Below are 115,343 nucleotides of genomic sequence, written 5' to 3' on the forward strand. Positions count from 1 at the left end.
CTTAGCGCGAGGTCGTGAATACAGTGCGATGGAACGTTCAATCGATGTTCAAATTTCACGTTTACGCCGCATGGTTGAAGAAGACCCAGCACACCCTCGTTATATCCAGACGGTTTGGGGCTTGGGCTATGTGTTTGTTCCTGATGGAAGTAAAGCATGAAGCGACTGAGGTTTTCAAGGCGTAGTACATTTTCTCGCTCGTTATTTTTATTTGTAGCCTTACTGTTTGCGAGTCTCGTGACCAGTTATATGGTCGTGTTGAATTTTGTTGTAATGCCTAGCTTACAGCAATTCAACAAGGTACTGGCATACGAAGTAAGAACATTAATGACAGAGAAAATGGTTCTACAAGATGGAACCTCAGTGCGGGTATCTCCCGCGTTGCGTAAGAAAATCTACAATGAATTAGGAATTACCTTTTATGCACATTCAGCGGCGATGGAAGAAGGACTGAATTGGGCAAAAGAGTATGATTTTCTAAGTGAACATATGTCGGAATATATTGGTGGTAAGGCGAGTGTTCACCTTGAATTAGGCCGAGAATACCCCATTCTATGGCTAACGTCTTATCTCGCACCTGATATTTGGGTGCGAGTTCCACTGACTGAAATCGGCCAAAATCAGTTCTCCCTTGTTTTTCGCTATACATTAACAATTTTTCTCACCATTTTTGCAGGGGTATGGTTGTATATACGCTACCAGAACAAGCCGTTGCTTGAATTGGAATACCACGCAGGTGAAGTCGGCAAAGGGGTAATTTTACCCCCAATGCAGGAAAAAGGCGCCACTGAGGTTAGAGCTGCTATTCGTTCTTTTAACCACATGGCTGCAGGGATTAAAACCTTAGAAAATGACCGAACTGTCTTAATGGCAGGGGTAAGTCATGACCTAAGAACTCCCTTAACCCGTATTCGTTTAGCGACAGAAATGATGAGCCCAGAAGATAGCTATCTGGCTGAATCTATTAATAAAGATATTGAAGAATGTGATGCGATCATCGGCCAATTCATGTCTTATCTGAAAACAGGTCAAGAAATGGATATGGAATTCTGTGACCTTAACGCTATTTTAATGGAAGCGGTGAACTCAGAAAGTAATGTCATCGGTGAAATTGAAACCGCACTTGAGCCTGGCTCAATGATTGTTAATGGTAACCCATTAGCAATTAAACGCGCGATTACCAATATGATTGTTAACGCTTACCGCTATGGTAATGGCTGGATCAAAGTCAGTAGTGGAAAAACGGAAGACTCCGTTTGGTTCCAAGTCGAAGATGACGGTGCAGGTATCAAAGAAGAAGACATTCATCGCCTGTTCCAGCCATTTGTACAGGGTGAAAAAGCTCGTAGCAACAAAGGCACAGGGCTAGGGCTAGCGATTATTCGTCGAATTGTTGATGCTCACGAAGGGAGCATTGAGATTCATAAAAGTGAGCGTGGCGGGTTTGCTATTAGGGCTTTGCTTCCTCTTAAAGAGAAAGAAGACTAAATACTCTTCACACTTTGCGCGGCAGCGTTGTTGGCTGCGTTCGGCTACTCGGGTCACATACTTGTGTATGCTCCCCGAGATATCCTCGCTTGCCGCCTAGCTGCAACACAAATTGTTTTGAGTATTACTTTATAGTTGCAGGATAAAAATATTTTTCGCTTTTATGACAGTCTGTCATTTTTCTTTTTGATATTAGTTTCGAAATTTTGTTTTTATAACTAATTGAATTTTAAGTTGTAAAATTGTATTTTTCTTCGTTTTTGTTTTCTCGCCAGTGAAAAAATCAGCAATTGTCATAAAACTGTCATAAAAACGACATGTTGTCGTAACTAAATTGTCCTATTTTTCCTACCGTGACATACACCCAACAATTTTATACTTGATTGTTTCTATACATCCCCGGAGGGATTATGAAAATGACGCGTACCACCTTAGCAAGCGTAATGGCAGCAACTTTATCTCTGACTGCAATGTCTTCTTTTGCTGCTACCAGCCTGACCGGAGCTGGCGCGACCTTTCCTGCTCCTGTTTATGCGAAGTGGGCAGATTCTTATCAGAAAGAAACAGGTAATAAAGTAAACTATCAGGGGATTGGTTCTTCTGGTGGTGTCAAACAAATCAATGCAAAAACAGTTGATTTCGGTGCATCTGATGCCCCATTAACTGATGAAAAATTAAAAGAAGATGGCTTGTTCCAGTTCCCAACTGTTATCGGTGGTGTGGTACTGGCTGTTAATGTAAAAGGAATTGAGTCAGGGCAACTGACTTTAGATGGCAACACATTAGGCGACATCTATTTAGGTAAAATTACCAAATGGAATGACCCAGCAATCGCTAAATTGAACCCAAATGTTAGTTTGCCAGACCAAGCTATCGCAGTTGTTAGACGTTCTGACGGTTCTGGTACCACGTTCGTATTCACCAGCTACCTTGCTAAAGTCAGTGCAAGCTGGAAATCAGACGTTGGCGCGGGTTCTACCGTTAACTGGCCGAAAAATAGCGTAGGTGGTAAAGGTAATGATGGCGTTGCAGCTTTCGTACAGCGTCTACCAGGTTCTATCGGTTATGTTGAATATGCATACGCAAAACAGAACAACCTTGCGTATACTAAATTAATCTCTGCTGATGGCGAGGCGGTTTCACCAACGGGTGAAAGTTTCAGTGCCGCAGCGAAGAAAGTTGACTGGTCTAAATCTTTTGCACAAGATTTAACAAACCGTGATGGCGCGAATGCATGGCCGATTACTTCAACCACATTTATCTTAGTTCACAAGCAGCAAGCGAATGCGGAAAAAGGCAAAGCGGTTCTTGACTTCTTCAACTGGGCTTATGATAAAGGTGGTAAACAAGCGGAAGCGTTAGATTACGCAATTTTACCTCAAGAAGTCGTGACCGCAGTACGTGCAGCATGGAAAACAGAAGTTAAAGATAGCCAAGGTAAAGCATTATTCTAGGTGAACTTAGGTTTTCTAAGTGCACTTAGGGTTGGAAATGGCGGGTAAGTGCTGAGGAACAGGGCTTACCCGCTCATCGTTGTAACGCAATCCTGTAGAAAAGAGCAGGAATGAAATGAGAACAAAGCGCATGGCCGAGAAAACAACGGCATTTAGAGCTCCCAGCAAATCAGGTGATGTGATTTTTAGTGCACTGGTAAAGATTGCCGCGCTCATCACTTTGTTAATGCTCGGAGGCATTATTATTTCCCTTATTTTTGCATCTTGGCCAAGTATGCAAAAGTTTGGGTTTTCGTTTTTGTGGACCAAAGAATGGGATGCACCGGCTGAAGAATTCGGTGCTCTTGTGCCTATTTACGGCACTATCGTTACATCGTTAATTGCTCTGATTATCGCCGTTCCTGTTAGTTTTGGTATAGCACTGTTCCTAACAGAACTGGCACCCAATTGGTTAAAACGTCCTCTTGGTATCGCGATTGAACTTCTTGCTGCTATCCCAAGTATCGTTTATGGGATGTGGGGGTTATTTGTCTTTGCTCCTCTGTTTGCAGAATATTTCCAAGAGCCAGTTGGTAATGTGATGTCGAGTGTGCCGATTGTCGGTGAATTATTTTCAGGGCCTGCATTCGGGATAGGTATTTTAGCAGCGGGGATTATCCTCGCGATTATGATTATTCCCTACATTGCGTCAGTGATGCGCGATGTATTTGAACAAACGCCTGTGATGATGAAAGAGTCAGCTTACGGCATTGGTTGTACGACATGGGAAGTGATTTGGAATATCGTGCTGCCGTATACCCGCAATGGGGTAATCGGTGGAGTGATGTTAGGCCTTGGCCGTGCATTGGGTGAAACCATGGCGGTGACGTTCGTGATTGGTAATACTTACCAACTTGATAGCGCATCACTGTTTATGCCAGGTAACAGTATCACCTCGGCACTGGCAAATGAATTTGCGGAAGCAGAGAGCGGTTTACATACCTCGGCCTTGATGGAACTTGGACTTATCCTGTTTGTTATCACTTTTATTGTGTTAGCGATTTCCAAGTTGATGGTCATGCGTCTTGCGAAGAATGAGGGCCGTTAATATGTCGATATCTCAACCTATCGCAGTGAATGAAAAAGAACGAGCACGCCGTCAAGCGTGGCGTCGTCAAGTTAACAGAATGGCTCTATTTGTCTCAATGTTAACCATGGCTTTCGGCTTGTTCTGGTTAGTGTGGATTTTGTTTTCTACAGTCACTAAAGGGATTGATGGCATGTCCCTCAATCTGTTTACTGAAATGACTCCACCACCGAATACTGAAGGTGGCGGGCTGGCAAATGCCATCGTAGGTAGTGGTTTATTAATCTTATGGGCGACAGTTATTGGTACGCCTTTAGGGATTTTAGCGGGAATTTATTTAGCAGAATATGGCCGTAAGTCATGGCTAGCTTCAGTCACCCGATTTATTAATGACATTTTATTATCAGCTCCGTCTATCGTTGTAGGGCTGTTTGTGTACACCATTGTGGTTGCTCAAATGCAGCACTTCTCGGGTTGGGCTGGGGTTGTGGCGCTTGCATTGCTGCAAATTCCAATTGTTATCCGAACCACTGAAAACATGTTGAAATTAGTTCCGGATAGCTTACGTGAAGCCGCTTATGCACTTGGCACACCAAAATGGAAAATGATTTTATCTATTACGCTAAAAGCATCTGTGTCAGGGATTATCACTGGGATCTTGCTTGCAATTGCGCGTATTGCTGGGGAAACCGCACCGCTTCTGTTTACTTCTCTGTCAAATCAGTTCTGGAGTACGGATATGAGCGAACCAATTGCTAACTTACCGGTGACAATCTTCAAATTTGCAATGAGCCCATTCTCCGAATGGCAAGAGCTTGCATGGGCAGGGGTTCTGTTAATTACCCTATGTGTCCTGCTCATTAACATCATTGCACGTGTTGTGTTCGCACAGAAAAAACACTAAGCGCCAGATAAATAAAGATTTAGAGAGAAAAGCAAACCATGATTAATGCAAACGATATTGCAAATAGTAAAATTAAAGTACGTGACCTCAACTTCTATTATGGCAAGTTTCACGCACTGAAAAATATCTCTTTAGACATTGAAAAAAATAAAGTCACTGCGTTTATCGGCCCATCAGGCTGTGGTAAATCGACGTTACTACGTACCTTCAATAAAATGTATGAATTGTATGGTGAACAGCGCGCAGAAGGTGAAATTTTACTGGATGGTCAAAATATCCTGACAGATAAACAAGATATCGCGTTATTGCGTGCGAAAGTCGGAATGGTTTTCCAAAAACCAACACCATTCCCGATGTCAATCTACGATAATATTGCATTTGGTGTGCGTTTATTTGAAAAATTATCTCGTGTAGAAATGGATGAACGTGTGCAGTGGGCGTTAACAAAGGCTGCATTATGGAATGAAACCAAAGATAAGCTACACCAAAGTGGTTATAGCTTGTCGGGTGGGCAGCAACAGCGTCTCTGTATTGCTCGTGGTATTGCTATTCGTCCAGAAGTTTTATTGTTGGATGAGCCCTGTTCTGCTCTTGACCCAATTTCAACCGGTCGAATTGAAGAACTGATTAGTGAATTAAAGTCAGAATACACCGTGGTAATTGTTACCCACAATATGCAACAAGCAGCACGCTGTTCTGACTATACGGCTTTCATGTATTTAGGGGAGTTAGTTGAGTTTAATCATACTGACAAAATGTTTACTACCCCAGAAATGAAGCAAACTGAAGATTATATTACTGGCCGCTACGGTTGATATGGAGCCGACGATGGATACGCTGAATCACAACAAACATATATCGGGGCAGTTCAATGCTGAACTGGAACATATCCATACTGAATTGATGACGATGGGGGGGCTGGTCGAAGAACAGCTTACCAAAGCCATTACGGCCATGCATAATCAGGATGAAGCCTTAGCGCGTGAAGTTATCGAAAATGACCATAAAGTCAATATGATGGAAGTGGCCATTGATGAAGAATGCGTTAAGATCATCGCGAAACGCCAACCAACGGCGAGTGATTTGCGCCTGATTATGGCAATTTCAAAAACCATTGCTGAGCTGGAAAGAATCGGCGATGTTGCAGACAAAATTTGCCAAACTGCATTGGAAAAATTCTCTCATCAACATCAGCCCCTGTTAGTGAGCTTAGAATCATTAGGCCGCCATACAGTGCAAATGCTACATGACGTATTAGATGCATTCGCACGAATGGATCTCGAAGAAGCCATTCGTATTTACCGTGAAGATGAGAAAGTTGACCAAGAGTATGAGGGCATCGTACGCCAATTGATGACCTATATGATGGAAGACCCTCGGACGATCCCAAGTGTATTAACGGCATTGTTCTGCGCACGTTCAATTGAGCGCATCGGTGACCGCTGCCAAAATATCTGTGAGTTTATTTTCTACTATGTGAAGGGGCAGGATTTCCGTCATGTGGGTGGGGATAGTCTTGAAAAGATGCTAACGAACAAATAAATGCTCGTCATATTTCGTACTGTGGCGGTGTTGGCTTCGCTCGGCTACTCGGGTCACATACTGGTGTATGCTCCCCGAGATATCCTTGCTTGCCGCCTAGCCACAATACGAACTATTTAGAGCATAAACGCTGGTCATATTTCGTGCTGTGGCGGTGTTGGCTTCGCTCGGTGATTCGGGGCACATACTGATGTATGCTCCCCGAAATATCCTAGCTTGGTGCCTAGCCACAATACGAACTATTTAGAGCATAAACGCTGGTCATATTTCGTGCTGTGGCGGTGTTGGCTTCGCTCGGCGATTCGGGGCACATACTGATGTATGCTCCCCGAAATATCCTAGCTTGGTGCCTAGCCGCAATACGAACTATTTAGAGTATTGATACGTTTGAACAGTTATTTCTTTAATGACTATTGGCGTATATTTTCAGGTACAAAGCATCTAAAAATTTAGCTTAAGATTTTTATACCGACTTTCTTCTTGCTCAATAAGAGTCTATTGATGGTTTAACCATGTTGGGGCCTTTGTACAAAGCTTGCCCCTTTTTTGTGTGGTTTTATATTCTATTTTGTTATAAATATATTATTTAATATTATTTCAAGTGCTAAGCAATAGTTGATAGCTTGTGATGGTCGATTTACAAAAATTTACCGTCAGGGGTGTTCAATGAAAGCTCGTATTCTAACGACTGTTTTACTTACAGGTTTAGCGCTGACAGCGAATGTCGCTAGCGCAGATAAATTAGATGATATCAAACAAGCGGGTGTGATCCGCATTTCAGTATTTGATAGTAACCCACCATTTGGTTTTATTGACCCACAAACTAAAAAATTAGCGGGTTATGATGTTGATATTGCGCAAGAAATTGCAGATGGCCTAGGGGTAAAACTTGAGCTTCGTCCAACTAATCCAGCAAATCGCATTCCACTTCTAACTTCAGGAAAAGTTGACTTGATTGGTGCTAACTTCACCATTACAGATGAACGCGCAAAACAAGTTGATTTCTCAATTCCTGATTTTGCGACAGGCCAAAAATTTATTGCCCGTAAAGGCGTATTAAAAACACCTGACGACATCAAACCACTGCGTATTGGCGCAGACAAAGGTACTGTGCAGGAAGTGACTTTGCGTGAGCGGTTCCCTGAGACTAAAGTGATTTCTTATGACGATACCCCACAAGCTTTCGCTGCACTGCGTAATGGTAACGTCCAAGCTATCACACAAGATGATGCAAAACTGGTGGGCTTATTAGGTAATTTACCTGAAAAAGTGAAAGCAGATTTTGAGATTTCCCCATTTAGCCTGACGAAAGAATACCAAGCATTGGCAGCAAGCAAAGGTGAAACGCGTTTGGTTGAAAACGTCAACGAAACACTGTTGAAACTGGAGAAAGACGGTAAAGCCGAGGTGATCTATAACCGTTGGTTTGGGCCAGATACCAAAGCCGCACAGCCACGCGGAGACTTTAAATTCGCACCACTGAGTGAGCAACAGCCACAGTCTTAATGGGGAACGGTAAGTACTCAGTGATTTGAAGCCCCGCACTCTGTGTGGGGTTCTTGGTTATAAGGGATGAGTTTTTAATCACAAGCTGTGAAGGCAATAGGTCGTGAACAATGTTTGAAAAATTTTTAAATGGTGATTTTTGGTCTGCCCATTTCTTGGCACCGCAGTATTTAGAATGGTTTGGCTACGGCTTTTTGATCACTATTTGGATCTCGATTTGTACCATTGTTGCAGCCACTGTATTGGGTTTTATAGTTGCATCAGCAAAGGATAGCCAAATTGCTCTTGTGCGTTGGGCTGTGAGTATCTACATCTCTATTTTCAGAAATACGCCTTTGTTGGTGCAGTTATTCTTTTGGTATTTCGCTTCTGGTGAAATTTTACCCTCTGCTGTAATGGAATGGCTCAATACTCCCCATGAAGTCCATTTACTTGGAATCACAGTGGGTTGGCCGTCATTTGAATTTTTAGCCGGTTTTATTGGTTTGACCCTTTATACCGTGCCGTTTATCGCTGAAGAAATTCGTGCTGGGATCCGTGGCGTTCGTCAGGGGCAAAAATATGCGGCGTTTGCTTTAGGGCTAACCTCATGGCAGGCCATGAAATTGGTGGTATTACCGCAAGCCGTTAAAATCGCGATGCCTCCACTACTGGGCCAATATATGAATGTGGTAAAAAATTCATCATTAACGATGGCGATAGGCGTCGCAGAACTGTCTTATGTCTCCCGCCAGGTTGATAGCCAGACACTGCAAACCTTTGCTGCATTTGGTGTGGCAACCGTTTTGTATATTGCCATTATTGCGGTAATGGAAGGTTGGGGCCAGTGGCGTCAACAGCGTAATTTGGCTCAGGGGGTATAAGATGGATTTTTCGATTATTGAGCAGAATTGGCAATATTTATTGTTTGGTACTTTTCCGGATGGGCCACTTGAAGGCGCTGCACTGACGTTAGTCATTAGTTTACTTGCCGGTGCGGCTTCTATTGTATTAGGAACATTGGGCGGAATAGCTTTAGCCATGCTGCGGGGCTTCTGGGTTAACCTATTTGCTGCGATTTTAGGTTTCTTCCGTGCAATTCCGGTCATTATGTTAATTTTTTGGACCTATTTTCTGTTGCCAATCTTATTGGGTATGGAAATTCCGGGTATTGCAACAGTCGTCTGTGCATTGGCATTAATTACTTCTGCATATTTGGCTCATGCCGTGAAAGCTGGCATTTTAGCGATAGGAGCAGGGCAGTGGCAGGCAGGATTATCCTTGGGGTTTAGCCGCTGGCAGGTATTGTGGAATGTCGTATTGCCACAGGCCTTACGTATGATGGTTCCTTCATTTATTAACCAGTGGGTAGCATTAATTAAAGATACCTCATTAGCCTATGTTGTTGGTGTTGCGGAGCTTTCTTTTTTAGCAACCCAAGTGAATAACCGTGAAATGGTTTATCCTCTCGAAGTTTTCTTATTCGTAGCATTTATTTATTTTGTGATGTGTTTTGCGGTAGAAATTATTGCGAATAGGGTGGCGACAAAGTTGAGTGCGCAACATCAACCTCAAAAAATGGCTGCGAAACATCGTTTATTGTTTTGGCGCCGACAAAAACTGTTAGCACTTTCCTAAATTAAAAGTGGTGGTGAAATATCCACCATTTCCTCACTCCACTATTTTGGTTTATTTTTATTATTTCATCTTGGCGTATCAGTTAGTTAGGACATTTTTGCCCCTTATAGTTTACGCAATCGTTTTCTTTTGTGATTTTTAATTGTAGTATAGGGCGAAAAAAACTTTTTTTGGGCGCAATATCTAATGAGTAATCAATCTTCTAGCTCGGCACAACCGCAGGGCTTGTTTCAGCGTGTTTTTAAATTGCAAGAGCACGGCACGACAGCACGGACAGAAGTTGTTGCAGGCTTCACCACCTTCCTAACGATGGTATATATCGTTTTTGTTAACCCTCAAATTCTCTCAGTTGCAGGCATGGATATCAAAGCTGTATTTGTCACCACCTGTTTGATTGCGGCTATTGGTAGTATTTTGATGGGGCTGTTGGCAAATTTACCGATTGCAGTAGCACCTGCTATGGGGCTGAATGCTTTTTTTGCTTTCGTTGTAGTTGGCGCGATGGGCTATTCATGGCAAGTTGCAATGGGGGCCGTATTTTGGGGGGCAGTCGGGTTATTTATTCTGACATTATTCCGTATCCGTTATTGGATTATCGCCAATATCCCGCTTAGTCTTCGCGTCGGGATCACCAGTGGTATCGGCCTATTTATTGCGATGATGGGGCTGAAAAACTCCGGTATCATTGTCGCTAACCCAGACACGTTAGTCTCTATCGGTAATTTGACTCACCATAATGTTTGGCTGGGAGCCCTCGGGTTCTTTATTATTGCAATCTTAGCGGCTCGTAATATTCATGCCGCGGTATTAGTTTCTATTGCAGTGACCACCTTGATTGGTTTGGCTTTGGGGGATGTGAAATATTCTGGAATATTCTCAATGCCGCCAAGTGTCACGAGTGTCGTCGGGCAGGTTGATTTCGCTGGCTCTTTAGACTTAGCGTTATCCGGTGTGATTTTTGCCTTTATGTTAGTAAACCTGTTTGACTCATCAGGCACCATGATAGGTGTGACTGACAAAGCTGGTATCACAAATGAACGCGGAACTTTCCCACGGATGAAGCAAGCGTTATATGTGGACAGCTTGAGCTCTGTTGCAGGTTCAGCGATGGGGACATCTTCTGTCACCGCCTATATTGAAAGTTCTTCTGGTGTTTCTGTTGGTGGGCGTACAGGTTTAACTGCGATTGTCGTTGGTATTCTATTTCTATTGACCATGTTTATCTCACCTCTTGCCGGTATGGTTCCTGCTTATGCAACTGCGGGTGCCTTGATTTACGTGGGCGTGTTGATGACTTCAAGTTTAACCCGCGTGAAATGGGATGACTTAACTGAGTCTGTACCCGCATTTATTACCGCAGTGATGATGCCATTTAGCTTCTCAATCACAGAAGGTATCGCACTAGGCTTTATTGCGTACTGTGCAATGAAAATTGGTACAGGCCGCTGGCGTGATTTGGGGCTGTGTGTGATTTTAGTGGCGGCGATGTTTCTACTAAAAATGGTGCTCGTCGACGCCTGATATTCGTCATACTTCAAGCTGTGGCGTTGTTGTCTTCTCTCGGCTACTCGGGTCACATACTTATGTATGCTCCCCGAGATAACCTCGATTGACGCCTAGCCACAACTTGAATTATTTAGAATATTGCTCAAGATGACTCTCTATTTTCTGTCCTCTAACGGTACAGCTATTTAGAGTATTGGAACGTTTAGTGTATTGGCGAAGTGATCATTTTCTGTAGGTAAAGCTATTTAGAAGATTAATCCCCCCTCATACGGCTCTTCCTTTTTGTTGCTTGCATGCAACACAAATTATTTAAGGTATAATCATTAAAGTACTATTGCGAAGGCAGGGTGGAGTAAAAAATCCGCCAAAATTGCAAACTAGTGCTTTCCCCCTTTATGGGATCCTGCTAGATTTCGCAGCAGAAACTGACTTTATCAAGGTATCAGACCATGAATGCACCAAAAAAACCGGCTGCTAAGCCAAAGAAAAAATACCGTAAAACTAAAGAAGAGATAAATGCGGAAGGCCGTGAGCGTAAGCGCGAGAAAAAACATCGTGGTCATAAATCTGGTAGCCGTAACCAAGAATCTGCTTCTAACAATGCTAAAGGTGGGATATCTACCACCACAGACCCGCGTATTGGTAGCAAAAAACCGATTCCATTAGTTGTGGATGATAACAAACCTGTAGCGCGTCCAGTGGTGAAAGAGATGCCAGTCGCTAAAGAAAAATTGACGCCAGAAAAAGAGTTGGAAATGCTAGAAAGCGATGACCGCCTAGATAGCATTTTGGCGCGTCTGGAGGATGGCGAAACTATCACTGCGCAAGAACAGCAGTATGTTGATACCTGTTTAGACCGTATTGATGAACTGATGAATATTCTCGGTATTGAATATAGCGAAGAAGAAGAGGAAGAAGACGAAGAAAAACTTGATGACATTATGCGCATCTTAAAAAGTAAATAATTTCGTTTAAAAGATCCCTCGCGCTAGCGGGGGATTTGGCTATTTTTTCTGCTAACTCACTTTTCTTTGATGTTGAATCAAGTCTCTTTTCTCTAACATATTTATACTGGTCATATTCAAAGCTGCAGCGTTGTTGACTATGTTCATTCGCACGAGTCTCATACTTATGTATACTCCTAGCGACTCATTCACTTGTCGCCTAGCTGCAACTCGAAATATTTAGAGTCTATAATGCTTATGCAGGTTATAAAATTTTCACTCTCATCGAATAACAAATTAAATAGAGTGAAGTCATCGTTATAGTTTGAGCTTTTGGTCAATTGAGGAATGTTATGTCAGAGCAAAATATTGTTTGGGATCTTTCTCTCATTCAAAAATACAATTATTCAGGGCCTCGTTATACCTCGTATCCCACAGCCTTGGAATTCAATCAAGATTATGATGAGAATGCGTTTGTTCAAGCAACACAACGTTATCCTGATCGACCTTTATCGCTCTATGTCCATATCCCTTTTTGCCATAAACTTTGTTATTTCTGTGGCTGTAATAAATTAGTGACACGCCAAAAACATAAAGCCGATGAATATCTTAAAGTAATTGAAAAAGAAATTATTCAGCGCGCAGCTTTATTAAAAGGTCGTATTGTGACCCAGATGCATTGGGGTGGTGGTACTCCGACTTACCTCGATAAAGCTCAAGTCAGCCATTTGGTTGGTTTATTGAAAAAGCATTTTCATTTTGCGGATGATGTTGAAATGTCCATCGAAGTCGACCCGCGTGAAATTGAACTGGATATGATAGATCATCTGCGCCATGAAGGGTTTAACCGCTTAAGCATGGGAGTTCAGGATTTTAATAAAGAAGTTCAGGTGCTGGTTAACCGTGAACAGGACGAAGAATTTATTTTTGCCCTAATTAAACGAGCCAAAGAAACGGGTTTTACCTCAACGAGTATTGATTTGATTTATGGTTTACCTAAACAAACTCCTGAGAGCTTTGCATTTACCTTAAAGAAAGTGGCTGAATTATCACCAGATCGCTTAAGTGTGTTTAATTACGCGCATTTGCCTAATTTATTTGCGGCGCAGCGTAAAATTAAAGATGCTGATTTACCAAGTGCAGAGCAAAAACTCGATATTCTGCAAGACACAATCGCAACCCTCACCAGAGATGGCTATCAATTTATTGGTATGGACCACTTTGCTCGCCCTGAAGATGAGCTCGCTGTGGCCCAACGAGAAGGGGTTTTACACCGTAATTTCCAAGGTTATACGACTCAAGGCGACTGTGATTTATTAGGATTAGGCGTTTCTGCGATCAGTATGTTAGGCGATAACTACGCGCAAAATCAGAAAGATTTGAAAACCTATTATGCGCAAGTTGAAGAGCAAGGCCAAGCGCTGTGGCGAGGTCTCGTCTTAACCGATGATGATTGCTTGCGCCGTGATGTTATTAAAACCTTAATCTGTAACTTCCAATTGGATTTTGCACAAATTGAAGCAATCTATCCAATTGACTTTAAATCTTATTTTAAAGAGGATTTAGAGCTATTGAAGCCAATGGCAGAAGATGGATTAGTCGAAATGACAGACAAAGGAATTAAAGTTACGCCGCAAGGGCGTTTACTTATTCGTAATATTTGTATGTGTTTTGATGTTTACTTACGTAGTCAGATGAGGCAGCGGCAGTTTTCCCGCGTTATCTAAATGCTCTTCATATTTCGCGCAATAGCTGCGTTGGCCTTATTCGGCTACTCGGGTCATATACTTTTGTATACTCCCCGAGATAGCCGAATTTTGCCGCCTTGCTCTAGCACGAACTATGTTGAGTATTACTGGTTCGTTATCTGATTATTTAGAACATTGGATGTTCTGCGTGGGCTAGTGTTTCGCTTTTTCGATTAGCTGGTAGGCCGCAGTGATGCGGTCAGGGATTGGATACCATTTGTTGGATAAAATAATAATACCCACTTGGTTTTCCGGAATAAATGCCGCATAGGTTGCAAAACCATTGGTTGAACCTGTTTTATTGTAAAAAGCCTGTGTTTCAGGTGGCATTACAGGATGGATAGCTTCAACTTTTTGCGGTGTGAGCGCCATTTCATTTCGGTTACCTTGCTGTAATTGAGCAAGAGATACTGGCCACGAATAGCTTTCCCACATCATATCTTGCATAAATGAATCGGTCATATAGAACCCAGTATGGGTGTTTTCTACGGCTTCTTGCCACGGCTTAGCGACTTTCTTCGTTTGCATATTAATATCTAAGAAGCGAATTAGATCTTTAGCATTAGATTTCAAACCATAAGATTCAGCATCTAAAATTTGTGGTGCTACACGAATGGGCTGATCGTGCTTATTATAACCTTGAGCATAATTTTTCTGTTGGTTTTTAGGGACATGAATATAGGTATGTTTTAGCCCAAGTGCAGGCAACATCAATTTTTCCATCGCTTGCTCAAATGGCATTTTGAGTTGTTTAGCGGTAACGATACCGAGTAGCCCCACGCCAAGATTTGAATAAGAGCGATATTGCCCAATGGCTTTGGTCGGTTTCCACTGCTGGTAATAACGGATTAATTCAGCTGAATTAGTAATGCTATCAGGCACAAATAACGATAAACCGGAAGTGTGAGTAGCCAAGTTCATTACTGTGACTTGGTCAAAAGCAGACCCTTTTAATTCAGGAAGATAGTGGCTTACCTTTTGCGAAAAATCGAGTTTTCCTTGGTCTTGTGCATAGGCTGCGAGTGTGGCAGTAAACGTTTTAGACAAAGAACCAATCTCAAATAAAGTCTCATCACTGACAGGTACTAAGCTTTGCTTAGACTGCACACCATAGTGATAAATATAGTGTTTCCCTTCAACGGAAATTGCGACAGACATCCCTGGGATCTGTTTTTGTTCCATCAGAGGTTTAATAATGTCATCCACATCCTTTTGAGTGAACGCATTAGCGGATAGCGTGGTTAACGCCAAACTCAGTGCGACAAAAATTCGCCCCTGACGAAAAAGAGTTTTCATAGAGTTATTCCAATAAGTACAAGTTTAAGTTATTGCTAACAGGAGCTGAAAGCACTTCATTGTAAATTTAAAGTGCTTTAATATAGGCTATTATGGGGTTAAGCCGCGATTGCCAAGCAGTATGCATGCTTTCAGTCATTATTTAAAACGATATAAAATTCGATGAGGTAAAAGAAAATCTTATGGCAGAAAATTATCGTCATCGGCTTCCACTCAATGCGCTTAGGGCATTCGAAGCTTCAGCGCGGCATTTAAGTTTTACACGAGCAGGAATAGAGTTGAATGTCACTCAGGCAGCTGTTAGTCAACAAGTTAGGTTGTTAGAGGAGCAGCTGGGACTAGAACTCTTTATTCGCTTACCTCGAGGGCTTGCATTAACTGATGAAGGGCTTGCATTGCTACCCGTATTGAGCCGCTCTTTTGACCAGATTGAGTCATTACTACTGCAATTTGAAGATGGCCATTATCGAGAAGCTTTAAGTATTTCAGTGGTCGGTACATTTGCTGTGGGCTGGTTATTGCCAAGATTAACCCAATTCTCGGAACTATACCCTTATATTGATTTACGCATTATGACTCATAACAATGTGGTGAATCTCGCTGCCGAAGGCGTTGATTTTGCTATTCGCTTTGGGGAGGGCTTATGGCCACTGGTTGAAAATATCCCCCTATTTTCAACAGCTCATACTGTACTTTGTTCAGAGAAAGTCGCAAGCCAGCTCAAACATCCATTAGATTTAAAATCCCACCAGTTAATGCGTTCATATCGTAAAGATGAATGGGAAAAATGGTTTTTAGCTGCGGAGATTGAACCTTGGCGTGTCAAAGGCCCAGTATTTGATTCATCGCGTTTAATGGTTGAGGCTGCGTTATTAACTGACAGTATAGCATTGGTGCCAAGTTGCATGTTTAGTCATGAATTAAGTGCTGGGGCGTTAGTTCAACCTTTTGATATATCTGTAACACTGGGTGGATATTGGTTAAGCCGTTTAAAGTCAAGAGTCATGACACCAGCGATGGCGATATTTCGTCATTGGTTGGTGGAGGAGTCTAAAAAAGAATAATAAGTCGGTGCTATACTATAAATAGAAATAGCACCGATATTTAATTTATTGGCATATTATAATGCTCATATTTAGAGGTTAGAATACCAAAGCTTCAGCAGAGAAATAATTCTTTTTATTAACAGAGAGCTCTGTACTATTAATATCCGTAATGGTTTCAGTAAAGAAATAGGTCGGCGAAACATTAAATATTTGTGCCAACTGGTAAATAGTATCGACATGAATATTAACCTCGCCATTTTCATAGCGTGATTGGTGTTGTTGGCTAATGCCTAACAATATGCTTAAATCTTTACCACTCATTCCGTGACTTTCTCTTAATGATCTTATTTTTAAACCGACGGATTTAGATATTTTTCGTTTCATGATTTTCTCTCTAATTTATTTTAAATATTATAATGTTAATATAATTAAATATTTTTAATGTAATTGGATCTTCTAGTGATATGTATTATTACTTAATTTATTAAAAATCATGGGACTGAAAGAAGGTTTTAATATCAATCTCAAAATACGTTGCATACTGGAACAATCTATCTAAAGTAATTCTATTTACTCCTCTTTCATATCGTGACTGCTGTTGTGGGCTGATGCCAATAACCTCGGATAGTTCATTAACTGAAAGTCCATTCGTTTTCCGATAAAAAAGTATTTTTTTGCCAATTAGGTGAGATGTTGAATAAGGCATATATACTCCTATAATTATATTTTTTATTTCTAACTAAACACGATGAAAGATTACCTCTCTATCTTAACCATTTTAATAAAATAGTAAATTTGCTATTTATCAATTGTTCGATGATATTTTTCGATGTTAGCAATAAAAATCAAGTTATAAATAAATTAATATCTTTTTATGATTAATGTTGGATGCTATTTATTCATATCTTATGTTAACCGAAGCTGTTGAGTTTGCAGTTCCTGCAGTTATATTATTAGCAGTCTTAATATATCTAGCTTTCCAATTAAAAATATAATCGCCACCTGCAACATTGTTTTGCAAAGTGAACTTTGAGTTGAGCTTTATCGGGTTGCTGTTTCTATCCAATAATTGAATGGCGACTCCAGTCGCTTGACCTTGCCCAGACAATTTAATCTTCCCTGTATTGATATCAACATACCCAGCACTACTTGTGACTGTCACTTTTAGATTGGTGCCTGCAGCGCAGCTTAATGTAATGGGTATATTGACACTATTGCTAGTAGAGCCAATAGCTTTAAACTGAGTATCATACCAAGTCCCTAAGTTAACATTGTAACTTGTCGCTTTTGTTGAGCACTTTAATACATTAATTTTGATAGCACCTGCTGGAATATTCAGCGATGTTAAATTCCACGTACTGTTATGTGGCGCAGGGTTACGCTGTGTTAGTCTTCCCACATGCCCTGCCTTTAAATTTCCCCCTTGTGTGACTTGTCCTGTTTTTTTTATGGTAATCGTCCAATATGGGTTAGCAATAGTCCAAGCGGCTGGGTTAGCTGCTGTTGGTGGTCCATAACGTGTATTTAAAAAACCGATATTGGTTGCTTTCACTTGAATGCTGATGCCCGGTATATTACTGGCTGCAATTTTATTGCCGTTTGGTACCCAACCATTGACATAGTCAGCGTGTAAGTAGGCATCACCACATTGACCATTACTTTTTGGGCCTGAAAATGTATTGACTTGTGAGCCTTTAAAATTGACCTGAATAGTGGCTAAATCGCGAGCCCCTGTATCATCATATTGCAGCGAATAGGTTCTTGCTGGTACATTCACCACAACATTCCGTAAATTAGGATTTTGAATACAGGCCGCTTGTGTATATGCAGAATAAGCAAAAACCGAGCCTATTATTACCAGTAAAATTTTCTTTTTAGTCATAAAATATCCTTAACATTTACTTTTTTTATTTAAATATTTTTCTTCTGCATGCTCAATCTCATTGATCTCTCTAGAATTGAAAATAAAAAAAGCCATAATATCAATTTCAAATATCTTAGAGTAATGATAAAGCCTATCAATATTAATTCGATTAATACCACGCTCATAGCGTGACTGTTGTTGTTCACTCACACCCACGATATTAGATAAATTTTCTAATGTCATGCCTTTCATTTTTCGGTAATAGGTGATTTTATTGCCAATTATTTTTGATATAAGATAGTAATTAGGCATACCGCTTTCCCCTATTAAAACTGATATAATTAAAACAAACTTACTTACTGATATGTAAATGTAAATTCTAAATGGCTTTTAAATGAACCTGCAACCATACCACTTCCATAACCCGAGACTCTTGCAGATAATGGGATTTCAACATTTCGCGTTTGAGTATTAACATTCGCGGTAATGGTATCGCCATTTTTTATTGTTGTTTTATTGCCGGTATTGGCTAAATTTAATGCCACATTTTTCGCCGTACCATTATTAATAAAATGTTCAGTTATTGTTGAGTCTGGCGTACCTGATATTTTCATTACAGCTTTGGTGGTGCCTACAGGGCAATTTTTTAGCTTCACGGAAAAATCAACCCACGGAGATTTTTGCGTATCTTTGATATTCCAAATATTAATTTTTTTCAAATCGATTAAATAATTATTTTTTTCAACCTCACAAGGAGCAGCAATAACGACGCCATGCACTTTAATATTTGCTGTTAGCCCAAATGCAGTTAAAGAACAGCTCATTAGTGATAGTAATAGGATAAAATGTCTCATATTATTTTCTCTTTTATAAATAGGTAATTGTTGCCGTAATATTGGCGGAAATAGTTCCCGGAGTGGCATTACCTAATGAGCTAAAGGCGCGTGTGCGTAATGGAATATTAATATTCGCTTGCCCATTTGTCGGAACTTGTAATACTTTTTGGTTACCTAAAGCGGTTGTTCCATTACCATTTTGTAGTTGAACGGCTAAGTTTTTAGCCGTACCTTGATTTTTGTATAAGCTTGCTGCATCCGCAGTATCTGCGGTTCCTGTAAACGTCAGTTTTACTTGATTAATAAAAGATGAACAATTATTTAGGCTAATATTAAATGTGTTCCAGTTAGAACCTGAACTCGCATTACGAAATACATCAGCAGAAATATTTTTCAGGTCAATATCAATATTATTCCCACCGGTAATATTGCAAGTTGCGGCTCTAATATTTCCGGTAAAGTTCAATGTCACTGTGCTAGCAGCAAATAAATTCCCACTGAATATTAAGCTACTAAGTAAAAGTAAATTTTTAGATATTTTTTTCATTTTTTATTCCTACTCATAGCGAATATTTACAGTAGCAGAGGCATTCGCTGTACCCGGCGTGATGTTATCTGCCGTTTTGATATAGCGAGCTTTCCAATCAAACATATAATCACCAGCCGGCACATTATTTTGCAGGCTATTTAAAGTGTTCAACTTGATCGGGTTATTATTTTTATCTAGCAATTGTATTGCGACACCAGTGGCGCTATCAGGTCCCGTTAGAGCTAATTTTCCTGTAGCGGTATCTTCATATTTAGAACTTGTGACCGTCGCTTTAATATTGGTACCCGCTGCACATGTTAAGGTAATTGGAATATCTACAGGCGCACTGGTTGAGCCTATATTAGGGAATTGTGTATCATACCAATCTTGCATATCAATATTGTAGGTTGACTGGTTGTTCTTTAATGAACAGCTAAGTACATTGATACGAATCGCATTTGCAGGCATGTTTAAGGTTGTTAGATACCAAGTGCTAATGGGCGCTGATTTTTTTGAGTTAATTGAGCTACTGGGCCAGAGCGCAGGGTATTTGACGAGGTTACCTGCCCTATTTTTTTTATTTTAATATACCAAACGGTATCTGATATTTCCCATGGTTGCTTGCCACTTGAGGAAGGGCCAAACCAACGATTGAAATCTCCACCTATTGATGCAGTTTGAACTGAAATACCGATACCAGGAATATTTGATGTTGCAACACCATTATTGGGAACCCAGTTATTAATAAAATCACCATATAAGTAAGATATACCACAGCTCCCATTTCCTTCAGAATAGGTAGTTGTCATCGAACCAGATAAATAACGGACACTTAGTGCCCCTAATTCTCTGGTAGTTATATCATCATACTGAATGTTATAAGTTGCTGTAGGAATATTCACTTGTATATTATTAAATCTTGGATTCTGGATACAGGCTGCATTTGTATAGCTTGAATATAAAAATAGACTTATAAATATAAAAGTAGACTTATAGAATAAATTTTTCATTTATATCACCGATTATTTACAAATTGCAGCTGTTTTATATAACCCCATATAATTCGATATACCTGCTAAGTTATAATTTACTTGGCATTGTTGTTTATCGTTATATTGAATGGTAAAGCTGCCATTTTCAGCTAAACCAGATAAATAAATTTCGCCATCATTGCCCACTATATTATTTAGCTGAGGATTATCTTTAAATATCGCCTGAGCACCAAAAGGTACGGGGTTACCATCAGCAAAGGTTAATATCATGATGGCTCGGTACCCGACATTTGCGGCAAAGCTGGCTTTCACTAGAGCGCCACGGCTTGGTGCAACACTTTGGCTGGTTAACTCCATTTCCGTATTTTCAGGTAGTTCAGAAGTATCAATATCAATCACATTTTTACGATAAGCCGTGATATAAGGCACGAGTGCATAACCTTGGTTATTAGTGACAACCCCTGCTTGGTTTAATACTGGTACATCACCTGCATCTGGGATTTCAACAATAGCCGCGGTTTCGCCTAATTGTTGACCGAGTACAAGGCCGCCAGAGTGAGCCACTAAGCTACCATTAACACCGTAATAGAGGTTATAGTTGTCTTTGCTATAGCCTGTTCCACCTGAAATTTCACCATATTGGCCTTTATAAGAAGCGTTCATATTACCGCTCGTACCTTGTTCTTGAGTGGTGAAACCCTGCTGCATGCTCCAATTTAAGCGGTTATTAAGTTGTGAAGCGGAAAGCCCAATACTGCCTGTGCTTGGGCCGTTGCTGCTACTATTACTGTTAAAGTTGTAATAGAAGGTGTTATCAAACACGGTAAATGGCACACTGACAGAGAAGGCAAGCTGATGATCATCTTCACTTTTCGTACGGCTACCGGAAGTATATGAGTAGCTATTGGTATTTTTGTTATAGGTATAATTCAAACTATAACTAATGCCTTGCCAACTGTTGTTATAACCCACGGTGGCAGACTGAGTTTTACGGTCACTATTCCAGTAGTCTTCATTGATATAGCCTACGGAGATTGAACCAAAGTTATCCCCTAAGTTTTGGCTGAGGGTGATCTCACCGCGATTACGGCGGCGTTCAATTTCAGGGATATAGTTTGTATTTCTATAGCCGTCAAAGACTTCCGCTAAACTGTAAAAACCTTTAGTGGAATAACGATAACCAGCCAATGCGATATTAGTACCAATATCGTTGATATTTTTGTTATAGCGGAAACGGTATGATTGGCCTTTTTCCTTAACGTCATTACTTAGCGTTGAATTTGCATGGGTAACGTCAATGGATAACGCACCAAATCGCCCAAGGTTTTGGCCTGCGCCGATGGAGTAAGATTGGTAATGCTCACTCACTTGGCTACCACCATAAGCGGTAATACCATAAGGTAGACCATAGATTAAGGTAAATTGGCCAAATTTTGTTTTATCAATGCTACTGTCATAAGCGCGGTATTCTCCGCCCGTTACGCTATAAGAAAAATATCCTTCACGTTGCAATACAGGTAATGAAGCAAAAGGAACGATTTGATATTGCTCACTACCGTTGGATTCTTTGATGGTGACATGCAAATCACCGCTTCCCCCCGTTGGGTATAAGTCATTGATTTCAAAAGGGCCCGCAGCCACCTCGGTTTGGTAGATAATGTAACCATTTTGGCGGATCGTCACCTGTGCGTTGCTACGAGCAATCCCACGTACAACGGGCGCATAGCCGCGTAAACTCTCAGGGGACATATCATCATCTGTCGCAAGCTGAGCACCACGAAATGGCACGCTATCAAAAACCATCGAAGGTGAGACACTATCTCCCAAGGTCAACTGACTTTTGATGCTATTAATACCGCGTGATGCGTAGGTATAGATGGTATCCCATTTACCGGATTGGTCGGTACTACTTGACCATGTTGTGTAATTGCGTAGCCGCCATGCTCCAATATTTAAGCCAGGTCTTAAATTTACATAATGGGATGTGTTATCCGAACCACTACTTTTACGATCGTAATTCTTAGAGCCGTTATAGCTATAATTTAATAGCAGTGCGTTGATCCCATTATCGATATTGGCTAAGTCAACGTAACCCCTTGGGTTTCTATCCAATGCGATTTGGGGGATGCTTAAATATAAACGTTGAGAATCAAACTCAAAATTACTTGTGGCATCAGGAATCGCTGCAAGGTTTACACAGTGACTTCCTGCGGTTTGTAATTCAGGGTATTCCGCTGTTTTGATACCAAACTCTTTAATATCAGCAAGTGATAAACATGGAACTAATTGGTTACGGCTATTTTTTTCAAATTTAAGATTTTTAGCACCAATTAAGTTGGTGTTGACATAAATATCAACATAGTAGTCACCGGCTAATTGCTCATTATTCTCGAACTGTGACAAATCAACCGAATCTTTATTCGGTAGCTCTAAAAAGTCAGGATCAAAGTAGACATTATTTTCTGTTTTTTCTTCAGCATATAGCGATGCGGTATAGCCTAAATATAATAGTAGGCCTAGAGATATTTTATTTATTTTCATGATAAAGCCCAACTTATTTTATAGTTTTATATTTTCTTTTCGAGTGCTTCTGGTGCTGCACCATAATCATTAATAACTTCCCATTTAATTGTTCCATTAGTATTTGAGTTATTAATCTCGAAAGTCGCACTTGAGAAAGGTGCAGCATAAGAAACATCATTAGCCTTCGTTCCGTTAAAGCTGATGCTCTGGAAATTCATAAAATAAGGTGTTGGGTTTTTAACCGTAATTTTATTTCCAGATTTAGACCACACTAATTTTTTTTGCTCTTCAATAAAATTAACATCTTTTAATGCTTTAGGGCGATAAATTAATTTCATTTGTGTTTTAAAGGCAATTTGTAATGAGTTTTCTGTTCTTTCTGTTGCTGGAATAGTTTTTATATTTAACCAGAACAATGACTCTCTATCATTAGGTAATTTATTTTCTGTTAAAAATATTCTAAGCGCATTAGTTCTATCTGCATTTAGCCTAAATAATGGTGGTGTGATAGAAAAATCAGACTGTTTTTTTTCATCTATATTATCTATCCAAGATTGAATCAAATAAGGGATTTTATCTGGATTTTCTACGCTGATGCTGACATCTTTGTTTCCCTCATTATAAATAACACGGGTTCCACCAATTATAACACCAGCATTCGCAGTATTTATTAGCGTAAGTAAGGAAATGAAAATATAGATAATAGATTTCATAATACCACCATTGATTATTATTAGATAAGGCTTAAGTCCTTTTAAACCTTATTTATTACTTAGTTATAATTGATTGTGAAAGTTGCTGTCGCATTTGCAGGACCAGGAGTCACTGTGTCAGACTTAGCAATATAACGTGCTCTGAAATCTAAATTATTTTCCACATTTTGTTGTAATGGATATGCTTTAGAGGCAGTAAATAATGGAACAATTTTATTCGTATCATCAGTAATTTGAATTCCAACGCCAGTTGCAACGCCAGTTTCTTCTTTTAATTTAATAACTTCATCATCACCAATATAAGAATCAGCATCAAATTTTACTGAAGCCGTTGTTACTGTAGCAGGGCAATTAATTAATTTAATCGTAAATTTAGTTGCTGCCGCTGTACTTCCTGCGTTTGGTAATGCTTTTTTAGATACTTGTCCTAAGTTTACTTTTAGTGCATCAGAGCCAGCTGCTAATTCGCATGCTTGGTCGATGATTTCACCTGTAAAGTCGATAGTACCATCTGCTGCTAATGCATTATTAACAGCAAAGATTGAGGTTGCAGCAATTAATGATGCAAGTAAGTTCTTTTTCATTTGTTTTTCTCCAAAAGATAATTATTTATTTTTATTGAGTAGGTGGAATTACCAATTACTCAATTGGAGAGTATTTTGAAACTATTTATTAAAATAAACAAGTTTTGTAAAATTTGGTAAAATATAATTAAATTTTAAAGTATTTAATTTTTTTAATTAAGTTAACACATTATAAGAGAAGGATTAATACACTATATTGAGCTAAGTTAAATATAATTTTTTTTGATTTTTTCACTAAAGTTAAATAACGATATAAAACTAAGAATAATTATAAGGAGGGATATAAGTTTAATTTATCTCTCATATGGTGATAATTTGGGGTTATAAGGTTTTGACTTATTAGACCACATACAGTGGATGTTGTATTTTTACTATCGAAAAATGAAATAATAGTATAGTTATCGGATTTAGCAGGTCTAAATGTGCTATTTATTTGGTTTTTTATAGAGAAAATGGTGTTGCCATTCAGTAAATGAATAAAAATAGGGGGTAACCTTGGTTTTAAGGAAACATTAAATGACTATCAAAATGTTCTTATTAAATTCAATTAAGTAGCCTTAATTTTAATTCGCTATGTTAAGGCTACGTGAGAGATTTCTTACTTATAGATACCTTTAGCTACAGTTGTCATGACTATAAATTTCCTATAAATAAATTTAGTTTTGTATTAACACTATTTGTATAAATTGAAATTATGTTCTGGTGATAATAGGCTTTCTGCTTGCAACATTTTTTTTCTATTCTGTTTATTACTCATTGTGTTAACTGGTATTGGGATAGCAAAGTCAACAATTAACTCTTGAATATCAAGGTCGAGTATTTCGGAAATAGAATATAACGTATCAACATGAATCCGGATTTCGCCTAATTCATGGCGAGATTGATGTTGCTGACTAATCCCAAGTAATGTGCTGAGTTGCTGAATACTCATGTTTTGGTCTTTTCTTAGTGTGCGGATCCGCGCTCCGACAATTTTAGAGGTGTTTTTTTTCATACGATAACCAATAATGATTAAGTAAAAATGCTATAAAGAAAATGATTTTTTAATTTCATAACCATTTTTAATTTTTGTTTTTTCATCCTCACTAAATGAAAAGAAATAAATTATATTAATATCAAAATAATTAGAATATTGCTTTAGCCTATCTATCGATATTCGATTATTTCCTCGTTCATAACGTAGTTGCTGTTGCTCACTAATTCCAACAGTTTTAGCAAGGGCAGTAAGAGAGAGTCCTTTATTTTTACGCAATGATTTTATTTTATTACCAATAACCGCAGAGACAGGGTAATAATTGCTCATTATTTAACCTCATTGATTTTTTACTCTTAATTGGTATAGGGTTATATCTTTAACATCACGATATATTTATCAGGTATCCTTTATCCTATCTTGATTTAAATCATAAGTGATCAAACTATGTTTTTTATATTGAAAATATTAAATATTATCGTCATCTCAAAATTTGAACCATTCTAATTAAGATGGTTTATTTTAGATTATCAATATAAAGACACTAGATTTATTAATGATAAACAAATGTAAAATCAAGATGGCTATTAAATGAACCACTTGTCATGCCTGATCCATAACCCGCCATTCTCGCTGATAGTGGAATATCAACTTTGCGGGTTTGTTCATTAACCGGCACCGTAATTTTTTCACCATTTTTTATCGTGGTTTTATTTGCATGGTGGGCTAAGTTTAATGCGACGTTTTTAGCGCTCCCCGTATTGACAAAATAATCAGCGGAGGTCGAGTCAGGCGTGCCTTTAATCTCCATAATGGCTTCTTTGGTGCCCATAGGGCAATTTTTCAATTTAATTGAGAAATCAACCCACGGTGAAGTTTGTGTATCCCGAATATTCCAAACATTGACTTTTTTCAGGTCAATGACATGATTGATGGTTTCTAATTCACAAGGCATAACTGCGACATAACCATGTACATTGATATTAATTTGTTGGTCTGCTGCCAATACGGGGCTGGAAGCAAGACAGAATAAAAGTATCATTTTCTTCATGTTATATGCTCCGGTTTATAAGTAGGTTACGGTGGCGGTAATATTGGCTGAAATAGAGCCGGCCACGACATTACCTGCCATGCTAAAAGCCCGTGTGCGCAGTGGAATCGCGACATCAGATTGCCCATTTAAGGGCACTTGTAATGTTTTTAGGTTACCTAGCTGTGTGGCACCATCACCACTTTGTAGCTGTACAGCGATATTCTGTGCGGTACCTAGATTTTTATATAAGCTAGTCGTATCAGCTGTGTCTGCGGTGCCTGAAAATGTCAGTTTAATTTGATTGATAAATGACGAGCAGTTATTTAATTTAATATCAAAATTTTTCCAGTCGGATCCTGTCTGCGCGCCATTAAATATATCAATCGGTAAACGCTTTAAGTCAATCTCAATATTGTTTCCCCCAGAAATATTACAGGTCGCTGCTTTAATATTACCTTTGAAATTTAATGTTACCGTATCCGCCGCATTAACTAATAATGGCTGACTTAAAATATTGATAGTCAATAGGGTTAATATTGTTTTTTTCATGAGAACCTCTATTCGTAGCGAATATTAACGGTGGCTGTTGCATTCGCACTTCCGGGAGTGATTTTATCTGCCGTTTTAATATAACGGGCTTTCCAGCCAAAAATATAGTCGCCTTCAGGAACATTACTTTGTGAAATGTTACTTGTATTTAGCTTTATGGGGGTATTGTTTTTATCTAGGAGTTGAATTGCTACGCCAGTTGCTTTATCTGTACCAGATAAAGCGAGTTTCCCTGTATTTTGATCAATATAGCCTGAGGAACTGGTAACGGTAGTTTTAATATTTGTTCCCGGATTGCAGGTTAATGTAATTGGAACATCAATAACATCACTAGCATCTCCAATATTTGTAAACTGAGTATCTCGCCAGTCACCCAGCTCAATATTATAAACGGATTGGTTATTTTTCAGTGAACATTGGAGAATGTTGACTTTAATTTGGTCAGTAGGAAAATATAAACTCGCTAAGGTAAAGGTTGTTCTTGGGTAGGGGTTATATGCGAGAGCATGGCCAATGGCACCCGATGATAATGCTCCTGATTGTGTTACCCGCCCAGTTTTTATGAATGTGACTGTCCACATGGGGGTATTAATTCGAAGAGAATGATGAACATTATCATAAGGAGCATAAAATGGTTCCGGCCCACTATTAAGATAAAATCTGTCGTGCATTATTTTTACGCCAATTCCAGGAATATTTGTACTGGCAATATAGTTAGCATTAGGTTTCCAACTATTTGCATAAGCGTATTTCCAGCGTATATTTCCACATGTCCCAGGGTAAGTTGTTATCGCGTAAGGACTTCCACTTACATATCTGTGCTCAAAAATAGATAAGTCGCGAACACTGTTATCATCATAAAGTATATTAAATGTGCGTGGAGTCACGGTTGTTATAACATTATTTAATGCAGGATTTTGTACACAGATTGCATTAGCATGCCCGGCATACAAGTATCCCACAGCCAATACGGAGTTAACTATTAATTTTTTCATTACTGATTTCCTGTTTATCGGCATATGGCAGCGGTTTTATATAACCCCATATAATTTGAAATGCCGGCTAAGTTGTAATTAACCTGACACTGCTGTTTCTCGTTATATTGAATAATAAAGTGACCACTTTCTGCCAAACCGGATAAATAAATTTCGCCATCATTACCCACTAAATTATTTAACTGTGGGTTGTCATTAAATATGGCCTGAGCGCCAAATGGCACGGGCTTCCCATCTGCAAAATTCAATACCATAATGGCGCGATAACCGACATTAGCGGTGAAACTGGATTTCACTAGCGCACCACGGCTTGGGGAGACTGACTGGCTGGTGAGTTCCATTTCCGTGTTGTCAGGTAACGCCGAGGTATCAATGTCGATGGTATTTTTGCGGTAAGCGGTGACGTACGGCACTAACGCATAACCTTGGTTATTGGTTACTACGCCCGCTTGGTTTAATATGGGAACATTCCCTGCATCAGGCACTTCTACCAGCGCAGCGGTCTCACCTAATTGTTGCCCTAACACTAACCCACCCGCGTGGGCGACAAGGCTGCCGTTAGTTCCGTAGTACAGGTTATAGCTATCTTTGCTATAGCTCGCACCACCAGAAATTTCACCATACCTGCCTTTATAGGTGGAGTTCGCATTACCAGAACTGCCTTGCCCCTGATCGGCTAAACTTTGTTGCATGCTCCAATTTAAACGGTTGTTCAGGTGAGATGCTGATACACCGACGCTACTCGAACTGGAGTCTCGGCTACTGTGGTTACTGGCAAAGTTAATGTAGGCGGTATCTTCAAACAAACTGAACGGAATATTGACCGAAAAAGTAAATAAATGGTCTTCATCACTGTATTTTTTTGCCCCAGCACTCTGCGAATAGCTGCTGGTATTCTTGTTATAGGTGTAATTCAGCCCGTAACTGATCCCTTGCCAGCTATTGTTATAGCCAAGGGTTGCTGACTGTGTTTTGCGGTCACTATTCCAATAATCTTCATTAATATAACCCATTGAAATAGAACCGTAAGTATCCCCTAGGTTTTGGCTGAGGGTGATTTCACCGCGATTACGGCGGCGTTCGATTTCAGGAGTGTAAGTGGTATCACGGAAGGTATCAAACACCTCGGATAAACTGTAATACCCTTGGGTCGAATAGCGGTAACCTGCCAAAGCAATATTGGTGCCGATATCATTGAGGTTTTTGTTATATCTAAAGCGGTAAGACTGACCACGTTCTTTGCTGTCATCACGCATTTTGGCGTGAGATTGGGTAATATCAATAGACAGCGCCCCGAAGCGGCCCAAGTTTTGCCCAGCACCTATCGAATAAGATTGGTATTTTTCACTGAACTGACTTCCTCCGAACATAGTGATGCCATAGGGTAAACCGTATACCAAAGTGAACTGACCAAATTTGGTTTTATCTACATGGCTATCATATGAACGGTATTCACCTGCGGTGGTGCTATAAGATAAATAACCCTCACGTTGCAGCACGGGGAGTGAGGCAAAGGGTACAATTTGCACCTGTTCGCTGCCGTTCGACTCTTTTATCGTCACATGTAAGTCACCGCTGCTGCCGGTTGGATAGAGGTCAGTGATTTCAAAGGGGCCTGCTGCCACATCGGTTTGGTAGATGGTGTAACCGTTTTGGCGAATGGTGACCTGTGCGTTGCTGCGGGCTATCCCACGCACAATTGGCGCATAGCCGCGCAGACTTTCAGGGTACATATCATCATCGGTGGCGAGCTGCGCCCCACGAAACGGTACACTGTCAAACACCTCTGACGGAGAAACGCTGTCTCCCAAGGTTAGCTGGCTTTTTATGTGGTTGATCCCACGGGAGGCGTAAGTATAAATAGTATCCCATTTATTGGACTGCCCTGTACTGTTGGACCACGTGGTATAGTTGCGCAGACGCCATGCCCCAATATTTAAGCCGGGGCGTAAATTGACGTAGTTTGAGGAGGTGTCTTCTCCACCGCTACGATCGGTATTTTTAGAACCGCTATAGCTGTAATTCAGTAATAGGGCGGTAATACCGTTATCGATATCGGCAAGGTCAACATAACCCCTCGGGTTTTTCGCCAGCGCGATTTGCGGAATACTTAGGTATAACCGCTGTGAATCAAATTCAAACTGGCTTGTTGCATCAGGAATGATTGCTAAATTGACGCAGCTTGTTTGGCTATTTTGTAGCTCAGGATAATCTGCAATTTTAATATCGAAGCTTTTTAAATCATCCAAAGTTAAGCAAGGAACCAGTTTATTCTCAGTATTTTTATCAAACTTTAAACTTTTTGCCCCGATTAAGTTGGTATTGACATAAATATCAACGTAATAGTTACCCGCCAATTGTTGGTTATTTTCAAATTGGCTTAAATCGACAGCATCTTTATTAGGCAACTCTAGGAAATCAGGGTCAAAATAGATATTTCCTTGTGCTGTATTATTATCGATGGCATTTTCAGCGTATAAAGGTACCGTATAGCCTAAATAAATAAGTAGGCTAAAGCATATTTTATTTATTCTCATTTTAACAACCTAAATCAATATTGGGCTATATTTTCGCTTCAGCCAGTTCAGATGCGGAGCCGTAATCATTAATGACTTCCCATTTCACCGTGCCATGAGTGGCGGCATCGTTAATTTCAAAAGAAGTGCTGGAAAACGGTGCCGCATAAGAGACGTCATTGGCCTTTTTACCGTTAAAGGTAATACTTTGGAAATTCATAAAATACGGCGTCGGGTTTTTTACCGTAATCCTATTGCCTGTTTTTGACCAAGTTAATTTCTTTTGCTCTTCAATAAAATCAACATTTTTAATTGCAGAAGGGCGATAAATTAATTTCATTTGTGTTTTAAAGGCAATTTGTAATGAATTTTCCGTGCGCTCTGTTGCTGGGATCGTTTTTATATTCAGCCAAAATAATGATTCTTTATCTGTCGGTAAGGTATTCTCTGTTAAAAATATTCTTAGCGCATTGGTTTTATCTGAGTTTAATCTAAATAATGGAGGTGTAATAGTAAATGCGGATTGCTTATTTTCATCAATACCATCAATCCATGATTGAATTAAATAAGGGATTTTATCAGGGTTTTCGACACTAATACTGACATCCTTATTTCCCTCATGATAAATAACACGAGTGCCGCCAATAATAACGCCTGCATGGGCTAAATTAATCAATAAAAATGAAGAAATAAAAAAATAAACTAAGCGTTTCATATTAGTACCATTGAATAGAGGAATAAGGTTTAAATCCATTTAAACCCTAAAAGCCTATTAGTTATAATTGATAGTGAAGGTTGCGGTTGAGTTTGCTTGACCAACGCCAACGCTATTAGACATTGCAATATAACGAGCGGTAAAATCTAAATTATTTACTGTCTTTTCTTTTAATGCATACGCGCTAGATTCAGTAAATAGTGGAACGGTTGTTCCTGTGGCGTCCTGAATTTGAATACCAACATTTTGTGCCGTTGTCGCTGCAGCAGGGTCGGTTAACTGGAGTACACTATTATCACCTGCATAACTGGTGGCATCAAATTTAACCGTTGCGCTAGTCACGGTTTGCGGGCAGTTTTCTAATTTGATAGTAAATTTAGTTGCTGCTGCGGTGCTACCTGTACTAGGTAATGCCGTTTTAGAGATTTTCCCTAAGTTTACGGTAAATGCATCAGAACCGGTTGCAAACTGACAAGCCTGATCGGTAATTTCACCTGTAAAATCTATCGTTCCATCAGCAGCTAATGCATTATTAATGGCAAAAATAGACGATGCCGCAATTAAATAGGCAAAGACATTCTTTTTCATTTTTTACTCTCCAAGAGGATATTTATATGATGAGGTTGAGTTAGTGAATATATTTAGTTACTCAACTGGTGAGTATTTTGGCTTTTATTTTAAAAATAAACAATATGAGAGTAATTTAGGTTTAATACCCTTTTTTAATATCATTTTTATATCTTGAGTTTGATATTCACATTATAGGTTGGAGATTATTTTTGGATATTTTAAGAAATGCTGTTTTTCTAAGGTGATAAATTTTAGAGTGGAATTAAATAAAGATTAAATAATTAAATTAATTTTAAACTGGTGTTTTTTATTGTTACTTAACTCATGATGTGTTTTGATGGCATTTAATATTATTATAGTGCTTTAATTTTTTCATTTTAAAACAAAAAGCAGTCTAAAATGTATTATATTAAAGGTATCATCCGAAACCAATCATCATTAATGGTGATTTATTTAACGTTTTAATATCTTTTTTTGATGTAGATTGGTATGGCGTTATTGAATATTAAGATAAGCATGAAATAATAAATTAAGTCATGCCTATCTTAATAGGATAGTAAGTTTGGGGGGTTATTCAATTCCTAGCTCTTTTAATTTTCGAGTTAATGTGTTTCTTCCCCATCCTAATAAACGGGCCGCTTCTTGCTTATGGCCATTGGTGTATTTCAACGCGCAATTTAACATTGTACGTTCGAGTAAGGGAATAGTCTGTGCAAAGAGGTCTTCTTTGCCTTCTATTAACGCGTTATCGGTCCACTCTTCCAGTAATTCAAACCACTGAGCTGCAGAAATAGGATTTTGCGATGACAATGATTGTGTTGGCATGGAATCAGCTTGTGATGATTTTACCACTGCATTTTGTTGTGGGTGCTCTTCAAGTAAATCATCGGGCAAATCTTGCGGTAAAATTTCTTGGCTTGCTGCCATCACGGTTAACCAACGGCAGACATTCTCCAATTGGCGAACGTTACCTGACCAATAATAGCGCTGAAGAATTTTTTCGCTGTCAGGGTGGAGAACCTTAGCCTCGACACCGAGTTCTTTTGCCGTATTTTGTAGAAAATAATCGGCGAGACGTGGGATATCTTCAGTGCGCTCACGTAGCGGTGGTAATTGTACTCGAATGACATTTAACCGGTGAAATAAGTCTTCGCGAAATAAGCCTTCTTTAACCCGTTTTTCAAGATCTTGGTGGGTCGCTGCAATAATCCGTACATCTACATTGACTGGGGTATAACCCCCAATACGATAGAATTGGCCTTCAGCCAGAACACGTAACAAGCGAGTTTGTACATCAAGGGGCATATCGCCGATTTCATCTAAAAACAATGACCCATGGTTAGCTTGTTCAAATCGGCCCTGACGTACTTGAGTCGCACCCGTAAATGCGCCTTTTTCGTGGCCAAATAGCTCAGATTCAATTAAGTCTTTGGGAATAGCCGCCATATTTAATGCAATAAAAGGGGCGTCGGCACGAGGGCTGTGTTGATGTAACGCGTGGGCAACCAGCTCTTTTCCCGTTCCTGATTCGCCATTAATAAGCACACTAATTGATGAGCGTGATAAACGGCCAATAATGCGATAAACCTCTTGCATCGCTGGTGCTTCCCCGATCATGGTCGAAGAGACTGTAGGGGCAGGCTGCTTAGCTTCACGGCTAGTATGGTTTTGTTCACGGCTATGATTCAGAGCACGTTCGACTAATGCGACGGTTTCATCAATATCGAAAGGCTTTGGTAAGTAATCAAATGCCCCTGATTGGTAGGCATTTACGGCAGCATCAAGGTCAGAGTGTGCTGTCATAATAATAATCGGCAGAAGCGGGTGTGATTGCTTGATGGTATTCAGAAGCTCAATACCATTTGTGCCTGGCATACGGATATCAGATAACAACACATCAGGGCGTGAATTTTCTAATGCGGTGAGCACTGCATTCGCACTATCAAAGCAGGTACAAGCAAAGTTAGCATTATTTAATGCGCGCTCAAGTACCCAACGGATGGAACTATCATCATCAACCACCCAAATTTTTCCCTGCGTCATGGTTATCTCCTATTTCTTAATTGGTAGATAAATGGAAAACTCAGTGTGGCCTGGCCAACTGGTAAATTCGATTTTTCCTGCGTGTTGGTCAACTAAACTGCGAGCAATCGATAGGCCAAGCCCTGTGCCATCAGGCCGTCCGCTCACCATGGGGTAAAACAATGTATCCTGAATTGCCAATGGAATACCAGGACCGTTATCTTCAATATCAATACGTGCAGCTAATCGATAACGTTCACCTTGTAGTGTGACTTGAAAAGCCGTTCGTGTACGCAAAGTGATATAGCCTCCCGTTTCGGCGAGGGCTTGTAAGGCGTTTCGGGTGATATTTAGCAGCACTTGCTCGATTTGGTCTGGGTAATACTCTAATTCGGGCAGGCTTGGGTCATAGTCACGAATTAGTGTCACATTATCGGGCTTTTCTAATGACACCAACCGCGTTACATTTTCCATAATATGATGAATACTTTGCTGTGTTTTTGGCCCTGGATATTGTGGACCAAGCAGCCGATCAACCAATGCTCGCAAGCGGTCGGCCTGTTCGATAATCACTTGAGTATATTCATTTAATTGTGGGTCAGGCAACGCTTTAGATAGCAATTGCGCAGCGCCTCGCAAACCTCCGAGAGGGTTTTTGATTTCGTGAGCAAGTCCACGGATCAGTTCGCGGGCAGCCAATTGCTGGGCATTCTGTGCGAGTTCTTGGCTCAAACGCCGTTGGCTATCTAATTGTGAAAGCTCAACTAAAATAAATTGCTCTGAAAAAGGCTGTGCACTGAACGACATCACGTGGGAATGGTTGTTAAATACTAAGGTGACTTCGTTCTCGGTAAAACTATGGCCATCTTTTAAGCTATTGAGCATGAGTTCATCATTGAGCGAACAATAACTGAATAATAGTGGCAGTGGCGTACCGTATAGCTTGCGCTGGCTTTGGGTTAAGATCTGGAGTGCAGCATGGTTGGCGTAATGGATAACCAAGTCGTAATCCAAAATTAGCACGCTATTAATGAGTGAGTCGAGAATATGTTCCGGTGCTGGCAAATGTTCGGTTTTCATGTAATGTTGCTCCTGCACTATTTTGGTGCATTATACCTGATAGACCAAACAACCGATATTTGATTTTTGTTGCGTAAATACGTTAGAGATAAAAGGCCCCATCAAAAGATGGGGCAAGTGCTTCACGGCAACAAAGACTAACAGTGGAACGGCGTGTTACACACTGTAGTACATTTCAAATTCGAGAGGGTGTGGTGCCATACGAACACGTTGAATGTCGGCACGGGTTAATTCGATATACGCATCGATAGCATCATTAGTGAATACGCCACCACGGGTTAAGAATTCACGGTCTTTATCTAATTCCGCTAATGCTTCGTCTAAAGAGCCAGAAACTGTTGGAATTTCTTTGGCTTCTTCTGGTGGTAAATCATATAAATTTTTGTCCATCGCATCACCAGGGTGGATCTTGTTAATGATGCCATCAAGGCCTGCCATTAACTGAGCCGCAAACGCTAAATATGGGTTAGCTGCTGGGTCTGGGAAGCGAACTTCAATACGGCGTGCTTTAGTGCTCGCAACGACTGGAATACGAATCGAAGCAGAGCGGTTACGTGCAGAATATGCCAACATTACAGGTGCTTCAAAGCCCGGAACTAAGCGTTTGTATGAGTTAGTGGTTGGGTTAGTAAATGCGTTCAGTGCACGTGCATGTTTAATAATACCGCCGATGTAGTACAGCGCCATTTCGGATAAACCGCCATATTTGTCACCTGCAAACAGGTTAACGCCGCCTTTAGATAAAGACATATGGCAGTGCATACCAGAGCCGTTATCGCCCACTAAAGGTTTAGGCATAAAGGTGGCTGTTTTACCGTAGGCATGTGCAACATTGTGAACAACATATTTATAAATTTGAGTTTCATCCGCTTTTTTAGTCATAGTATTAAAGCGGGTCGCAACCTCGTTTTGGCCAGCTGTCGCCACCTCATGGTGGTGAGCTTCAACAACTAAGCCCATCTCTTCCATTGTGGTACACATGGCTGAACGTAGGTCTTGTGATGAATCAACTGGTGGAACTGGGAAATAACCCCCTTTTACTGCAGGGCGATGGCCTTTATTACCACCTTCGTATTTGGTTCCAGTATTCCATGCCGCTTCGATATCATCGATATGGTAGTAACTACCATGCATGTTGTTGCCAAAACGAATGTCATCAAAAACGAAAAATTCAGGTTCTGGCCCAAAGAGAACGATATCGGCAATGCCACTTGAGCGCAGAAAATCTTCCGCACGTTTTGAAATTGAACGTGGGTCTCTGTCATAACCTTGCATCGTGCCCGGCTCTAAAATATCGCAGCGAATGATCAACGTGATATCGGCAAAGAACGGGTCTAACATTGCAGTTGATGGGTCTGGCATTAATACCATGTCTGACTCATTGATGCCTTTCCAGCCACCAATAGATGAACCATCAAACATCTGGCCTTCTTCAAAGAAGTCTTCGTCAACTTGATGAGCAGGGATAGTGATGTGTTGCTCTTTACCTTTAGTGTCGGTAAAACGCAGATCAATAAATCTAACATTGTGCTCTTTAATTAACGATAAAACATGTTCAGCGGACATCTCGGCTCTCCTGGTCGGGTCTAATCAACAAATCACAGGCTATCATATTGATAATATGTTTGTTGTTTGTCTGGCGTGTTAGTCATATATAAATAGGTAGCACGCGCTCTATAAATAGATAAGCGAAAAGCGTGCCAACTTTTTAATTATAGTAAATACTGATTGTTACGTGTGGAATAGATTTATAATTAAGCAATTTCTGTACTAAATGCACCGATTTAGTGCTAATTATTTCGTCATTGCACTAAATTGGTGCGAGTGACAGTTGGAGATGGGATTTCAAATAAAAAATCAGCATTGTGCTCTGTTAAAGCGCAATGCTGATGGGATATAAAAGAAATGAGGTTGTTTAATCTCAAACAGTTACATTAATCTTCATCGCTATTTGTTAATAACGTATTCACTTCTTCAATTTGTTTTACTGCATCATTAATGATAGAGGCGATTTGACGTGTTTGCTCTTCATTGAGTTGTTTTAAAACCATTTTGTGACGTAATAAAGCTTTAAAGCGACTGACTGCCACCTCAATGTCTTCTGCTAAATTACTGCCTTGTTGCATATCACGTGCTTTTGCCAGTTTGCGAGCAATAACCGCTTCAATTTCTTTATTTTGAGCTAGATGGGCAGAGCCTTCAGGTGTAATCGTAAAACTTTTGCGATTGCGTTCAACAATCTGAGACTCCAAGAAGCCTTGTTCTTCAAGCAGTGTTAGCGTTGGGTAAATAACCCCCGGGCTAGGAACATATAAGCCATTTGAGGCTTCTTGAATATCTTTGATAATTTCGTAGCCATAGCTTGGTTTTTTAGCGACTAACGAGAGTACCATAATATGAAGATCGCCATGGTCGAATAAACGACGAAGGCCTTTACCTCTTCCACGGCCTCTTTGGCTGTCATCACCATGGCCTCGACCATGACGACCTTCGCCGTGGCAGCGTTCACCGTGCCCATGACCATGACGGCCTTCGCCGTGGCAGCGTTCACCGTGCCCATGACCATGACGGCCTTCACCGTGGCAGCGTTCACCGTACCCATGACCATGGCGGCCTTCGCCGTGGCAGCGTTCACCGTGCCCACGACCATGACGGTCTTCGTCGTGGCAGCATTCACCGCTCCCATGACCATGACGGCCTTCATCGTGGCAACATCCACCGCGGTGGCCATGTTGATTTTCATCATGGCGTGCATAATATACATGACGACAAGATTTAATTAGCATATAGTTACTCCTTAGTTTGTAACTTTAGATATATCGAATTTATTTTATGGTTTTACTATATTTAGATATATCTAATTAGTCAATTTAGATATATCTAATTAGTCAATTTAGATATATCTAAATAATGCAAAAAGATATTTAAACTGGCAGTTAAGAAAGAAAGTCTATTTTTTGTTCTTTTTTTGGGCTGCGAATATTAAGTTTTTAGCGTATTATTCTGTCACTTCGTGGTTTCGCAGAGATGATGCTCATTATTTTGTGAGGGAATCTGGCACTGTTACGCAACTGAATGTTTTTTCGCTAAAAACTTTTTATACAGTGATGGGTTTCACATTTATTCCACTTGTGCGGAAAAACGTGTAAAATAACAGCAAATTAACGTAGAAAGTATGCTTTGGGTGTGAATAACGGCTCAGTAAGCATATTCCTTTCCTGTCAATTAAACGGTAAAAATCCTTGTCAATTCAAAATTTAAGAAACATCGCCATCATCGCTCACGTTGACCATGGCAAGACCACACTGGTTGGTAAATTATTGCAGCAATCAGGCACGTTCGGTGAACGTGAAACTGTTGATGAGCGTGTTATGGACTCCAATGACTTGGAGAAAGAGCGTGGTATTACCATCCTTGCTAAAAATACCGCTATCCAATGGAATGGTTATCATATCAATATCGTAGACACCCCAGGTCACGCCGATTTCGGTGGTGAGGTTGAGCGCGTTATGTCTATGGTTGACTGCGTACTGCTGGTTGTTGATGCGATGGATGGCCCAATGCCACAAACTCGTTTCGTAACGCAAAAAGCGTTCGACCACGGTTTACGTCCTATTGTTGTTATCAATAAAGTTGACCGCCCAGGCGCACGCCCTGATTGGGTTGTTGATCAAGTATTCGACTTATTCGTGAACTTAGGTGCAACGGATGAGCAACTCGATTTCCCTATTGTTTATGCATCTGCATTAAACGGTATCGCAGGCCTTGACCACGAAAACATGGCTGAAGACATGACTCCACTGTATGAAGCGATTGTGGAACATGTTGCACCACCAGCAGTGGATATCGACGGTCCATTCCAAATGCAAGTTTCGCAATTGGATTACAACAGCTATTTAGGTGTTATCGGTATCGGCCGTATCAAACGTGGTGTTGTTAAGCCTAACCAACAAGTAACGGTTATCGATAGCGAAGGTAAAACTCGTAACGGTAAAATTGGTAAAGTTCTGACTCACTTAGGTTTAGAGCGTATTGATTCACAACAAGCGGAAGCGGGTGATATCGTCGCTCTGACAGGTTTAGGTGAACTGAACATTTCTGACACCATTTGCCAAGTCGGTAGCGTTGAAGCATTGCCTGCGTTAGCAGTTGATGAGCCAACAGTTAGCATGTTCTATTGTGTTAATACTTCACCATTCTGCGGTAAAGAAGGTAAATTCGTGACTTCACGTCAGATCCTTGACCGCTTGAATAAAGAATTGGTTCACAACGTTGCACTGCGTGTTGAAGAAACTCAAGATCCAGACGCATTCCGCGTTTCTGGTCGTGGTGAGCTTCACTTATCTGTTCTGATTGAAAACATGCGTCGTGAAGGTTTCGAATTAGCTGTATCTCGTCCAAAAGTTATCATTCGTGAAATCGATGGCCGTAAACAAGAGCCATTCGAACAAGTGACTTTAGACGTTGAAGAACAGCACCAAGGCGACATCATGAAAGCTTTAGGTGAACGTAAAGGTGACCTGCGCGACATGATGCCAGACGGTAAAGGCCGCGTACGTCTTGATTACGTCATTCCAAGCCGTGGTCTGATTGGCTTCCGTACTGAATTCATGACAATGACATCAGGTACTGGTTTACTGTATTCAACATTCAGTCATTACGATGATGTTCGCCCAGGCGAAATCGGCGGCCGCCAAAACGGTGTTCTGATCTCCAATGGTCAAGGTAAAGCAGTTGCTTATGCGCTATACAGCCTGCAAGACCGCGGTAAGCTGTTCTTAGGTCACGGTGCTGAAGTGTATGAAGGTCAAATCATCGGTATTCACTCACGTTCTAACGACTTAACCGTTAACTGCTTAACGGGTAAAAAACTGACTAACATGCGTGCGTCAGGTACTGATGAAGCAACAACACTGTCACCACCAATTAAAATGACTCTGGAACAAGCACTTGAGTTCATTGATGATGACGAGTTAGTTGAAGTGACTCCGCAGTCTATCCGTCTGCGTAAACGCCACTTGACTGAGAACGATCGCCGTCGTGCAAACCGTTCTAAAGAAGACTAATTATCGTTACGTGATGTTGTTCATTACGTCATTGTAGTTATGCAGTAAGGCGCCGAAAGGCGCCTTACTTATTTATAAGGTTTATAATGACTTGTCTTTTTTCATAAAATACAGCGACGAAATAAACAGTCCGATAATTAAAGGGATTTCGTATAATTCTTCGATAAGGCTTTGTAGTTCAGAATGATATAGAAAAACTGAACTAAGAAATCTATGGTGTTCAACACTATCTGAAATCACAAAAGCGCACAGGGTCAGCAGTAGGCTCCAAAGTGGAATAGTTGTGTTTTTTAGGTGAAAAATAATACTTTTTCTTAATGAAGAAGCAAATAGCATCAAAACTAAACTGCCAATCAAGATGATAGAAATTAGCCTGAAGTAAGAGTGATCCAGATTAGGAAAAAATTCACGCCCCCAATTTATTCCTCTGCCAAATAATGTTACCCACCAGATAGTTGCCCACACCCAAAATAATTTCATTCCCTGATTTTTTTGCTGTAATGGTTTCATATAAAACCAAGTGAAAATGGCACTGATAATTAGAATAATAGATTGAAAATGTTCAATAATTTTTGTTGTAAGGTCGATATTAAAATCCAGAGGGATAGTATTAAATAATGGAATTAAAAATAAGCTTCCCCACAGAATAGCAATCGGCCAAGAGATTGTTTTATCTATTTTCATAGTATGACTTTTATATTTTAAGATTTATTTATTACTGATATCGGATAGATATCAGCTCACATTGCTTGTGGCATGGTTTGCTACGTAAAAACTATTATGCAAAAAGCGTATGGAGGGACTTAACATTTAGTATCAAAAATCGATAGTGCTGTGTGAAATAGCACCTTTGGGATAAAAAGCGTTTTCTCATTAATGGAATAAATCGTCTGGTTTGTTGTTCATTAATTGCGCTAAGTGTGGATTGCTTAATCGATAAATTGACAAAATAACGTGAATTATCACTAATTAGGGCTGTTCAGTTGCGTGAATAATGATTAAAGTAAATTTAGTGAATAACAATGAGGAAAATTTATGCTGTATATCTTCGATATGGGTAATGTGATTATTGATATCGACTTTAATCGTGTATTTGATAAATGGTCTGAACTCAGTGGTACACCAAGTGAAGAGATCAAATCACGGTTTACTTTTGGTAATATCTTTCAATTACATGAGTGTGGAAAAATTTCAGACATCGAGTTTGCTGAGCTGCTTTGTGAAGAAATGGACATCACTCTAAGCTTTGAAGACTTTGCTGAAGGCTGGCACGCTATTTTTATTTCGTTAAGACCTGAAGTCATTGATATTATGGAACACCTGCGTGAGCAAGGGCACCGAGTGGTGGTTTTATCGAATACCAACCGTCTACATCTAGACTACTGGCCAGCACACTACCCAGAAATTGCAGCCTCCTCCGATTTCCTATATCTGTCCCAAGATTTAGGCATGCGTAAGCCTGATCCTGAAATCTACAAATATGTACTGCAATCAGAAGAGTTTGATGCTGCAGATGCTATTTTCTTTGATGATGTCGAAGAAAATGTAAAAGCCGCAGAAGCCCTTGGTATTCGTAGTATTCATGTTGTGGATAAAGACACCATTCCTGAATATTTCCGCACTTACGATTTTAGTGCAGAAGTTGAATAACATCCTGATTTTATAGTGGGGCAACGGCTAACGTTGCTCCATCTTTTTGTAAAGAGTCATCATGATTGCATTAATCCAAAGAGTCACTCATGCGAGTGTGGCTGTTGATCAGAAAATAGTAGGGCAAATAAATGCTGGGTTGTTGGTTTTACTTGGCGTTGAAAAAGATGATGATGAGCAGAAAGCCAAACGTTTGTGTGAAAAAGTACTGGGCTACCGTATTTTTAGTGATGAACAAGGGAAAATGAATCTCAATGTTCAACAGGCGGGAGGCAGCCTTTTGGTCGTTTCTCAATTTACTTTAGCAGCTGACACTAAAAAAGGTATGCGGCCTAGCTTTTCAGGGGGAGCAGAGCCTGAAAGAGCGGATGCTTTGTACCAATACTTCGTTGAACAGAGCCGCCAACAAGGGGTTGAAACACAAACCGGTGAGTTTGCCGCTGACATGCAAGTGAATTTAACCAATGATGGCCCTGTTACCTTCTGGCTACAAGTGTGAGTTCATTTTTAAAGGGGGAAGCGATGTACCATTTACGTACACCGAAAGATGATATTGAATTTGCAACTTACTACCATTTTCGCTGGGAAATGTTGCGAAAACCGTTTAATCAACCCCTAGGTTCAGAAAAAGATGGTTATGATTTAACCGCACACCATCAAATGGTCGTGGATGATAAAAACCGTATTCTTGCCATTGGTCGCTTATATATCAATGCTGACAACGAGGGAGCAATCCGTTTTTTAGCCGTTAACCCTGCCATGCAAGGTAAAGGGCTCGGTAAATTGATTATCATGGCCCTAGAGTCCGTTGCACGCCAAGAAGGCGTCAAACGCATCGTATCCAGTGTTCGTGAAGAAGCAGTACCCTTTTTCGATAAAATGGGCTTTGAGAACCGTGGGCAAGTCGCTGGGCAGTTAAAAACACCAGTGCGCCATTACTTGATGATCAAACCCATTGAGACATTAGACCAAATTCTACATCGTCCAGACTGGTGTGGTGAGCTACAACAAGCTTGGTATAAGTGTATTCCATTAAGCGAAAAAATGGGTGTCCGAATCGACCAATACACGGGGACTCGTTTTATTACAACTATGCCGGAGGCGGGCAATCAAAACCCCCATGAAACGATTTTTGCAGGGAGCCAATTTTCATTAGCCACCCTGACAGGATGGGGACTGATTTGGCTATTAATGCAAGAACACCAGCTTGGTGGTGATATTGTGTTGGTCGATGCCAGTATTCGTTATGGTAAACCTGTAAGCGGCAGGCCTACAGCAACTGCGGACTTAGCTAATATGAGCGGTGACCTTGACCGTTTAGCTCGGGGTAGCAAAGCGCGAGTGAAACTGAAAGTCGAAGTCAGTAACCCTGATGGTAAAGTGGGCGCTGTATTCAGTGGTGTCTATATGGTGTTACCTGTAGAGCCAGCAAAGTAACGTTGTTTATTGAAAATTAAAAGATAAAGGCAGGTATGATTGACCTGCCTTTTGTATTTCTATGGATTGATAGTTTTTATGGATTGCTAAGAGCGGGGAGCGGCTCTACCAAAGAAGGCTCGGTAGGCTGTAAATCGGCTTCGGATTCTACTGAAGAAGTGACAACCCCGTTAACAACGGTACGAAATAGGCGTTTACCTTGCAATGGTATGGCCATCAATTCCCCATTCAAACTTTTTGCCACTGATGGGGCGAGTAAGTCCCCTTGTAATGTCGCATCAAAGTCACCGATAACTTGAGCTGGGAAGCCTGCCCAACCCCATTGGTTTAAATCGACGAGATCAATATTAGAACCTGATGCCCTCAGTAAAAAGGGGACTTTTTTGGGCTCCTGTTTTACCAGCAAGCCAATTTTACTGATACCTTTATCAGTACTGACCGTTAAGCTCGCTGCTGCCGAGGATTTACCACTTTGACGTACTTCGACAAATGGACGGCGTACTAGAACTTGGTTGATTGTGCCGCTATCTGCATTGAATGTCGCTTTACCGCTCCAAATTCCCCATTGTTTTTGTTTGATTAAATCAACATTTTCAATATTACCGCTTAATGCCGTCAACTCGAAAGGAAATTGCGGCTGGATATTCATCAAAAGTGATTGGGAAAGGGTGAATTTCTTAATATTTAAACCGGACAACCACGCTGGCGTTGGTTGCGCGAAGAAGGACAACCAATTTTCAGGTAAGGTATATAAGATACCCGCGAGTTTACCTTCATCGATAGTGAGTACTTGATTATTGCGTTGCCAAGACCCACTGAGGTTAAAAATGCCTTTATTATAGTAACCTGATAACTTGCTGATATAGAGGTTATCACCGTTAATATTCAGCTCTCCAATTAAGGTACTCAGCTGCTGGTATTTCACGACGAATTGGTCGACATTAAAGCTAATGCTGCTTTTAGGGCTAGTCCAGCTGCCTCTAACGAAGCTGAGTTGGTCAATTTCGGTGCTTAAGCCAGAAAGTGCCCAATCTTTACCTTGAATATCAACATTGGTTAGTTCTACTTTTTTGACTTGCAGTGATTTATCACTCGTTATTGCATCAAATAGTGAATCGAAATCAACATTATTTTCCCAGCCAACTTTATTCATGGTGAGGGAGTCAACCATGATAGAGCCATCATTAAGTACCTTCCCAGTGCCCGCAATATAGCCATTATTTAAGTAGGCACTGGCTTGGCTTATTTCTGTTCCTTGCTGCTGTAATTTACCGGTAATGGCAACATTCTTGAATGCAAGGTCATTGAATTTTAATTGGTTAGAGGTAAATCGAAAATCACCGTAACCAAAAGGAGTGTTTTCGGTGGGTTTCCAAGGGGTCATTCCTCCCGTAAAGCCGGCGACTTGTACCGTATCATTGCCTTTTTTAAGCGTAATCTGGCTATTTTCAAATTGCAAAATAGTCGCGGAAATAGGGAACAACACCGTATTTGGTGAGACTGTTGTAGATAATGTCCCTTGAGTGATAACCAAACGTTTTATTGCGGTGCCACTAAATAGGTTTAGCCAATTAACATCAACCACGACTTGCCGTGAATCTAAAGATAGGTCACTGTTTTTAGTCGTTAACTTAACATCTTGGAAGATGAACTCACCGGGGTTAGAAAACTCATGCCCCATAATTCCCACATCAATATCGTAATCGGTAAATTTACTTAAAAATTGACTGGAGTAGGATGCGCCCCAACGGGTTTGTAGCCCGATATAAGTAAAAATAAACAATAGCAGCAGTAACAAAAGTGCATAGGTAGTAAATTTGATTAACCATTTCACAGTTTACTGCTCCTTTGGTTTGTGAACGAATAGACACAGGAAGAAACCGTCTAATATAACGACAATTTAAGGATAGCATACAGAAAAACCGCCAGAGTGTTCAACACTGGCGGCTAGAATGAAAGGTTATTTTTCGAGAGGGAAGACTAAATTCAGAACAATTGCAGTTAAACCACCCGCAGCAATACCTGAAGAAAATAATGTTTTTAACCAGTCAGGCGCGAATTGCAAAATCAAGGGTTGCTGTGACACACCCATACCCACGGCGAGAGAAAGGGCTATAATCATGATGGCGCGGCGATTGAGTGGCTCACGAGACACGATACGCACTCCTGAAGCGGCAATGGTACCAAACATCACAATGGTTGCTCCGCCTAATACGGGCTCAGGGATTTGTTGTACAAAGCCTGCAACCGCAGGGAATAGCCCTAATAACACTAACATTAAAGCAACAATGTAACCGACATAGCGACTTGCCACCCCTGTTAATTGGATAACACCGTTGTTCTGCCCAAAGCAAGAGTTAGGGAAAGTATTAAATACCGCTGAGACCATCGAGTTCAAACCATTGGCAAGTACGCCACCTTTGATTCGTTTCATATATAAAGGGCCACGAACGGGTTGTTCTGACACATCTGAAGTGGCGGTAATGTCACCTATTGTTTCTAAGGAAGTCACCATAAAAATGAGAATTAATGGGATCAACAGGTTCCAGTCGAAAGATAAGCCATAATAGAAAGGCTCAGGGACAGTAATAATTGGCTGATTGGCTTCCATTGGTTGCGCATTTGGTAACATGTCCATCCACCAAGCTGCAATATAACCAACGGCCATGGCAATAACTAAAGATGCGACACGTAAGTAAGGGTTTTTCTGCCGATTAAGTAAAATAATAACCGCTAAAACAACCCCAGCCAAAATCAGGTAATCTGGTGAACCGAAGGTATTATCGCTAATCGCACCATAACCACCACCAATGGAGGTTAAGCCGACTTGAATTAAAGATAAGCCGATGATCATGACAACGACACCAGAAACCAGTGGTGTAATGACACGGCGGGCTAGATGTAAAAAACGTGAAAGAATCACTTCGGTTAATGCGGCGACGAGTAACGTGCCAAACAAAGCTGCCATCATGGATGGGATATCAGCCCCACCTTGCTTGAGTGCAACACCCCCCATGATTAACGGTGCAACAAAGTTAAAACTGGTTCCTTGAATCGAAAGTAGGCCTGAGCCAATAGGGCCCCATGCACGAATTTGAATTAAAGAAGCAATACCGGAGGCAAATAAAGACATACTAATGATGCGTTGAGTATCGTGAGCTGGTAGCCCCAAAGCCTGGCAAATCAGCATCGCTGGGGTAATAACAGCGACAAACATCGCCAGAAGATGTTGCCCGGCAGCAAACAAAGCTTGCGGCAGCGGTGGACGGTCTTCTAATTTGTAAATAAGTTCGCTTTGCGTGTGTATGGTCGCTTCAGTAGTTTGCTTTTCAGACGTCGCAGTATTCATTGCCTTCATTTCTCGCCAACAAAAAACGCATTGTAATGTGTCGAAATTAAAAAGCAATCGTTTGCTTTTAAAAAATATATTCATTAGTTAAATAGTGTCGTCACATTTATATATATTTTAACTTGTATTTATAACAGTTTTTTTTTCTAATCCTACAACCTGCTTTTGGCGTTTTAAGGAAGAAATTAACGTCTAACTAGTTTTTGATAATTTTAACAACAGACGAGGTACGTGAATGTATCATCTCGATGTCTACGGTACACTGGTAGCTGCTACCTTAGTATTATTGCTTGGGCGTAAACTGGTAAAATCAGTCCCTTTTCTTGAAAAATATACCATCCCTGAACCTGTTGCGGGTGGGTTGTTAGTTGCTTTTAGTCTTTTATTGCTTAAACAATTATTTGACTGGAGCCTTTCTTTTGACTTATCACTGCAAGAACCTATGATGCTGGCATTCTTTGCCACTATTGGTCTTAATGCCAACCTTGCTAGCTTGAAAGCTGGTGGTAAGGCATTGTTTATATTTATTTTTGTGGTTGTAGGCTTATTGCTAGTCCAAAACACAGTGGGGATTGCCCTTGCTGAATTATTGGGACTAGACCCTTTAATGGGGCTGTTAGCTGGCTCAATTACCTTATCTGGCGGCCATGGTACTGGTGCGGCATGGGGTAAAATTTTCACTGAAAATTATGGTTTCCAAAGTGCAACAGAAGTTGCAATGGCGTGTGCTACATTTGGGCTCGTTCTTGGTGGTTTAATTGGCGGACCTGTTGCACGTTTTCTAACACGTAATATTCCAACGCCAGGAACGGCAGAAGATGATAAAGATGTGCCAACTGCATTTGAGAAGCCTCAATCAGGGCGCATGATCACGTCAATGGTTTTAATTGAAACTATTGCATTGATTGCTATCTGTTTGCTGATAGGAAGTTATATTGCAGGTGAATTAGCCGATACTCCTTTCGCACTGCCTAAATTTGTATGTGTACTGTTTGTTGGTGTTATTTTAAGCAATAGCCTATCACTGCTTGGTTTTTACCGAGTGTTTGACCGCGCCGTTTCTGTTATGGGTAACGTGAGCCTATCATTATTCTTAGCGATGGCTTTAATGAGCTTGAAGCTCTGGGAATTAGCATCACTGGCCATTCCAATGATCATTATTCTTGCTGTACAAGCTTGTGTAATGGCAGGGTATGCAATTTTTGTTACCTTCCGTGTGATGGGGAAAAACTATGATGCCGCTATTTTAGCTGCGGGGCATTGTGGTTTCGGTCTTGGGGCTACGCCAACAGCGATTGCGAATATGCAAGCGGTAACGGATAGGTTGGGTCCATCTCACCTTGCGTTCCTTGTGGTCCCAATGGTTGGGGCATTCTTCATTGATATTGTTAATGCGATAGTCATTAAATTGTATTTAATGTTGCCACTATTCCCAACTATTGCGGGATAGTTTTTATTTAATAATAAATCAAGTTAAGCAGGTATTGCCGTGAAAATATTCACGGCAATTTTCATTTTAAGGAACGGATAAAAAGAAGATATAAAACTTAAGCGTGGCTGTATTGCTCTCGTTCAGGTAACCAGCGCTCAATAAGTTGTTGTGCATTTTCTGGGTAGTTTTGTTGAATATGGCGTGCGAGGCGTTGCACTTCTGGCAACATATATTGGTCACGTAACAAATCAGCGACCTTAAATTCTGCATTTCCTGTTTGTCTAGTGCCTAATAATTCTCCAGGTCCGCGAATTTCGAGATCTTTTTGTGCGATAACAAAGCCATCATTGCTGTCCCGCAACACTTGTAGCCTTTGTTTAGCGGTGTGGGTTAATGGTGTCTTATATAATAGTACGCAGTGAGATGCGATAGCTCCACGGCCAACTCGCCCTCTCAATTGGTGCAATTGAGCTAAACCAAGGCGCTCAGGGTTATCAATGATCATCAAACTGGCATTAGGCACATCAACACCGACCTCAATGACCGTTGTAGCCACAAGCAGTTGAATTTCATTCCTTTTAAAAGCCGCCATAATGCTTTGTTTTTCAGCAGGTTTCATTCGCCCGTGGACTAAGCCTACTTTTAATTCAGGTAGTGCCAGTGCGAGTTCTTCGCTGGTCACTTGAGCCGCTTGTGCTTCTAATAATTCAGAGTCTTCAATGAGTGTACAGACCCAATAGGCTTGGCGACCTTCTTCAATACAGGCTTGGCGAACGCGTTCAATAATATCGTTACGGCGAGTGTCTGGGATGGCGACAGTAGTGACAGGCGTACGGCCCGGAGGAAGCTCATCGATGACAGAGGTATCTAAGTCTGCATACGCTGTCATCGCCAGTGTCCGTGGGATTGGCGTAGCGGTCATGATCAATTGATGAGGGTGGTACCCTTGCTGCTCACCTTTCTCACGCAGAGCGAGCCGCTGATGAACGCCAAAGCGATGTTGTTCATCAATGATAACAAGCCCCAGCGCTTTAAAGCTCACTTGCTCTTGGAAAATAGCGTGTGTTCCAACAACCATCGCAACTTCTCCACTTGCGATGGCATCTTGCTGAGCCTGACGTGCCTTACCCTTCTGTTTGCCCGCTAGCCAACCCACTTTAATGCCTAAAGGCTCTAACCATTGTTTGAATGTATTGGCATGTTGCTCTGCAAGAATTTCGGTGGGAGCCATCAAAGCTACTTGTTTGCCATTCTCGATGGCACAAACGGCCGCTAAGGCTGCAACAAGCGTTTTTCCTGACCCTACATCCCCTTGAATCAAACGCATCATAGGGGCATCTTTGGCGAGGTCTGCTTCAATTTCGCTAACAACACGGTTTTGTGCATTTGTTGGCGAGAAAGGTAATTGTGCGAGTAACTGTGATTTTAATTGACCACTTGTTGCTAAAGGCTCGGCATATAGGCGTTCGTTGCCTGCACGGATGGCTAGCATACTGAGGTGATGTGCTAAAAGCTCTTCGAGTATAAGCCGTTTCTGGGCAGGATGGTGCCCTTTCTCCAGTTCAATCAAAGCGACATTCGGTGGTGGATTGTGTAATAAGCGAATGGCATCTGGTAGGCTTATCATTCCACGGCTAAGCTCTTCTGGAAGCAATTCTTTTATTTTTCCGCTATCAAGTAACCTTAGCGCTTGTTCCATTACCTTGCGTAAAGTGGCCTGACGAACACCTTCCGTGGTTGGGTAAACAGGTGTTAAGTTCTCTTGTAAGCTGATGTTGCTGGTGTCTTGGGAGACTTTATATTCGGGGTGAATGATTTCTGGCCCTGTATTTCCTCTGCGAACTTCCCCATAGGCGGTGACCTGTTTTCCTTCTGCTAAGTTATTCTTCATTGCAGCTGAAAAATTAAAAAAACGTAAGGTGAGGTTACCTGTGCCATCGGAAATCAAGCAGGTCATCATTCTTTTGCGGCCGAATACCACTTTAGTTTGCAGTATTTCACCGGTAATTGTTGCGGTCGTACCGGGGAGGAGATCTTTTATTTGATATAGACGGGTGTGGTCTTCATAGCGTAAAGGGAAATGAAGAAGAAGGTCTTGAACGGTGTTCAAACCGATTTTACGCATTTTTTCTGACTGGCTTGCTCCAATTCCGCGCAATGAAGTCAGTGAAATGGTATCAAGTAGCCCATTATTCATGTTATTTCCTTTTATTTAACCAAACTGCCGTCTTTTCATTTTTTCGGTTAATTGCATTTGTGCCCACCACGAGTCATCAGCTTCAATTTGCCCTTGGTTATTGATAAATGGGCGAGGAAGTCCCTTACGTTTAGCAACTTCAGCCAGTACAGGGTAACCTCCTTCAAATAACCAAGTTTGTTGTTCATCTGGTGAGAGTAAGCAATGGTCACGTTCGTACATACCCGCCTGCTGCCGTTGCCGTTGGGCTTCATATAAAATCAGTGCAGAAGCAACGGAAACGTTCAAAGATTGCACCATGCCAGCCATTGGAATGATAATGTGTTTATCAGCCAATGCGAGGGCTTGTTGTGAAATCCCTGTTTTTTCTTGCCCCATCATAATACAAGTTGGCAAAGTATAATCAATTTCACGAAAATCAACGGCATGTTCTGACAAGTTAGTCGCCAAAACCTGCATATTTTGTGATTTTATGTGGGCAATTGCTTCTTCGGTGGATGTGTGTGAAATAATTTTAACCCAGCTATTACTCCCCGCAGCAGAAGAAACGGACAGTTTGACTTGTTGGTCCGGCCAAATAGCATGAATTTGATGGATCCCTACGGCATCCGCACTGCGTACAATCGCAGAAACATTGTGCGGTTTATGAATTTCTTCGAGGCAGAGAGTTAGGTCAGGCTGCCGCATCGCCATCATTTGGCAAATGCGGCGATAGCGGCGTTCATTCATAGTTATTAATTACGTATGGTCGTTAATTACGGTTTCGGCTAACACGTAGAACGTCAGGCATAATACGGATTTTCCGCATCACATTTGCCAATTGAACACGGTTTTTAGTTGTAAGGCGAATAAAAGCGCAATATACACGGCCATCTTTTTCTTCTGTATTCATACTTTGAATACTTGAGTTGGCGTCATTAATGGCGGCAGTTAAATTTGCTAAAGCACCTTGGTGATTAATCATATCCACTTTAATTTCAGCGATAAAGTCGGTATCAGTGTCGTTGTCCCATTCAACAGCCATAAATTTATCAGGTTCTTTTTGATAACCACGAATGTTGCGGCAGGATTCATGATGAATAACGAGACCTTTACCAGGACTAATATGTGCAACAATTGGGTCACCAGGAATAGGACGACAACATTTTGCAAAGGTGATTAAAACACCATCAGCACCTTTGATAGAGAGTTTATTCCGGCTTTCAACTAACACTTGTTCTTCAGGTGTATTTTGTGGATTGTTCTGTAGGTTACGTGCGACAACCACACTCATTGCATTACCCAACCCAATTTCAGCAAGCAAATCATCGATAGAGTGCAGCTTCATGCGTGCCAATTCCGCATCAATATTGGCTTGAGGGATATCAGTGAGTTTATTTCCTGCCCCTAGCGCATGGTTGAGTAAACGGCGACCTAAATTAATAGAATCTTCACGTTTTAAATTTTTCAATAACTGGCGAATTTTGGCCCGCGCTTTTGAGCTGACAACAAAATTGAGCCATGCTGCATTTGGCCGTGCGCCTGGCGCGGTAATAATTTCGACAGTTTGGCCACTCGTAAGGGATTGCGAAAGTGGGTAAGGCTGGCGATCAACGCGCGCGCCCACGCAAGCATGACCAATATCCGTGTGTACTGCGTAGGCAAAGTCAACAGGTGTTGCACCGGTAGGTAATTCAACAATACGGCCTTCTGGGGTGAAAACGTAGATTTCATCCGGAAATAGATCCGATTTAACGCTTTCAATAAATTCAAACGAGCTACCTGCACTTTGTTGTAACTCAAGTAGACTTTGCATCCAACGTTGAGCTCTAACTTGTGCCGTTGTACCTTGTTCACCTTGCTCTTTATAGGCCCAATGCGCAGCAACCCCCATCTCAGCCATTTGGTCCATGTCTTCTGTGCGAATTTGCACTTCGACAGGAACACCATGTGGCCCAATCAATGAGGTATGTAGCGATTGATAGCCGTTGGCTTTAGGGATAGCAATATAGTCTTTAATACGCCCCGGACGCGGTTTGTATAAACTATGCATTTGGCCTAAAACGCGGTAGCAAGTATCCACATCTTTTACAATTACCCTAAAAGCATAGATATCCATAATGGAATGGAAACGTTGCTCTTTTTGGTGCATTTTGCGATAGATGGAATAAAGGTGTTTTTCTCTGCCACTTACGCGACAAGGAACTCCTGCCTCGGTTAGCCTACCGTCAATTTCCGAGAGAATTTTTTGGATCATCTCTTTTCGGTTACCGCGAGCAGCCTTGACGACTTCCTTAATAACACGATAACGGTTGGGATATAACGCTTCAAAACCCAGCTCTTCAAGCTCTGTTTTGATGTGGTGTATACCTAGCCTGTGGGCTAACGGGCTATATATTTCAAGGGTTTCACGTGCAATGCGCCGACGTTTATCGGGCCTAAGTGACCCTAACGTGCGCATGTTGTGAGTGCGGTCTGCCAGTTTTATCAAAATGACACGGATATCTTTTACCATCGCCATGATCATTTTGCGGAAGTTTTCTGCTTGAGCTTCTTTTTTGTCGCGAAAGTTGAGCTTGTCTAGTTTGGATACACCTTCGACGAGACCGGCGACGGTGGTACCAAACAATTCTTCTATATCTTGAAATGTCGCTGGAGTATCTTCAATCACATCATGAAGTAGCGCTGCCATTAGTGTTTCATGGTCCAAACGCATCTCAGCAAGAATACAAGCAACAGCAACTGGGTGAGTAATATAAGGCTCACCACTTGAACGGGTCTGTCCTTCATGGGCATCCCGAGCAACAACATAGGCTTTTCTTAGTAATTCAATTTGTTCTTTAGGAAGATACTTTTGAATGACTAAATTAAGGCTTTCAAACAGATACAAGGCAGACCCACCTTAGTGATTAGCGACGACCTTCAGCGATTGCAGAAACTGCTTGCATTTCAGCCGCTTCTTGCTCTTGCTGTTCTTGGCGCTCACGCACATCTAAAATGTGACCGTTGATTAAGCCTTCTTCTACTTCACGTAATGCGATAACAGTGTATTTATCATTTTCTTCAGGAACTAAAGGGTCTTTTCCACCCGTTTGTAACTGACGAGCTCTACGTGCCGCAACCAATACGAGGTCAAAGCGGTTACCAATTTTTTCTACTGCGTCTTGAACAGTTACGCGTGCCATAAATGTGCTACTCCAAAGAAATAAAAAATGACCTGATATGATACTGAAACTATTCTCAGTCTGCTAGTAATTTGCTGATTAAAGCATCATGTCGTTGAACTTGACGCCCTAATTTTAAACGCTCAGTACGGATGATAGATTGTAAATCGCTCAGTGCGGTATTGAAATCATCATTAACAATAAGGTAATCATACTCGTTGAAATGTTCAATTTCACCTACTGCTTGTGACATGCGTTTTTCAATAACTTCATCGCTGTCTTGCCCACGACCACGCAGTCTGCGATAAAGTTCATCTTTTGATGGTGGGAGAATGAAAATACTACGTGCCTCAGGCATTTTGGCTCTTATCTGCTGCGCTCCCTGCCAATCGATATCAAGAAAAACATCAACACCACTATTTAATACATCTTCAATGATAGGTTTGGACGTCCCATAATAATTCCCAAAAACGCATGCGTGCTCTAGGAATTCACCTTTGTCGACCATTTGTAAAAAATCAGTTTCAGATACAAAGAAATAGTGCTCGCCATGGACTTCTCCTGGACGTGCAGTTCGAGTTGTATGAGAAACGGAAACCTGTGTGTCATACAATGGTTGTGTTTTTAATAAAGCCTGAATCAGACTTGATTTCCCTGCTCCACTAGGGGCAGAAACAATATATAACGTGCCTTGTATCATGATGATTTCTTGAATAGTCGAGGATTAAACATAAAAGATGGTGATAAACCCGACATAGTATACACGGACTTGCATCAACATGCAGCGATATCAATAAATCATGAATTTTAATTAAATGAATTTGATTAGTAACTAAATTGTGAACGGGCTCGAGAAATTAACTTATTACTCATGAAAGCATCATTAGTTTTGCGAAGCCTTTTGCAAACAACTTCTTTTGAGGATGAAGACTTTGAGAGGTTGTTTGATGCTTAGCAACTGAGGAGAAAATGCTTTAAAAGAGTAACATCTTAATGGATTGGTAATAACAAGGAATAGTTATGATTTATATTTTGTATGGTTATTGGTTCGCGTCAGTTTATAGACTAAGTGGGTTAATTGTTGGGGTAATGGTGTGTATTAATGTTGCTCAAGCAACGCAGCAAATTGCCGTTAATAAACCGTGTGAAAAACAAAATAGTAAAATAATAAGTCAGGAAAGTCATCGGTTAGGAAAACAATTACAACTGTGGAACCAAGCTTACCGTTTGGCGGGTAGCAGTTCCATTAGTGATGAAGCTTATGACCAGCTATTTAATTTATGGCGTTCTTTACAACGATGCCAGCAACTTCCCGAAGAATTGCCAGAAGTACTATTACCTGAAAAATCACAGCTAACTATGCATCCCATTCCTCATACAGGGTTAAAGAAACTCAATGAATTAGAAGTTTATAGCTGGATAGAAACACGTAAAAATATCTGGCTACAACCTAAAGTTGATGGTGTAGCAGTAACGTTGGTTTATAAAAATGGCAAGCTTATTTCCATGATTAGCCGAGGAAATAGTGTTGAAGGAATCGAGTGGCGGGCAAAAGCAGATTTTATTCCTGCGATACCCAAACAAATCAAATATTCAGGCATGTTAGTTCTTCAAGGCGAATTATTTTGGCGTATGAATGGACATATTCAAGCTAAAAGTGGGGGAGTGAACGCTCGTAATAAGATTGCGGGGTGGTTAATGCGAAAAAATGAGCCAACCGCCCTTGAAGAAAATATTGGTATTTTTATTTGGGCATGGCCTGCGGGGGATGCTAATCCAAAAACACAGTTAACATTACTTTCTGAGATAGGTTTTCCGCTTGCTGAACAATATAGCCATAAAATTGAAAATAAGATTCAAGCTAAGCAACTAAGGGAATACTATTATCAAGGGCAATTACCATTTGCTACAGATGGCATAGTGCTTAAAAATTTTCCAGCGCCAGCAGCATCAGCCTGGCAATCAAAACAAAATAGTTGGGCGATTGCATGGAAATATCCATTACGCAGTGTGCTATCAGAGGTAACTAAGCTTCAGTTCAATATAGGAAGGACCGGGAGAATTAGTGTTGTAGCTAGCATAACCCCCATCAATATTGACTCGAAAACTATTTCAAAGGTAAATGCTGGATCATTATCATCATGGGAAAAACGAGATTTACTTGTTGGAGATAAAATACTTGTCTCTCTTTCAGGGCTAGGAAGTCCAAAGATTGAAGACGTTATTTGGCGACGAGAGGAACGCGAATATCCAGAGACATCAACCTTAAAACAGTTTCACTCACTAAGTTGTCTTACTTATACTGAAGTTTGCTCACAGCAGTTTGTCGCAAGATTAACGTGGTTAGGTAAACAACTACGTATGCGAGGAATAAGTGAGGCTACATGGCGCCAGTGGGTAGAAAACCATAACCTAACTCGATTAACAACTTGGTTGTCAGAACAATGGCAAAGCGATTTATCGAAAGGTAAAAAACACCAAATGTTAGTAAAGCAACTGAAAATGGCAAAGGATCAACCTGTTTCGCTTTGGTTAAAAGGTCTCGCAATTCCACTAACTAAATTACAAGTAGGGAAAGTGACTGACATAGGTATGTTGTATGACCCATCATGGGTTAACAGTCTAAATTTGACGAAGCTGCAAAAGAAAAAATTAGCTAATTGGCTAGCGGAACCAGAAATTGAATCTATTTTACGTATATTGTCTGACATGAAAGCGATTCAGCCACCAATAGAAAGCCATCAATAGTAAATCATTAATGGCTGAAACTCTTTTATTGATTAGATTAATCTTGGTTTTCGTAATTAAAAATAGGCAAACCGAGACGATAACGAATGGCTATTAGCCTTGCACTCAAGCCAACAACGAGTGTGATAATAACCACGATATCTTTAGGTAAAGGCGTTTGTAATAGGCCAATATAGATCCAAGCGGCAGCGAAAGAAACGCCAGCATAGACTTCTTTTTGGAAAACTAAAGGGATTGTGTTACACAGCATGTCTCTTAACACACCACCAAAAACGCCAGTAATCACTGCTGCAATAGCTGCAATGATTGGGCTGTAGTGCATATCGAGTGCTATTTGGGCGCCAAGTATAGAAAATACAATTAGTCCGATAGCATCTAATATGAGGAATAATCGGCGTAAATGTTTCATCATAGGGGCTATCCAGATTGTCACAATCGCAGCGCCTGCAACAGTCAGGATATACTCAGGATGTTCCACCCAACCTAGGGGGTAATGGCCAAGTAAGATATCACGGACGGAACCACCACCAATTGCCGTCGCGGACGCAATAATAATGACGCCAAAGACATCCATTTTTCGTCTGCCAGCCGCAAGTGCTCCAGTCATGGCTTCTGCGGTGATACCAATAATATAAAGTACACTTAATAACATGGTAGTTTTGTTCGAGATTAAGGTTATTGCTAAAGGGTAATATTACTTATGAAACTTCTCGACTGAGATTTTCTAGTATTGATTAAACTAGATTAGTTAAAGTAATCCGATAGCGATATTAAATGATGTCAAAGGATAACAGATTGAATAATAAATTGCCCTATAAAGAAACATGTTTAACGCATGATGAACGAAGCCACCAACTAACGAATATTAATATCTGGACTCCAGACAGCCAGTGGTTAGCGTATGATATACGGCCGAGCGGTAGTTCTTTTACAGGTTTATCTATAGAAAAAATTCATGTAAAAACATTACAAGTCGTTGAGGTTTATCGTGCAAGTCATGGGGCTCATGTTGGAGTGGTAACGGTAAGTCCTCAACTGCCAACTCAATATGCTTTTATCCATGGCCCTGAGTACCCTGATGAACAGTGGCAATATGACTTTCACCATCGAAGAGGGGTGTATGTTAAAGAAGATCAATTAAATGTAGCTCACCCAATTGATGCAATGTGTATTACCCCTCCGTATTTAGTGGGAGCGTTGCGTGGGGGGACTCATGTCCATGTTTTTAGTCCAGACGGAAAGTGGTTGAGTTTTACCTATAATGACCATGTAATGCATGAATTAGATGTGCAATTAGACCAACGAAATGTGGCAATTGCAGTACCTATTGGGCCCGTTAATGTGAGTCCTAAAATACATTTTCGAGAATATAGTGGCGATTACTTTTGTTGTGTTGTGACGCGAACAACGCAACAGCCTAAGCCTAGCAGCGATGAGATTAGCCGTGCATATGAAGAGGGTTGGGTAGGTCAAAAAGGTTATCAAAAAGAGAATGGAGAGTGGCAAGAAAGAGCGCTGGTGTTTATTGGTGACACTCATTCTACAAATGGAGAAATTATTCCTGAGATCTATATTGTTGATCTACCTTCACAGCTTGAGGATTACATGATTGCGGGGGAATCTCCTATCCAAGGAACAGAATCAAGCATGCCTTCCCCACCAAAAGGTATACAGCAAAGGCGTTTAACTTATACACACGATAAAAAATTTCCTGGTTTAGCGAAGCAGCCACGACATTGGCTAAGAACTTCGCCAGATGGTAAATCAATCGCTTGTTTGATGAATGATGATGACGGTAATGCTCAATTGTGGTTAGTTGATACGCTGACTGGAGTGCAAAGGCAGATAACTCAGGGTTCTTCACCGGTTCAGTCTGCCTTTAGCTGGGATAGTAAAGGTGAGCACATTTGTTTTATTTGTGACAATAGTGTCGTGTATTGTCACGTCGTGAGCGGAACCATACAAAAATTAACACAGCGTACTGAACTTGCTCCTGTTGCTGATGCCGTTGTATTTTCACCTAATGATGAATTGATTGCGTTTATGCGAGATATTGATGGATTTAGGCAAATTTATACCGTAGAAACGGGTTTAAACAGCAAATAACATAATTATGTTACTACAGTCACGAATAAAAAAAGTATTGATAAGCTTTTTTTTATCTGTGACTGTTTTTATTTTTCTCTGATTAGCATTTAAAAAATTTAATTGTTAATTATTCATGTAATGAGTGCAAAAATACTTATAAATAGAATATTTAAGTTAAGAAGATAGTTATCATAATAAGATAATAACTAAACAGATATTATATAAATGATTGGTCAGATCTTAGATTAAAAAATAATGTATTCATAAATACAGTTAATACACAATGAAATTTTAATTACAAACGTTTGATTGAGCCTGAATTACTTTTTGGTTTTATCTTTATTTTCAAGTTCTTCTATGCGTTTTTTGGGTGAGTCTGCTTTATCATCATTACCCGATTTCGCGTAATCTAAAGGAATTAAAAGAGTATCCATAACAACAGAAAAGGGTAAATCAATAGCAAGTAAAGGTTTAACAACCCAGCCGGTCTCATCATCTTTAATCATTTTAATACTGTTTTTCGAACCAGGGTAATAACCTTCTGATGGGCCTGCATGAGTCATAATACTGGAGCAACCACTCAAAATAAGAGGTGCGATAAGAAAATATAATCGTATTGAAATTAAACTCGGCATAGACATTGTTAACCTGTATTTAGTTTGTCGTTCCCAATATTTACTTATAATAACTAAAAACAAGAAATTCACAATAATGGTGTCGTATTATTATTTTATTTAACCGTATGTATTTTTTTAGTTAATAGTTTACTTGTAGCTATTAACTAAAAATGTTTGTCTTAAGTAGCTATTTCTATGAATGATAAATAACGTTAAGAAATAAAGACATACTATTTTATATTTGTTATCAGGTTGAAAATTCTAAAAAAATAGATCATTTATTCCTTCTGAACTGTGCTCTATGGCACATATTACCCTCATGCTATTTGGCATAATCGATTCAGTAGTATGTTTTATCACCTATTTGGGTGTGTTTAACGGGTAACTTGTCGTCAAAAGGATGCGGTCTATGAGTGAATTAGCTCTTACTGTAAGTTTGTTGGCGTTAGCTGCTGCTTTAGGGCTATGGATTGGAAATTGGAAGATCCGTAGTGTTGGGCTAGGGATTGGTGGTGTTCTATTTGGGGGGATCATTGTTGGACACTTCGCCCAAAGTTATGGCTTGCAACTTAATAAAGACATGCTGCATTTTATTCAAGAATTTGGCTTGATACTGTTTGTATACACAATAGGTATTCAGGTTGGGCCTGGTTTTTTCTCTTCTCTACGCGTTTCTGGGCTGAAACTAAACGGCTTTGCGTTGATGGTCGTTGTCTTAGGCGCGGTGGTAACAGCAATCATATATAAAGTCGCGAATATTCCATTACCGATTATCTTAGGTATTTTCTCAGGGGCGGTAACGAATACGCCATCTTTAGGTGCTGGTCAGCAAATTTTAACTGACTTAGGATCTGACCCTAATCTTGTTGGCCAGATGGGGATGGGTTATGCCATGGCTTACCCTATGGGGATTTGTGGCATCTTATTGGTGATGTGGTTAGTACGCATTATCTTTAGAATTTCAGTAGAGAAAGAAGCTTCTGCATTTAATAGTTCTACTTTTCAACAGCGCGACTCTCTGCAGACTATGAACATTGCCATTCGTAACGCCAATCTTGATGGCTTAATGATGCAAGACATCCCACTGCTTGGTAGTGAAGCTATTGTTTGCTCAAGATTAAAACGTGGGGACATGCTGGTTGTTCCTCAGCCTACCACAGAAATTCATTTAGGTGACTTATTGCACGTTGTTGGTTTAAAAGATGATTTAAATAAAGTTCGTTTAATATTAGGTGAGGAAGTTGACGTATCCTTGTCGACATCAAGCTCTATTTTGCATTCCGTTCGTGTGGTGGTGACGAATGATGCTGTACTAAGTAAAAGGCTGAAAGACTTAAACTTAAAACAAAAATATGATGTTGTTGTGACACGATTAAACCGAACTGGTATTGATTTAGTTGCTAATAACAATTCGGTTTTACAATTTGGTGATATTTTAAATATTGTTGGACGTCCTGAGTCAATCGAAGCCGTCACCGCTTTGTTAGGTAATGCGAAACAGAAACTACAGCAAGTTCAAATGTTACCTGTATTCCTCGGGATAGGGCTTGGAGTTGTGCTGGGGTCAATACCTGTTTTTGTTCCTGGTTTTCCTGCTGCGCTGAAACTGGGATTAGCGGGAGGGCCACTGGTTGTTGCTCTAATTCTCGGTCGTATAGGGACTATAGGGCGTTTATATTGGTTTATGCCTCCGAGTGCAAACTTAGCGCTGAGAGAACTGGGAATCGTCATGTTCCTCGCTGTTGTTGGGCTCAATTCTGGTGGTGGCTTCATTGATACTTTAATTAAAGGTGATGGGCTAACGTGGATTGGTTATGGGCTATTGATTACGTTTGTACCACTATTTATTACAGGTGTTGTAGCTCGAATTTTTGGCAAAATGAACTATTTGAGCCTTTGTGGGGTGCTAGCGGGCTCTATGACAGACCCTCCTGCACTGGCTTTTGCAAATAATATTCATGCGGCCAGCGGTGCTCCGGCATTGTCTTATGCAACGGTTTATCCATTAGCGATGTTTTTAAGAATTATTTCTCCACAATTGCTGGCTATTTTATTTTGGGCGGTTTAGCTAGATGTGATTGTTAAACCGATGAATAGCAGAAATTCTATTGAAATTTCTAAAATTATAGCTTTTTCAATATGATATTTGGATTTTGATGTTTGATGTATAAGGCAGTAATGAAAGGTATCACGATATATAGGGGCAAAAAGTGCTTTTGTTTAAGCAATAACCAAATAGAAAAGATGTTCTAATAGTTTTGAATGATATTCGTATTGAAAAATTAATTTGATTTCAATTACGGAGTTCTCGCTAATTTTTAGCCCCTTCTATATGAAAGGGCTTTTTTTTTACCTAAATATTGCAATAACAGGGCTAAAAGTACCTTGTCGTTTCACAACTAGCAGGTCACTTCTTGATAAGCTTTTTCAAGCTCTTCAGCTAATATCTTGATCCCTTGTTCAATTTTTTCTGGCTCAGGGACATAGTTCATACGCATACATTGATGCGCATGTGGCCAATCCTGTTCAATACCAGGGAAGAAGTAATGGCCGGGAACCATCAATACACCACGTTTTTTTAAGCGTTGGTATAATTCTAAGCAATTAATTGGTAGGTCTTTAAACCATAACCAGAGGAAAATGGCACCTTCTGGCTTATGAATTAAACACTTATCTTCTGGGATATAGCGGCGAATAATTTCGATGGCTTCTTCTACACGCTGCTTATAAAAAGGACCAATTACATTTTTAGATAACGAGATAAGGTCATCTTTTTTAAGCATTTCTAAGGCAAGCGCAGGGCCTATGCCACCAGGAGCAAGGCTGATGATGCCATTCATATTACTAACAGCTTCAATGATTTCTTCGTTAGCGATGATAATGCCGCATCGAGTTCCTGGTAAACCAAGTTTAGATAAACTCATACAAAGAATGACATTTTCGTTCCAAAATGGCGTAGCTTCGCTGAAAATAATGCCAGGGAAAGGAACACCATAAGCATTATCTATTAGTAGTGGAATATTATGTTGTTTAGCTAGTTGGTCTAAATGCTCAACTTCTTCATCAGTAATGACATTACCAGTCGGATTTGTTGGGCGAGACACACAAATCACCCCAATATCATCAGTAACCTCTAATGTGTTGAAGTCGACTCGGTATTTAAATTGACCATTAGGTAAAAATTCTATTTGTGGCTTATTCGCGACGAATAAGCCATCATCAAGACCTGAGTCTGCATAACCGACATATTCAGGGGCAAGAGGAAATAGCACTTTACGGGTGATACCATCTTCAAAGCGACCGGCTAGCAAGTTAAATAGATAGAAAAAAGCACTCTGGCTGCCGTTAGATAGGGCAATATTTTTCGCGCTAATATTCCAACCTAGTTTTGCTTTTAGCGTAGCTGCAAGCGCTTTCAACATGGCATCTTTACCTTGAGGACCATCATAATTACATAAAGTGTCCGTCAATTGGCCATTAGCACACATCTCAGCTAACAGATCTTGGAAATACTTATCCATTTCAGGGATATGAGCAGGATTTCCTCCCCCTAACATAATGGAGCCAGGGGTTCTTATGCCTTCATTCAAGTCTTTCATTAATAATGAAATACCTGAATTTTTAGCAAATTTATTGCCAAATTTAGAAAATATCATCGCATTTATTCACATATATTTATTAGATTGTTAATGGAATTTAAAACATACTCCGCTGCACCTCAGAGTTCAACCACCAATTTCTATCTTTTATTAAGATAAAATATTAAGATGGATATATTTAACAGTCTAAAATGTTGCAATGTTAATGCTTTGGTGGTTTATTTTTCTTTTTACTCGATGAGTTACACCGATAAAAACTAATTTATTTAAATTGGCAACAATTCACTAAATGGTCATTTATCATGCCAGTTGCTTGCATAAAGGCGTAGCAAGTAATTGAGCCGACAAATTTAAACCCACGTTTTTTGAGCGCTTTGGAGAGAAGCTTAGAAAGTTCTGTTTCCGCAGGAACTTGTGATGAGAGCTCCCAACCGTTGATAATGGGTTGGCCATTAACAAATTGCCAAATAAAAGTGGAGAAGTCTTCACCATTTTCTTTCATGGCTAAATAAGCTTTTGCATTTGCAATAATTGCATTAATTTTTAATCGATTACGGATGATCCGAGTATCTTGCATGAGTCGCTCAATATCGTCTTCATTCATTGATGCAATTTTTTCAGGGTCGAAATGATGAAATAGATCACGATATCCTTGGCGTTTTTTTAAAATGGTGTACCAAGAGAGCCCGGCTTGTTGGCCTTCAAGGCAGATCATTTCAAATAACGTTAAGTTATCATAAGTGGGTTTACCCCATTCATGGTCGTGATAAGCGATATATTCAGGATCTTGATTGACCCAATGGCAACGTGTTAGTGCGGTATCCATTTTTCATCCTTTTTACAATGGTAATTGGTTTGCTTCAAAAAACAAACTATTTATACTGTATAAATAACCAGCTTAAAAGGGGTGAAAGTATTTTTTTTTATTTTTAGAATAAATACAGACATATTCAATGCTGTATATCTTGCGGTCAAAGGGTATACTGGCGTACTTTCATTAAATTTTACGTATCGCGTGCGGATCTAACATGCAAAAGTTTGATACCAAAACCTTTCAAGGTCTTATCCTGACATTACAGGACTACTGGGCGCGTCAAGGCTGTACCATTGTTCAACCATTGGACATGGAAGTCGGCGCTGGAACTTCTCACCCAATGACGTGTTTGCGCGCATTAGGCCCTGAGCCTATTGCAGCGGCTTATGTTCAACCATCTCGTCGACCAACTGATGGCCGCTATGGTGAAAACCCAAACCGTCTACAACACTATTACCAGTTTCAGGTGATCATCAAACCATCACCAGACAATATCCAAGAGTTATACCTTGGTTCTTTAAAAGAATTAGGTGTTGACCCAACAGTTCACGACATTCGTTTTGTTGAAGATAACTGGGAAAACCCAACATTAGGTGCCTGGGGATTAGGCTGGGAAGTGTGGCTTAATGGGATGGAAGTCACTCAGTTCACTTACTTCCAGCAGGTCGGTGGTCTTGAGTGTAAACCAGTAACAGGTGAAATTACATACGGTTTAGAGCGCTTAGCGATGTATATCCAAGGCGTGGACAGCGTGTATGACCTTGTTTGGTGTGATGGCCCATTGGGTAAAACCACTTATGGTGATATCTATCATCAAAACGAAGTTGAGCAATCAACCTATAACTTTGAATACGCAAATGTTGATTTTCTTTTCAAATGCTTTGAAGAGTACGAAAAAGAAGCTCAACACTTGCTGGCTTTGGAAACGCCACTTCCACTACCTGCATACGAACGTATCTTGAAAGCGGCTCATACTTTCAACTTACTCGATGCACGTAAAGCCATTTCTGTTACTGAACGCCAGCGCTATATCTTACGTATTCGTACCCTAACCAAAGGGGTTGCAGAAGCGTATTATGCTTCTCGTGAAGCGCTTGGATTCCCTATGTGTCATAAGAACTAAGAGGCTGTCATGACTCAACAGACTTTCCTTGTGGAAATCGGCACCGAAGAGTTACCGCCGAAGGCTCTTCGTTCATTAGCTGAATCATTTGCTGCAAATTTTACGGCTGAACTTGATGGGGCAGATATTGCTCATGGTGCAGTAACGTGGTTTGCTGCTCCTCGCCGGTTAGCACTTAAAGTCGCTGATTTAGCGGCTTCACAGCCAGACCGTGAAATTGAAAAACGCGGCCCTGCTATCTCTCAAGCATTCGGTCCAGATGGCCAACCAACTAAAGCCGCTGAAGGCTGGGCTCGCGGGTGTGGTATTACCGTTGATCAGGCTGAGCGTTTGACCACGGATAAAGGCGAGTGGCTACTCTATCGTGCCCAAATGAAAGGGCAGGCAGTCAGTGAATTACTGGCTGATATGGTTAGCCGTGCATTGGCCAAATTACCTATACCTAAATTAATGCGTTGGGCAGATAAGGACACACAATTTGTTCGCCCTGTGCACACGGTAACATTGTTACTGGGTAGTGATGTTATTGATGGCGAAATTTTAGGTATTAAGAGCGGGCGCACAATTCGTGGTCACCGTTTCATGGGTGAATCTGAATTTACTATTGATAATGCGGAACAATATCCAGCCATTTTACGTGAACGCGGTAAAGTCATGGCAGATTACGCAGAACGTAAAGCGGTTATTAAAGCCGATGCGGAAAAAGCGGCTCAGGCTCTTGGTGGCCAAGCTGACTTAACAGATAGTTTGCTTGAAGAAGTGACTTCATTGGTTGAATGGCCGGTCGTTTTAACAGCTAAATTTGAAGAGAAATTCTTAGATGTTCCTTCAGAAGCGCTAGTTTATACCATGAAAGGGGACCAAAAATATTTCCCAGTTTATGATAAGACGGGCAAGTTAATGCCTAATTTTATCTTTGTGGCAAATATTGAGTCTTCTGACCCTCAGCAAATTATTTCAGGTAACGAAAAAGTTGTACGTCCGCGTTTAGCCGATGCCGAATTTTTCTTTAAAACTGACCGTAAACAACGTTTGGAAGATAACTTACCACGCTTAGAAACTGTATTGTTCCAAAAACAATTAGGTACACTGCGTGATAAAACTGACCGTTTAGAAGCATTAGCTGGCTGGATTGCAAACAAAATTGGTGCAGATGTAAACCATGCGACACGAGCTGGTTTATTAGCAAAATGTGACTTAATGACTAATATGGTGTTTGAATTCACAGACACTCAAGGCGTTATGGGAATGCATTATGCACGCCATGATGGTGAGTCAGAAGACGTTGCATTAGCTTTAAAAGAGCAGTACCAACCGCGTTTTTCTGGAGATGCACTTCCATCGACTGATGTTTCAGCCGCATTAGCATTGGCTGAAAAAATGGATACGCTTGCTGGTATTTTTGGTATTGGCCAACATCCTAAAGGCGATAAAGACCCATTCGCTTTGCGCCGTGCTGCATTAGGTGTCTTACGCATCATCGTAGAAAAAGGCTACCAGCTTGATCTTGTTGAAATGACAGAAGAAGCAGCTCGTTTATACGGTGATAAATTAACCAATAAAAATGTGGTTAATGACGTTGTCGAGTTCATGCTTGGTCGTTTCCGTTCTTGGTATCAAGAATTAGGCTATAGTATTGATACCATCCAAGCGGTATTAGCTCGTCATCCAACACAACCTGCTGACTTTGATGCACGAGTGAAAGCTGTTACTCACTTCCGTTCATTAGAAGAGGCGCAGGCACTTGCAGCGGCAAATAAACGTGTTTCCAATATTCTGAGCAAATCAGAAGAAAAATTGGCTGATAACGTTTTAGCTTCTGTTCTAAAAACACCTGAAGAAGTCAAACTTGCGACCCATGTTGTGGTATTGCAAGATAAACTTGCGCCAATGTTTGCAGAAAGGAATTATCAAGAGGCTTTAGTTGAATTAGCTTCTTTACGCGATATCGTAGATGAATTCTTTGCAAATGTTATGGTAATGGATGAAGACCAAGCGGTTCGTATTAATCGTTTGACGCTATTAAGCCAATTACGTGAGTTGTTCTTAAAAGTAGCGGATATTTCTTTGCTTCAATAGCCTTAAAAATAGGTTATTAGCTTGTAGTTAACGTTATTTTTATAAACGCTAACCTGTTTGATAAATAAGCACTAAAATATTCTAGTGCTTATTTTTTACTTAAAATAAGGTAATTTGCATATAAGCCTTACTGTTTTGGTGGTTTTATCAGCAAACGAACAGAATTGGCGAAAAATGGGTTGACGATCTCCGTTCTTGGCAGTATTATTCACACCGTTTTCGGCGAGTAGCGCAGCTTGGTAGCGCAACTGGTTTGGGACCAGTGGGTCGGAGGTTCGAATCCTCTCTCGCCGACCAAATTTTAGAACCCACCTCATTGAGGTGGGTTTTTTCGTTTATATCCCTTCCTATTTTTCACCCCAACTATTTCAGACTAACTTGGCTTGCACTCAATAACCTATCTCTGTTGATATATAAGCTGATTCACTCATGTTGTTTTAGGTAAAAACGCTTTTTCATTACAAGGACTCGTTAATGAAAGTTAATAACGTTTTATCGATACCTCTTTGTTTCTTCTTATTAAGTCTTTATACCGTTATTGGCTTTAAAGCTTATAGCGCGCCTATAGCGCCTCCAAATGGTATTGTTGAGATGCCATCTACTTGTATTATGATAAACCAAGTACATTTCATTGGGCTTGAGCAGATTAAGGAAATAGCTGTTAGCCAAGTCAATAAATGGCGGCAAAAGATAGAGGGCCAATGTATTGATGAACAAGGCTTACTCAACTATGCAGATGATATTACGGCGAAGTTAATTCATGCAGGCTATCTGACCTCTTACTTGTATTACCCTGAGCAAACTTTTCTGTTTGGTATTTTGCAAGCAAAAATAATAGCAGGAACGGTTTCTTCTGTGGTTTATCAAAATGAGCAGTCAGAAGATAAATTACTACCACACATATTTCCTTTCCAGTTAGGTGATACGCTTAATTTACGGCAAATTGAACAAGGCTTGTACAATTTGCAAAATACATCTTTACTTCCTTTCCATATCAAACTAATTCCTGATGATACCTATGGGAATGCTACTCAAATTGTCGTGGTAGGCCAGCACCGACGCGAATTCCAAGGTGCGCTTTCTTTTGAATCACACTCAATTTCTCGGCAAGTCGGTAGCACTGTTGGCCATACTTTTATGGTCGCCAATCCTTTTTTACGAAGTGATTTTTTATATTCAGAAATCAGCCGTCAATTTAGCAACACAGAAGAAACTGAAATTAAATCAGCAATATTGTTTTACTCTCTCCCTTATCAATATTGGTTGTTTTCAATATTTAGTGGGTATCAGGAAAATAAAACAGTTATTACCAGTAATGATGCCGCTTTACCACTACAGCAACATAATGGCTTCTTATTACTACAAGCCGAATATTTATTAAAACGAACAGAAAAAACGGTAACTTCATTAAGTCTAGGGTCTGAAAGCCAAAAAAGTGACACGTTTTTGGCTGACCTACACTTACGAACACAACAACGCTTGGCTCATTACATCATTGGTGGGTTAACTCATCAGGTCAATTTTTTACGGGGAAGTGCTTTAGTTACATTAACGTATAAACAAGGAACTAACTGGTTTGGTACCAATGTACAGCAAATTACGGGTTTAAATAAGCCACAGGTTTTACAGATTTCGGCTTCAGCAATGAAGGAAGCCTCCCCTTTTCAATATCAAAGCCAATTTGATATGCAATTAAGTCGTGACAAGCTAGATGTTTTATTAGACCAAGGATCACTTACTGGATTTGGAGGTGTTAGTGGTTTTATCGGTGGAGCTGAGCACCTTGAAATGGGGGATAATAGCTTAAAGCTACAAAACGAGGTGGTCTGGCAGAGCCCATGGCCGCAAATGGCTTTATATACCTCGTTAGGTTTAGGAACAACATCAAATGATAGAGCCACATTTTGGAAAGAAAACCTATTGCTGGGAGGGAGAGTCGGAGCTAAAGGCCAAATTGGGAGTTTGTCATATCATTTATTTGTAGAAGCGCCAGTTTGGCAAACTGACCGACTACTGGCAAATTCAATGAGTTCGAGCCTTCAAATGAAATTTCATTATTAATTAAATCATAGGGTTAAAGCTGGTGATTGTATCTATTTAAAATGACCTAGGTAATATTAGGCAATTGTAGTTTTTATCATCAGTATTAAAGCATATTCTGTACTTTGGAAAATAAGAATACAAACTACAGCCAGTATTATTTTATTCTTTAAGTTATCAATTGGTTAAAATTATGTTTAGTGAAAGCAGTTGAATGTTTTTTATTTGCATAAAAAACAAACTAAATAATTACATACTAAAATAATTTCCACATCGATTCTCTCTAGTGTTTTATTTCGTATCATGCCAACAAAAGCACTATATTCGTTCAGTAATTCAGCACTTAATCACAAATATAAAAATAAATAACCTCGATATAAAACCCTATTCACTACTAATTATATGGTTATAACACCTGCATCTTGCACTTCATTATGAAATTTTAAGCTAAATTGCAATGCTAATTGTTTCTAATATGTTACATGAATTGTGGGCGGAGCGTAAATGTGGCTATTGACGAAGTGAGTGACAGTTGATTAATTGCACAATGAATAACAAAAAATACAGATACTACATCTGTCGCTTTTATGACGGATCTAGACATCAAGCAAAACAACATGAACACCATAGGAGCATACAGATGCGCTCTATTAAAAAGACAGGTCTACTGACTGTAGGACTTACATTGGCAGCATTAGCAGTATCAGCAACAGTACAGGCAAAAACGTTAGTTTACTGTTCTGAAGGTTCTCCAGAAGGCTTTAACCCACAGTTGTTCACATCAGGAACAACCTATGATGCAAGCTCTATCCCGCTGTATAACCGTTTAGTTGAATTCAAATTAGGAACAACGGAAATTGAACCGGGTTTAGCGGAAAGCTGGGAAGTGAGTGATGATGGTAAAGAGTACACTTTCCATCTACGTAAGGGTGTCAAATGGCACTCTAACAAAGAATTTAAACCGACCCGTGATCTTAACGCAGATGATGTGATTTATACATTTATGCGCCAAAAAGATGCAAATCACCCATATCATAAAGTTTCAGGCGGTAGCTACGAATACTTTATGGGAATGGATATGGATAAAATTATCGATAAAGTTGAAAAAGTCGATGATAACACAGTAAAAATCACATTAACTCGCCCAGAATCACCATTCTTAGCTGATATGGCAATGGACTTTGCATCGATTCTTTCTGCTGAATATGCAGACCAGATGTTGAAAGCGGGTACGCCAGAGAAAGTGGACTTAAACCCAATTGGAACGGGCCCATTTGTTCTGCAACAATACCAAAAAGACTCTCGTATTCTTTATAAAGCCAATGACCAATATTGGGGTACAAAACCTAAACTTGACCGTTTAGTCTTCTCTATCACACCAGATGCTTCCGTTCGTTATGCAAAACTGCAAAAAAATGAATGCCAAGTCATGCCATATCCAAATCCGGCTGATTTAGAGCGCATGAAGCAAGATAAAGACATTACATTAATGGAGCAACCAGGCCTAAACGTCGGCTATCTCTCTTATAATGTTGAGAAAAAACCATTAGATAATCAAAAGGTTCGCCAAGCACTGTCTATGGCGGTGAACAAAGATGCAATTATCGAAGCGGTTTATCAAGGTGCAGGCCAAAAAGCGAAAAACCTTATCCCACCGACAATGTGGGGCTATAACGATGCGGTAAACGATTACGAATATAATCCTGAAAAAGCCAAAGCCTTATTAGCAGAAGCGGGTTTCCCGAATGGTTTTGAAATTGACCTGTGGGCTATGCCTGTTCAACGACCATATAACCCAAATGCACGCCGTATGGCGGAAATGATCCAAGCAGACTGGGCAAAAGTTGGCGTTAAATCAAAAGTTGTTAGCTACGAATGGGGAGAGTACCTCAAACGTGCGAAAGATGGTGAGCCACAAACAGTAATGATGGGTTGGACGGGTGACAATGGGGACCCTGATAACTTCTTTGCAACCTTGTTTAGCTGTGCAGCAAAAGAGCAAGGTTCTAATTACTCAAAATGGTGTAATGAAAGCTTTGAGAACTTGATCCAACCAGCGCGCCAAACAGCAGATCACGACAAGCGAGTCGAACTGTACAAACAAGCGCAAGTTGTGATGAATGAGCAGGCGCCAGCCCTGATTATCGCGCACTCTACAGTGTTTGAACCCGTACGTAAAGAAGTCAAAGGCTATGTGGTTGACCCATTAGGCAAGCACCACTTCGAAAACGTCGATATTGAGAAGTAATCGTATCTAATCTGTCTATGCCCTTCGTTGCTGGTTTAGAGCGGAGGGCGTTTTCTTCTCTAGAAGAAGCAGAGAAGTTAAGTTGTTTGTGAGCACCCGGAAAAGCAATTTTCTGAGTAGCCAAACGGACTAAGAGCCGTCAACGGCATTATTAAAGAGATTCAGGATATGTTGCAATTTATCCTCCGACGATTGGGGCTTGTGATCCCCACGTTTATCGGTATTACATTATTGACTTTTGCCTTTGTCCACATGATCCCAGGCGACCCGGTGATGATCATGGCCGGTGAAAGGGGACTATCCCCTGAAAGGCATGCTTATTTAATGGCAGAGTTAGGGCTTGATCAGCCACTTTGGAAACAATATCTTCATTATATCAATGGGATATTTCATGGTGATTTAGGGATTTCCTTAAAAAGTCGCATTGGTGTATGGGAAGAGTTTTTGCCCCGTTTTTTAGCGACAGTGGAATTGGCAACTTGTGCCATGATTTTTGCAATTTCTGTAGGGATCCCAGTTGGGGTTTTAGCCGCAGTAAAACGTGGTTCAATCTTTGACCATACTGCGATTGGCCTTTCTTTAACAGGCTACTCAATGCCTATCTTCTGGTGGGGGATCATGCTCATCATGTTAGTGTCGGTGCAATTAGACCTCACCCCTGTTGCAGGACGAGTGAGTGACACTGTTTTTCTTGATGATTCCCAGCCTCTGACCGGTTTTATGCTAATTGATACCCTAATTTGGGGTGAAGATGGCGATTTTATTGATGCGGTAGAGCACTTGATATTGCCTTCCATTGTTTTGGGTACGATCCCATTAGCCGTTATTGTGCGTATGACTCGCTCGTCAATGTTGGAAGTATTGGGAGAGGATTATATTCGTACTGCACGTGCTAAAGGTCTTGGCCGCGCTCGCGTAATTTTAATTCACGCACTACGTAATGCATTATTACCCGTTGTTACGGTAATTGGCTTGCAGGTTGGGGTGATGTTAGCAGGGGCTATCTTGACAGAAACTATTTTCTCATGGCCTGGGTTAGGGCGCTGGTTAATCGAAGGGCTACAGCGTCGTGATTACCCTGTGGTACAAGGGGGAGTTCTGCTGGTTGCTACACTGATTATCTTCGTAAACTTAGTGGTCGACGTGCTGTATGGCATTGTAAACCCACGTATTCGTCATAAGAAATAAGGAGCGCTAAATGTCTCAATCTACTGAGCCAACCGTTGTCAGCGCCCCACAGCCGATGACACCATTACAAGAATTTTGGCATTATTTTAAACGTAATAAAGGGGCAGTTGTCGGGATGTTCTACATTATCCTGATGGTACTGATTGCGATTTTTGCAGGTATATTAGCTCCACATGCTCCAGATGAACAATTTCGTGATTTCTTACTTGCTCCGCCAGTTTGGGAAGATGGGGGAAGTTGGCATTTTATTTTAGGCACTGATGATGTTGGGCGTGATTTACTCTCTCGTTTAATGTATGGCGCCCGACTGTCACTGCTAGTTGGTTGTTTAGTGGTTGTGCTGTCGTTAATCATGGGGGTCACTATTGGTGTGATCGCTGGCTATTTTGGTGGTGTCGTTGACGCATTAATTATGCGAGTTGTCGATATCATGTTGGCATTGCCAAGTTTGTTATTAGCTTTGGTACTGGTCGCCATTTTTGGACCTTCGATTGTTAATGCCTCGATTGCTTTGACGTTTGTTGCATTACCTCACTATATTCGATTAACACGAGCGGCTGTTTTAGTGGAAGTCAACCGTGACTATGTGACGGCTTCTCGTGTTGCGGGTGCAGGGGCTGTACGCCAAATGTTCGTGAATATTTTACCTAACTGTTTGGCACCATTGATTGTACAAGCCTCTTTAGGTTTTTCGAATGCCATTTTAGATATGGCTGCTTTGGGTTTCCTCGGAATGGGCGCGCAGCCACCAACTCCTGAGTGGGGAACGATGCTGTCTGATGTGCTGCAATTTGCACAAAGCGCATGGTGGGTTGTGACTTTCCCTGGACTGGCAATTTTATTGACGGTGCTTGCGTTTAACCTAATGGGTGATGGGTTACGTGATGCATTTGATCCAAAACTCAAGCAGTGATGAGGTAACCAAATGGCATTGTTAAATGTAGAACAACTTTCGGTTCATTTCGGAGACGAAAAGGCACCGTTTCGCGCCGTTGACCGCATCAGCTATAGCGTTGATAAAGGCCAAGTCGTTGGTATTGTAGGGGAATCTGGTTCAGGTAAATCAGTGAGTTCACTGGCTATTATGGGGTTAATTGATTACCCGGGAAAAGTGATGGCGAATTCATTGCAATTTGATGGACGAGATTTACTGTCAATCCCTGAAAAAGAGCGCCGGCAAATCGTTGGTGCCGATGTGGCGATGATTTTCCAAGACCCGATGACCAGTTTAAACCCATGTTTTACGGTGGGTTATCAGATTATGGAAGCATTGAAAGTCCACCAAGGCGGCAGCAAAAGTACGCGTAAGCAACGGGCAATTGACCTGTTAGACATGGTGGGTATCCCTGACCCACAATCACGTTTAGATGTGTATCCTCACCAATTGTCAGGAGGAATGAGCCAGCGTGTGATGATTGCTATGGCAATAGCATGCCGGCCTAAATTATTGATTGCGGATGAGCCGACAACGGCATTAGATGTCACTATTCAAGCCCAAATTATTGAATTATTGTTGGAATTGCAGCAGCAAGAAAATATGGCATTAGTGCTTATCACGCATGACCTCGCTTTAGTGGCAGAAGCTGCGCATCATATTATTGTGATGTATGCGGGGCAGGTGGTGGAGTCCGCCAAAGCAAGTGATATTTTTAAACATCCTCGCCATCCTTATACACAAGCGCTATTACGTGCCTTGCCGGAATTTGCGACGAATAAATCCCGTTTAGCCTCACTTCCTGGTGTGGTCCCCGGAAAATACGATAGGCCTGTAGGGTGTTTATTGAACCCACGTTGTCCGTATGCAACGGAGAAATGCCGTCAAGAAGAGCCAATGTTACAAACCGTTGGTGATCGCCAAGTCAAATGCCATATGCCGCTGGATGATATGGGGAGGCCAACATTATGAGTGATAAACAACACACTCCATTGCTCAAAGCGGTGGATTTGAAAAAATATTATTCCGTCAAAAGAGGGGTTTTTGCTGCTGAAAAAACCTTAAAAGCATTGGATGGAGTCTCTTTTGAGCTAGAACGAGGTAAAACACTGGCCGTGGTTGGGGAGTCGGGGTGTGGTAAATCGACATTAGGTCGTTTATTAACCATGATTGAGCAACCTTCTGAGGGCGAGTTGTATTACCAAGACCAAAACTTGTTAGTAAAAGATAAGTCTGCAGAGAAACTGCGTCGCCAAAAAATCCAAATTGTGTTTCAAAACCCTTATGGCTCTTTGAATCCACGTAAAAAGGTGGGGCAAATTTTGGAAGAGCCGTTATTGATTAATACTTCACTGTCGAAAGAGCAGCGCAAGGAAAAAGTATTATCGATGATGGCTAAAGTGGGTTTAAAAACAGAGCACTATAGCCGATATCCTCACATGTTTTCTGGTGGTCAACGCCAGCGTATCGCGATAGCACGTGGTTTAATGCTTGACCCTGACATTGTGGTTGCAGATGAACCCGTTTCCGCACTGGATGTTTCTGTTCGTGCTCAAGTATTAAATCTGATGATGGATTTACAGCAAGATTTAGGTTTGTCTTATGTCTTTATTTCACATGATTTATCGGTGGTAGAGCATATTGCTGATGAAGTCATGGTGATGTATTTAGGCCGCTGTGTGGAGAAAGGAACAAAAGAGCAGATTTTTAATAACCCTCTTCACCCTTATACTCAAGCGTTATTATCAGCGACACCAAGGTTGAACCCAGACGCTCGGCGCGAACGTATTAAGTTAACGGGAGAGTTACCAAGCCCTTTAAACCCACCACCGGGGTGCGCATTTGCAGCGCGTTGCCGTAGAGCATTTGGTCAGTGTACTCAATTTCAACCAACATTGAAGGAATATAACCAACAGTTAGTTGCGTGTTTTGCGGTTGATGAAGATGAAAAACAAACGGTTGTCGTGAGTTAAGGAGTGAAACGGTGGAAAGGCTAACTTTCTGCCGTCTTTTATTCTAGTGCCACTTTAAGCCGCTTTAACATGCTGTTTGTCCTAAATACCCAATCTTTCTTTTTAAGCTACTCTTTTACGGATAAAATCAAGTATACTGACTGATGTTTCCGTTTTCTTTAAAAAGCTGCTTGATTAGAAAGGTTGTGGCCAAATGAATACCCGAGTCCAACGCTCACTAACATTAAAAAGTATGGTCGTATTCTTTATGATTACGCTACTATCACTTGCGCTTTTTTTAGCTATTCAATTCAGTTACTTAGTTGAACAACGTAAGCAAGATTATTTAGACCAGCTCAGTAACGCTGTAGTGCAAATTCAAAAACCATTAACAGATTCCCTCCTAAGCTCCGACCTTAATGAAGTTAAACGGCTGCTGATAAGCTTAAAGACATCAGGCATTATGGGAAACGCGATTATTACTGTTGATGGCACAACGGTAATGAACCTAAGCTTTGCAACGCCGAAGCCGATACCCAATTGGGTTACCCATTTTGTGGGGATCCCTGTCGAAATGACCGTACCATTGTATGCGTATGGAAATGTTGTGTTGCAAGCGAAGCCCCAAGGGTATTTAACATTACAAGTGGATCCTAACCGTGTTTATCGGTTTGCGCTAAATACCCTTGCTTTGATGACAACAACTTATTTATTGTTGGTACTCATTATTGCTATTGGAATGACGTGGTGTGTCAGTCGTATGATAATAAGGCCGCTACGTAAAATCGCAATTGAATTACAGACAAATTCTGAAGTTAATCAAATTGTTGTGCCTGAATATCATCGTGACGATGAGCTCGGTTTACTTGCAAAAGGGTATAACCGTCAAAGAAAACAGCAAAAATCAGATTAAGTCATGAACATGAACTCAGCTTTATGGTCTAATATCGTTATAGTGGTAACAATGAAAAATGGAATAAAGCCAAACTATATCGTTTAACCCGATAAGTTCATGTTTTTCGTTAATTTATCTGTTGCTATTTGCGGTTAAATATAAAGATATAAAACACATAGGGGTTTACATGCAGGGCTTGAAAGTTCGGTATATCATTGGTGTTGTATTATTCTCAGTCGCGCATTTAGCGGGAGCTGAGCCTTTACAACCTGATCCAGCATGGCAGCAAGGGAAGCTAGAAAATGGCTTTAGCTGGCAATTATTACAAACACCGCAACGTCCTAATGATCGTATCCAGCTTAGATTAGCAATTAAAACAGGCTCATTAACAGAAAAAGCGAGCGAAAAAGGGTACAGTTACCTCATTCCTAAAATGGCGTTGCTTCATCAAACTGAAGCATTTCCAACAGCAACATTACAAGATTTCTGGCGTCAGGCCACAGACCCTGACATGCCAATTCCACCCGCTGTTGTTTCTTATGACTACACCATTTATAGCTTAAGTTTACCGAATAATCGCCCGGACTTAATTAAGCAAGCACTCAGCTGGTTAGCAACTTCTGTTGCAGGAGCTGAGTATACAGAAACGACATTACATAATGGTTTGACAGCACAAAATGTCCCAGTTGCAACACTTCCTTTAAATGCCAATGATCCCGTTTGGCGAGCGCGTTTAAAGGGGTCAACGATGATGGGGTATGACCCAGGCCAAAAACCGAATGATGTTGTAGCTCTTGATAGTGTGAATTCTTTTTATCAAAAATGGTACACACCGGACGTCATGACATTATATGTAGCGGGCCATGTTGATTCTCGAATGTTATCTGATTCAATTTCACAAACTTTCTCATCATTAGAAGGTAGGCGCTCTGAACCTGTTTCTGTTGCAGTACTATCGGCGGTAAAACCACAATCTATTGATATTTTACAGGAACAGCCTGCACAGGATACGCTTTCATTAATTTGGGATATTGATTGGCTCCCCATTAAAGACTCAAATGTTTTACTGCGTTATTGGTCGAGCGATTTAGCACGTGAAGCGGTTTATCGTTCTTTGCAAAAAGCGTTCAATCAAAAATTTAATCAAGGAGAAGTTGTTCCGGGGTTAGATTGTCGTGTGCAATATCAGAAAGCCAGTTGTACGTTAACGGTGACAGCAGCACCTGAAAAAATGGCAGCGGTAACGGATATTGTTGCGAGTGAGCTTGCATCGATTAACCAAAATGGTATTGCTGCTGAGCTATTTGACGATATGCTTAAAGAAAAACAAGTGCAGTTATCGCAACTATTTGCAGCCTATGCGCGTACGAGTACTGATGTTTTGATTAGCCAACGTTTGATTTCCCAACAAAATGGGGTGGTTGACATTGCTCCTGAACAATACCAGCGGTTAAGGCAATCTTTCTTGGCATCACAAAGCCTTGAACAGGTGAATATGGAAGCCCGTCGGTTATTATCTCAAGAGGCAGCGTTTGTATTAGCGCAGCCAAAAGATAAACAAATGATGGATGCAGAACAAATTCGCCAGAAATTTACCAAGGTGTTATGGCCCCAAATTGCTGCGCCAGTACCAACAGAAGCCGCTCCCGCTGCACCAGCAGAAGAAAACCACACCTCACAATAAGCATGAAAAGATAGATATATGAAAAGATAGTCATTGAATGATTCAGTGGCTACCTTTTCATTAATGTTATTGGCTTAATAGCGATTCAATAACGCGAATTAGAGTCTCTCGCGACTCTCTGTCATCAACAAATCCTGCCGCACTGATTTTTGCTTCTGGTGCGTAATAGGCTGCAGACCCCCAAAAGCCTAAATGGGAATACAGGGTGATACCATTGACCACATTAACCATAATGCCTAATCGGTAAAGTTCTGCACCTTCGTGAGAGCCCATACTAAGCATCGTCTTTAGCGTGTTCGGTGATGAAAAAATATCCCCCTCAAACAAGGCTTCTAGGAAGGTAGCCATTTGTTTCGATGACATAACTAAACCCCCACCGCCATAGGTATCCATGGAAGCATGAATATGTGTTCCATCCAATTTACCTAAATATTGACGAGCCCGTGGTGCTGCGATTTGCGGCGGTTGTTCTAATGACTCCCAATAGGCGCTCTCGAGACCAATAGAATCGAAATGCAAAAGTTCCCTAACAGCTAGGCCAAGAGATTGCCCCGTAATCCGTTCAATAATATCACCGAGCAAAATATAACCCGTATCTGAATAGATAAAGGATTTTGCAGGCGAAAACGTTGGAAATTGTTTACGCATGTACATTTCGATTTGTTCTGTTCGGCTCCAAACATAGTTAGGTTGTTTGAGAACGGCTTTTAGATAGTCTCCATCTGCATGGTCTAGCAGGCCACTACTGTGCTCCAGTAAATGGCGGATAGTGATAGCGTGAGTATTATATTGGGTACTGAGTAGCGTATTATATTGAGGGTCAATATATTCAGATATTGCATCATCAATACTGAGTTTTTCCATTTCAGCAAGACGTAAAATTGCAGCTGCGGTAAATGTCTTTGTATTACTGGCAATTCGTAGTGGTGTATCAACAGTAAGAGGCCTACCTTCAATATCCATTCCTCTAGCACAGAAGGCACCCACGCTATTTTTGCTTTGATTATGATAGTAAAGGACGACGCCACAAGTTAAATTTTCGAGTTGTTGAATAGAGGTGGTCATAATAATCTCATTATTGAATGATTAAGATGAGGATATATGGCATCTTAATCATATCTATACGATCCCTGTACGCTTTAAATGCGCTTAAAGTGACAATATGGCGATGACACAATGGCCAGTGTTTTTTCTTTTTATATAAATTTGGTGCTATGTTTATCCTCAATATAAGAACATAAAATGTACCCAGACATTGAAGTAAAGGAAATAACATGAATAGCTCGAATATATTTCTACAACGGTTAGGTTTGCGTTATCCCATCACACAAGCCCCAATGGCGGGAGTTTCCACTCCGGCGCTAGCCGCTGCGGTTTCAGAAGCTGGAGGGCTTGGCTCACTAGGCCTAGGCGCAAATTCAGTAGAACAAGCTCGCCAATTGATTACTCAAACACAAGCACTGACAAGTAAAGCATTCAATGTCAATTTATTCTGCCATTTACCTGCGAAACGTCATCCTGATAATGAACTGGCATGGAGCCAGTATTTAGCGCCTTATTTCGCTCAATTTAATGAGACTCCTCCTGCTTATCTTAATGAAATTTATCACACTTTTTTAGATAACTCAGAAATGTTATCTATGTTACTTGAAACAAAACCTGCGGTAGTGAGTTTTCATTTTAATATTCCATCCATCGAGGTGGTACAGCAATTGAAACAACATGGTATTTATACCATGGCGACAGCAACGAATTTACAAGAAGCACAACAAATTGAATTGGCTGGAATTGATGCTGTTGTTGCACAAGGTATTGAAGCGGGAGGGCATCGAGGCATGTTTGATTTGCAGGCTTTAGATGAAGAACTCACTACTTATGAATTAGTGACATTAATCTCCCAGTATATTGATTTACCTGTGATTGCAGCGGGTGGCATAATGGATGGGCAAGATATCAATAGGGCTTTAGAGTGCGGTGCTGCTGCCGCTCAATTAGGCACTGCATTTTTGCTTTGCCCTGAATCTGCCGCGAACGCAGGCTATCGGGCTAAGATCAAATCGCAAACAGCGGATCACACTCAACTAACTTCTGCTATTTCAGGGCGCCCAGCGAGAGGGATTATTAATCAATTTATTCGAGCAGGTAACGGCTATGAGACAAGTCAATTACCTGATTATCCATTGGTTTATGATATTGGTAAGCAGCTCAATGCAGCAGCAATGAAGTTAGGTAGTGATGAGTTTGCGGCATATTGGGCGGGGCAGAATGTGGCGAAAGCTCGTGAGATGTCTGCGTCTTTATTGGTTAGAACGTTGGCAGAAGAAATGAAACGCTAGTTTTAAACAGTGGTAGGGCGGTTTGTCTTACCGCCCCAGTAAGTTGTTATTTAATTATTTCGTTATCCAATGAACCTTTTGGCTCATCAGTCGCTATCCAAGCTGCACAAAATAAGGTTAAACGCGCAAAGAAGTAAAAGAATGCCATTAGGCCAAGCACTGAACCAAACGCGGCTCCAGAAGGTGACGAGGCAAGGTTAGGTAAAATCCATGTCATGATGGATTTAATGATTTCAAATCCAATAGCTGCAAGCAATGTTCCTTTAAATAGTGACCTGCGGCGATGCTGCATACGCGGTAGGATCCAAAAAATCCATAAAAATAGTAGGAAATTAGCTGTAATTGATATTGTTAAACCAATCAGTGTCCAAGCAGGTTTAAGCCATTCTATACCATCTAACCCAAGCGTACTGACAATCGTTGCTTGTGCAGAGCCAGCAACAGAGGTAAGTGTAATTGTCACAATTAAGGCAATAAGTAGGCCAATTAAGGCAAAGAAGTCGCGAATGTAGCGGAAAATAATATTTTCATGTTCATCTTCATTACGTTCCCATACAGAACGTGATTGTGCCAAAATAGCTAAACGTAAGTTATTAACCCAATTAACCCCTGAGTACACGGCTAAAGCCAACCCTGTCAGCCCAACTGTCGTACGTTGGCGGATTGCGGTGTCTATTGTTCTTTCTAATGTATTTGCGAGCGTAGGGTCAGTAATATTTGCAGAAATTCCACGAACTAATTTTTCAAGCAATTCAGGATTACTGGCTAATACAAAACCGGCAGCGGCGAATGAAAACATTAAAACGGGAATTAAAGAGAGAAAGGAGAAATAGGTAATTGCAGCCCCAAACTGGTTCCCCATTCGGTCATTAAAACGTTGCACGGTACGAATGATGTGAGCAATAAAAGGAATTGCACAAATAAAGTTCACAACTCGCATTGAGAAGGTCACTGCTTTTTTACTGCCATCAATACTTTTATTCAGTGTCGCTTTCAGTTTATTAGTATCTTTCTGTTCTTCTTCCTGCGTATTCGACATTTAATCCCCTTTTCCCGCAACTAAAAGTTGTCTGACTTTTCGACCTATTTAATGCCTATAAATGAATGATATGCATAATACTATAGCTTAAATTGGACAGTAACTTCATCCCAATGACTGTTTTAAGAGACAAATAGTCATTGGAACGTTTGTTTAAAGTCAAAGCAACTGGTTAATTAATCAGAGGAAAAGGGGCGTTAGAAATTAAAGCGCATCTTTATAAACTTGCAGTTCAGCTTGGGCTTCTTTTAATTCTGCTTGAGCTTCTGCGAGTTTTCTTTCACGTTTTTTAATTTTACTACTGTCATCGCCTTTTAATTTTTCTTCCTGCAGCTCAGCTTCGCGTTCCTGCACTTTTTCTGTTTTCTCAGCTACATCTTTTTGACTATCACGATATAAAGATTCTGGAGTGCAATAACGATTCACATTATCTAATGCTTCTTCTAAGCCTTTAACTCGATGCTGATTACCATGTTGTTTTGCGTAATCAATTTGTTCTTGAATGCGTTGTTTCTTTATTTCGCAGCCATTTTGTGTTTTTGCCGCCATTACTGATGCGCTAGCAAAAAAGGAAATACAAATACTAGTTGTAAGGAGTAGTTTATTCATCATTTACCTCTGTTTATTTTAAAATTTGTGTTTAGGATAGCGTTTTATTTCTTTTCAGTCATGTGAATTTTAACACAGCTATGGTTATGACATTTGTAGTCAATTTTAGCTATAATGACGCGGATGAATAAATCCGGTCTATTTTTTGTTCAAAAGGGCTATCTTTAAAGAACCTATTTAATAATAGTCATCTTAGTGGCTAGTATTGAATTTCCTCAGGAAACAAACGTTACATGTTAAGTTATCGTCACAGCTTTCACGCAGGCAACCATGCTGATGTGTTAAAACACACAGTACAGAGCTTGATCATTGAATCTCTGAAAGAGAAAGAAAAACCGTTTCTGTATTTAGATACACATTCAGGTGCTGGCCGTTATCAATTAACGGGGGAACATGCAGAAAAAACAGGTGAATATCTTGAAGGGATTGCGCGTATTTGGGAGCAACCTGATTTGCCTGAGGAATTATTGCCGTATATGAATATTGTGCGCCAATTGAATGATAATGGGCGTTTACGCTATTACCCAGGTTCACCATTATTAGCAAAATATTTATTACGTGAACACGATAAGCTGGTATTAACTGAACTACATTCGAGCGATTATCCATTATTACGTACAGAATTTTCACGGGATAACCGCGCGCAAGTTTTCAAGGAAGACGGCTATCAACAACTAAAATCGAAACTACCCCCACAGAGTCGACGTGGCTTTGCGCTGATGGACCCTCCTTATGAGATGAAGACGGATTATGAAGCGGTCGTGAAAGGGGTGGTGGAAGGCTATAAACGCTTTGCAACAGGAACATATGCAATTTGGTATCCTGTTGTATTACGTCAACAAATTAAGCGTATGGTCAATCAATTAGAAGCAACAGGCATTCGTAAAATATTACAAATTGAATTGGCGGTACGTCCTGATAGCGACCAACGTGGGATGACGGCATCCGGTATGATAGTGATCAACCCACCTTGGAAACTTGAGCAGCAAATGAAGAATGTGCTGCCATGGTTACATAAAACACTCGTCCCAGAAGGCACTGGGCATACGTTAGTTGAGTGGATTGTGCCAGAGTAAACTGTATTTTTGATAGGTAATACCGATTAAATTAACAGGTGTTATCTATCGTAAAGCGCTATTTATGCCATGACAATCAATAGTATGATGCGAGAAAATGCATTCATAAATCATTCAATCAATGGGAATAACCAAATTATGAGCAAACATTACGACTATATCGCAATTGGTGGCGGAAGCGGTGGTATTGCGTCGATGAACCGTGCAGCAATGTATGGGCAAAAATGTGCCTTAATTGAGGCGAAAGCATTAGGTGGGACTTGTGTTAACGTGGGCTGCGTACCGAAAAAGGTGATGTGGCATGCGGCACAAATCTCGGAAGCTATTCGCAATTATGGTCCTGATTATGGTTTTGATGCGACAATTAATCGTTTTGATTGGAAAACACTTATTGATAGTCGTACTGCTTATATTGACCGAATTCACCAGTCTTATGACCGTGTCTTAGGGAATAATAAAGTTGATGTCATCAATGGTTTTGCACGTTTTATTGATGCCCATACTGTTGAGGTAAATGGTGAAACCTACACGGCAGACCATATTTTGATTGCAACTGGCGGGCGTCCAGTGATCCCTGCTATCCCAGGTGCAGAATATGGCATGACTTCTGATGGCTTCTTTGAACTTGAAGCATTGCCAAAACGTGTTGCGGTTGTAGGGGCCGGTTATATTGCCGTTGAACTTGCCGGTGTATTAAATGGTTTAGGTGCAGAGGCGCATTTATTTGTGCGTAAACATGCCCCGTTACGTTCATTTGACCCACTGATTGTCGAAACATTAGTGGAAGTCATGAATACGGAAGGCCCTAAACTGCATACGGAATCAATTCCAAAAGAAGTCGTGAAAAATGCAGATGGTTCACTGACATTAAAATTGGAAAATGGCCAAGAACAAACCGTCGATGCATTAATTTGGGCTATTGGTCGTGAACCAATGACAGATAACCTGAATATTGAAGCCACAGGCGTCGCACTGAATGAAAAAGGTTATATCAAGGTTGATAAATACCAAAATACCAATGTACCGGGTGTCTATGCGGTTGGTGATAATACTGGCGCCGTTGAGTTAACCCCTGTTGCGGTTGCTGCGGGTCGTCGTTTATCTGAACGTTTATTTAATAATAAACCGGATGAGCACTTAGATTACAGTAATATCCCAACGGTGGTGTTCTCTCACCCACCAATTGGTACAGTTGGTTTAACTGAGCCAGAAGCGATTGAAAAATATGGTGCTGATAAAGTTAAATGCTATAAGTCATCTTTCACAGCCATGTATACCGCCGTCACTTCGCATCGTCAGCCTTGCCGTATGAAATTGGTCTGTGTGGGTGAAGAAGAAAAAATCGTGGGTATTCACGGTATTGGTTTTGGTATGGATGAAATCTTACAAGGCTTTGCGGTTGCATTAAAAATGGGTGCAACCAAAAAAGACTTTGATAATACGGTGGCCATTCACCCAACAGCGGCAGAAGAATTTGTGACCATGCGTTAAGTATTGGTTATTTAAATTAAAAGCTAAGTTCATTTGAGCTTAGCTTTTTTTTGGGCATTATTTTGTCAACAGTTCTGCAATCGCAGGAATAGTCGCTAAGCTATCAAGGTATTTTTGCATCGCAGGGGTGGTTTCCATGATTTGGTATTTGACTAAAAACATCACAAATGCACCGACATACACATCGACAGCAGTAAATTGCTCACCACAAATAAACGGTTTAGCATTGTTTAAACCGATTTCTAAACAGGCCATTGTGCGTTCGACAGAACCAAAGCCAGAAGATTTTTGCTGTTCTTCATCTAATTGAATCCCTAAGTTATTGATAGTGAAGGCAGATTCAATTGGGCCTGCAGTAAATAGGAACCAACGGTAGTAATCTGCACGTTTAGGGTCATTCAAAGCTGGTGCTAAACCTTTTTCAATAAATTTATCCGCTAAATACAAGCAAATTGCAGCGGTTTCAGTGACGACGGCATCACCATCAACAAGTGCGGGAACTTTCGCCATCGGATTAATTGCAAGATATTCCGCCGTATGCATATCTGCACCATAACCTAATTCAATACGCTTGTAAGGAACATCTAAAATTTTTAATAGTAGGTCGACCGTGTTGCCACGTGACATTGAATTAGTAAAAAGAACCAGTTCGCTCATGGTGATTTCCTTATATGAAGTTGAGTGCTTACTATAAGGGAGTGGAGTGTCAGAAATTGTCAGGAGAGACGCACAAGACTTCTTTTTGCCAGCGCTCTAGTAGGTAATTTTTGGGGTAAGGTAGTTTATCTGAAAGTGCATGATAAGACTGAATGCGGTCTAAACGAAAATGGCGGTAACTTTCACGTAATTCACACCAAGCGGCTAATACTTGGGAGTCTTTCATATAACCAATGGCAATTGGCCAAATAATTCGTTCACTAGGTTGATTTTGCCCATCAAGGTAAGTCATTTTGGCTTTGCATTCTTCTCGTAAACTTAAACGTAAGTCTTTAACAATGACGTCATTAATTTCATAGAAATGTGTGGTGGGGGCAAATAAGGTATTTTGATTTAGGATTTTCTGTGAATGACCTGCAACTACAGCATTAATTTTGCTTATCGCCCGTATTGCTGAGTTTTTTAGTTCAGTGTCTGCGTTACTTTTTACCCAACGTAAACCTAATATTAAGGCTTCAAGTTCATTTTCATCGAAAGCTAAAGGCGGTAGTAATAGTCCCGTTTTTAATTGGTAACCAATACCTGCTTCCCCGATAATTTCAGCACCTTGATCACGCAGGGATTCAATATCTCGATAGATAGAACGCACGCTGACTTGAAGTTGTGATGAAAGTGCTTCAGCCGTAATAGGATAGCGATTTTCTTTGAGTATCTGCAATAGGGTGAGTAGACGCTGGGTGCGGGTCATGAAGTTGTCTGCTTAATGTTATTGAGTGAGAAAAACAGCAAAGCTAATTTAGCTATAGTAAAAAAATAATGAGCTGAATGCTAATTTATATGTAAATTGGTGATAAAGGGAGTGGAAAGTTCCCTTTATCAATACCGATAAATACACGGTAATATCATTTAAAACGTTAAAATAGTTTTTAACCCTAGGACCCATGCATCTGATGTTTTCTGGACGCCGCCTGGTTGATGCCAATATTGCATACTTGGTTGGAGTTCCAGCCAGTGAACAGGTTTAAAGCGATAATATAGTTCTGCATTTAACGCGTTTGAAGTAATAGGGTGATATAACGGGTCATTATAATCGGTGATCCCTAGCTGCTCATTTTGTATTTTTTGGTTTTTCGCAAAGTGGTCGCTGAGCTCAATATATGAGACACCGAGACCAATCCAATCTTCAGGCCTTGCATCAAATGCACCGCGGTAGCGAAGGGAGCTTGAAACAACATAATTCATGAAATTACTGCGTTCATCATGATAACTGCCACTGACTGACAAACTTAAACCTCGATTTTCATCATCTTGATGGCGAGTTAATTGTTGGTTCATTCCACCATAGACAAACCATGTGTTGTTATAGCTTTTATCTTTATACAGGTCATGCTGTTTGGCATTGGTATATAATAACCCTAAGTTATAAGCGCCAGGCAACCCATTGACGAAAGTGCGATTTTCAACTTCTAAGGGTAATAAAATACCTTTACTACCTTTGGTTGACCAACTCCACGCATGGCTTCTATCCGTCGCTTGAGGATTCTGCTCCATAATCCCTGTTTTGATGGTAATTTCAGGGGTAATCTTATAGCTAACAGTCGTTCCCCAAGAATGAATATTCCAGTTGCTCCATATCAGGGCATTAGCTGATTTTCCGCCGCATTGGCTGAGTAGTTGGAAATCACAAGGGATAATTTGGTCGAATTCTTGTACTTTGTTCATCATCCCAATACGCCAAGTTAGTCGGCGGTCATCAAAACTGCGAGCAAAAGTAAGCCAACCTAACCGCGTTACGGAGCCACCTCCATAGCTTTCTTGTGCAAGGTCATTATTAGGTACTCGAGGGTCTTGCAGGCGCTTGACTGTCAGGTTGTCTTCATGGTTACGATTGACAATGTTTCCTTCAATACGAGCATCGGGAATTCCTGTCCAACGTTCAAGATCTTGTGTGAATGTGAAAGCAAATTGGTCTATATAAGCAGTATGTTTGTCATTATTATAACCGCCCCCTGCATTATAGGCGACTTGGCTCAAATAATTACTGTGAAATGAAAAGCCGTGGTCAGATAATATAGGACGTATGCCCAACATATCACCAAATATTCCTTTAGGAGCGGGCTCAAAGCCTAAAACAGTTCCATTCCATTGTTGTTCATTAGCAATAGCAGGCAATGTTAAAAACAACAAAGAGAATAATAATTTTTTATTCATGTCGGAGATAACCTATTAGCAATGGTTTGCTTTAACCCAATAATAGAGAATGGGCTCATGCGGTGTTATTTTTAATATAAGGAATCTCGAGATAAATAATTATCCCGAGATAGTTTTATTATATTTAGATATTTATTCTATTGATTTAATAACTCTCCTTGGCTCTTGATAATACTTTGGTACCAATAGAAGCTTTTTTTACGTTTTCTTTCGAGAGAGCCGTTACCTTGGTTATCACGGTCAACATAGATAAATCCATAACGTTTTGACATCTCTGCATTGGATGCACTGACAATATCTATAGGCCCCCAGCTGGTATAACCCATAATATTAACACCATCTTGAATAGACTCATGGATTTGAACTAAATGGTCGTTGATATATTGAATACGATAATCATCAATAATTTCTCCCTCAGGCGTTATTTCATCAATAGCGCCTAGTCCATTTTCAACAATAAATAATGGTTTTTGATATCGATCCCATAATAAATTTAATAGCGTTCTAATTCCTTTTGGATCTATTTGCCATCCCCATTCTGAGCTTTCTAAATAAGGATTTGGGACCATACTAAGGATATTTCCGCGTTTTTTCTCATATTCATCTTTATCTGCGGTAATACAACCTGTCATATAATAACTGAATGAGATAAAGTCCACTGTATTTTGTAAGTCACGTTTATCTTCTTCTGTTATTGTAATATTAACTTGGTTATCTCTAAAATAGCGTAGCATATAACCTGGGTATTGGCCTCTGCATTGTACATCACCAAAAAATAGCCATTTGCGATTTTCTATCATGGCTTCCCATACATCATCAGGCTTACAAGTTAATGGATAAACGAGACCTCCTAATAACATGTTACCGATTTTAGCATCAGGGATAATGCTATGGCAGGCTTTAGTGACTCTAGCGCTGGCGACAAGTTGGTGGTGAATCGCTTGGTAAACCTCAGAAGGAGAACTATTTTCAGGTAGGCCCACACCAGTCATTGGTGCATGTAGTGACATATTAATCTCATTGAACGTCAGCCATAGTTTGACCTTATTTTTATAACGTTCAAAGACGTTACGTGCATAACGTTCGAAAAACTCAATCGTTTTACGATTTCCCCAACCGCCATATTGTGTCACTAGGTGATAGGGCATTTCATAATGGGATAATGTAATGACAGGTTGAATGTTATGCTTTGCCATTTCATCAAATAAATTATCATAAAAAGCGAGGCCTTCTTCATTGGCCGTTAATTCGTCACCAAGTGGAAATATACGGCTCCATGCAATCGAGGTTCGTAAGCAGGTGAAACCCATTTCAGCGAAAAGTGCGATATCGGTTTTATATTGGTGATAAAAATCGATGGCAATATCTTTAATAAAACTCTCATTTTGTGTTCTTTCAATTAATGAACCAAATATGCCATGAGGTTGAACATCGGATGTGCTGAGCCCTTTACCCGCAGTTAAATAAGCACCTTCAGCTTGATTGGCTGCGATTGCGCCACCCCATAAAAATGAATTTGGAAATTTAATCATGCTTAGCTCCTTATTTGTGGTTAACGGTGATAAATTTCTGACAGCTTTGAATTGATTTATTGAGCTTGACGAATTCGATCGACGCATAATCATCACTGTTGCTTACAATCACAGGGGTTGTTAAGTCATATCCTGCCTCGAGAATTTTTTCTCGGTCAAATGTCAGTAATAAATCACCTGTTTTGAATGCATCACCTTGTTTAATTTGAGGTGAAAAATGAAGCCCATCTAATTTCACGGTATCGATCCCCACATGGATGAGTAGTTCAATACCGCTTTGGCTTAATAACCCTAATGCATGGCCAGTTTTAAATAATGAGCTCACTTCACCATCGAATGGCGCATAGACTTTCCCAGTATTTGGAATAATGGCAGCACCTTGTCCAAGTAAACCACTTGCAAAAGTTTCATCTGGAGTATCTTTTAATGGGATAGCTGCACCGCCCAATGGTGCAAGAACGTCATTGGGGGTCGACGTAATCTCAGTTTTAACCGATATTTCAGGGGATATCGCTTCCCTTTTAATACCAAAGAAACGGGTTGCGATAGTGGCAAATAAGAAAGAGAGCGTTGTACCAATAATGGCTCCCCAAACAGTATTATCAACACCATGTTCCGGGATGATTTGTGCAAAAGTGAAAATATTAATTAACCCAAATGAGAATGTCAGAGTTTGGCTATAGCCAACAATCGCGCCACCAACACCACCACCAATACAGCCAAAAATAAAAGGTCGGCGCAAAGGAAGAGTCACACCGTAGACAGCAGGCTCAGTAATACCAAATAAGCCAGCAGTAACAGAAGAGCCAGCCATAATTTTCATTTTTGCATTTTTTGTTGCTAATAGAACACCTAAAGTGGCGCCAATTTGCCCTGCTACAGCGGGAAGTAATAGGGGGAAAAGCGCATCATGGCCTAGGGCACTTAAGTTATTAATACCAATAGGGACAATTCCCCAATGTAAACCGAAAATAACGCATATTTGCCAAACAGCACCCATGAAAGCACCTGCGATAACTGGGGCAAAGTTGTAAATAGCTTGGAAACTCTCCGCAATTAACATGCTTATCCAAGTTGCTAAAGGCCCAATAACAAGAAAGGTCAGAGGGACAATAATGAGTAAGCACAAGAAAGGTGTAATAAAATTCTTCATTGCAGAAGGTAAAATTTGGTTTAGTCGCTTTTCAAGCTGGCAGCTTAACCAAGAGGCAAAAATAATCGGAATGACAGATGCTGCATAGTTAATAAAGGTGACTGGGATCCCCAAAAAATATTCAGGTGTAGAACCCGCAACGAGACTTTGCTGAAAAGCGGTAATCATCATTGGGTGAATGAGTGCACCACCAATCGTCATGGTAACAAATGGGCTTCCACCAAATTTTTTCCCTGCGGTGTAACCGAGTACCAGTGGGAAAAAATAGAATAAAGAGTCACTTGCTGCAAACCAGATTTGATAAGTGCCACTGCTTGTGGATAGCCAACCTAATGCGTCTGCTAATGAAAGTAACCCTTTTAAAATACCTGAAGCAGCCATGATGCCTAAAATAGGCGTAAAGATGCTGGAGACAATATCAATAAAGTAGCCTAGTAGGCTTTCTTTATCTTGTTTTACCACTTTTTTTCCCGCTTTTTTGGGCTGATTTATTGAGTTTGAAGTTGTATCAATTAACTGATTAACTGCGTTAAAAACCTCGTTAACGTGGTTACCGATGACGACTTGAAATTGACCGCCGCTTTCAACTACGGTAATAACCTCTGGACTTTGTTTTAATTGCTCTGCATTGGCTTTTTTACTTTCTTTCAGTTTAAAGCGTAGGCGTGTCGCGCAATGTATTAAATCGACAACGTTATCTTTTCCTCCAACGTTTTCGATAATTTGCTCCGCCAAAGCTTGATATTTCATATTGATTTCCTTTATTACCTGAACAATAGAAGCCACGTTACTATTGATAAATAAGCAAAAAAAAACCTGACTCACCACCAGCACGAATAAGGCTAGTAGTGAAAATCAGGTTTTGCCTGCCAACGGGCAGTAGCAATCCATCGGTTTTTATCAGTTTGTATCAATAAATAGTTTTTCGGCTTACTTTGCGTCACTTATGTGACGATTTTTCTTTCCTAATACGCTCTATATGAATGGTTAAATACATGCGTTCTTCATCTGTTAAGTCGCGTTGGTATTTCTTGGATAAATAAGTACTGACCTTTTCAGCACATTTCCAAGAAATTGAATAATTTTCTTTGATGACAAGATGCATCGCAATATCGTCATTAGGAACTGGCTCATCACTCATCATACGATGGGTAAAAAACTTTAAATGAGTTACAAACCGCTGATAACTTAGTGTGTCCTCATGATATTCAATTTGTAGATGATATTTTACGATGTTCATGATTTCATTCATTATCGCCATCGTTTCCATGACAATTGGCATCTCACCCGTCAACTGAGCATTGACGAAATGTAACGCGATAAAGCCAGCTTCATCGATGGGTAACTCAATCTCTAAATCTTGTTTAATCAATGCCAATGACTCTAGCCCCAACTGGTACTCTTTTGGGTAAAGTCGTTGAATTTCCCATAACATGGTATTAGTGATAGCTAGGCCTTTTTGCTGTCTTTCAATTGCATAATTACAGTGATCAGTTAAAACGATATATAAGCTTTCATGTAGGTTGCCAAGTTTACTTTTCGCATTTTCAATTATTTTGTCACAGACTTTCATAATAGAAATTGGTATTTGGCTTAACAGTTCACTTAATCGGCTTGTTAATTCATGGCTACGTAACTCAAAGACTTTTTCTATTTTTTTAGAATCGACAAAGTCATTAACTTTCATTTGAAAGGCGAGCCCACGCCCCATAACGACAATTTCTTGCTGTTGTTCATTTAGGGCAACGACCACATTGTTGTTTAAAATTTTTGCGATCTGCATTTTGTTTCCCCTAAAACGAAAAAAACCTGATAGCACAATGATAATTCATTGACTAATCAGGTTTTGCCTGTGTGATAAGCACAGTAACAATCCAGTAACTTAATTTTCAAATACTGTAATTAAACTTTTTGGGTTATTCAAACAGCAAAGTATGAAAATGTGAACTCACACGCTCAATTCAGCCAATCTCTTTTTTGCATGGCTAATGACGGTATCGTGCTTATTTAATTGTTTTTTGCCACCAAGACACTTTTTTGCCACCAAGACACAATGTAATCTGCGATTTGCTCTGGGTTATTGATATCTAACTGCGGCACGTGAGTATCAATGATTTCATTACTGGCAACAGCCACCACATAGTTATCTATCAAACCGTTGAGAGGTTTGCCCACTTCAGAGCGAAACAAGGCGATTTTATCGATCGGTTCGTGCTTAAAGCCCTCAACTAAAATCAGATCTAATGTTGTGTGATCGAAACGACTGGCTAAATAGTGTAGATCCATTTCATTAGCTTCGGGGGTTTCGGTCATCAGCGCCCAGCGCTTTTCACTGGCAACAAGCGTTTGGTTTGCGCCAGCTTTACGTAATTCAAAACTGTCTTTGCCCGGTTTATCCACTTCCATGTCATGGTGAGTGTGCTTAATTAAACCAACACGAACGTTACGCAGCTTAAGCAGAGGGATAACTTTTTTTAATAAAGTCGTTTTTCCTGTGCCGCTATAAGCGGTAATTCCAAGTAGGGGTAGAGTATTTTGCTTCATAATTCTTTTTGTTGTAACTCCCAGTTACGGCTATCTTCCAGTGTATTAAGATTCGCAAATGAACCCGATTCGGGTGAGAAAATAACACCTTTTGCATTAATTTCATGCATAAAGAGCATTAATTTACGGTCACCTCTTGCAAGGTAATCATCAAGTTGAGCTTTTAGTGAGCGATGCAATAAAGCAAACGTAGGGTGCTCTCGTTCTGTATCACAAGCGTAGCAGGCTAAATGTTTTTCTTTCTCATTGAACATTTTTTCCGCTAAATTGAGAGGGAAAGCAGGAACATCGCAAGGCACAAACAGTAACCAATCTGTTTTGGCATGGTGTAAAGCCGCTTGCATTCCTGCTAATGGGCCAGAAAAATGGTTATTTAAATCAGAGATAACCGTCAATTGGCTTTCGCTGTAACGTGCCTGATTACGGTTTGCATTGATGAGTACTTCGCCAACTTGGGGTTGTAAGCGTGCTAAAATATGTTGATAGAGCGGCTTTCCCGATAAAAGTACCAATCCCTTATCTTGACCACCCATTCGAGAGCCTCGGCCACCAGCAAGTATCACACCCGTTATTAACTGACGAAATGACATGTTCAATATCCTTGAATATCTTCAAGAAAATGTTTCAACATTCCTAGAAAACACTTTCGAGTATAGTAATTACTAAAATTTATTCTATTTTGCTATAAAATCAATGAATATTCGTGCGTATTGCAGTTAAACTTTACGTAGATTGACAACAGTTCGCTTTTTCTCTTGTATGATTATTGGTAACTTGTATCGAATATTCGTGATAAAGGAATAAACATGAAATGCCATCGCTTAAATGAAGTTATTGAGCTTCTGCATCCTGTCTGGAAAGATAATTCAGATTTAAACTTGGTAGAATTATTGCAAAAACTGGCTGATGAAGCAGGTTTTAAAGGCAGTTTATCTGAGTTAACAGATGATGTGCTAATTTATCATTTAAAAATGCGTGGTTCGGATAGCAATGAAGCGATCCCGGGTTTAAAAAAAGATTATGAAGATGACTTTAAAACCGCTATTTTGCGTGCCCGTGGCATTATTAAAGACTAAAACGCGATGGATGAAATAGAACATTCGAATTTCCATTTTAGTGGAATCTCCCCTGACTTAATTTTAGACGCCTTAATGGAAGTCGGGGTTTACCCCGAATCAGGTCTGCTTGAATTAAATAGCTACGAAAATCGGGTTTATCAATTCCAAGACGAAAATCGGCAACGCTATGTGGTTAAATTTTATCGTCCTGAGCGTTGGAACCGTTCACAAATTCAAGAAGAGCACGATTTCACTTTAGAGCTTCGAGATGAAGGGTTGTCTGTCGCAGCGCCTCTTGAGTTTGCTGGGCAAACGGTATTGGAGTTTGGTGGGTTTATATTTGCAATTTTTCCGAGTATCGGTGGCAGACAATATGAAACAGATAATTTGTTTCAATTAGAAAGTGTAGGCCACTTGCTAGGACGTATACACCAAATTGGCCAGCGTAAAAATTTTGCATTTCGTCCTACAATGGGTCTTGATGAATATTTGGCACAACCTCGCCAAGTGATAGCTTCAAGCCCTTTGATTGCAGAACGCTATAAAGCTCAATTTATAGAGTCTTTAGATGCATTGATTGCACAAGTAAAATTACAATGGCCTGACTCTATTTCATCTATTCGCCTACAAGGTGATTGCCACCCAGGCAATATTCTGTGGCGCGATGAAGCTTGGCTGGTGGATTTTGATGACGCCCGAAATGGGCCTGCAATTCAAGACCTCTGGATGCTACTTAATGGCTCTCGCCAAGAACAAGTCATTCAATTGGATACGTTATTAGAAACGTATAATGAGTTTTGTGATTTTGATGTAAAACAGCTGAAGCTTATTGAACCTCTTAGAGCAATGCGTATGGTACATTATCTCGGGTGGATTATCCGCCGTTGGCAAGACCCTGCGTTTCCTCGAACATTTTCATGGCTACAAGCTGATGATTTTTGGCAAAAACAATCGCTCGAATTTAATCAACAGATTGAACGGTTGCAAGACGCCCCTTTGCAGTTAACCCCTCAGTTTTAACTTTTAAGTTTTTGTTTTTGGAGAATGTAGTCTATGAAAAAAATTATGTTGGCTTTGCTTGGTATTGCCATGTCTTTTAGTGCTGCAGCGGCAAACTACACGGAAGGTAAAGAGTATACTGATGTTAAAGCTGTACCAAATTTACCTCAAGTTCTGGAGTTCTTCTCGTTTTATTGCCCACACTGCTATCAATTTGAGAGCGTGTATAAAGTGCCTCAAACGGTAGAGAAAAACTTACCAGAAGGCGTGAAAATGGAGCGTTATCACGTTGATTTTCTTGGTCCTTTAGGTGCCGATTTAACTCAAGCTTGGGCCGTTGCGATTGTCTTGAAAGCAGAAGACAAAGTCACACCTATCCTGTTTGAAGGTATCCAAAAAACGCAAACTATCAACAGTAAAGCAGATATCCGTAATGCCTTTATCAAAGCAGGTATTTCTGGTGAAGAGTATGATGCAGCTTTAAACAGCTTCGTTGTGAAATCTATCGTTGCGAAACAGCAAAATGCAGCGCAAGACTTAAAACTACGCGGTGTTCCTGCATTATTTGTTGATGGTAAATACCAAGTTCGTAATAACGGCATCTCAGTTGATAACGCAGCGGACTACGGCAAAGAGTTCTCTAATGTTGTGAACTTCTTAGTAAATAAAAAATAATCGTAAATAGACGGTGGTATACTCGCCATCGTCTCTTTTTTCTATTAATATCCACAATTCAAAGACTTTCTCTCACCTGTATTAAACCCATTCAATTATGCGCTAACTCTTTGATTTTACTTTTCTGTTTATATTGTTAACAGCCATATTACTTGTTGAATTTACTGAGTAACACAAATTTACACACAAGCTTATCCACAGGATGTCAATCAGATACTTAGTTAATCGGCGTGATTAATTTCAACTAACTGTAATTAATGGTGTACTTATAATAGTGGATGATTTGGTGTGTTTTTAATTATCTAACTAAGCGGAATATAAAACTTGGGATGTATCTGAGGCCACATTATGGCATCCTATTGGTATTCGTTCCTGACTAAAAAGATGATGACAGATTATGGCTCAGATTGCAGAAAACCCTCTTATTTTGGTTGATGGTTCCTCTTACCTATACCGTGCTTACCATGCATTCCCTCCACTGACCAATAGTGCTGGTGAGCCTACAGGGGCAATGTATGGCGTGCTTAATATGCTACGTAGTTTAATTATGCAGTATAAACCTAGCCATGTAGCGGTTGTCTTTGATGCGAAGGGAAAAACATTTCGTGATGAATTGTTTGAGAGCTATAAGTCTCATCGCCCACCAATGCCTGATGATTTACGCGCTCAAATTGCTCCATTACATGAAATGGTGGAAGCGATGGGCTTGCCTTTACTGGTGGTTTCAGGAGTGGAGGCCGATGACGTCATCGGGACATTAGCCTGTGAAGCAAGTCGAAAAGGTATGCCAGTGTTAATTAGTACGGGCGATAAAGATATGGCGCAATTAGTTGAGCCTAACATTACGCTTATCAATACCATGAATAACACTATTCTAGGGCCTGATGAAGTCAAAGAAAAATACGGTGTTCCCCCTGAACTCATCATTGATTTTTTAGCATTAATGGGGGATTCGTCAGATAATATTCCTGGGGTGCCTGGCGTTGGTGAAAAAACAGCACTCGCTTTACTGCAAGGAATTGGTAGTTTAGAAGCAATTTATAATGACCTTGAAGCTATTGCCCCATTAGGTTTTAGAGGTTCTAAAACGTTAGCTCCTAAAATGGCGGAAAACCGTGATGTTGCCTTTTTATCATACCAATTAGCGACGATTAAAACGGATGTTGAGCTGGAAAAAACATGTGAAGAGCTACAAGTTGTTCAGCCAGATGTGGATAAACTGCATCAATTATTCAGCCGTTATGAATTTAAACGTTGGCTAGCCGATGTTGAAAATGGGACTTGGATGGAGGGGAAAGGCTCAAGTGCGAAACCTAGCCCAACACCAGCAGCGTCACCTGTGAAGCCATCAAACCCAACTGTGCCAACATTGTGTGCCGAAAATTACCAAACGATTCTAGAAAAAGCCGATTTAGAGCGCTGGGTTGAAAAATTAAGCAAAGCATCATTATTTGCTTTTGATACTGAAACCGATAGTTTAGATACCCAAGAAGCTCGTTTAGTGGGGATGTCATTTGCAATTGAGCCGGGGCATGCCGCTTATTTACCATTAGGTCACGATTACCTTGATGCGCCAGTACAGCTTCCTCTGGAAGAGGTTTTGGAACTTATGAAGCCTATCCTTGAGAGTGAAAACATCCTCAAAATTGGCCAAAACTTGAAGTATGATGCAGAAGTTCTTGAAAATTATGACATCGAATTAAAAGGTATCGGTTATGACACCATGCTGGAATCGTATGTGTTAAACAGTGTTGCGGGGATGGGACGCCATGATATGGACAGCTTGGCCGATCGCCATTTGAACCATAAAACCGTGAGCTTTGAAGAAATCGCAGGTAAGGGCAAAAAACAGCTGACATTTAACCAAATTGCTTTAGAAGAAGCCGCTAATTATGCGGCGGAAGATGCAGATGTCACGCTATTACTGCATCAAGCGTTATATCCACAATTAGAGGCTGAACCTAAGCTTAATCATATTTTCCAGAATATTGAAATGCCACTTGTGCCTGTGTTAGTCCGAATGGAGCGTAAAGGTGTTCTAATTGATGCTAACGTGCTTGCTGCGCAGTCAAAAGTGATTACCGCTCGTTTAGCTGAACTGGAAAAGGAAGCTTTTGAGCTTGCGGGGGAGGAGTTTAACCTCGCTTCACCAAAACAATTACAAACGATTTTATTCGAAAAATTGCAGTTGCCAGTGATCAAGAAAACGCCAAGTGGGGCAGCATCGACGAATGAGGAAGTGCTTGAAGAATTAGCGCTAAACCATGCATTGCCAAAATTGTTGCTTGAGCACCGTAGTTTAGCCAAATTAAAATCCACGTATACGGATAAACTGCCACTCATGATTAACCCGCGTACTCAGCGTGTTCATACTTCTTACCACCAAGCTGTTACAGCAACGGGGCGTTTATCTTCTCGAGATCCTAACCTACAAAATATTCCAGTTAGAACTGAAGAAGGCCGCCGGATCCGCCAAGCCTTTATCGCGCGTGAAGGCTACAAAGTGATGGCAGCGGACTATTCACAAATTGAATTACGTATTATGGCGCATTTATCTCAAGATAAAGGCCTATTAACTGCGTTTGCGGAAGGGAAAGATATCCATAAAGCAACGGCCGCTGAAGTCTTTGGTGTACCACTGGAACAAGTCACCAGTGACCAGCGTCGTAGTGCCAAGGCGATTAACTTCGGGCTTATCTATGGCATGAGTGCATTTGGTTTAGCACGTCAATTAGGGATCCCTCGTGGTGAAGCTCAGCGCTATATGGATCTCTACTTTGAACGCTACCCTGGTGTATTGCGTTATATGGAAAACACACGCTTACAAGCTTCTGAACAAGGCTATGTTGAAACACTTGAAGGCCGTCGCTTATATTTAGCGGATATTAAGTCGAGTAATGGGATGCGCCGTAAAGCGGCAGAACGCGAAGCGATCAACGCCCCAATGCAAGGAACCGCAGCGGACATCATTAAAAAAGCCATGATTGCCGTTGATAATTGGTTGCAAACTGAAAAGCCGCATGCAGATATGCTAATGCAAGTTCACGATGAATTGGTCTTTGAGGTCAAAGAGTCTGAATTAGAGCGTGTTCAAGCTCAGGTCCAGTCATTAATGGAACAAAGCATGAAACTGGACGTGCCATTAAAAGTGGATGTGGGAATTGGTGATAATTGGGATGAAGCCCACTAATTATTAATCATATTGAATATATAAAACCTCCATTATGAAGAGACCCCCAAGAGTTGGATAACCAATTACTGGGGGTTTTTTACGTTTAAGCGAAGGTATAACAGATAATTATGCATTTGAAATTATTAACTAGAAATTCAATATAACTCTGCAATAAATCAATTATTTTTGTGATGACAGTCAAGAAAATGATTAACATTTTTATGCGACATACATCTCATAAATATGTAATTAAAATCCGTTTTTTGGCTTATTTTATTCATATTTCCGTGCTGAATCGTAGAAAGCTTTGAAAAAAAATTACAAAAAGGCTTTTTTTCGAGCGAAAAATAAAGTACATTAATAGGCGTAGGGTACAGAGGTAAGATGTTCTATCTTTCAGACCTTTTACTTCACGTAATCGGATTTAGCTGAATATTAGCTGCTCCAGTCAATTTTTTTGACTGGAGCATTTTTTTATCTAAAATTCAGTGGATTAGAATACGTAAGGGTGTTATGAGCCATTTCTGACTCACAATAAAAGAAATCAAGCCGGTGTGTTATACCAACTATCTAGCTTAATGCGGAGTTTATCGATACCAATCTTTTTCAGTGCTGAAAAGTATTCGACTTCAATATCCCCTTCAAGTGGAGCCAATGCTTGGCGAACTTCCATCAGTTGTTTTTTTCTTGCTCCAGAGGCCAGTTTGTCTGCTTTTGTGAGTAAAACTAAAACTGGTACATTCATCGCAACAGACCATTCAATCATTTGCATATCGAGGTCTTTTAATGGATGACGGATATCCATTAAGACAACCAGCCCCTTAATGCATTCTCTTTTTTGGAGATATTCCCCGAGTGCTTGTTGCCATTTACGTTTCATTTCTTCAGGAACTTCGGCATAACCATAGCCCGGAAGGTCAACAAGGCGAACGCCTTCCTCAACTTCAAATAGGTTGATTAGCTGAGTTCTTCCTGGTGTTTTACTGGTACGTGCTAAGCTTTTTTGCTGTGTTAATGCGTTTAACGCACTGGATTTCCCCGCATTAGAGCGGCCAGCAAAAGCCACCTCAATTCCAGTATCTTTAGGTAGATGACGGATATCGGGTGCACTGATGACAAACTTTGCCATCTGGTAGTTATGATTTTTAATTGCCATTTGTCGTTCTCCCTGAGTTAGCCTCAAAAGGCTCGGGGATTATAGCTTTGCTTAGCGCTTCCCGACAACTCGAAATCTCCTCTCAACCGCTTTTCTCTTGGAATCAGGTAATATTTTTCCTGTGTTGTGAGCCGCGCAATTGTAATAATAGAAAAATAGCCATTATTCATGACGCCTTTTGCTGAAAGTGGTCTAGAATTTAACGCATTTGATGCACTTTTGTTTTTGGGCGTAAATATAGGTAAATCTTCAGCATTCTTGTTAGCTTCACTCTAGAATTGCTTGATTGCAGTTGTAATGAGCTATAACGAAAGGGACCTTACATGTTAAAACGAATTTTTGTGCCACTTTTGGCCGTCTGCGCAATGAGCGCATCTTCTCTTGCTTTATCTGCGGGTGAGACTTATGTCAAGTTAGTCACGTCGGCGGGTGATATCGAATTAGAACTGAATAGTAAAAAAGCCCCTGTTACGACAGAAAATTTCGTTCAGTATGTTAATGAAGGTTATTACAACGGAACTACTTTCCACCGTGTTATTCCAGGTTTTATGATCCAAGGCGGTGGCTTTAATAAAGATTTACAGCAAAAGCAAACCCGTGCCCCAATCAAAAATGAAGCAGATAATGGCTTACGTAATTTGCGCGGTACTATCTCTATGGCACGTACTGCAAATAAAGACAGCGCAACGAGCCAATTCTTTATTAATGTTGCTGATAACGCGTTCTTAGACCACGGACAACGTGACTTCGGTTACGCCGTATTTGGTAAAGTGGTGAAAGGGATGGATGTTGCAGATAAAATCTCTAAAGTAAAAACGGAAAATGTAGGCCCATATCAAAATGTTCCTGTAGAGCCAATTACAATCATTTCTGCTGAAGTGATTAAAAAGCCTTAGTGATTAAAAAACAGTAGTAATTAAAAACTATCGTGTCGAATACAGTGGGTAGGTTGCTTTAACGTGCCCACTTTTTTTAAAATCCGCTTTTCCTTCCCCTTTGAGTTTCTCTTCATTCACTATGTTAGTTAAAATGTGTCAGCGCTTACTACGTTTTAATAGCCTTTTATTTCATTGTATTTAAAGTAATTCTTAATCAAAATGTGAGCTTGTTATAGGAATGTAAATATAGTTCCATGATTTTTATATGGAAATTTTTTTTGAGAAAAAATAATCATTGACTTAAATAGGCTATTTTCCTGCTTTGGCTGTGCTATGATAGCCGCCCTTATTATTTTTATGGTGTTTTAATCATCGTTCTGATTGCCAACACAATAAAAATATGCATAAGAAATAATACATAATGATAAAAATCAGTCGGATAGGCTAATATGCTTCTACTTATTGATAATTACGATTCATTTACTTACAACTTATACCAATACTTTTGTGAATTAGGGGCTGAAGTTGTTGTAAAACGTAATGATGAAATTACCATCGAAGAAATTGAACAGCTTTCGCCTACACATCTTGTGATTTCACCTGGGCCATGTACACCGGATGAGGCTGGCATCTCCCTTGAGGCGATAAAATACTTTGCAGGTACGCTTCCCATTTTAGGTATTTGCTTAGGGCATCAAGCCATTGGGCAAGCTTTTGGTGCATCAGTTGTTAAAGCACGAGAAGTTATGCACGGTAAAACCTCTGCGATTCACCATAATCATCAAGGGGTATTCAAAGGCTTGAACCGGCCCTTGACGGTGACACGTTACCACTCTCTGGTAATTGCGGCAGAGACACTCCCTGTTTCTTTTGATGTATCAGCATGGTCACTGAATAATGGTGATGTTGATGAAATCATGGGAATACGGCACAAAACCTTGCCTATAGAAGGCGTTCAGTTCCATCCTGAAAGCATTCTGAGTGAGCAAGGCCATGAATTACTAAATAATTTTCTAAAATATTAATTTATAAATCTGGTTCAGAATAAATTAATTATGCATATTATGCCCTTTGCTATTGCTCTTTTTTGATTTTTTATTCATATTTAATGATTATATTTTCATTATCGCATTAAATAAGAGCAGGTGAGGGGTATGTCAGAACAATACGCAGCAGCAGAACAACACGCAGTTAATCGGCAGACTTTCGATCAAGTTATGTTGCCTATTTTTTCGCCGGCGGAATTTATTCCAGTTAAAGGTGAAGGTAGCCGTGTCTGGGATCAGCAAGGTAAAGAATATATTGATTTTGCTGGTGGGATCGCGGTTCTTGCTTTAGGGCATTGTCACCCTAGTTTGGTGGCTGCTGTGCGTGAACAAAGCGAAAAGCTATGGCATGTCAGTAATATTTTCACCAACGAGCAGGCGCTAAAGTTAGCACAAAAACTTACGAATGCGACATTTGCTGACCGTGCGTTTTTTGTGAATTCAGGCTCAGAAGCTAACGAAGCCGCGTTTAAATTAGCGCGTCGTTACGCTATCACCAAATATAACCCATATAAAACGAAGATTATTGCTTTCAAACAAGCCTTCCATGGGCGCACATTATTTACCGTTTCGGTGGGCGGGCAAGCGAAATATGCAGATGGTTTTGGGCCAAAGCCTGCGGATATTATTCATGTGCCTTTTAATGACCTGGATGCGGTCAAAGCGGTCATTGATGAAAATACCTGTGCTGTGGTGTTAGAGCCCGTACAAGGGGAAGGTGGTGTCACCCCTGCGACATCAGAATTCCTGCAAGGAGTTCGCAAGCTATGTGATGAAAATAATGCATTGTTGATTTTTGATGAAGTACAAAGCGGTATGGGGCGTACAGGTAAATTATTTTCTTATATGCATTACAACGTTGTGCCTGATATTTTAACCACGGCAAAAGCATTGGGTGGCGGTTTCCCTATCAGTGCAATGATTACTACTGAAGAAATTGCGAAAACGATGGAAGTGGGTTCGCATGGTACCACTTATGGCGGTAATCCATTAGCTTGTGCAGTAGGTAATGCGGCGTTTGATATTATTAATACAGAAGATGTATTAAATGGCGTTCAAAAGCGCCGTGAATTGTTTATTGCTCATTTGAATAAGCTTAACGATAAATACCACATTTTTTCTGAGATCAGAGGAATGGGGCTCTTAATTGGTGCTGAGCTTGACGGCAAACTATTGAACCGCTCGAAAGATATCCTGCAAGCCAGCGCAGTAGAAGGGCTGATGATGCTCAATGCAGGCACTAATGTTTTACGTTTTACGCCTTCGCTGATTATTTCGGAAGAAGAAATTAATAGCGGCATGGCGAAATTAGAAACGGCAATAGAGAAGTTACTGAGTTAATGATTAATTGAAAGTTGCAGAGGCATTAATGTCTCTGCAACTAGTTCCTTAAGCAAGCGGTTATTTATTATCCAAGAGGCTTAATTCAGATTGAAGGTGAGATATATGAGCTTCTTCTTTGACTATTTCTGTCATAAGGTTTTTTATATCTTCTAATGTTTTTTGTGGGTCTTGCAAGGTATACTCTAAGCTTTTAGCTTTTGGTATTTTATTTTTAGGGATTATTGTTTGTTCTTCTTTACTTTGCGATAATTTATATCCATTACTAATAAATTGTTTGCGAGCTTTTGATTTTTCGGTGTGGCGTATTTTGATATTAGGCTTTTTTTTTCTAATAATTGATTTTTCTTTCCGATCTAAATTATCTGTTATTTTAGATTTTGTGTGGTTTTCGGAGGTGGTTAAATTAACCACTGTTTCTTTCTTCTTGTTTTCTGAACTATACCCAGAATCGACAGAATTCTCTGAAACATAACCAGATAAATTAGAGTTTATACTTTCATTACTCGAATAAAAATTAATGCTTGAATTCTGATGGTTATCACTAAAAAATTCATTAAATATTGTTTTTGCATTTTCACTGATAATATCAGAGTCTGACTTATTTATTATGCGAGTTGCATCATCAATAATATCTTGTGAATACGCTTGTTTAACAAGTTCGCTACTCTCTGTATTTAGACTTTCATCTTGTGCTTTATACCAGTCAATACCATCATTGTCCCAAGCTAGTTGTTTATTTGTGGTAGATTCATTGAAATGATCTTCTAACGTGCTAATGGCTGATTCCATTTTATTAAAAATATTTCCGCACTCTTTATTTTTGTCAGGTGATGGTTCAGTAGAGTCTAGAGTATTGATATTATTTAATTGATTATTATCTTGAAATACTTCTTTATTCGAATCTTTAATTTTTTCGTGTTTTTTTATTAAATTTTGACTGGTTATAGTAGTTTTATCTATAATCTTAGCCTCGCCATTTTCAAATTTAACGCATAGTTCTTCCTTTTTATTTGTTTTAAAAACATCTCTGAACTTGCGAATACTTTTTTCATGAATGGATTTTATTTTATATTTAAAATTAGATAGCATACCTGCGGAACGGTTTAAATGAAAATCTACAAACGTTGAGGTTTCAACGTTGTTTTTTTTACTTGTTTGCATTGGTAAGTCTTCCTGAGTTTTATGGGTAATTGAATGGTCTTCTACTGGGGTAAAATTTTTTTCTATTTTTCTCGAATTTTTAAATATGAGGGGATAGCGAGAAACTAAGCTCTGATCTTGAGAACTAGGCATATTTTTAAAAAAATCAAGGCTAGTCTTGAAATCGATAGAGCGGATGTCAATATTTTTATTTTTTTGAGTTTCAAAAATAGTTTTATGCTTAGGATAAAATGTCTTATGAGTTGGCTGGGTATTAGGTAGCAAACTTCCTATATTTAATGAAGATACAAAGTTTTCACGTGGTGTCTTTTTTATCTGTTCTGTAGGTTGTTTCACTAATGTGGGGGAATTTACAGATGCTTGATTTGCATATTGTAAGTTTTCAAAAAAGGTTTTATTCTTAATAAAATCTTTTTTGTTATTTTCTAATTGTGGCGAAATAACTTGGTTTTTTGTGCTAGTAATAGTGCGCATATATAAAATCTCGGATGATTAATTATTAATTATTTTATATAAGTATATTTTAATTAATATCAAAAAACGCGAGTGTGCTAGAAAGTCAATAAAGGGGCCATAAGCAAAGAAATGAAAAACAGCGCTATATCATTGATATACCGCTGTTTACAATAATAGCCCAGCCAAAGGTGGCCAGGCTGAAAGGTTAATTAACGTGTGCCGTAAACCACAATTGTTTTACCATGTGCAGAGATCAGGTTTTGGTCTTCTAACATTTTCAAAATACGGCCAACTGTTTCACGGGAACAACCCACGATTTGGCCTATTTCCTGACGGGTAATTTTGATTTGCATACCGTCTGGATGTGTCATCGCATCAGGTTGTTTGGCTAAATTTAATAGAGTTTGAGCAATACGGCCTGTAACGTCTAAGAATGCGAGGTTACCGACTTTCTCAGATGTTGTTTGTAGGCGACTAGCCATTTGCGCAGAAAGGCGCATTAAAATATCAGGGTTAACCTGAATCAATTGACGGAATTTTTTATATGAAATTTCAGCAACTTCGCAGGCGATTTTTGCTCTAACCCACGCAGTACGTTCTTGCCCTTCTTCAAATAACCCAAGCTCACCAATGAAATCCCCCTGATTCAGGTAAGAGAGGATCATTTCTTTGCCTTCTTCATCTTTAATTAAAACAGCCACCGAACCTTTAACGATATAGTAAAGGGTTTCTGCTTTCTCACCCTGATGGATAAGAGTGCTCTTGGATGGATATTTATGAATATGGCAGTGTGACAAAAACCATTCAAGAGTAGGGTCTGTTTGTGGCTTGCCGAGAACCATTAGCGTTATCCTCTGTATGTTATTGCAGCCATTCGGAAAAACGTACTAGAAAGGCTGGCTTTAAAGTCACTAGCTTAGCATATTAATTTGCCTTATATACCTTTAAATAATCAAGGGGCTGATTACTTCAGCGTTTTTGATTGCTCTTGGTAACGCAAATTGATATCAACACTATAATATGATCAATTAAACTGTTGAGTTTTGATCTTAATCCTATCAACTAAGTATTGTTTGTAGCATATTCAATAAAGAAAGTCTTCCCTGTATCGCTTCAGCCAAATAAAGTTGATATAACATTCCTTATATCTATGGAACAATGTAGCCTTTAAACCGATTTCATTTCAAGGGGAAATACAATGGAAGCAAGAGTAAAGTGGGTTGAAGGGCTTTCTTTCTTAGGAGAGTCTGCGTCTGGGCACCAGGTGATGATGGATGGCAATGCGGGTGATAAAGCCCCAAGCCCAATGGAAATGGTGTTAATGGCAGCGGGGGGTTGTAGCGCAATTGATGTCGTTTCGATTTTGCAAAAGGGCCGCTACGATATTACGGATTGTGAAGTTAAATTAACCTCACAACGTCGTGAAGAAGCCCCTCGTTATTTTGTGAAAATCCATTTGCATTTTATTGTGACAGGGAATGAATTAACGGAAAAAGCAGTCGAACGTGCCGTTCAACTTTCTGCTGAGAAATATTGCTCAGTCGCATTGATGTTAGAGAAAACCGTTGAAGTCACACACAGCTTTGAAATAAAAAACTAAAAATAAATTTAATTTTTATTAATATATTTGAATTGAAAGATGCTTACCTTAATTAATGATAAGCATCTTATTTTTTAATCAAAAAATAATTTAACTGTTGTTCTTTTGATTAATTAGTTTTTCGACTATTGGTGCCATAATTAATTCCATTGCTAAACTGAGTTTCCCTCCTGGGACGACAATTGTATTCATTGCTGAAATAAAAGAGCCGGATATCATTGACAGCAAATAGGGGAAATCAATTTGCTCTAGCCCACGAAAGCGGATCACAATAAAGCTTTCGTCTTGTGATGGGATAGCTTTAGCCGAAAATGGGTTAGAGGTGTCTACCGTAGGAACGCGTTGAAAATTGATATGGGTGCGAGAAAATTGTGGCGTGATGTAATTAATATAGTCCCCCATTGAACGTACAACAGAGTCCATAACCGCTTCGCGGGAGTGCCCTCTCTCTGTGGTATCGCGGATCAATTTTTGGATCCATTCGAGGTTGACAATAGGGACAACACCTACAAGCAAATCAACATGTTGTGCAACATTATGTTCTGGAGTGACAACGCCACCATGCAGCCCCTCATAAAATAAAATATCTGTTTTGTCTGGTAGCGGCTCCCAAGGGGTAAATGTCCCAGGTTGCAAGCCATACGGTACCGCTTCATCATAAGTATGTAGATATTTACGGGACTGCCCACAACCTGTTTTTGCATAGTCGATTAAGGTTTGTTCAAGCAACGCAAAATCATTCGCTTCGGGGCCAAAGTAACTGATGTGCCGGCCTTGTTCTCTGGCTTTACGGATAGCCATATCCATTTCAGGGCGTGTATAGCGATGAAAGCTATCCCCTTCTAATGTTGCTGGTTGGATATTTAATTGGTGAAAAACTTTACGAAATGCTTGGCTAGTTGAGGTTGTGCCAGCTCCGCTCGAACCAGTGATAGCAATGATTGGGTGCTTTTTGGACATCGTGGACTCCCTGTGTTGCGCTTATAAGCACTATTTTAATCAATAGTGCATGAAGCGGATTAACGGGTGTTAGGGTTTTGAGTTTTATTTGATGGTTTTACGACATGATTGTGTGGAAAACCTGTAACTTAATTCATGATAGATGATGACGTAAAAATGAACCATAGAATAAAAACATCAGACAGAAAAACTCCCCTTAGGCATGAAATTAACCGATTCATGCAATTCAGACCAGACTAGCACAATTTCACCAGAAACTAACTGCCGTTTCACATCGTTGACCTTATCTTGTAAGCTTTTTTCATGGGAGCCGTAGTCGGTTCCTTCCCGTAAGACATAGCTTTCAATTAGGTTTTCCAATGTTTCAGGTTCAAGTTCTTGCCAAGGAATAATCACATTATTTCCTTATCTAAATAAGGCGTTAACCATTGAGGGATGCGTGTTTCTAACCACATTTGCGGTTTTCTCAAGGTACCGCTCACAAAGCCTACGTGCCCACCATGTTCTGTCATTTGGTATTCCACATTGTGGGGTAAAAATGATAAATCAGGAACAACCTCAGGCGCCATAAATGGGTCATCTTTAGCGTGGATAATCAATGTTGGCTTCGTGATGTAAGCTAATTTAGGTAATGCGCTGCATTTTTGATAATAATCTGTCGCATCATCAAAACCATGAATACGAGCAGTGATCACATCATCAAATTCACGGATGCGTTTTAGTTGTTTAAGCTGCAGCAAGTTTAAAGGTAGTGAGCCAGGGTAGCGTACCAATTTACGCGTTGCATTACGTTTTAAGCCATTTAGTAAATAGCGTTGATAGAATTGAGATATTCCTTTTTCCATCCGCAAAGAACAGGCTTCTAGCATTAATGGGGCCGAAACCACGACGCCCGCATCTAAATCTGCATTTTGCCCACTTTCTGCGAGATAGCACGCTAACATATTACCACCAAGAGAATAGCCGACTGCGGCCGTCGGCGTATCACCATAGGTTTGTTTTAACCAACGGAGAAAATAGCGAGCATCACTGGTTTCACCTGAATGGTAAATTCGCTGTTGGCGATTGGGTTCACCGCTACAACCGCGAAAATGCATAATTACACCCAACCAACCATGCTTTTGGGCCGTTTCTAGCATCCCGTGGGCATAAGGGCTCTTAAAATTGCCTTCGAGACCATGGAAGATCACTAAACGTGGCTTATGTGCCGCTAGCTCAGGTTTTTCACTCCAAGCGAGATCGATAAAATCGCCATCAGGCAATTCAAGCCGCTGCCATATTGGTTTGATTTTCGGTGTTCTACGGAAAATCCTTGGCAGTAATGTTTGGAGGTGTGGATTTTTAGCCCAACTTATTGGACGAAAGTTTTCTGACATAGCCTTATTTTTATTTAATGGGGACTCTTGTGAGTCACATAACATACTGTTATTTTTTTGTGATGCAAGTAAACAAATTTGAGTTTGAGGCTAAATTATAAATGACATTGGGGCTGGTTTTTTCTCTTTTTACGTTTTTATTCATTGCTGCAGTCACTCCCGGCCCTAACAATATGTTGCTAACGTCAAGTGCAGCAAACTACGGTTTTCGCCATACAATAATATTATGCCTTGGTATTATGTTAGGGATGCAGTCAATACTCTATCTCTCCGCATTCGGGGTTGCTGCACTTTTATTGCTCTATCCTGCGCTTCATGTCGCCTTAAAATTCGCCGGAAGTCTATATTTGCTATGGCTAGCATGGAAAACAGCGACAGCAAATTATGCCCCACTGAAGACGAATAGCGAAGTTGCGAAAAGCATTACTTGGTATCAAGGCGGCTTATTACAGTTTTTAAACCCCAAAGCATGGATGATGGGGCTAGGCGCTGTCGGGGGATTTAGCCTCCCCGGTGAATTATTTACCCAATCTATTTTAATGATGAGTATCGCATTTGTGATAGTTAACTTAGTGGCGGGTTTAATTTGGATGGGGTTTGGTTCATTAATTAGCCTATTTTTACGTAGCCGTCGTGCTTGGTTTATTTTTAACTGGGTGATGGGCTTATTAACTGCACTGTGCGTGCCGTTAATTTGGTTGGAATGATCTTTGTTGTACGTGCTAGAGACTTTATAAGAGTTCGATAGCTAATACATAAAATAAATTAAATATTTGTGGCTGATTTTATCTTAATAGGCTATATAATTAGGCTGAGATTAAGCCGTAAATAGAAGAAAGATTCTCTACTATTTGAAGGAATAAAGTAAATGCTTTCCGAAATTATAGAAAAGAATAAAAAAATAATTAAAGGTGAGGATATTGATTTAGTTGTTAAAAAATTATATTTATCCTCTCCGTCTGTAGGTTTCATGAACACAGATGACTCTACATATGTGATTTTAAATCAAATTAGTAATAAATTTTCAGTTCCCTTTAAACATATTTATGTTACAGGATCTGCTCATATAGGATTTAGTTTAAAGACATCTAATGAATATAGTAAAGGTTCATCTGACTTAGATATTGCTATAGTTGATGGCTTTCTTTTTGATAAAATTTTAAATGGCATAGTGGATGATACATTTAACTTTACTAAGAAGTCATCATTTAAGAGTTTTGAGGTATATAAGAGTTATATAAATAATGTAGCTAGAGGATTTATTCACCCATTTTATTTTCCATTCGGAAATACTAGAAAAAACTGGTTTGATTTCTTCAACGAACTAACTTTAGATCATAAAGAGAGTTATTCTAAGATATCAGCTTGCTTGTTCTCTTCTGAAGAAAGCTTTAAAAATAGGCAAAAGTATAGTATTAATTACTTTAAAGCTAACAATCATGAAAATAAGAGTATCTTAAATGAAAACGATTGATTATAAGATCAGGTCTGTACAACTACTAAATTATATGAATGATATTGAATCTGGTAGGCTGGTAACTAACCCGTTTTTCCAAAGGAATTTAGTCTGGAGGGATCTTCATAAACAGGAGTTTATAAAAACAATATTGCTAGGATACCCATTCCCGCATGTTTTTTTGTCTAAAGGTAAAATTGATTTAGACAAAAAAATAAGTATTGCTTCAATTGTTGATGGGCAGCAAAGAACTAATGCAATAATGGAGTTCATTTCAGGGAAACTATCTGTTAATAACAGAAAATTCTCTGAATTGACGGACGAGGAAAAACAAGACTTCTATAAATATGAAATACCCGTGATAGAATTGGATTTAACCAATGATGACCAAATTATTGCTGATATTTTTCAGAGAATCAATAGAACTTCGAATTCATTGACAATGATAGATAGAAAGTCATCAGAGTTTAGTGCTTCGGAGTTCATGCATTTTTCAGAGTTTATTTCAGGCCAGATGGACTTATCTTCTGCTGAAGATGATGAAGATGAGGAAATTACGAACATAAGAAATAATCCATATATAAAAGATAGCTTTAAAGACTGGGCTAAAGCGGTTGATAAAAACAAAAAAGCAAAAGAGTTTAGGCAGTTGATGACTAGCCAAAATCTATTCTCTATTAATGAAATTGCGAAAAAAACAAATCTTCAATATACATTGAATATTATATCAACCACGATTGGCGGTTTTTTCAATCGAAATGAATTATCATGGACATATGCTGAACAGTATAATGAGTCGTTTGATTTAAAAGATAAATTATTGGAAAGACTGGAAAAATCAGCTATTTTATTTAATAAACTGAAATTCAAAAAATCATCTCTATGGTATAGAAAGGCCAATTTTTTTAGCCTTTTTGTCTATTTTTGTAGAGTTATCAATAAGATTGATATTAATGATGACGGAAAGGTTAATGAAATAAAAATAATTATAGATTCAGTTGAATTATCTGATGATTATAAAAATGCAGCAAAAGAAGGTGTAAATAATAAAAAAGAAAGAGAGATCAGAGATATTGAAATTCAAAATATTTTTGAGAAAATCATAAATTAAGCTTAGTGTTTATTCCCCTACTAATCTATTAACAGATTGATAGGGGAGTTTGATTATGTAAACTTGATTAATCTAAATCGACGTTTTTAGTGCCGAAAAAGTAGGTAAAAATAAAACCGAATAAATAGGAAACGAATAACCCGCCAACATAAACTAACATCCCTGGGAACACGCCATCAGCAGAGGTCATCATTGGGATAGCGACTAAGCCAGACGGGCCAAAGACAGTATTTAAACCAACTGGTAAACCCATCCAAGCCACGAGTCCAACAAAGAACCCCCCAGCAGCACCGCCTAAACATGCGGTGACAAACGGCTTCATTCGAGGAAGGGTTACACCGTAGATAAGTGGTTCACCGACACCTAAGAAACCTGGAATGATGGCCCCGCGAATCTGATTACGTAACACTGAATCTTTTGCGGCTTTAACGTACAACGCCATCGCTGCACCAACTTGCCCACCACCAGCCATTGCTAGGATAGGGAAAAGTGAGTTAAAGCCTTGGGTTTCAACGAGTGCCATATATACCGGAACAAAACCTTGGTGCACGCCAAACATTACTGCAATTAAGAATAGCCCAGCAAGTATAGCGGTTCCGAATGGATTGCTGCTTAAATGAACAAAAAGCCACGACATACCAGAGAATAACCAACTGCCAATTGGCATGATGAAGATAAACACTGCAGCACCAACAATTAACAAGGTAATTGTTGAAGTTAAAATCATATCAAGGTTGGCTGGAATAATTTTACGTACTTGTTTTTCGACCCATGCCCCAAAAATACACGCAATTAATACCCCAATAATGTTACCTCTTGGGTCGATAGCCAACCCGAAGAAGCTATTCATATCAGAATAGAACCCCTTAGCTATTTCAGGGTTGTACCCAAGAACAAACAGTGAAGCAATGATGGCGCCATTTACTGCGCTACCGCCAAAGGCTTTTTGAGTGTTATAACCGATAAGAATACTTAGGAAGCTAAACAGCCCTTTGCTAAATACCGACATATACAGAATCGTATGTACGAGTAGGGTCTGCTCTTCAGGTTTTGTCGGGAGCCCTGCTGGAAAATAGGTTTGTTTCGCCAGAGTTGCAAAACCTAATAGTAAGCCCGCAGCAATAAAACCTGGAATTAGCGGAGTAAATATGGTGGCAAATTTGGATAAAAATCGGTGAACGGCACTGGTTTGTTTCTTTTTCAGTTGCTGCTTATTTGCGGATGCAATATCGTTCAGATCCTGAGGCTGGGCTGCTGCTTCGTGGTTATCCTCTTCATCACTATCTAAAAGTTGGTTCATCAAGTCCGCGGCAGTTTGCGCTTTACCTGGGCCAAGGATCACTTGCAGTTGTTCATCACTTTCAATAACGCCAAGCACTCCTGCAATTTGTTTGAGTGCAGCTTTATCGACTAGCTGGTCATTGTTGAGTGTGAGCCGCAAACGGGTCATACAATTGCCCGCTAATTTAATATTACGGCGTCCTCCAACGTGTTGCAGGATCTGCTGTATCATTTCTATTGTTATTTTAGCCATACTATTTATCCCATTGAAGTCCGCAAGTTAGGCGGATGAGGCCATATTGAGAGCCGTACGAATAAAACCGTTGTTATCTAAGAGTAGTTGACGTGCGTCATCGGCATTTAAACCCGATAACACCATTAAAATGGCAGTTTTGCAGTGCCGGTTACATTGTTGAAGGGCGGTCTCTGCGGTAGTTCGGTCGCAGTCGGTTGCTTCCATCACAATTTTAGTTTGTCTTTCAATGAGTTTGGCATTTGTTGCTTCGACATCGACCATTAAATTACCAAACACCTTTCCAATACGGATCATCGCCCCAGTGGTGATCATATTCAGCACTAATTTTTGTGCTGTTCCTGCTTTCATGCGTGAAGAACCGGTGACAACCTCTGCACCTACAATGGGAGTAATAGCAATATCTGCGGCATTGGCAATTGGGCTATTTGGGTTACAGCTAATGGCCGCTGTTGTTGCACCAACAGCCTTCGCGTACGCTAAAGCGCCTAATACATAAGGCGTTCGCCCACTGGCTGCGATACCAACTAACACATCATTATCATTAAATTGAATATCTTTGAGGTCTTGTTCACCCAGTTCAGGCTTATCTTCTGCATTTTCTACGGCACGGAAAATAGCTTGATGGCCACCGGCGATTAAACCCACAACTTGTTCATGTGGCGTCCCATAAGTTGGCGGGCACTCACTGGCATCAAGGATGCCTAAACGGCCAGAGGTTCCTGCACCTGAATAAATCAGACGACCGCCTTTTAAAAAAGCCTCTGCGACTTTATCAACCAGTTGGGCAATTTCAGGGAGCACTTTTTCAACCGCTAACGGAACGAGCTTGTCCTCATCATTAATGACCTTCAGCATTTCAGCCGTTGATAGTTGGTCGATATTAGTACTGGCTGCATTGCGGCTTTCAGTTACCATTTTGCTTAAGTCGATAGTCATAAAAATTGCTCCTAAATCAGTTATTGGGCTAATATAAGGAATTATTTATTCCTTATATGTGATTAACATCACGGTGCTATCTATTCTAACTTGTGAATATACAAGAATATTTTGTGATTAATTTTATAAGCTAAAGTCACGACTCTTTGAATTATAAGTATTATTCATCAGGTATCAGTGGCTTGATTGAGGAATAATTTATTATTATTTTTTTATCTATAGGTCTGGCTATTACAATTATTATTAGAGGTCACCATGACATTATTGGACATCATTACCTACTCACTACCGCGATTAGCGGAAAACCAACGCAAAATTGCCCAATTTATCCTTGAAAATCCCGAAAATGTACTAAATTTGTCGTCTCAGCAATTAGCGGAAATTTTAGATGTTAGCCAATCAGCCATCGTTAAGTTTAGTCAGAAAGTTGGCGTAAAGGGGTATCCCGCCTTGAAACTTGCACTTAGCGAGATTATTGGGCGCCAACAACTCAAAGATGGAGCGCCTCATTCTGCTCTACATAACCGTATTGCGCCTGATGATAACTTGATGGTTGTTGCTCAGAAACTAGCAATGGAAAAAAATCACTCCATTACAGAAACAACAAAATTGATTGATTTCAAGCAGTTTGAACGCATTGTTGAGCGAATAGACCAATCACAGCGAGTACAGATTGTCGGGATTGGTGGGTCAGGTTTAACAGCAAAAGACCTCAGTTACAAATTACAAAAAATTGGTATCACAACACTTGTGGAGTCAGACCACCATGTGCAAATTGCTGCGGCGCTGACTCTCAATACTCATGATGTACAAATCGTTATTTCTTTTACAGGAAGACGTAAAGACATGCTAACAGCAGCGAATATTGCGCGTAAGCAAGGGGCATGCGTCATCGCGATTACTCGTGATTGTGATTCCCCCTTGGGGCAACTTGCTGATTATGTTCTTGAAAGTATCGCGGAGGAAGATGAATGGCGTAGTTCATCAATTTCTTCAAGAACCGCACAAAATACGCTAACAGACTTGATCTTTATGGCGTTATTACAACGAAGAGAAGCGAAAGCGAAGTCGTTGGTTATGAATGCAAGAGTAGTAATTAATAAATTAGATGAATAGCTGGCGGCTTGAATTCTCATCGATAACTTTGCAATAAAACCTTATTTACGTTAAGACTAATATTATAAGTATTTTGATTTTAAAAAGTTAAAAGGGAGTTATTGATGAGAGCACTCATAGTTTATACGGAATTAACTGATGACGACTCCGTTATTAGCCATGCCGTAGCAAGACTCGCCAGTGAACTTAACGATGAGCACGTAGAAACCGTGATCATTCGTAATTTTGAAGATGGAATGGCATACATTCGGTCAAATACCAGCATTGACTGCTTGTTATATGGCCGTGATATGTCAGACAAGCAAGAACAAACTCAGGCACATCAGTTAATTACCCAACTTCACCGTAGGCAAGAAGATGTCCCCGTATTTTTATTAAGTGATCGTGAAGAAGCTTTGACGGCATTCGACCGCAAAATGATGGAACAAGTCGATGAATTTGCATGGATTTTAGAAGACTCCGCAGATTTTATTGCAGGTCGTGTCCTTGCCGCGATCATCCGCTACCGCGCCAATTTACTGCCCCCTTTGATGAAAAGTTTGATTAAATACAGTGATGTACATGAATATTCATGGGCAGCACCGGGGCATCAAGGTGGTGTTGGGTTCACCAAAACTCCCGCAGGTCGCATTTATCATGATTTCTTTGGTGAAAACTTATTTCGGACGGATATCGGTATTGAGCGGGTTGCTGTGGGTTCACTGTTAGACCATACCGGCGCATTTGGTGAGTGTGAAAGGAATGCTGCGCGTATATTTGGTGCTGACCAATCTTACTCCGTGGTTGTGGGAACATCGGGTTCGAACCGAACGATTATGCAAGCTTGTATGACAGATGATGATGTTGTTGTGATTGACCGTAACTGCCACAAATCTATTGAGCAAGGTTTGATCTTAACAGGGGCAAAACCGGTTTATATGACACCAAGCCGTAATCGTTATGGCATCATTGGCCCGATTTATCCTCAAGAAATGACACCCGAAGCGATTACTGAAAAAATCGCTAAAAATCCATTAACTTCGGATAAAATAGGCAAACGTCCTGCATATAGCGTCGTAACCAACTGTACTTACGATGGCGTGTGCTATCACGCACGTAAAGTACAGGATTTGCTGGATGAATCATTGGATAGAATCCATTTTGATGAGGCATGGTACGGCTACGCACGCTTTAACCCTATCTATCGCGACCACTTTGCGATGCGTGATGACCCTAGAAAAGACGATGAGCCCACCGTTTTTGCAACTCACTCTACGCACAAATTATTGAATGCACTTTCACAAGCTTCATTTATCCACATTCGAAATGGCCGTAATGCGATTGATTTTAATCGTTTTAACCAAGCCTATCATATGCATGCGACTACTTCGCCGCTATATGCAATTTGTGCCTCAAATGATATTGCCGCAGACATGATGGACGGTAATAGTGGGCGTTCACTCACTGATGAAGTCATCCGTGAAGCTATCGACTTCCGTCAATCACTGGGCTACCTATACAAAGAATTTATCAATGACGATGAGTGGTTTTTCAAACCATGGAATCAAGAAATGGTGAAAGACCCAGCAACAGGCAAGCGCTATGCTTTTGAAGATGCGCCTGTTGAGCTGTTGATGAAAGAGCAAAGCTGCTGGGTGATGAACCCTGAAGATAAATGGCATGGTTTTAAAGATATCCCTGAAAATTGGGCGATGCTTGACCCGATTAAGGTGAGTATTTTGTCGCCGGGAATGGGAGATGACGGTAAATTACTGGATAGCGGCG

At 40.2% G+C, this 115,343-nt stretch carries 102 protein-coding genes, 1 tRNA gene and 1 pseudogene (2 of these 104 cut by a window edge); 50 read left to right on the forward strand and 54 right to left on the reverse strand.

Annotated features, from left to right (window positions below):
• The 13 genes from ompR to hemN all read left to right on the forward strand — a co-directional run.
• A protein-coding gene (ompR, locus tag PZ638_RS01020; RefSeq protein ID WP_004266122.1) for an osmolarity response regulator transcription factor OmpR crosses the window boundary here: on the forward strand, positions 1-160 show its 3' end. The gene continues 560 nt to the left of window position 1, outside the view; 160 of the gene's 720 nt are visible here — the last part of the coding sequence; the start codon falls outside the window, past its left edge; its stop codon occupies positions 158-160.
• Positions 157-1,488 carry a two-component system sensor histidine kinase EnvZ gene (envZ, locus tag PZ638_RS01025; RefSeq protein WP_036958604.1) on the forward strand — a complete coding sequence of 444 codons (1,332 nt, stop codon included), beginning with the start codon at positions 157-159 and terminating at the stop codon, positions 1,486-1,488. Before ompR ends, envZ begins: the two co-directional genes overlap by 4 nt.
• Positions 1,489-1,898: 410 nt before the next feature.
• A complete protein-coding gene (pstS, locus tag PZ638_RS01030; protein ID WP_004262850.1) occupies positions 1,899-2,942 on the forward strand; it encodes a phosphate ABC transporter substrate-binding protein PstS in 1,044 nt (347 codons plus the stop codon).
• A 130-nt stretch (positions 2,943-3,072) separates the two neighbouring features.
• Positions 3,073-4,029 carry a phosphate ABC transporter permease PstC gene (gene pstC / locus PZ638_RS01035; protein ID WP_004262847.1) on the forward strand — a complete coding sequence of 319 codons (957 nt, stop codon included), beginning with the start codon at positions 3,073-3,075 and terminating at the stop codon, positions 4,027-4,029.
• A 1-nt stretch (position 4,030) separates the two neighbouring features.
• Positions 4,031-4,912 (forward strand): phosphate ABC transporter permease PstA, encoded by an 882-nt coding sequence (gene pstA / locus PZ638_RS01040; protein ID WP_036958603.1) that lies wholly within the window; start codon positions 4,031-4,033, stop codon positions 4,910-4,912.
• Between the two features lie 38 nt (positions 4,913-4,950).
• On the forward strand, positions 4,951-5,727 hold the full coding sequence (pstB, locus tag PZ638_RS01045) for a phosphate ABC transporter ATP-binding protein PstB (protein ID WP_004262838.1): 777 nt from the start codon (positions 4,951-4,953) through the stop codon (positions 5,725-5,727).
• A gap of 13 nt (positions 5,728-5,740) precedes the next feature.
• Positions 5,741-6,454, forward strand: a complete 714-nt coding sequence (gene phoU, locus PZ638_RS01050) for a phosphate signaling complex protein PhoU (RefSeq protein ID WP_036958602.1) — start codon at positions 5,741-5,743, stop codon at positions 6,452-6,454.
• Positions 6,455-7,120: 666 nt separating this feature from the next.
• The gene (locus PZ638_RS01055; RefSeq protein ID WP_112307979.1) at positions 7,121-7,960 is read left to right on the forward strand and encodes an ABC transporter substrate-binding protein; all 840 of its coding nucleotides are present in this window, start codon (positions 7,121-7,123) and stop codon (positions 7,958-7,960) included.
• Between the two features lie 110 nt (positions 7,961-8,070).
• On the forward strand, positions 8,071-8,823 hold the full coding sequence (locus tag PZ638_RS01060) for an amino acid ABC transporter permease (RefSeq protein ID WP_144138718.1): 753 nt from the start codon (positions 8,071-8,073) through the stop codon (positions 8,821-8,823).
• Between the two features lies 1 nt (position 8,824).
• On the forward strand, positions 8,825-9,577 hold the full coding sequence (locus tag PZ638_RS01065) for an amino acid ABC transporter permease (protein ID WP_144138721.1): 753 nt from the start codon (positions 8,825-8,827) through the stop codon (positions 9,575-9,577).
• A 186-nt stretch (positions 9,578-9,763) separates the two neighbouring features.
• Positions 9,764-11,098 (forward strand): NCS2 family permease, encoded by a 1,335-nt coding sequence (locus tag PZ638_RS01070; protein WP_112307978.1) that lies wholly within the window; start codon positions 9,764-9,766, stop codon positions 11,096-11,098.
• A 434-nt stretch (positions 11,099-11,532) separates the two neighbouring features.
• A complete protein-coding gene (gene yihI, locus PZ638_RS01075; protein WP_153673258.1) occupies positions 11,533-12,048 on the forward strand; it encodes a Der GTPase-activating protein YihI in 516 nt (171 codons plus the stop codon).
• Positions 12,049-12,380: 332 nt separating this feature from the next.
• On the forward strand, positions 12,381-13,754 hold the full coding sequence (hemN, locus tag PZ638_RS01080; protein WP_004262801.1) for an oxygen-independent coproporphyrinogen III oxidase: 1,374 nt from the start codon (positions 12,381-12,383) through the stop codon (positions 13,752-13,754).
• 174 nt (positions 13,755-13,928) lie between these two features.
• Here hemN and ampC(Phz) read toward each other — a convergent pair whose 3' ends face one another.
• Positions 13,929-15,071, reverse strand: a complete 1,143-nt coding sequence (gene ampC(Phz) / locus PZ638_RS01085) for a class C beta-lactamase AmpC(Phz) (protein WP_243750174.1) — start codon at positions 15,069-15,071, stop codon at positions 13,929-13,931.
• 182 nt (positions 15,072-15,253) lie between these two features.
• Between ampC(Phz) and PZ638_RS01090 the strand changes: the two genes are divergently transcribed.
• Positions 15,254-16,135 carry a LysR family transcriptional regulator gene (locus PZ638_RS01090; protein ID WP_110592684.1) on the forward strand — a complete coding sequence of 294 codons (882 nt, stop codon included), beginning with the start codon at positions 15,254-15,256 and terminating at the stop codon, positions 16,133-16,135.
• A 78-nt stretch (positions 16,136-16,213) separates the two neighbouring features.
• Here the strand turns inward: PZ638_RS01090 and PZ638_RS01095 are convergent, their stop codons facing one another.
• The 22 genes and pseudogenes from PZ638_RS01095 to PZ638_RS01200 all read right to left on the reverse strand — a co-directional run bounded on the left by PZ638_RS01095 (position 16,214) and on the right by PZ638_RS01200 (position 37,397).
• Complete coding sequence (locus PZ638_RS01095; protein ID WP_004262793.1) at positions 16,214-16,501, reverse strand: helix-turn-helix domain-containing protein; 288 nt, start codon at positions 16,499-16,501, stop codon at positions 16,214-16,216.
• Between the two features lie 100 nt (positions 16,502-16,601).
• Positions 16,602-16,823: a helix-turn-helix domain-containing protein gene (locus tag PZ638_RS01100; protein ID WP_094960821.1), complete on the reverse strand. Its 222-nt coding sequence runs from the start codon at positions 16,821-16,823 to the stop codon at positions 16,602-16,604.
• 189 nt (positions 16,824-17,012) lie between these two features.
• Entirely contained in the window at positions 17,013-17,999 is a 987-nt protein-coding gene (locus tag PZ638_RS01105; RefSeq protein ID WP_196724742.1) for a fimbrial protein, read from the reverse strand.
• Between the two features lie 9 nt (positions 18,000-18,008).
• Complete coding sequence (locus PZ638_RS01110) at positions 18,009-18,293, reverse strand: helix-turn-helix domain-containing protein (RefSeq protein WP_004262784.1); 285 nt, start codon at positions 18,291-18,293, stop codon at positions 18,009-18,011.
• Between the two features lie 44 nt (positions 18,294-18,337).
• Positions 18,338-18,835 carry a fimbrial protein gene (locus tag PZ638_RS01115; RefSeq protein WP_036958601.1) on the reverse strand — a complete coding sequence of 166 codons (498 nt, stop codon included), beginning with the start codon at positions 18,833-18,835 and terminating at the stop codon, positions 18,338-18,340.
• Between the two features lie 13 nt (positions 18,836-18,848).
• Positions 18,849-19,364, reverse strand: a complete 516-nt coding sequence (locus PZ638_RS01120) for a fimbrial protein (RefSeq protein ID WP_004262778.1) — start codon at positions 19,362-19,364, stop codon at positions 18,849-18,851.
• A 9-nt stretch (positions 19,365-19,373) separates the two neighbouring features.
• Positions 19,374-20,356, reverse strand: a pseudogene (locus PZ638_RS01125) (fimbrial protein).
• A gap of 12 nt (positions 20,357-20,368) precedes the next feature.
• A complete protein-coding gene (locus PZ638_RS01130) occupies positions 20,369-22,879 on the reverse strand; it encodes a fimbria/pilus outer membrane usher protein (RefSeq protein ID WP_272674373.1) in 2,511 nt (836 codons plus the stop codon).
• 26 nt (positions 22,880-22,905) lie between these two features.
• Positions 22,906-23,574, reverse strand: a complete 669-nt coding sequence (locus tag PZ638_RS01135) for a fimbrial biogenesis chaperone (RefSeq protein ID WP_272514851.1) — start codon at positions 23,572-23,574, stop codon at positions 22,906-22,908.
• Positions 23,575-23,633: 59 nt separating this feature from the next.
• A complete protein-coding gene (locus PZ638_RS01140; RefSeq protein WP_094960816.1) occupies positions 23,634-24,158 on the reverse strand; it encodes a fimbrial protein in 525 nt (174 codons plus the stop codon).
• 673 nt (positions 24,159-24,831) lie between these two features.
• Entirely contained in the window at positions 24,832-25,152 is a 321-nt protein-coding gene (locus PZ638_RS01145; protein WP_004262765.1) for a helix-turn-helix domain-containing protein, read from the reverse strand.
• A gap of 30 nt (positions 25,153-25,182) precedes the next feature.
• Positions 25,183-25,461 (reverse strand): helix-turn-helix domain-containing protein, encoded by a 279-nt coding sequence (locus PZ638_RS01150; protein WP_004262762.1) that lies wholly within the window; start codon positions 25,459-25,461, stop codon positions 25,183-25,185.
• 223 nt (positions 25,462-25,684) lie between these two features.
• Positions 25,685-26,182: a fimbrial protein gene (locus tag PZ638_RS01155; RefSeq protein ID WP_272674370.1), complete on the reverse strand. Its 498-nt coding sequence runs from the start codon at positions 26,180-26,182 to the stop codon at positions 25,685-25,687.
• 15 nt (positions 26,183-26,197) lie between these two features.
• A complete protein-coding gene (locus PZ638_RS01160; protein ID WP_272674368.1) occupies positions 26,198-26,713 on the reverse strand; it encodes a fimbrial protein in 516 nt (171 codons plus the stop codon).
• Between the two features lie 8 nt (positions 26,714-26,721).
• Positions 26,722-27,708: a fimbrial protein gene (locus tag PZ638_RS01165; RefSeq protein WP_180312296.1), complete on the reverse strand. Its 987-nt coding sequence runs from the start codon at positions 27,706-27,708 to the stop codon at positions 26,722-26,724.
• A gap of 14 nt (positions 27,709-27,722) precedes the next feature.
• A complete protein-coding gene (locus PZ638_RS01170; protein WP_206277874.1) occupies positions 27,723-30,245 on the reverse strand; it encodes a fimbria/pilus outer membrane usher protein in 2,523 nt (840 codons plus the stop codon).
• A 25-nt stretch (positions 30,246-30,270) separates the two neighbouring features.
• Entirely contained in the window at positions 30,271-30,939 is a 669-nt protein-coding gene (locus PZ638_RS01175) for a fimbrial biogenesis chaperone (RefSeq protein WP_206277873.1), read from the reverse strand.
• A gap of 57 nt (positions 30,940-30,996) precedes the next feature.
• Positions 30,997-31,527 carry a fimbrial protein gene (locus PZ638_RS01180; protein ID WP_206277872.1) on the reverse strand — a complete coding sequence of 177 codons (531 nt, stop codon included), beginning with the start codon at positions 31,525-31,527 and terminating at the stop codon, positions 30,997-30,999.
• A gap of 552 nt (positions 31,528-32,079) precedes the next feature.
• On the reverse strand, positions 32,080-33,552 hold the full coding sequence (gene glnG, locus PZ638_RS01185) for a nitrogen regulation protein NR(I) (protein WP_206277605.1): 1,473 nt from the start codon (positions 33,550-33,552) through the stop codon (positions 32,080-32,082).
• Between the two features lie 9 nt (positions 33,553-33,561).
• Positions 33,562-34,611: a nitrogen regulation protein NR(II) gene (gene glnL / locus PZ638_RS01190; RefSeq protein WP_004262719.1), complete on the reverse strand. Its 1,050-nt coding sequence runs from the start codon at positions 34,609-34,611 to the stop codon at positions 33,562-33,564.
• Between the two features lie 156 nt (positions 34,612-34,767).
• On the reverse strand, positions 34,768-36,177 hold the full coding sequence (glnA, locus tag PZ638_RS01195; protein WP_004262716.1) for a glutamate--ammonia ligase: 1,410 nt from the start codon (positions 36,175-36,177) through the stop codon (positions 34,768-34,770).
• 368 nt (positions 36,178-36,545) lie between these two features.
• Positions 36,546-37,397: a PadR family transcriptional regulator gene (locus PZ638_RS01200; RefSeq protein WP_242439573.1), complete on the reverse strand. Its 852-nt coding sequence runs from the start codon at positions 37,395-37,397 to the stop codon at positions 36,546-36,548.
• Positions 37,398-37,853: 456 nt separating this feature from the next.
• On the opposite strand from PZ638_RS01200, the gene typA reads away from it, so the two are divergent.
• The gene (typA, locus tag PZ638_RS01205; RefSeq protein WP_004262702.1) at positions 37,854-39,677 is read left to right on the forward strand and encodes a ribosome-dependent GTPase TypA; all 1,824 of its coding nucleotides are present in this window, start codon (positions 37,854-37,856) and stop codon (positions 39,675-39,677) included.
• Positions 39,678-39,758: 81 nt separating this feature from the next.
• Here typA and PZ638_RS01210 read toward each other — a convergent pair whose 3' ends face one another.
• On the reverse strand, positions 39,759-40,361 hold the full coding sequence (locus tag PZ638_RS01210) for a hypothetical protein (protein WP_094960807.1): 603 nt from the start codon (positions 40,359-40,361) through the stop codon (positions 39,759-39,761).
• A gap of 351 nt (positions 40,362-40,712) precedes the next feature.
• On the opposite strand from PZ638_RS01210, the gene yihX reads away from it, so the two are divergent.
• The 3 genes from yihX to fabY all read left to right on the forward strand — a co-directional run bounded on the left by yihX (position 40,713) and on the right by fabY (position 42,764).
• Positions 40,713-41,327, forward strand: a complete 615-nt coding sequence (gene yihX, locus PZ638_RS01215; RefSeq protein WP_272674363.1) for a glucose-1-phosphatase — start codon at positions 40,713-40,715, stop codon at positions 41,325-41,327.
• Between the two features lie 61 nt (positions 41,328-41,388).
• Positions 41,389-41,826 (forward strand): D-aminoacyl-tRNA deacylase, encoded by a 438-nt coding sequence (gene dtd / locus PZ638_RS01220; RefSeq protein ID WP_004262693.1) that lies wholly within the window; start codon positions 41,389-41,391, stop codon positions 41,824-41,826.
• A 23-nt stretch (positions 41,827-41,849) separates the two neighbouring features.
• Entirely contained in the window at positions 41,850-42,764 is a 915-nt protein-coding gene (gene fabY, locus PZ638_RS01225) for a fatty acid biosynthesis protein FabY (protein ID WP_164454856.1), read from the forward strand.
• Positions 42,765-42,840: 76 nt separating this feature from the next.
• Here the strand turns inward: fabY and PZ638_RS01230 are convergent, their stop codons facing one another.
• A complete protein-coding gene (locus PZ638_RS01230) occupies positions 42,841-44,598 on the reverse strand; it encodes an AsmA family protein (protein ID WP_275612174.1) in 1,758 nt (585 codons plus the stop codon).
• Between the two features lie 126 nt (positions 44,599-44,724).
• Complete coding sequence (locus tag PZ638_RS01235) at positions 44,725-46,113, reverse strand: uracil-xanthine permease family protein (RefSeq protein WP_036958597.1); 1,389 nt, start codon at positions 46,111-46,113, stop codon at positions 44,725-44,727.
• A gap of 235 nt (positions 46,114-46,348) precedes the next feature.
• Between PZ638_RS01235 and gltS the strand changes: the two genes are divergently transcribed.
• Positions 46,349-47,563 carry a sodium/glutamate symporter gene (gene gltS, locus PZ638_RS01240; protein WP_004262677.1) on the forward strand — a complete coding sequence of 405 codons (1,215 nt, stop codon included), beginning with the start codon at positions 46,349-46,351 and terminating at the stop codon, positions 47,561-47,563.
• 97 nt (positions 47,564-47,660) lie between these two features.
• On the opposite strand, the gene recG is transcribed toward gltS, so the two are convergent.
• From recG to gmk, 5 genes are read right to left on the reverse strand one after another with little or no spacing between them, the layout of a single operon-like run.
• Positions 47,661-49,742, reverse strand: a complete 2,082-nt coding sequence (gene recG / locus PZ638_RS01245; protein ID WP_206277606.1) for an ATP-dependent DNA helicase RecG — start codon at positions 49,740-49,742, stop codon at positions 47,661-47,663.
• 15 nt (positions 49,743-49,757) lie between these two features.
• Complete coding sequence (trmH, locus tag PZ638_RS01250) at positions 49,758-50,471, reverse strand: tRNA (guanosine(18)-2'-O)-methyltransferase TrmH (protein WP_096863551.1); 714 nt, start codon at positions 50,469-50,471, stop codon at positions 49,758-49,760.
• Positions 50,472-50,493: 22 nt separating this feature from the next.
• Positions 50,494-52,611: a bifunctional GTP diphosphokinase/guanosine-3',5'-bis pyrophosphate 3'-pyrophosphohydrolase gene (gene spoT / locus PZ638_RS01255; protein WP_004262666.1), complete on the reverse strand. Its 2,118-nt coding sequence runs from the start codon at positions 52,609-52,611 to the stop codon at positions 50,494-50,496.
• Between the two features lie 19 nt (positions 52,612-52,630).
• The gene (gene rpoZ / locus PZ638_RS01260; RefSeq protein ID WP_004262665.1) at positions 52,631-52,906 is read right to left on the reverse strand and encodes a DNA-directed RNA polymerase subunit omega; all 276 of its coding nucleotides are present in this window, start codon (positions 52,904-52,906) and stop codon (positions 52,631-52,633) included.
• A 55-nt stretch (positions 52,907-52,961) separates the two neighbouring features.
• Positions 52,962-53,585: a guanylate kinase gene (gene gmk / locus PZ638_RS01265; protein ID WP_004262662.1), complete on the reverse strand. Its 624-nt coding sequence runs from the start codon at positions 53,583-53,585 to the stop codon at positions 52,962-52,964.
• 320 nt (positions 53,586-53,905) lie between these two features.
• Between gmk and ligB the strand changes: the two genes are divergently transcribed.
• Entirely contained in the window at positions 53,906-55,633 is a 1,728-nt protein-coding gene (ligB, locus tag PZ638_RS01270; protein ID WP_094960802.1) for an NAD-dependent DNA ligase LigB, read from the forward strand.
• Positions 55,634-55,670: 37 nt separating this feature from the next.
• Here ligB and PZ638_RS01275 read toward each other — a convergent pair whose 3' ends face one another.
• A complete protein-coding gene (locus PZ638_RS01275) occupies positions 55,671-56,285 on the reverse strand; it encodes a trimeric intracellular cation channel family protein (protein ID WP_004262660.1) in 615 nt (204 codons plus the stop codon).
• Between the two features lie 122 nt (positions 56,286-56,407).
• On the opposite strand from PZ638_RS01275, the gene PZ638_RS01280 reads away from it, so the two are divergent.
• The gene (locus tag PZ638_RS01280; RefSeq protein ID WP_176489279.1) at positions 56,408-57,739 is read left to right on the forward strand and encodes a YidR family protein; all 1,332 of its coding nucleotides are present in this window, start codon (positions 56,408-56,410) and stop codon (positions 57,737-57,739) included.
• 302 nt (positions 57,740-58,041) lie between these two features.
• Here the strand turns inward: PZ638_RS01280 and PZ638_RS01285 are convergent, their stop codons facing one another.
• Positions 58,042-58,362, reverse strand: a complete 321-nt coding sequence (locus tag PZ638_RS01285; protein ID WP_232058937.1) for a YceK/YidQ family lipoprotein — start codon at positions 58,360-58,362, stop codon at positions 58,042-58,044.
• 385 nt (positions 58,363-58,747) lie between these two features.
• Between PZ638_RS01285 and PZ638_RS01290 the strand changes: the two genes are divergently transcribed.
• Positions 58,748-60,406 (forward strand): putative transporter, encoded by a 1,659-nt coding sequence (locus PZ638_RS01290; protein ID WP_004262657.1) that lies wholly within the window; start codon positions 58,748-58,750, stop codon positions 60,404-60,406.
• 331 nt (positions 60,407-60,737) lie between these two features.
• On the opposite strand, the gene PZ638_RS01295 is transcribed toward PZ638_RS01290, so the two are convergent.
• The gene (locus tag PZ638_RS01295; RefSeq protein WP_094960801.1) at positions 60,738-61,994 is read right to left on the reverse strand and encodes a valine--pyruvate transaminase; all 1,257 of its coding nucleotides are present in this window, start codon (positions 61,992-61,994) and stop codon (positions 60,738-60,740) included.
• Positions 61,995-62,199: 205 nt separating this feature from the next.
• A complete protein-coding gene (locus PZ638_RS01300) occupies positions 62,200-62,763 on the reverse strand; it encodes a DNA-3-methyladenine glycosylase I (protein ID WP_004262650.1) in 564 nt (187 codons plus the stop codon).
• 202 nt (positions 62,764-62,965) lie between these two features.
• On the opposite strand from PZ638_RS01300, the gene glyQ reads away from it, so the two are divergent.
• The 11 genes from glyQ to PZ638_RS01355 all read left to right on the forward strand — a co-directional run bounded on the left by glyQ (position 62,966) and on the right by PZ638_RS01355 (position 76,894).
• A complete protein-coding gene (gene glyQ / locus PZ638_RS01305; RefSeq protein WP_004262647.1) occupies positions 62,966-63,874 on the forward strand; it encodes a glycine--tRNA ligase subunit alpha in 909 nt (302 codons plus the stop codon).
• A 9-nt stretch (positions 63,875-63,883) separates the two neighbouring features.
• Entirely contained in the window at positions 63,884-65,953 is a 2,070-nt protein-coding gene (glyS, locus tag PZ638_RS01310; protein ID WP_004262644.1) for a glycine--tRNA ligase subunit beta, read from the forward strand.
• A 220-nt stretch (positions 65,954-66,173) separates the two neighbouring features.
• Positions 66,174-66,250 (forward strand) — tRNA-Pro (locus PZ638_RS01315).
• Positions 66,251-66,427: 177 nt separating this feature from the next.
• Positions 66,428-68,014 carry a ShlB/FhaC/HecB family hemolysin secretion/activation protein gene (locus tag PZ638_RS01320; RefSeq protein WP_206277830.1) on the forward strand — a complete coding sequence of 529 codons (1,587 nt, stop codon included), beginning with the start codon at positions 66,428-66,430 and terminating at the stop codon, positions 68,012-68,014.
• Positions 68,015-68,633: 619 nt separating this feature from the next.
• The gene (gene dppA / locus PZ638_RS01325; RefSeq protein WP_004262639.1) at positions 68,634-70,241 is read left to right on the forward strand and encodes a dipeptide ABC transporter periplasmic-binding protein DppA; all 1,608 of its coding nucleotides are present in this window, start codon (positions 68,634-68,636) and stop codon (positions 70,239-70,241) included.
• 168 nt (positions 70,242-70,409) lie between these two features.
• Positions 70,410-71,429 (forward strand): dipeptide ABC transporter permease DppB, encoded by a 1,020-nt coding sequence (gene dppB / locus PZ638_RS01330; RefSeq protein WP_004262635.1) that lies wholly within the window; start codon positions 70,410-70,412, stop codon positions 71,427-71,429.
• Between the two features lie 10 nt (positions 71,430-71,439).
• Positions 71,440-72,342 (forward strand): dipeptide ABC transporter permease DppC, encoded by a 903-nt coding sequence (gene dppC / locus PZ638_RS01335; RefSeq protein ID WP_144138760.1) that lies wholly within the window; start codon positions 71,440-71,442, stop codon positions 72,340-72,342.
• A 12-nt stretch (positions 72,343-72,354) separates the two neighbouring features.
• Positions 72,355-73,335 carry a dipeptide ABC transporter ATP-binding protein gene (gene dppD / locus PZ638_RS01340; protein WP_094960799.1) on the forward strand — a complete coding sequence of 327 codons (981 nt, stop codon included), beginning with the start codon at positions 72,355-72,357 and terminating at the stop codon, positions 73,333-73,335.
• On the forward strand, positions 73,332-74,336 hold the full coding sequence (gene dppF, locus PZ638_RS01345; protein ID WP_004262626.1) for a dipeptide ABC transporter ATP-binding subunit DppF: 1,005 nt from the start codon (positions 73,332-73,334) through the stop codon (positions 74,334-74,336). Before dppD ends, dppF begins: the two co-directional genes overlap by 4 nt.
• 193 nt (positions 74,337-74,529) lie before the next feature.
• Entirely contained in the window at positions 74,530-75,228 is a 699-nt protein-coding gene (locus PZ638_RS01350) for a HAMP domain-containing protein (protein WP_206277458.1), read from the forward strand.
• Between the two features lie 169 nt (positions 75,229-75,397).
• Positions 75,398-76,894, forward strand: coding sequence for an insulinase family protein (locus PZ638_RS01355; protein WP_036958594.1), 1,497 nt, complete (start codon positions 75,398-75,400; stop codon positions 76,892-76,894).
• Positions 76,895-76,960: 66 nt separating this feature from the next.
• Here PZ638_RS01355 and PZ638_RS01360 read toward each other — a convergent pair whose 3' ends face one another.
• Entirely contained in the window at positions 76,961-77,959 is a 999-nt protein-coding gene (locus PZ638_RS01360; protein WP_206277459.1) for a serine hydrolase domain-containing protein, read from the reverse strand.
• Between the two features lie 209 nt (positions 77,960-78,168).
• Here PZ638_RS01360 and PZ638_RS01365 point away from each other — a divergent pair, with 209 nt between their 5' ends.
• Positions 78,169-79,230 carry an NAD(P)H-dependent flavin oxidoreductase gene (locus tag PZ638_RS01365; RefSeq protein ID WP_206277460.1) on the forward strand — a complete coding sequence of 354 codons (1,062 nt, stop codon included), beginning with the start codon at positions 78,169-78,171 and terminating at the stop codon, positions 79,228-79,230.
• 46 nt (positions 79,231-79,276) lie between these two features.
• Here PZ638_RS01365 and yhjD read toward each other — a convergent pair whose 3' ends face one another.
• Both yhjD and PZ638_RS01375 read right to left on the reverse strand, forming a co-directional pair.
• Complete coding sequence (gene yhjD, locus PZ638_RS01370) at positions 79,277-80,269, reverse strand: inner membrane protein YhjD (RefSeq protein ID WP_004262608.1); 993 nt, start codon at positions 80,267-80,269, stop codon at positions 79,277-79,279.
• Positions 80,270-80,473: 204 nt separating this feature from the next.
• Entirely contained in the window at positions 80,474-80,878 is a 405-nt protein-coding gene (locus PZ638_RS01375; RefSeq protein WP_036958592.1) for a DUF1090 domain-containing protein, read from the reverse strand.
• A gap of 233 nt (positions 80,879-81,111) precedes the next feature.
• Here PZ638_RS01375 and PZ638_RS01380 point away from each other — a divergent pair, with 233 nt between their 5' ends.
• Together PZ638_RS01380 and gorA are read left to right on the forward strand one after the other, a co-directional pair.
• Positions 81,112-81,954, forward strand: a complete 843-nt coding sequence (locus tag PZ638_RS01380) for a 23S rRNA (adenine(2030)-N(6))-methyltransferase RlmJ (protein WP_004262593.1) — start codon at positions 81,112-81,114, stop codon at positions 81,952-81,954.
• Between the two features lie 138 nt (positions 81,955-82,092).
• On the forward strand, positions 82,093-83,445 hold the full coding sequence (gene gorA, locus PZ638_RS01385) for a glutathione-disulfide reductase (protein WP_036958623.1): 1,353 nt from the start codon (positions 82,093-82,095) through the stop codon (positions 83,443-83,445).
• A 57-nt stretch (positions 83,446-83,502) separates the two neighbouring features.
• Here gorA and PZ638_RS01390 read toward each other — a convergent pair whose 3' ends face one another.
• From PZ638_RS01390 to mobA, 8 genes are all read right to left on the reverse strand, one after another.
• Entirely contained in the window at positions 83,503-84,102 is a 600-nt protein-coding gene (locus PZ638_RS01390) for a glutathione S-transferase family protein (protein ID WP_136134088.1), read from the reverse strand.
• Positions 84,103-84,151: 49 nt separating this feature from the next.
• Positions 84,152-84,850: a helix-turn-helix transcriptional regulator gene (locus tag PZ638_RS01395; protein WP_004262584.1), complete on the reverse strand. Its 699-nt coding sequence runs from the start codon at positions 84,848-84,850 to the stop codon at positions 84,152-84,154.
• 158 nt (positions 84,851-85,008) lie between these two features.
• Positions 85,009-86,313, reverse strand: coding sequence for a carbohydrate porin (locus tag PZ638_RS01400; protein ID WP_112307789.1), 1,305 nt, complete (start codon positions 86,311-86,313; stop codon positions 85,009-85,011).
• A 137-nt stretch (positions 86,314-86,450) separates the two neighbouring features.
• Positions 86,451-87,845, reverse strand: a complete 1,395-nt coding sequence (locus PZ638_RS01405) for a glycoside hydrolase family 1 protein (RefSeq protein WP_206277461.1) — start codon at positions 87,843-87,845, stop codon at positions 86,451-86,453.
• A 10-nt stretch (positions 87,846-87,855) separates the two neighbouring features.
• Positions 87,856-89,748 (reverse strand): PTS beta-glucoside transporter subunit IIABC, encoded by a 1,893-nt coding sequence (bglF, locus tag PZ638_RS01410; protein WP_206277462.1) that lies wholly within the window; start codon positions 89,746-89,748, stop codon positions 87,856-87,858.
• A 190-nt stretch (positions 89,749-89,938) separates the two neighbouring features.
• Positions 89,939-90,781 (reverse strand): BglG family transcription antiterminator LicT, encoded by an 843-nt coding sequence (gene licT, locus PZ638_RS01415; RefSeq protein ID WP_094960791.1) that lies wholly within the window; start codon positions 90,779-90,781, stop codon positions 89,939-89,941.
• 224 nt (positions 90,782-91,005) lie between these two features.
• Positions 91,006-91,542: a molybdopterin-guanine dinucleotide biosynthesis protein MobB gene (mobB, locus tag PZ638_RS01420; RefSeq protein ID WP_094960790.1), complete on the reverse strand. Its 537-nt coding sequence runs from the start codon at positions 91,540-91,542 to the stop codon at positions 91,006-91,008.
• Positions 91,539-92,132 carry a molybdenum cofactor guanylyltransferase MobA gene (gene mobA, locus PZ638_RS01425; RefSeq protein WP_094960789.1) on the reverse strand — a complete coding sequence of 198 codons (594 nt, stop codon included), beginning with the start codon at positions 92,130-92,132 and terminating at the stop codon, positions 91,539-91,541. The genes mobB and mobA overlap by 4 nt, the downstream gene beginning before the upstream one ends.
• A 216-nt stretch (positions 92,133-92,348) precedes the next feature.
• Between mobA and PZ638_RS01430 the strand changes: the two genes are divergently transcribed.
• The 5 genes from PZ638_RS01430 (at position 92,349) to spfP (ending at position 97,878) form a co-directional block, all read left to right on the forward strand.
• On the forward strand, positions 92,349-92,618 hold the full coding sequence (locus PZ638_RS01430; RefSeq protein WP_004262581.1) for a YihD family protein: 270 nt from the start codon (positions 92,349-92,351) through the stop codon (positions 92,616-92,618).
• A gap of 6 nt (positions 92,619-92,624) precedes the next feature.
• A complete protein-coding gene (locus PZ638_RS01435) occupies positions 92,625-93,620 on the forward strand; it encodes a serine/threonine protein kinase (protein WP_094960788.1) in 996 nt (331 codons plus the stop codon).
• 33 nt (positions 93,621-93,653) lie between these two features.
• Positions 93,654-94,274, forward strand: a complete 621-nt coding sequence (gene dsbA / locus PZ638_RS01440; RefSeq protein ID WP_004262579.1) for a thiol:disulfide interchange protein DsbA — start codon at positions 93,654-93,656, stop codon at positions 94,272-94,274.
• 397 nt (positions 94,275-94,671) lie between these two features.
• Complete coding sequence (gene polA / locus PZ638_RS01445; RefSeq protein WP_094960787.1) at positions 94,672-97,464, forward strand: DNA polymerase I; 2,793 nt, start codon at positions 94,672-94,674, stop codon at positions 97,462-97,464.
• A gap of 366 nt (positions 97,465-97,830) precedes the next feature.
• A complete protein-coding gene (gene spfP / locus PZ638_RS21315; protein WP_438361642.1) occupies positions 97,831-97,878 on the forward strand; it encodes a small protein SpfP in 48 nt (15 codons plus the stop codon).
• 112 nt (positions 97,879-97,990) lie between these two features.
• On the opposite strand, the gene yihA is transcribed toward spfP, so the two are convergent.
• Complete coding sequence (gene yihA, locus PZ638_RS01450; protein WP_036958591.1) at positions 97,991-98,602, reverse strand: ribosome biogenesis GTP-binding protein YihA/YsxC; 612 nt, start codon at positions 98,600-98,602, stop codon at positions 97,991-97,993.
• Positions 98,603-98,925: 323 nt separating this feature from the next.
• Between yihA and ppiA the strand changes: the two genes are divergently transcribed.
• From ppiA to PZ638_RS01465, 3 genes are all read left to right on the forward strand, one after another.
• Positions 98,926-99,498 carry a peptidylprolyl isomerase A gene (gene ppiA, locus PZ638_RS01455; RefSeq protein ID WP_004262568.1) on the forward strand — a complete coding sequence of 191 codons (573 nt, stop codon included), beginning with the start codon at positions 98,926-98,928 and terminating at the stop codon, positions 99,496-99,498.
• A gap of 431 nt (positions 99,499-99,929) precedes the next feature.
• Positions 99,930-100,505, forward strand: a complete 576-nt coding sequence (locus PZ638_RS01460; RefSeq protein ID WP_094960786.1) for an aminodeoxychorismate synthase component II — start codon at positions 99,930-99,932, stop codon at positions 100,503-100,505.
• 129 nt (positions 100,506-100,634) lie between these two features.
• Positions 100,635-101,867, forward strand: a complete 1,233-nt coding sequence (locus PZ638_RS01465; RefSeq protein ID WP_094960785.1) for an aspartate aminotransferase family protein — start codon at positions 100,635-100,637, stop codon at positions 101,865-101,867.
• Positions 101,868-101,927: 60 nt separating this feature from the next.
• On the opposite strand, the gene PZ638_RS01470 is transcribed toward PZ638_RS01465, so the two are convergent.
• Positions 101,928-103,505 carry a hypothetical protein gene (locus PZ638_RS01470; protein ID WP_094960784.1) on the reverse strand — a complete coding sequence of 526 codons (1,578 nt, stop codon included), beginning with the start codon at positions 103,503-103,505 and terminating at the stop codon, positions 101,928-101,930.
• 191 nt (positions 103,506-103,696) lie between these two features.
• Positions 103,697-104,329: a cAMP-activated global transcriptional regulator CRP gene (gene crp / locus PZ638_RS01475; RefSeq protein ID WP_004262556.1), complete on the reverse strand. Its 633-nt coding sequence runs from the start codon at positions 104,327-104,329 to the stop codon at positions 103,697-103,699.
• 356 nt (positions 104,330-104,685) lie between these two features.
• Between crp and PZ638_RS01480 the strand changes: the two genes are divergently transcribed.
• Positions 104,686-105,087 (forward strand): OsmC family protein, encoded by a 402-nt coding sequence (locus PZ638_RS01480; RefSeq protein WP_004262554.1) that lies wholly within the window; start codon positions 104,686-104,688, stop codon positions 105,085-105,087.
• Positions 105,088-105,177: 90 nt separating this feature from the next.
• Here PZ638_RS01480 and PZ638_RS01485 read toward each other — a convergent pair whose 3' ends face one another.
• The 3 genes from PZ638_RS01485 to PZ638_RS01495 form a co-directional block, all read right to left on the reverse strand.
• The gene (locus PZ638_RS01485; protein WP_096863570.1) at positions 105,178-106,047 is read right to left on the reverse strand and encodes a phosphoribulokinase; all 870 of its coding nucleotides are present in this window, start codon (positions 106,045-106,047) and stop codon (positions 105,178-105,180) included.
• Between the two features lie 177 nt (positions 106,048-106,224).
• On the reverse strand, positions 106,225-106,443 hold the full coding sequence (locus PZ638_RS01490; protein ID WP_004262551.1) for a YheU family protein: 219 nt from the start codon (positions 106,441-106,443) through the stop codon (positions 106,225-106,227).
• The gene (locus PZ638_RS01495; RefSeq protein ID WP_036958590.1) at positions 106,440-107,423 is read right to left on the reverse strand and encodes a hydrolase; all 984 of its coding nucleotides are present in this window, start codon (positions 107,421-107,423) and stop codon (positions 106,440-106,442) included. The genes PZ638_RS01490 and PZ638_RS01495 overlap by 4 nt, the downstream gene beginning before the upstream one ends.
• A 101-nt stretch (positions 107,424-107,524) precedes the next feature.
• Here PZ638_RS01495 and PZ638_RS01500 point away from each other — a divergent pair, with 101 nt between their 5' ends.
• From PZ638_RS01500 to PZ638_RS01510, 3 genes are all read left to right on the forward strand, one after another.
• A complete protein-coding gene (locus PZ638_RS01500; protein WP_094960782.1) occupies positions 107,525-108,130 on the forward strand; it encodes a LysE family translocator in 606 nt (201 codons plus the stop codon).
• Positions 108,131-108,291: 161 nt separating this feature from the next.
• Positions 108,292-108,897, forward strand: a complete 606-nt coding sequence (locus PZ638_RS01505) for a hypothetical protein (protein WP_164454883.1) — start codon at positions 108,292-108,294, stop codon at positions 108,895-108,897.
• Complete coding sequence (locus tag PZ638_RS01510; protein ID WP_094960780.1) at positions 108,884-109,990, forward strand: GmrSD restriction endonuclease domain-containing protein; 1,107 nt, start codon at positions 108,884-108,886, stop codon at positions 109,988-109,990. Before PZ638_RS01505 ends, PZ638_RS01510 begins: the two co-directional genes overlap by 14 nt.
• A 67-nt stretch (positions 109,991-110,057) precedes the next feature.
• Here the strand turns inward: PZ638_RS01510 and murP are convergent, their stop codons facing one another.
• Entirely contained in the window at positions 110,058-111,524 is a 1,467-nt protein-coding gene (gene murP, locus PZ638_RS01515) for a PTS N-acetylmuramic acid transporter subunit IIBC (protein WP_004262534.1), read from the reverse strand.
• 27 nt (positions 111,525-111,551) lie between these two features.
• Positions 111,552-112,463, reverse strand: coding sequence for an N-acetylmuramic acid 6-phosphate etherase (murQ, locus tag PZ638_RS01520; protein ID WP_004262531.1), 912 nt, complete (start codon positions 112,461-112,463; stop codon positions 111,552-111,554).
• Between the two features lie 255 nt (positions 112,464-112,718).
• Between murQ and PZ638_RS01525 the strand changes: the two genes are divergently transcribed.
• Positions 112,719-113,579 (forward strand): MurR/RpiR family transcriptional regulator, encoded by an 861-nt coding sequence (locus PZ638_RS01525; RefSeq protein ID WP_004262528.1) that lies wholly within the window; start codon positions 112,719-112,721, stop codon positions 113,577-113,579.
• Positions 113,580-113,683: 104 nt separating this feature from the next.
• On the forward strand, positions 113,684-115,343 hold the 5' portion of the coding sequence (adiA, locus tag PZ638_RS01530; RefSeq protein WP_144138779.1) for an arginine decarboxylase. The gene runs 608 nt beyond the window's last position; 1,660 of the gene's 2,268 nt are visible here — the first part of the coding sequence; the start codon lies at positions 113,684-113,686; the stop codon falls past the right edge of the window.

Origin of the sequence: Providencia hangzhouensis (assembly GCF_029193595.2) — a bacterium.
Classification (GTDB): domain Bacteria; phylum Pseudomonadota; class Gammaproteobacteria; order Enterobacterales; family Enterobacteriaceae; genus Providencia; species Providencia hangzhouensis.

What these genes read in the sequence shown, in the direction of transcription:
- envZ (WP_036958604.1), top strand. Translation starts at nt 157, where the DNA reads ATGAAGCGACTGAGGTTTTCAAGGCGTAGTACATTTTCTCGCTCGTTA.
- PZ638_RS01180 (WP_206277872.1), bottom strand. Translation starts at nt 31,527, where the DNA reads ATGAAAAAGAATGTCTTTGCCTATTTAATTGCGGCATCGTCTATTTTT.
- PZ638_RS01365 (WP_206277460.1), top strand. Translation starts at nt 78,169, where the DNA reads ATGAATAGCTCGAATATATTTCTACAACGGTTAGGTTTGCGTTATCCC.
- PZ638_RS01495 (WP_036958590.1), bottom strand. Translation starts at nt 107,423, where the DNA reads ATGTCAGAAAACTTTCGTCCAATAAGTTGGGCTAAAAATCCACACCTC.
- PZ638_RS01400 (WP_112307789.1), bottom strand. Translation starts at nt 86,313, where the DNA reads ATGAATAAAAAATTATTATTCTCTTTGTTGTTTTTAACATTGCCTGCT.
- PZ638_RS01295 (WP_094960801.1), bottom strand. Translation starts at nt 61,994, where the DNA reads ATGATATTTTCTAAATTTGGCAATAAATTTGCTAAAAATTCAGGTATT.
- gltS (WP_004262677.1), top strand. Translation starts at nt 46,349, where the DNA reads ATGTATCATCTCGATGTCTACGGTACACTGGTAGCTGCTACCTTAGTA.
- glnA (WP_004262716.1), bottom strand. Translation starts at nt 36,177, where the DNA reads ATGTCCGCTGAACATGTTTTATCGTTAATTAAAGAGCACAATGTTAGA.
- PZ638_RS01055 (WP_112307979.1), top strand. Translation starts at nt 7,121, where the DNA reads ATGAAAGCTCGTATTCTAACGACTGTTTTACTTACAGGTTTAGCGCTG.
- polA (WP_094960787.1), top strand. Translation starts at nt 94,672, where the DNA reads ATGGCTCAGATTGCAGAAAACCCTCTTATTTTGGTTGATGGTTCCTCT.
- ligB (WP_094960802.1), top strand. Translation starts at nt 53,906, where the DNA reads ATGATTTATATTTTGTATGGTTATTGGTTCGCGTCAGTTTATAGACTA.
- dppF (WP_004262626.1), top strand. Translation starts at nt 73,332, where the DNA reads ATGAGTGATAAACAACACACTCCATTGCTCAAAGCGGTGGATTTGAAA.
- PZ638_RS01460 (WP_094960786.1), top strand. Translation starts at nt 99,930, where the DNA reads ATGCTTCTACTTATTGATAATTACGATTCATTTACTTACAACTTATAC.
- murQ (WP_004262531.1), bottom strand. Translation starts at nt 112,463, where the DNA reads ATGACTATCGACTTAAGCAAAATGGTAACTGAAAGCCGCAATGCAGCC.
- PZ638_RS01200 (WP_242439573.1), bottom strand. Translation starts at nt 37,397, where the DNA reads ATGCTAATTAAATCTTGTCGTCATGTATATTATGCACGCCATGATGAA.
- ppiA (WP_004262568.1), top strand. Translation starts at nt 98,926, where the DNA reads ATGTTAAAACGAATTTTTGTGCCACTTTTGGCCGTCTGCGCAATGAGC.
- bglF (WP_206277462.1), bottom strand. Translation starts at nt 89,748, where the DNA reads ATGAAATATCAAGCTTTGGCGGAGCAAATTATCGAAAACGTTGGAGGA.
- PZ638_RS01065 (WP_144138721.1), top strand. Translation starts at nt 8,825, where the DNA reads ATGGATTTTTCGATTATTGAGCAGAATTGGCAATATTTATTGTTTGGT.
- glnG (WP_206277605.1), bottom strand. Translation starts at nt 33,552, where the DNA reads ATGACGCAGGGAAAAATTTGGGTGGTTGATGATGATAGTTCCATCCGT.
- PZ638_RS01480 (WP_004262554.1), top strand. Translation starts at nt 104,686, where the DNA reads ATGGAAGCAAGAGTAAAGTGGGTTGAAGGGCTTTCTTTCTTAGGAGAG.
- dppB (WP_004262635.1), top strand. Translation starts at nt 70,410, where the DNA reads ATGTTGCAATTTATCCTCCGACGATTGGGGCTTGTGATCCCCACGTTT.
- PZ638_RS01275 (WP_004262660.1), bottom strand. Translation starts at nt 56,285, where the DNA reads ATGTTATTAAGTGTACTTTATATTATTGGTATCACCGCAGAAGCCATG.
- PZ638_RS01380 (WP_004262593.1), top strand. Translation starts at nt 81,112, where the DNA reads ATGTTAAGTTATCGTCACAGCTTTCACGCAGGCAACCATGCTGATGTG.
- PZ638_RS01350 (WP_206277458.1), top strand. Translation starts at nt 74,530, where the DNA reads ATGAATACCCGAGTCCAACGCTCACTAACATTAAAAAGTATGGTCGTA.
- dsbA (WP_004262579.1), top strand. Translation starts at nt 93,654, where the DNA reads ATGAAAAAAATTATGTTGGCTTTGCTTGGTATTGCCATGTCTTTTAGT.
- PZ638_RS01175 (WP_206277873.1), bottom strand. Translation starts at nt 30,939, where the DNA reads ATGAAACGCTTAGTTTATTTTTTTATTTCTTCATTTTTATTGATTAAT.
- PZ638_RS01115 (WP_036958601.1), bottom strand. Translation starts at nt 18,835, where the DNA reads ATGAGACATTTTATCCTATTACTATCACTAATGAGCTGTTCTTTAACT.
- pstB (WP_004262838.1), top strand. Translation starts at nt 4,951, where the DNA reads ATGATTAATGCAAACGATATTGCAAATAGTAAAATTAAAGTACGTGAC.
- fabY (WP_164454856.1), top strand. Translation starts at nt 41,850, where the DNA reads ATGTACCATTTACGTACACCGAAAGATGATATTGAATTTGCAACTTAC.
- PZ638_RS01210 (WP_094960807.1), bottom strand. Translation starts at nt 40,361, where the DNA reads ATGAAAATAGATAAAACAATCTCTTGGCCGATTGCTATTCTGTGGGGA.
- rpoZ (WP_004262665.1), bottom strand. Translation starts at nt 52,906, where the DNA reads ATGGCACGCGTAACTGTTCAAGACGCAGTAGAAAAAATTGGTAACCGC.
- PZ638_RS01510 (WP_094960780.1), top strand. Translation starts at nt 108,884, where the DNA reads ATGAAAACGATTGATTATAAGATCAGGTCTGTACAACTACTAAATTAT.
- dppD (WP_094960799.1), top strand. Translation starts at nt 72,355, where the DNA reads ATGGCATTGTTAAATGTAGAACAACTTTCGGTTCATTTCGGAGACGAA.
- PZ638_RS01140 (WP_094960816.1), bottom strand. Translation starts at nt 24,158, where the DNA reads ATGAAAAAGAACTTACTTGCATCATTAATTGCTGCAACCTCAATCTTT.
- PZ638_RS01110 (WP_004262784.1), bottom strand. Translation starts at nt 18,293, where the DNA reads ATGCCTAATTACTATCTTATATCAAAAATAATTGGCAATAAAATCACC.
- trmH (WP_096863551.1), bottom strand. Translation starts at nt 50,471, where the DNA reads ATGAATGAACGCCGCTATCGCCGCATTTGCCAAATGATGGCGATGCGG.
- PZ638_RS01300 (WP_004262650.1), bottom strand. Translation starts at nt 62,763, where the DNA reads ATGGATACCGCACTAACACGTTGCCATTGGGTCAATCAAGATCCTGAA.
- PZ638_RS01235 (WP_036958597.1), bottom strand. Translation starts at nt 46,113, where the DNA reads ATGAATACTGCGACGTCTGAAAAGCAAACTACTGAAGCGACCATACAC.
- glyS (WP_004262644.1), top strand. Translation starts at nt 63,884, where the DNA reads ATGACTCAACAGACTTTCCTTGTGGAAATCGGCACCGAAGAGTTACCG.
- yihA (WP_036958591.1), bottom strand. Translation starts at nt 98,602, where the DNA reads ATGGCAATTAAAAATCATAACTACCAGATGGCAAAGTTTGTCATCAGT.
- PZ638_RS01130 (WP_272674373.1), bottom strand. Translation starts at nt 22,879, where the DNA reads ATGAAAATAAATAAAATATCTCTAGGCCTACTATTATATTTAGGCTAT.
- PZ638_RS01360 (WP_206277459.1), bottom strand. Translation starts at nt 77,959, where the DNA reads ATGACCACCTCTATTCAACAACTCGAAAATTTAACTTGTGGCGTCGTC.
- PZ638_RS01525 (WP_004262528.1), top strand. Translation starts at nt 112,719, where the DNA reads ATGACATTATTGGACATCATTACCTACTCACTACCGCGATTAGCGGAA.
- PZ638_RS01170 (WP_206277874.1), bottom strand. Translation starts at nt 30,245, where the DNA reads ATGAGAATAAATAAAATATGCTTTAGCCTACTTATTTATTTAGGCTAT.
- PZ638_RS01095 (WP_004262793.1), bottom strand. Translation starts at nt 16,501, where the DNA reads ATGAAACGAAAAATATCTAAATCCGTCGGTTTAAAAATAAGATCATTA.
- PZ638_RS01070 (WP_112307978.1), top strand. Translation starts at nt 9,764, where the DNA reads ATGAGTAATCAATCTTCTAGCTCGGCACAACCGCAGGGCTTGTTTCAG.
- PZ638_RS01500 (WP_094960782.1), top strand. Translation starts at nt 107,525, where the DNA reads ATGACATTGGGGCTGGTTTTTTCTCTTTTTACGTTTTTATTCATTGCT.
- PZ638_RS01290 (WP_004262657.1), top strand. Translation starts at nt 58,748, where the DNA reads ATGAGTGAATTAGCTCTTACTGTAAGTTTGTTGGCGTTAGCTGCTGCT.
- PZ638_RS01470 (WP_094960784.1), bottom strand. Translation starts at nt 103,505, where the DNA reads ATGCGCACTATTACTAGCACAAAAAACCAAGTTATTTCGCCACAATTA.
- pstA (WP_036958603.1), top strand. Translation starts at nt 4,031, where the DNA reads ATGTCGATATCTCAACCTATCGCAGTGAATGAAAAAGAACGAGCACGC.
- PZ638_RS01395 (WP_004262584.1), bottom strand. Translation starts at nt 84,850, where the DNA reads ATGACCCGCACCCAGCGTCTACTCACCCTATTGCAGATACTCAAAGAA.
- dppC (WP_144138760.1), top strand. Translation starts at nt 71,440, where the DNA reads ATGTCTCAATCTACTGAGCCAACCGTTGTCAGCGCCCCACAGCCGATG.
- PZ638_RS01120 (WP_004262778.1), bottom strand. Translation starts at nt 19,364, where the DNA reads ATGAAAAAAATATCTAAAAATTTACTTTTACTTAGTAGCTTAATATTC.
- PZ638_RS01505 (WP_164454883.1), top strand. Translation starts at nt 108,292, where the DNA reads ATGCTTTCCGAAATTATAGAAAAGAATAAAAAAATAATTAAAGGTGAG.
- glnL (WP_004262719.1), bottom strand. Translation starts at nt 34,611, where the DNA reads ATGAAAACCGAACATTTGCCAGCACCGGAACATATTCTCGACTCACTC.
- PZ638_RS01320 (WP_206277830.1), top strand. Translation starts at nt 66,428, where the DNA reads ATGAAAGTTAATAACGTTTTATCGATACCTCTTTGTTTCTTCTTATTA.
- PZ638_RS01430 (WP_004262581.1), top strand. Translation starts at nt 92,349, where the DNA reads ATGAAATGCCATCGCTTAAATGAAGTTATTGAGCTTCTGCATCCTGTC.
- PZ638_RS01280 (WP_176489279.1), top strand. Translation starts at nt 56,408, where the DNA reads ATGATGTCAAAGGATAACAGATTGAATAATAAATTGCCCTATAAAGAA.
- yhjD (WP_004262608.1), bottom strand. Translation starts at nt 80,269, where the DNA reads ATGTCGAATACGCAGGAAGAAGAACAGAAAGATACTAATAAACTGAAA.
- PZ638_RS01485 (WP_096863570.1), bottom strand. Translation starts at nt 106,047, where the DNA reads ATGTCCAAAAAGCACCCAATCATTGCTATCACTGGTTCGAGCGGAGCT.
- PZ638_RS01060 (WP_144138718.1), top strand. Translation starts at nt 8,071, where the DNA reads ATGTTTGAAAAATTTTTAAATGGTGATTTTTGGTCTGCCCATTTCTTG.
- PZ638_RS01375 (WP_036958592.1), bottom strand. Translation starts at nt 80,878, where the DNA reads ATGAATAAACTACTCCTTACAACTAGTATTTGTATTTCCTTTTTTGCT.
- glyQ (WP_004262647.1), top strand. Translation starts at nt 62,966, where the DNA reads ATGCAAAAGTTTGATACCAAAACCTTTCAAGGTCTTATCCTGACATTA.
- dtd (WP_004262693.1), top strand. Translation starts at nt 41,389, where the DNA reads ATGATTGCATTAATCCAAAGAGTCACTCATGCGAGTGTGGCTGTTGAT.
- PZ638_RS01090 (WP_110592684.1), top strand. Translation starts at nt 15,254, where the DNA reads ATGGCAGAAAATTATCGTCATCGGCTTCCACTCAATGCGCTTAGGGCA.
- PZ638_RS01165 (WP_180312296.1), bottom strand. Translation starts at nt 27,708, where the DNA reads ATGAAAAAATTAATAGTTAACTCCGTATTGGCTGTGGGATACTTGTAT.
- yihX (WP_272674363.1), top strand. Translation starts at nt 40,713, where the DNA reads ATGCTGTATATCTTCGATATGGGTAATGTGATTATTGATATCGACTTT.
- PZ638_RS01405 (WP_206277461.1), bottom strand. Translation starts at nt 87,845, where the DNA reads ATGATTAAATTTCCAAATTCATTTTTATGGGGTGGCGCAATCGCAGCC.
- dppA (WP_004262639.1), top strand. Translation starts at nt 68,634, where the DNA reads ATGCGCTCTATTAAAAAGACAGGTCTACTGACTGTAGGACTTACATTG.
- PZ638_RS01465 (WP_094960785.1), top strand. Translation starts at nt 100,635, where the DNA reads ATGTCAGAACAATACGCAGCAGCAGAACAACACGCAGTTAATCGGCAG.
- PZ638_RS01135 (WP_272514851.1), bottom strand. Translation starts at nt 23,574, where the DNA reads ATGAAATCTATTATCTATATTTTCATTTCCTTACTTACGCTAATAAAT.
- pstS (WP_004262850.1), top strand. Translation starts at nt 1,899, where the DNA reads ATGAAAATGACGCGTACCACCTTAGCAAGCGTAATGGCAGCAACTTTA.
- PZ638_RS01150 (WP_004262762.1), bottom strand. Translation starts at nt 25,461, where the DNA reads ATGAGCAATTATTACCCTGTCTCTGCGGTTATTGGTAATAAAATAAAA.
- recG (WP_206277606.1), bottom strand. Translation starts at nt 49,742, where the DNA reads ATGAATAATGGGCTACTTGATACCATTTCACTGACTTCATTGCGCGGA.
- crp (WP_004262556.1), bottom strand. Translation starts at nt 104,329, where the DNA reads ATGGTTCTCGGCAAGCCACAAACAGACCCTACTCTTGAATGGTTTTTG.
- PZ638_RS01435 (WP_094960788.1), top strand. Translation starts at nt 92,625, where the DNA reads ATGGATGAAATAGAACATTCGAATTTCCATTTTAGTGGAATCTCCCCT.
- yihI (WP_153673258.1), top strand. Translation starts at nt 11,533, where the DNA reads ATGAATGCACCAAAAAAACCGGCTGCTAAGCCAAAGAAAAAATACCGT.
- pstC (WP_004262847.1), top strand. Translation starts at nt 3,073, where the DNA reads ATGGCCGAGAAAACAACGGCATTTAGAGCTCCCAGCAAATCAGGTGAT.
- PZ638_RS01155 (WP_272674370.1), bottom strand. Translation starts at nt 26,182, where the DNA reads ATGAAGAAAATGATACTTTTATTCTGTCTTGCTTCCAGCCCCGTATTG.
- PZ638_RS01100 (WP_094960821.1), bottom strand. Translation starts at nt 16,823, where the DNA reads ATGCCTTATTCAACATCTCACCTAATTGGCAAAAAAATACTTTTTTAT.
- phoU (WP_036958602.1), top strand. Translation starts at nt 5,741, where the DNA reads ATGGATACGCTGAATCACAACAAACATATATCGGGGCAGTTCAATGCT.
- PZ638_RS01355 (WP_036958594.1), top strand. Translation starts at nt 75,398, where the DNA reads ATGCAGGGCTTGAAAGTTCGGTATATCATTGGTGTTGTATTATTCTCA.
- mobA (WP_094960789.1), bottom strand. Translation starts at nt 92,132, where the DNA reads ATGTCATTTCGTCAGTTAATAACGGGTGTGATACTTGCTGGTGGCCGA.
- licT (WP_094960791.1), bottom strand. Translation starts at nt 90,781, where the DNA reads ATGCAGATCGCAAAAATTTTAAACAACAATGTGGTCGTTGCCCTAAAT.
- PZ638_RS01160 (WP_272674368.1), bottom strand. Translation starts at nt 26,713, where the DNA reads ATGAAAAAAACAATATTAACCCTATTGACTATCAATATTTTAAGTCAG.
- PZ638_RS01390 (WP_136134088.1), bottom strand. Translation starts at nt 84,102, where the DNA reads ATGAGCGAACTGGTTCTTTTTACTAATTCAATGTCACGTGGCAACACG.
- gorA (WP_036958623.1), top strand. Translation starts at nt 82,093, where the DNA reads ATGAGCAAACATTACGACTATATCGCAATTGGTGGCGGAAGCGGTGGT.
- PZ638_RS01285 (WP_232058937.1), bottom strand. Translation starts at nt 58,362, where the DNA reads ATGTCTATGCCGAGTTTAATTTCAATACGATTATATTTTCTTATCGCA.
- murP (WP_004262534.1), bottom strand. Translation starts at nt 111,524, where the DNA reads ATGGCTAAAATAACAATAGAAATGATACAGCAGATCCTGCAACACGTT.
- gmk (WP_004262662.1), bottom strand. Translation starts at nt 53,585, where the DNA reads ATGATACAAGGCACGTTATATATTGTTTCTGCCCCTAGTGGAGCAGGG.
- mobB (WP_094960790.1), bottom strand. Translation starts at nt 91,542, where the DNA reads ATGAAGCAAAATACTCTACCCCTACTTGGAATTACCGCTTATAGCGGC.
- PZ638_RS01145 (WP_004262765.1), bottom strand. Translation starts at nt 25,152, where the DNA reads ATGAAAAAAAACACCTCTAAAATTGTCGGAGCGCGGATCCGCACACTA.
- hemN (WP_004262801.1), top strand. Translation starts at nt 12,381, where the DNA reads ATGTCAGAGCAAAATATTGTTTGGGATCTTTCTCTCATTCAAAAATAC.
- PZ638_RS01105 (WP_196724742.1), bottom strand. Translation starts at nt 17,999, where the DNA reads ATGACTAAAAAGAAAATTTTACTGGTAATAATAGGCTCGGTTTTTGCT.